The sequence below is a fragment of the Streptomyces sp. NPDC046909 genome, from assembly GCF_040644695.1.
In the GTDB taxonomy this organism is placed as follows: Bacteria; Actinomycetota; Actinomycetes; order Streptomycetales; family Streptomycetaceae; genus Streptomyces.
The window spans coordinates 1-113,689 of the sequence record NZ_JBEYXC010000004.1; the positions used below are offsets into that span (position 1 = coordinate 1).

At 71.1% G+C, this 113,689-nt stretch carries 102 protein-coding genes and 1 tRNA gene (1 of these 103 cut by a window edge); 47 read left to right on the forward strand and 56 right to left on the reverse strand.

Annotated features, from left to right (window positions below):
- Nucleotides 1–365: 365 nt before the first annotated feature.
- Complete coding sequence (locus tag ABZ928_RS13095; protein WP_361517673.1) at nt 366–1,373, reverse strand: stage II sporulation protein M; 1,008 nt, start codon at nt 1,371–1,373, stop codon at nt 366–368.
- A gap of 130 nt (nt 1,374–1,503) precedes the next feature.
- On the opposite strand from ABZ928_RS13095, the gene ABZ928_RS13100 reads away from it, so the two are divergent.
- Nucleotides 1,504–2,529 (forward strand): RDD family protein, encoded by a 1,026-nt coding sequence (locus ABZ928_RS13100; protein ID WP_361517675.1) that lies wholly within the window; start codon nt 1,504–1,506, stop codon nt 2,527–2,529.
- 28 nt (nt 2,530–2,557) lie between these two features.
- Here ABZ928_RS13100 and ABZ928_RS13105 read toward each other — a convergent pair whose 3' ends face one another.
- A complete protein-coding gene (locus tag ABZ928_RS13105) occupies nt 2,558–3,172 on the reverse strand; it encodes a hypothetical protein (protein WP_361517676.1) in 615 nt (204 codons plus the stop codon).
- Nucleotides 3,173–3,309: 137 nt separating this feature from the next.
- Nucleotides 3,310–4,767, reverse strand: a complete 1,458-nt coding sequence (gene ahcY, locus ABZ928_RS13110; protein WP_361517678.1) for an adenosylhomocysteinase — start codon at nt 4,765–4,767, stop codon at nt 3,310–3,312.
- Between the two features lie 471 nt (nt 4,768–5,238).
- Here ahcY and ABZ928_RS13115 point away from each other — a divergent pair, with 471 nt between their 5' ends.
- A complete protein-coding gene (locus tag ABZ928_RS13115) occupies nt 5,239–7,353 on the forward strand; it encodes a fructose-specific PTS transporter subunit EIIC (RefSeq protein ID WP_361517679.1) in 2,115 nt (704 codons plus the stop codon).
- Between the two features lie 822 nt (nt 7,354–8,175).
- Here ABZ928_RS13115 and ABZ928_RS13120 read toward each other — a convergent pair.
- The 7 genes from ABZ928_RS13120 to ABZ928_RS13150 form a co-directional block, all read right to left on the reverse strand.
- Entirely contained in the window at nt 8,176–9,156 is a 981-nt protein-coding gene (locus tag ABZ928_RS13120; protein WP_361517681.1) for a cation diffusion facilitator family transporter, read from the reverse strand.
- 116 nt (nt 9,157–9,272) lie between these two features.
- Entirely contained in the window at nt 9,273–10,424 is a 1,152-nt protein-coding gene (gene manA / locus ABZ928_RS13125) for a mannose-6-phosphate isomerase, class I (RefSeq protein WP_361517683.1), read from the reverse strand.
- Nucleotides 10,425–10,518: 94 nt separating this feature from the next.
- Nucleotides 10,519–11,646, reverse strand: a complete 1,128-nt coding sequence (locus ABZ928_RS13130; protein WP_361517684.1) for an SIS domain-containing protein — start codon at nt 11,644–11,646, stop codon at nt 10,519–10,521.
- Between the two features lie 117 nt (nt 11,647–11,763).
- Nucleotides 11,764–11,934: a Trm112 family protein gene (locus tag ABZ928_RS13135; RefSeq protein ID WP_361517686.1), complete on the reverse strand. Its 171-nt coding sequence runs from the start codon at nt 11,932–11,934 to the stop codon at nt 11,764–11,766.
- A 250-nt stretch (nt 11,935–12,184) separates the two neighbouring features.
- Nucleotides 12,185–13,549 carry a phosphomannomutase/phosphoglucomutase gene (locus tag ABZ928_RS13140; RefSeq protein ID WP_361517687.1) on the reverse strand — a complete coding sequence of 455 codons (1,365 nt, stop codon included), beginning with the start codon at nt 13,547–13,549 and terminating at the stop codon, nt 12,185–12,187.
- Between the two features lie 102 nt (nt 13,550–13,651).
- Complete coding sequence (locus ABZ928_RS13145; protein ID WP_361517688.1) at nt 13,652–15,268, reverse strand: L-lactate permease; 1,617 nt, start codon at nt 15,266–15,268, stop codon at nt 13,652–13,654.
- Between the two features lie 181 nt (nt 15,269–15,449).
- Nucleotides 15,450–15,872, reverse strand: a complete 423-nt coding sequence (locus tag ABZ928_RS13150) for a DUF3499 domain-containing protein (RefSeq protein WP_361518898.1) — start codon at nt 15,870–15,872, stop codon at nt 15,450–15,452.
- A gap of 292 nt (nt 15,873–16,164) precedes the next feature.
- Between ABZ928_RS13150 and ABZ928_RS13155 the strand changes: the two genes are divergently transcribed.
- Entirely contained in the window at nt 16,165–16,608 is a 444-nt protein-coding gene (locus ABZ928_RS13155; RefSeq protein WP_361517690.1) for a metallopeptidase family protein, read from the forward strand.
- 4 nt (nt 16,609–16,612) lie between these two features.
- On the opposite strand, the gene ABZ928_RS13160 is transcribed toward ABZ928_RS13155, so the two are convergent.
- The 3 genes from ABZ928_RS13160 to ABZ928_RS13170 form a co-directional block, all read right to left on the reverse strand.
- Nucleotides 16,613–18,103 (reverse strand): DUF5719 family protein, encoded by a 1,491-nt coding sequence (locus tag ABZ928_RS13160; RefSeq protein ID WP_361517692.1) that lies wholly within the window; start codon nt 18,101–18,103, stop codon nt 16,613–16,615.
- Entirely contained in the window at nt 18,100–21,741 is a 3,642-nt protein-coding gene (locus tag ABZ928_RS13165) for a glycosyltransferase (protein ID WP_361517693.1), read from the reverse strand. The genes ABZ928_RS13160 and ABZ928_RS13165 overlap by 4 nt, the downstream gene beginning before the upstream one ends.
- 195 nt (nt 21,742–21,936) lie before the next feature.
- Entirely contained in the window at nt 21,937–22,200 is a 264-nt protein-coding gene (locus ABZ928_RS13170) for a WhiB family transcriptional regulator (RefSeq protein WP_003975777.1), read from the reverse strand.
- 595 nt (nt 22,201–22,795) lie between these two features.
- Between ABZ928_RS13170 and ABZ928_RS13175 the strand changes: the two genes are divergently transcribed.
- The 4 genes from ABZ928_RS13175 (at nt 22,796) to ABZ928_RS13190 (ending at nt 26,740) form a co-directional block, all read left to right on the forward strand.
- A complete protein-coding gene (locus tag ABZ928_RS13175) occupies nt 22,796–23,308 on the forward strand; it encodes a cysteine dioxygenase family protein (protein WP_361517695.1) in 513 nt (170 codons plus the stop codon).
- Between the two features lie 34 nt (nt 23,309–23,342).
- Complete coding sequence (gene cofD / locus ABZ928_RS13180) at nt 23,343–24,302, forward strand: 2-phospho-L-lactate transferase (RefSeq protein ID WP_361517697.1); 960 nt, start codon at nt 23,343–23,345, stop codon at nt 24,300–24,302.
- Nucleotides 24,299–25,600: a coenzyme F420-0:L-glutamate ligase gene (locus ABZ928_RS13185; protein ID WP_361517699.1), complete on the forward strand. Its 1,302-nt coding sequence runs from the start codon at nt 24,299–24,301 to the stop codon at nt 25,598–25,600. The genes cofD and ABZ928_RS13185 overlap by 4 nt, the downstream gene beginning before the upstream one ends.
- A gap of 120 nt (nt 25,601–25,720) precedes the next feature.
- Entirely contained in the window at nt 25,721–26,740 is a 1,020-nt protein-coding gene (locus tag ABZ928_RS13190) for a DNA-3-methyladenine glycosylase 2 family protein (RefSeq protein ID WP_361517700.1), read from the forward strand.
- A gap of 329 nt (nt 26,741–27,069) precedes the next feature.
- On the opposite strand, the gene ABZ928_RS13195 is transcribed toward ABZ928_RS13190, so the two are convergent.
- Together ABZ928_RS13195 and ABZ928_RS13200 are read right to left on the reverse strand one after the other, a co-directional pair.
- On the reverse strand, nt 27,070–28,152 hold the full coding sequence (locus ABZ928_RS13195; RefSeq protein ID WP_361517702.1) for an NDP-sugar synthase: 1,083 nt from the start codon (nt 28,150–28,152) through the stop codon (nt 27,070–27,072).
- Nucleotides 28,153–28,356: 204 nt separating this feature from the next.
- The gene (locus ABZ928_RS13200) at nt 28,357–29,781 is read right to left on the reverse strand and encodes a peptidoglycan recognition protein (RefSeq protein WP_361517703.1); all 1,425 of its coding nucleotides are present in this window, start codon (nt 29,779–29,781) and stop codon (nt 28,357–28,359) included.
- A gap of 111 nt (nt 29,782–29,892) precedes the next feature.
- On the opposite strand from ABZ928_RS13200, the gene ABZ928_RS13205 reads away from it, so the two are divergent.
- The 5 genes from ABZ928_RS13205 (at nt 29,893) to ABZ928_RS13225 (ending at nt 37,659) form a co-directional block, all read left to right on the forward strand.
- Nucleotides 29,893–30,648, forward strand: a complete 756-nt coding sequence (locus ABZ928_RS13205; RefSeq protein ID WP_361517705.1) for a TIGR03089 family protein — start codon at nt 29,893–29,895, stop codon at nt 30,646–30,648.
- A gap of 195 nt (nt 30,649–30,843) precedes the next feature.
- Entirely contained in the window at nt 30,844–32,082 is a 1,239-nt protein-coding gene (locus ABZ928_RS13210) for an LCP family protein (RefSeq protein WP_361518899.1), read from the forward strand.
- A 230-nt stretch (nt 32,083–32,312) separates the two neighbouring features.
- Nucleotides 32,313–34,070, forward strand: a complete 1,758-nt coding sequence (locus tag ABZ928_RS13215; RefSeq protein WP_361517707.1) for an LCP family protein — start codon at nt 32,313–32,315, stop codon at nt 34,068–34,070.
- A 95-nt stretch (nt 34,071–34,165) separates the two neighbouring features.
- Nucleotides 34,166–35,812 carry an LCP family protein gene (locus ABZ928_RS13220; RefSeq protein WP_361517709.1) on the forward strand — a complete coding sequence of 549 codons (1,647 nt, stop codon included), beginning with the start codon at nt 34,166–34,168 and terminating at the stop codon, nt 35,810–35,812.
- A gap of 293 nt (nt 35,813–36,105) precedes the next feature.
- Nucleotides 36,106–37,659: an LCP family protein gene (locus ABZ928_RS13225; protein ID WP_361518901.1), complete on the forward strand. Its 1,554-nt coding sequence runs from the start codon at nt 36,106–36,108 to the stop codon at nt 37,657–37,659.
- A 28-nt stretch (nt 37,660–37,687) separates the two neighbouring features.
- Here ABZ928_RS13225 and ABZ928_RS13230 read toward each other — a convergent pair whose 3' ends face one another.
- On the reverse strand, nt 37,688–38,716 hold the full coding sequence (locus tag ABZ928_RS13230) for a glycosyltransferase family 2 protein (protein WP_361517711.1): 1,029 nt from the start codon (nt 38,714–38,716) through the stop codon (nt 37,688–37,690).
- Between the two features lie 126 nt (nt 38,717–38,842).
- On the opposite strand from ABZ928_RS13230, the gene ABZ928_RS13235 reads away from it, so the two are divergent.
- On the forward strand, nt 38,843–40,285 hold the full coding sequence (locus tag ABZ928_RS13235; RefSeq protein WP_361517713.1) for an LCP family protein: 1,443 nt from the start codon (nt 38,843–38,845) through the stop codon (nt 40,283–40,285).
- Nucleotides 40,286–40,305: 20 nt separating this feature from the next.
- Here ABZ928_RS13235 and ABZ928_RS13240 read toward each other — a convergent pair whose 3' ends face one another.
- Entirely contained in the window at nt 40,306–40,854 is a 549-nt protein-coding gene (locus ABZ928_RS13240) for an acyl-CoA thioesterase (RefSeq protein WP_361517714.1), read from the reverse strand.
- 119 nt (nt 40,855–40,973) lie between these two features.
- Here ABZ928_RS13240 and ABZ928_RS13245 point away from each other — a divergent pair, with 119 nt between their 5' ends.
- Nucleotides 40,974–42,293: an LCP family protein gene (locus ABZ928_RS13245; RefSeq protein ID WP_361517715.1), complete on the forward strand. Its 1,320-nt coding sequence runs from the start codon at nt 40,974–40,976 to the stop codon at nt 42,291–42,293.
- A complete protein-coding gene (locus ABZ928_RS13250) occupies nt 42,286–42,918 on the forward strand; it encodes an HAD-IA family hydrolase (protein WP_361517717.1) in 633 nt (210 codons plus the stop codon). Before ABZ928_RS13245 ends, ABZ928_RS13250 begins: the two co-directional genes overlap by 8 nt.
- Here ABZ928_RS13250 and ABZ928_RS13255 read toward each other — a convergent pair.
- The 7 genes from ABZ928_RS13255 to ABZ928_RS13285 all read right to left on the reverse strand — a co-directional run bounded on the left by ABZ928_RS13255 (nt 42,915) and on the right by ABZ928_RS13285 (nt 49,022).
- A complete protein-coding gene (locus tag ABZ928_RS13255; protein WP_361517719.1) occupies nt 42,915–43,742 on the reverse strand; it encodes a class I SAM-dependent methyltransferase in 828 nt (275 codons plus the stop codon). The two genes, ABZ928_RS13250 and ABZ928_RS13255, sit on opposite strands and share 4 nt — an antisense overlap.
- 181 nt (nt 43,743–43,923) lie before the next feature.
- Nucleotides 43,924–44,283, reverse strand: coding sequence for a four-helix bundle copper-binding protein (locus ABZ928_RS13260; RefSeq protein ID WP_361517721.1), 360 nt, complete (start codon nt 44,281–44,283; stop codon nt 43,924–43,926).
- A gap of 146 nt (nt 44,284–44,429) precedes the next feature.
- On the reverse strand, nt 44,430–45,377 hold the full coding sequence (locus tag ABZ928_RS13265) for a hypothetical protein (RefSeq protein WP_361517722.1): 948 nt from the start codon (nt 45,375–45,377) through the stop codon (nt 44,430–44,432).
- A complete protein-coding gene (locus ABZ928_RS13270; RefSeq protein WP_361517724.1) occupies nt 45,374–46,510 on the reverse strand; it encodes a protein phosphatase 2C domain-containing protein in 1,137 nt (378 codons plus the stop codon). The genes ABZ928_RS13265 and ABZ928_RS13270 overlap by 4 nt, the downstream gene beginning before the upstream one ends.
- 10 nt (nt 46,511–46,520) lie before the next feature.
- Nucleotides 46,521–47,189: a VWA domain-containing protein gene (locus ABZ928_RS13275; RefSeq protein ID WP_361517725.1), complete on the reverse strand. Its 669-nt coding sequence runs from the start codon at nt 47,187–47,189 to the stop codon at nt 46,521–46,523.
- A gap of 46 nt (nt 47,190–47,235) precedes the next feature.
- Nucleotides 47,236–47,721, reverse strand: coding sequence for a hypothetical protein (locus ABZ928_RS13280; RefSeq protein WP_361517727.1), 486 nt, complete (start codon nt 47,719–47,721; stop codon nt 47,236–47,238).
- Nucleotides 47,718–49,022: a methyl-accepting chemotaxis protein gene (locus ABZ928_RS13285; protein WP_361517729.1), complete on the reverse strand. Its 1,305-nt coding sequence runs from the start codon at nt 49,020–49,022 to the stop codon at nt 47,718–47,720. Before ABZ928_RS13285 ends, ABZ928_RS13280 begins: the two co-directional genes overlap by 4 nt.
- Before the next feature lie 203 nt (nt 49,023–49,225).
- Here ABZ928_RS13285 and ABZ928_RS13290 point away from each other — a divergent pair, with 203 nt between their 5' ends.
- Nucleotides 49,226–49,846, forward strand: a complete 621-nt coding sequence (locus tag ABZ928_RS13290; RefSeq protein ID WP_361517730.1) for a tellurium resistance protein — start codon at nt 49,226–49,228, stop codon at nt 49,844–49,846.
- 63 nt (nt 49,847–49,909) lie between these two features.
- On the opposite strand, the gene ABZ928_RS13295 is transcribed toward ABZ928_RS13290, so the two are convergent.
- The gene (locus tag ABZ928_RS13295; RefSeq protein ID WP_361517732.1) at nt 49,910–51,067 is read right to left on the reverse strand and encodes an acyl-CoA dehydrogenase; all 1,158 of its coding nucleotides are present in this window, start codon (nt 51,065–51,067) and stop codon (nt 49,910–49,912) included.
- A 190-nt stretch (nt 51,068–51,257) separates the two neighbouring features.
- Here ABZ928_RS13295 and ABZ928_RS13300 point away from each other — a divergent pair, with 190 nt between their 5' ends.
- Nucleotides 51,258–52,601: a UDP-glucose/GDP-mannose dehydrogenase family protein gene (locus ABZ928_RS13300; RefSeq protein WP_361517734.1), complete on the forward strand. Its 1,344-nt coding sequence runs from the start codon at nt 51,258–51,260 to the stop codon at nt 52,599–52,601.
- 140 nt (nt 52,602–52,741) lie between these two features.
- On the opposite strand, the gene ABZ928_RS13305 is transcribed toward ABZ928_RS13300, so the two are convergent.
- Nucleotides 52,742–53,248, reverse strand: coding sequence for a CGNR zinc finger domain-containing protein (locus tag ABZ928_RS13305; RefSeq protein WP_361517736.1), 507 nt, complete (start codon nt 53,246–53,248; stop codon nt 52,742–52,744).
- Between the two features lie 82 nt (nt 53,249–53,330).
- Here ABZ928_RS13305 and ABZ928_RS13310 point away from each other — a divergent pair, with 82 nt between their 5' ends.
- Nucleotides 53,331–53,690 carry a VOC family protein gene (locus ABZ928_RS13310; protein ID WP_361517738.1) on the forward strand — a complete coding sequence of 120 codons (360 nt, stop codon included), beginning with the start codon at nt 53,331–53,333 and terminating at the stop codon, nt 53,688–53,690.
- Nucleotides 53,691–53,706: 16 nt separating this feature from the next.
- Nucleotides 53,707–54,090, forward strand: a complete 384-nt coding sequence (locus ABZ928_RS13315) for a VOC family protein (RefSeq protein ID WP_361517740.1) — start codon at nt 53,707–53,709, stop codon at nt 54,088–54,090.
- Between the two features lie 25 nt (nt 54,091–54,115).
- Here the strand turns inward: ABZ928_RS13315 and ABZ928_RS13320 are convergent, their stop codons facing one another.
- From ABZ928_RS13320 to ABZ928_RS13335, 4 genes are all read right to left on the reverse strand, one after another.
- Nucleotides 54,116–55,234 carry a dipeptidase gene (locus tag ABZ928_RS13320; protein ID WP_361517742.1) on the reverse strand — a complete coding sequence of 373 codons (1,119 nt, stop codon included), beginning with the start codon at nt 55,232–55,234 and terminating at the stop codon, nt 54,116–54,118.
- A 151-nt stretch (nt 55,235–55,385) separates the two neighbouring features.
- On the reverse strand, nt 55,386–56,564 hold the full coding sequence (locus tag ABZ928_RS13325; protein ID WP_361517744.1) for a dipeptidase: 1,179 nt from the start codon (nt 56,562–56,564) through the stop codon (nt 55,386–55,388).
- Nucleotides 56,565–56,569: 5 nt separating this feature from the next.
- Entirely contained in the window at nt 56,570–57,094 is a 525-nt protein-coding gene (gene purE, locus ABZ928_RS13330; protein WP_361517746.1) for a 5-(carboxyamino)imidazole ribonucleotide mutase, read from the reverse strand.
- Nucleotides 57,091–58,230, reverse strand: coding sequence for a 5-(carboxyamino)imidazole ribonucleotide synthase (locus ABZ928_RS13335; protein ID WP_361517748.1), 1,140 nt, complete (start codon nt 58,228–58,230; stop codon nt 57,091–57,093). Before ABZ928_RS13335 ends, purE begins: the two co-directional genes overlap by 4 nt.
- A gap of 186 nt (nt 58,231–58,416) precedes the next feature.
- Between ABZ928_RS13335 and ABZ928_RS13340 the strand changes: the two genes are divergently transcribed.
- Entirely contained in the window at nt 58,417–58,932 is a 516-nt protein-coding gene (locus ABZ928_RS13340) for a GtrA family protein (RefSeq protein WP_361517749.1), read from the forward strand.
- Nucleotides 58,933–58,945: 13 nt separating this feature from the next.
- On the opposite strand, the gene ABZ928_RS13345 is transcribed toward ABZ928_RS13340, so the two are convergent.
- Together ABZ928_RS13345 and ABZ928_RS13350 are read right to left on the reverse strand one after the other, a co-directional pair.
- A complete protein-coding gene (locus ABZ928_RS13345) occupies nt 58,946–60,220 on the reverse strand; it encodes an ATP-binding protein (RefSeq protein WP_361517751.1) in 1,275 nt (424 codons plus the stop codon).
- A 9-nt stretch (nt 60,221–60,229) separates the two neighbouring features.
- Nucleotides 60,230–60,907: a response regulator transcription factor gene (locus ABZ928_RS13350; protein WP_171140613.1), complete on the reverse strand. Its 678-nt coding sequence runs from the start codon at nt 60,905–60,907 to the stop codon at nt 60,230–60,232.
- 326 nt (nt 60,908–61,233) lie between these two features.
- Here ABZ928_RS13350 and ABZ928_RS13355 point away from each other — a divergent pair, with 326 nt between their 5' ends.
- Nucleotides 61,234–62,730, forward strand: a complete 1,497-nt coding sequence (locus tag ABZ928_RS13355) for an oligopeptide:H+ symporter (protein WP_361517754.1) — start codon at nt 61,234–61,236, stop codon at nt 62,728–62,730.
- A 78-nt stretch (nt 62,731–62,808) separates the two neighbouring features.
- Here the strand turns inward: ABZ928_RS13355 and ABZ928_RS13360 are convergent, their stop codons facing one another.
- Both ABZ928_RS13360 and ABZ928_RS13365 read right to left on the reverse strand, forming a co-directional pair.
- Entirely contained in the window at nt 62,809–63,075 is a 267-nt protein-coding gene (locus ABZ928_RS13360; RefSeq protein ID WP_361517756.1) for a DUF397 domain-containing protein, read from the reverse strand.
- On the reverse strand, nt 63,057–63,899 hold the full coding sequence (locus tag ABZ928_RS13365; RefSeq protein WP_361517758.1) for a helix-turn-helix transcriptional regulator: 843 nt from the start codon (nt 63,897–63,899) through the stop codon (nt 63,057–63,059). The genes ABZ928_RS13360 and ABZ928_RS13365 overlap by 19 nt, the downstream gene beginning before the upstream one ends.
- A 193-nt stretch (nt 63,900–64,092) precedes the next feature.
- Between ABZ928_RS13365 and ABZ928_RS13370 the strand changes: the two genes are divergently transcribed.
- The 4 genes from ABZ928_RS13370 to ABZ928_RS13385 all read left to right on the forward strand — a co-directional run bounded on the left by ABZ928_RS13370 (nt 64,093) and on the right by ABZ928_RS13385 (nt 65,797).
- A complete protein-coding gene (locus tag ABZ928_RS13370; protein ID WP_361517760.1) occupies nt 64,093–64,230 on the forward strand; it encodes a hypothetical protein in 138 nt (45 codons plus the stop codon).
- Nucleotides 64,227–64,433, forward strand: a complete 207-nt coding sequence (locus ABZ928_RS13375; protein WP_361518944.1) for a hypothetical protein — start codon at nt 64,227–64,229, stop codon at nt 64,431–64,433. Before ABZ928_RS13370 ends, ABZ928_RS13375 begins: the two co-directional genes overlap by 4 nt.
- 85 nt (nt 64,434–64,518) lie before the next feature.
- The gene (locus ABZ928_RS13380) at nt 64,519–64,719 is read left to right on the forward strand and encodes a hypothetical protein (RefSeq protein WP_361517761.1); all 201 of its coding nucleotides are present in this window, start codon (nt 64,519–64,521) and stop codon (nt 64,717–64,719) included.
- 256 nt (nt 64,720–64,975) lie between these two features.
- Nucleotides 64,976–65,797, forward strand: coding sequence for an alpha/beta hydrolase (locus ABZ928_RS13385; RefSeq protein WP_361517763.1), 822 nt, complete (start codon nt 64,976–64,978; stop codon nt 65,795–65,797).
- A 110-nt stretch (nt 65,798–65,907) separates the two neighbouring features.
- Here ABZ928_RS13385 and ABZ928_RS13390 read toward each other — a convergent pair whose 3' ends face one another.
- The 7 genes from ABZ928_RS13390 to ABZ928_RS13420 all read right to left on the reverse strand — a co-directional run bounded on the left by ABZ928_RS13390 (nt 65,908) and on the right by ABZ928_RS13420 (nt 72,888).
- Nucleotides 65,908–67,131 (reverse strand): hypothetical protein, encoded by a 1,224-nt coding sequence (locus tag ABZ928_RS13390; protein ID WP_361518902.1) that lies wholly within the window; start codon nt 67,129–67,131, stop codon nt 65,908–65,910.
- A 65-nt stretch (nt 67,132–67,196) separates the two neighbouring features.
- Nucleotides 67,197–68,264: a hypothetical protein gene (locus ABZ928_RS13395; protein WP_361518904.1), complete on the reverse strand. Its 1,068-nt coding sequence runs from the start codon at nt 68,262–68,264 to the stop codon at nt 67,197–67,199.
- Between the two features lie 23 nt (nt 68,265–68,287).
- On the reverse strand, nt 68,288–69,121 hold the full coding sequence (locus ABZ928_RS13400) for a hypothetical protein (protein WP_361517765.1): 834 nt from the start codon (nt 69,119–69,121) through the stop codon (nt 68,288–68,290).
- A 123-nt stretch (nt 69,122–69,244) separates the two neighbouring features.
- Nucleotides 69,245–69,925, reverse strand: coding sequence for an LPXTG cell wall anchor domain-containing protein (locus ABZ928_RS13405; RefSeq protein WP_361517767.1), 681 nt, complete (start codon nt 69,923–69,925; stop codon nt 69,245–69,247).
- Nucleotides 69,926–70,129: 204 nt separating this feature from the next.
- Nucleotides 70,130–71,407 (reverse strand): serine--tRNA ligase, encoded by a 1,278-nt coding sequence (serS, locus tag ABZ928_RS13410; protein WP_361517769.1) that lies wholly within the window; start codon nt 71,405–71,407, stop codon nt 70,130–70,132.
- Nucleotides 71,408–71,704: 297 nt separating this feature from the next.
- On the reverse strand, nt 71,705–72,220 hold the full coding sequence (locus ABZ928_RS13415) for an ATP-binding protein (protein ID WP_361517771.1): 516 nt from the start codon (nt 72,218–72,220) through the stop codon (nt 71,705–71,707).
- Between the two features lie 290 nt (nt 72,221–72,510).
- Nucleotides 72,511–72,888 carry an STAS domain-containing protein gene (locus tag ABZ928_RS13420; RefSeq protein WP_361517772.1) on the reverse strand — a complete coding sequence of 126 codons (378 nt, stop codon included), beginning with the start codon at nt 72,886–72,888 and terminating at the stop codon, nt 72,511–72,513.
- A gap of 251 nt (nt 72,889–73,139) precedes the next feature.
- Between ABZ928_RS13420 and ABZ928_RS13425 the strand changes: the two genes are divergently transcribed.
- Nucleotides 73,140–74,051 (forward strand): RNA polymerase sigma factor SigF, encoded by a 912-nt coding sequence (locus ABZ928_RS13425; RefSeq protein ID WP_361517774.1) that lies wholly within the window; start codon nt 73,140–73,142, stop codon nt 74,049–74,051.
- A gap of 56 nt (nt 74,052–74,107) precedes the next feature.
- Here the strand turns inward: ABZ928_RS13425 and hutI are convergent, their stop codons facing one another.
- The 4 genes from hutI to hutU all read right to left on the reverse strand — a co-directional run bounded on the left by hutI (nt 74,108) and on the right by hutU (nt 79,720).
- Nucleotides 74,108–75,283: an imidazolonepropionase gene (hutI, locus tag ABZ928_RS13430; protein WP_361517776.1), complete on the reverse strand. Its 1,176-nt coding sequence runs from the start codon at nt 75,281–75,283 to the stop codon at nt 74,108–74,110.
- Between the two features lie 44 nt (nt 75,284–75,327).
- Entirely contained in the window at nt 75,328–76,665 is a 1,338-nt protein-coding gene (locus ABZ928_RS13435) for a formimidoylglutamate deiminase (protein WP_361517778.1), read from the reverse strand.
- Complete coding sequence (locus ABZ928_RS13440) at nt 76,662–77,864, reverse strand: allantoate amidohydrolase (RefSeq protein ID WP_361517780.1); 1,203 nt, start codon at nt 77,862–77,864, stop codon at nt 76,662–76,664. The genes ABZ928_RS13435 and ABZ928_RS13440 overlap by 4 nt, the downstream gene beginning before the upstream one ends.
- A 191-nt stretch (nt 77,865–78,055) precedes the next feature.
- Nucleotides 78,056–79,720 (reverse strand): urocanate hydratase, encoded by a 1,665-nt coding sequence (hutU, locus tag ABZ928_RS13445; protein ID WP_361517782.1) that lies wholly within the window; start codon nt 79,718–79,720, stop codon nt 78,056–78,058.
- 161 nt (nt 79,721–79,881) lie between these two features.
- Here hutU and ABZ928_RS13450 point away from each other — a divergent pair, with 161 nt between their 5' ends.
- From ABZ928_RS13450 to ABZ928_RS13470, 5 genes are all read left to right on the forward strand, one after another.
- Nucleotides 79,882–81,255, forward strand: a complete 1,374-nt coding sequence (locus ABZ928_RS13450) for a diaminopimelate decarboxylase (RefSeq protein ID WP_361517784.1) — start codon at nt 79,882–79,884, stop codon at nt 81,253–81,255.
- A gap of 187 nt (nt 81,256–81,442) precedes the next feature.
- Nucleotides 81,443–81,838, forward strand: a complete 396-nt coding sequence (locus ABZ928_RS13455; RefSeq protein WP_361517786.1) for a hypothetical protein — start codon at nt 81,443–81,445, stop codon at nt 81,836–81,838.
- On the forward strand, nt 81,835–82,728 hold the full coding sequence (locus ABZ928_RS13460; RefSeq protein WP_361517788.1) for a transcriptional regulator: 894 nt from the start codon (nt 81,835–81,837) through the stop codon (nt 82,726–82,728). Before ABZ928_RS13455 ends, ABZ928_RS13460 begins: the two co-directional genes overlap by 4 nt.
- 34 nt (nt 82,729–82,762) lie before the next feature.
- On the forward strand, nt 82,763–83,236 hold the full coding sequence (locus ABZ928_RS13465; RefSeq protein ID WP_361517789.1) for a roadblock/LC7 domain-containing protein: 474 nt from the start codon (nt 82,763–82,765) through the stop codon (nt 83,234–83,236).
- A 23-nt stretch (nt 83,237–83,259) separates the two neighbouring features.
- Nucleotides 83,260–83,634 (forward strand): hypothetical protein, encoded by a 375-nt coding sequence (locus ABZ928_RS13470; RefSeq protein WP_361517791.1) that lies wholly within the window; start codon nt 83,260–83,262, stop codon nt 83,632–83,634.
- Between the two features lie 37 nt (nt 83,635–83,671).
- On the opposite strand, the gene ABZ928_RS13475 is transcribed toward ABZ928_RS13470, so the two are convergent.
- From ABZ928_RS13475 to ABZ928_RS13485, 3 genes are all read right to left on the reverse strand, one after another.
- Complete coding sequence (locus ABZ928_RS13475; protein WP_361517793.1) at nt 83,672–84,256, reverse strand: hypothetical protein; 585 nt, start codon at nt 84,254–84,256, stop codon at nt 83,672–83,674.
- 82 nt (nt 84,257–84,338) lie between these two features.
- Complete coding sequence (locus tag ABZ928_RS13480) at nt 84,339–85,262, reverse strand: MurR/RpiR family transcriptional regulator (protein ID WP_361517795.1); 924 nt, start codon at nt 85,260–85,262, stop codon at nt 84,339–84,341.
- Nucleotides 85,262–86,773 (reverse strand): aromatic amino acid ammonia-lyase, encoded by a 1,512-nt coding sequence (locus tag ABZ928_RS13485; RefSeq protein WP_361517797.1) that lies wholly within the window; start codon nt 86,771–86,773, stop codon nt 85,262–85,264. The genes ABZ928_RS13480 and ABZ928_RS13485 overlap by 1 nt, the downstream gene beginning before the upstream one ends.
- 141 nt (nt 86,774–86,914) lie before the next feature.
- Between ABZ928_RS13485 and ABZ928_RS13490 the strand changes: the two genes are divergently transcribed.
- The 7 genes from ABZ928_RS13490 (at nt 86,915) to ABZ928_RS13520 (ending at nt 93,164) form a co-directional block, all read left to right on the forward strand.
- Nucleotides 86,915–87,967, forward strand: coding sequence for an ATP-binding cassette domain-containing protein (locus ABZ928_RS13490; RefSeq protein WP_361517799.1), 1,053 nt, complete (start codon nt 86,915–86,917; stop codon nt 87,965–87,967).
- On the forward strand, nt 87,964–88,605 hold the full coding sequence (locus ABZ928_RS13495; protein WP_361517801.1) for an ABC transporter permease: 642 nt from the start codon (nt 87,964–87,966) through the stop codon (nt 88,603–88,605). The genes ABZ928_RS13490 and ABZ928_RS13495 overlap by 4 nt, the downstream gene beginning before the upstream one ends.
- Nucleotides 88,606–88,607: 2 nt before the next feature.
- Entirely contained in the window at nt 88,608–89,270 is a 663-nt protein-coding gene (locus tag ABZ928_RS13500) for an ABC transporter permease (protein ID WP_361517803.1), read from the forward strand.
- A gap of 29 nt (nt 89,271–89,299) precedes the next feature.
- Nucleotides 89,300–90,232 carry an ABC transporter substrate-binding protein gene (locus ABZ928_RS13505; protein ID WP_361517805.1) on the forward strand — a complete coding sequence of 311 codons (933 nt, stop codon included), beginning with the start codon at nt 89,300–89,302 and terminating at the stop codon, nt 90,230–90,232.
- A 113-nt stretch (nt 90,233–90,345) separates the two neighbouring features.
- Entirely contained in the window at nt 90,346–91,008 is a 663-nt protein-coding gene (locus ABZ928_RS13510; RefSeq protein WP_361517807.1) for a carbonic anhydrase, read from the forward strand.
- Between the two features lie 109 nt (nt 91,009–91,117).
- Nucleotides 91,118–92,713, forward strand: a complete 1,596-nt coding sequence (locus ABZ928_RS13515; protein WP_361517809.1) for a SulP family inorganic anion transporter — start codon at nt 91,118–91,120, stop codon at nt 92,711–92,713.
- Nucleotides 92,714–92,732: 19 nt separating this feature from the next.
- The gene (locus ABZ928_RS13520; RefSeq protein ID WP_361518906.1) at nt 92,733–93,164 is read left to right on the forward strand and encodes a hypothetical protein; all 432 of its coding nucleotides are present in this window, start codon (nt 92,733–92,735) and stop codon (nt 93,162–93,164) included.
- 19 nt (nt 93,165–93,183) lie between these two features.
- On the opposite strand, the gene ABZ928_RS13525 is transcribed toward ABZ928_RS13520, so the two are convergent.
- Entirely contained in the window at nt 93,184–93,945 is a 762-nt protein-coding gene (locus ABZ928_RS13525) for an SDR family oxidoreductase (protein ID WP_361517811.1), read from the reverse strand.
- Nucleotides 93,946–94,097: 152 nt separating this feature from the next.
- Between ABZ928_RS13525 and ABZ928_RS13530 the strand changes: the two genes are divergently transcribed.
- The gene (locus ABZ928_RS13530; RefSeq protein ID WP_361517813.1) at nt 94,098–94,928 is read left to right on the forward strand and encodes a helix-turn-helix transcriptional regulator; all 831 of its coding nucleotides are present in this window, start codon (nt 94,098–94,100) and stop codon (nt 94,926–94,928) included.
- A 473-nt stretch (nt 94,929–95,401) separates the two neighbouring features.
- Entirely contained in the window at nt 95,402–96,940 is a 1,539-nt protein-coding gene (locus tag ABZ928_RS13535) for a recombinase family protein (RefSeq protein WP_361517815.1), read from the forward strand.
- Between the two features lie 51 nt (nt 96,941–96,991).
- Here ABZ928_RS13535 and ABZ928_RS13540 read toward each other — a convergent pair whose 3' ends face one another.
- Nucleotides 96,992–98,377, reverse strand: coding sequence for a cystathionine beta-synthase (locus tag ABZ928_RS13540; RefSeq protein ID WP_361517817.1), 1,386 nt, complete (start codon nt 98,375–98,377; stop codon nt 96,992–96,994).
- 149 nt (nt 98,378–98,526) lie between these two features.
- On the opposite strand from ABZ928_RS13540, the gene ABZ928_RS13545 reads away from it, so the two are divergent.
- The 3 genes from ABZ928_RS13545 to ABZ928_RS13555 all read left to right on the forward strand — a co-directional run bounded on the left by ABZ928_RS13545 (nt 98,527) and on the right by ABZ928_RS13555 (nt 102,008).
- Nucleotides 98,527–99,558 carry an SGNH/GDSL hydrolase family protein gene (locus tag ABZ928_RS13545; protein ID WP_361517819.1) on the forward strand — a complete coding sequence of 344 codons (1,032 nt, stop codon included), beginning with the start codon at nt 98,527–98,529 and terminating at the stop codon, nt 99,556–99,558.
- A gap of 160 nt (nt 99,559–99,718) precedes the next feature.
- On the forward strand, nt 99,719–100,939 hold the full coding sequence (locus tag ABZ928_RS13550) for an acetyl-CoA C-acetyltransferase (RefSeq protein WP_361517820.1): 1,221 nt from the start codon (nt 99,719–99,721) through the stop codon (nt 100,937–100,939).
- A 274-nt stretch (nt 100,940–101,213) separates the two neighbouring features.
- Nucleotides 101,214–102,008, forward strand: a complete 795-nt coding sequence (locus ABZ928_RS13555; protein WP_361517821.1) for a hypothetical protein — start codon at nt 101,214–101,216, stop codon at nt 102,006–102,008.
- Between the two features lie 43 nt (nt 102,009–102,051).
- Here ABZ928_RS13555 and ABZ928_RS13560 read toward each other — a convergent pair whose 3' ends face one another.
- Nucleotides 102,052–102,363, reverse strand: coding sequence for a hypothetical protein (locus tag ABZ928_RS13560; RefSeq protein ID WP_361517822.1), 312 nt, complete (start codon nt 102,361–102,363; stop codon nt 102,052–102,054).
- A gap of 102 nt (nt 102,364–102,465) precedes the next feature.
- Here ABZ928_RS13560 and ABZ928_RS13565 point away from each other — a divergent pair, with 102 nt between their 5' ends.
- A complete protein-coding gene (locus ABZ928_RS13565; protein ID WP_289920328.1) occupies nt 102,466–102,696 on the forward strand; it encodes a DUF4287 domain-containing protein in 231 nt (76 codons plus the stop codon).
- A gap of 89 nt (nt 102,697–102,785) precedes the next feature.
- Here the strand turns inward: ABZ928_RS13565 and ABZ928_RS13570 are convergent, their stop codons facing one another.
- Both ABZ928_RS13570 and ABZ928_RS13575 read right to left on the reverse strand, forming a co-directional pair.
- Nucleotides 102,786–103,679 carry a Bax inhibitor-1/YccA family protein gene (locus tag ABZ928_RS13570; protein WP_361517824.1) on the reverse strand — a complete coding sequence of 298 codons (894 nt, stop codon included), beginning with the start codon at nt 103,677–103,679 and terminating at the stop codon, nt 102,786–102,788.
- Nucleotides 103,680–103,868: 189 nt separating this feature from the next.
- Entirely contained in the window at nt 103,869–105,041 is a 1,173-nt protein-coding gene (locus ABZ928_RS13575; protein ID WP_361517825.1) for a 4-hydroxybenzoate 3-monooxygenase, read from the reverse strand.
- A 207-nt stretch (nt 105,042–105,248) separates the two neighbouring features.
- On the opposite strand from ABZ928_RS13575, the gene ABZ928_RS13580 reads away from it, so the two are divergent.
- The gene (locus ABZ928_RS13580; protein WP_361517827.1) at nt 105,249–107,891 is read left to right on the forward strand and encodes a tetratricopeptide repeat protein; all 2,643 of its coding nucleotides are present in this window, start codon (nt 105,249–105,251) and stop codon (nt 107,889–107,891) included.
- A gap of 70 nt (nt 107,892–107,961) precedes the next feature.
- Here the strand turns inward: ABZ928_RS13580 and ABZ928_RS13585 are convergent.
- Nucleotides 107,962–108,044: transfer RNA gene (locus tag ABZ928_RS13585), tRNA-Leu, on the reverse strand.
- A 429-nt stretch (nt 108,045–108,473) separates the two neighbouring features.
- Between ABZ928_RS13585 and ABZ928_RS13590 the strand changes: the two genes are divergently transcribed.
- A complete protein-coding gene (locus ABZ928_RS13590) occupies nt 108,474–109,244 on the forward strand; it encodes an ABC transporter ATP-binding protein (RefSeq protein ID WP_361517829.1) in 771 nt (256 codons plus the stop codon).
- Entirely contained in the window at nt 109,244–111,772 is a 2,529-nt protein-coding gene (locus ABZ928_RS13595; RefSeq protein WP_361517831.1) for an FtsX-like permease family protein, read from the forward strand. The genes ABZ928_RS13590 and ABZ928_RS13595 overlap by 1 nt, the downstream gene beginning before the upstream one ends.
- A gap of 71 nt (nt 111,773–111,843) precedes the next feature.
- On the opposite strand, the gene ABZ928_RS13600 is transcribed toward ABZ928_RS13595, so the two are convergent.
- On the reverse strand, nt 111,844–113,136 hold the full coding sequence (locus ABZ928_RS13600; protein WP_361517832.1) for a class I SAM-dependent methyltransferase: 1,293 nt from the start codon (nt 113,134–113,136) through the stop codon (nt 111,844–111,846).
- A 150-nt stretch (nt 113,137–113,286) separates the two neighbouring features.
- Nucleotides 113,287–113,689, reverse strand: the final stretch of a protein-coding gene (locus ABZ928_RS13605) for an NAD(P)/FAD-dependent oxidoreductase (RefSeq protein ID WP_361517834.1). Its footprint extends 983 nt past the window's final position; the window shows 403 of its 1,386 coding nt (coding positions 984–1,386); the start codon falls outside the window, past its right edge; its stop codon occupies nt 113,287–113,289.

A 113,689-nucleotide genomic window follows, 5' to 3' on the forward strand; every position in this document is an offset into this window, starting at 1 on the left:
TCTCGGGCTTTCCTCCGGGCTTTTCCCTTCGGTCTTGCGTTTCCGACTCTATCAGACCGTTTCCGGTTCCGATTTCCTCGGTGCTTTCCAGGTTCCCGCTTTCGCGTTTCCCTTTCCGGCGGCTCCGACTTTATCAGAAGTTTCGGGCCGGACTGACCGGCCGTTCATTTCCGAATAATCGGGAGGGGCTTCTTCGGAATCGACGTTTCCATCGAGGCTTCAAGAAGCAGACAGACACTCACCGTTGCCGACCGGATTGAACCCAGTTCCAGGCAACTGTTCGAATCTACCTCCCCGCTCACTCCGTGTCAACGGTTTTTGCGGGGCGAAGAGGACAGTAGCAGCTCAGCAGCCCACTCCGCACATCAGGCAGCCATGGGGACGGTGGCGCTGCGCTCGGCGGCCTCGACGTCGCCGGTCTCTCCGGCGCGGGCCGCACGACCGCCCAGGACATAGACGTACGCGAGGAATGTCAGCTCGGCGACGACCCCGATGCTGATGCGCGCCCAGGTGGGGAGGCCGGACGGGGTGACGAAGCCTTCGATGGCGCCGGAGACGAAGAGGACTAGGGCGAGGCCGATGGCCATGCCGATCGCTGCTCGGCCCTCTTCCGCGAGGGCCGCTCGTCGCGTGCGTGGGCCGGGGTCGATGACGGTCCAGCCGAGGCGTAGTCCGGTGCCTGCGGCGACGAAGACCGCGGTGAGTTCGAGCAGACCGTGCGGGAGGACGAGGCCGAGGAAGGTGTCGAGGCGGCCGGCCGAGGACATCAGGCCGAAGCCGACGCCGAGGTTGAGCATGTTCTGGAAGAGGATCCAGAGGACGGGGAGGCCCAGGAAGACGCCCAGGATCAGGCACTGGGCGGCGGCCCAGGCGTTGTTCGTCCAGACCTGGGCGGCGAACGATGCCGCGGGATGGCTGGAGTAGTACGTCTCGTACTGGCCGCCTGGGCGGGTGAGCTCGCGTAGTTCGCTCGGGGCGGCGATGGTGGCCTGTACGTCCGGGTGGGTGCCGATCCACCAGCCCAGGATCGCCCCCACGGCGGTCGAGATGAGCGCTGTGGGGACCCACCAGTGGCGCGCTCGGTAGACCGCTGCGGGGAAACCGTGGGCGAGGAAGCGGGTGACGTCTCGCCAGGAGGCGCGGCGGGTGCCTGTCACCGCACTACGCGCGCGTGCCACGAGTTGGCTGAGCCGGCCCGTCAGCTGAGGGTCGGGGGCGCTGGACTGGATCAGCGAGAGATGGGTGGCCGTGCGTTGATAGAGCACGACGAGTTCGTCGGCCTCGGCGCCGGTGAGCCTTCGCTGGCGTCGGAGAAGGGCGTCGAGTCGATCCCACTCCGCGCGGTGGGCGGAGACGAAGACGTCGAGGTCCATCGGTTCGGCTGCTCCTCGGCTGTTCGTCGGCGGCTCGTCGCTGGTGTCAGCTTGTCGTACTGGGGCGCGATGCGCCCTCAGCTTGGCAGACTGGCCGTTCTCGGAGCGGGTCAGGGGAAGGGCGGCGGACGTGAGTGAGCTGGTGACGGGCGAGGCGGTGGCGCTGGAACTGCGCCCGGCGCGGCTGCCGAGCAGGGCGTTGGCCGTGCTGCTCGATCTGCTGGTGGGCGTGATCGTCTACGTGCTCGTGACCATCGGTCTGGTGGCTTCCACGTCCTCACTGGACGATGCCGCGCTGTTCGCGGTGTCGCTCGCGGCGTTCGTGCTGGTCATGGTGGGTGGGCCGATCGCGGTCGAGACGCTCAGCCATGGCCGCTCGCTGGGGAAGATGGCGTGCGGGCTGCGTGTGGTGCGGGACGACGGCGGGCCGATCCGGTTCCGGCACGCACTCGTGCGGGGTGCGATCGGGGTGATCGAGATTCTGCTGACGTTCGGGGTCGTCGCCTGTATCGCGTCTCTTGTCTCGGCGCGGGGGCGGCGGCTCGGGGACGTGTTCGCGGGGACGCTGGTCGTACGGGAGCGGGTGCCGGGCTCGCACCCGGGATTCCTGCCTCCGCCTCCGCCCTGGCTGGCCGGGCGGTTCACCGGGCTGGATCTGTCGACGGTGCCGGACGGGCTGTGGCTCGCCATCCGTCAGTACCTGGCGCGGATGCAGCAGTTGGACCCGCAGGTCGGCTCGGCGATGGCCGAGCGGCTCGCCGCCGAACTCGCGGCGCGTACGGGTGCTCCGGCGCCGCACGGTGTTCCCGCGGCGGCGTTCCTGGCGGCCGTGGTGCAGGAGCGGCAGGCCCGGGAGGTCCGGCGCGCCTTCGGGAACGGAACGGCGGGTGGGGGCGGGGCGCCTGCCGCGGCCGGGCCCGCGGCAGGGGCCTACACGCCGTCGGCCCCCTCTCCCGCGATGGGGGCGTACGCGCCCCCGGTCCCAGTCCCGTCGCCCTGGCCGACTGCGGCAACCACCGCCCAGCCTTCGGACCCCGGCCCGACTCCGTCTCCGGCTCCCCCGCCTCAGCCTTCTGCCGCCGACGCCGCGTCCTCGGAGTCTCGGGAGGCGCCGTCGTCCGAGCGGCCGGGTACCGGGTTCGCGCCGCCCGCGTAGCTGTCCGGGCCGGCTCGTTCCGGCTCGCTCATGTGAAGGCGGACGGCGGTGACTCGAGGTCCTCCAACTCGATGCCGGGTGCCGAGAGGACCACGTCCCCGGCGATGTGCACGGTGTGCTGTTCTCCGGTGTCCAGGGCTGTGACCTGGTATTCGTCCACGGTCAGGGGGCCGTTGTCAGTGGCGTGTGCTTCGCTTCTCATCAGCGCCCAGGACTGGTCCACGGTGCGCGGGGCGAGGACCGGATCCGTTAAGGCGACGAGTCGTACGCGGGTGGCGGACGAGGAAGGGGTGAGGCGAAGGAGACGGGTGGTGGCGATGAGGAATGCGGGGGATGTGCCGGTGAAGGCGTGGGCGGGGACATTGCCTTCGGTGGCCTGAGCCCCGGTGGGGTCCGTGCGGACCCAGGTGACGCCGTCGAGGGCGGCGCCGCGGACCTGCCAGCCGCCGGCGTGGAGTTCGAGGCGGATGGGACGGCCGAGTTCGTCGAGGACGAGGTCGACGGAGCCGGAGTGGTCGCCCGCGGGGGTGGTCAGCTGGGAGACATAGCGCCAGCCGGAGGGGCCGGGGGCGCAGTGGAAGTGCTCTTCTGCGAGGGGGGTGTGATCGTGCGGATCGTGGAGCGAATAACGGCCGCGGGGCATGAGGGTCCTGGGTTCTGACGGGCTGGTCCGGGCGTGGCGGCGCGGGCTGGTCCGGCCCCACTGCGACCAAAGGGGCAGGCCCCCGGCACGGGGGTGCGGGGGCCTGCCTCGGAGGTCGTGCTGCTGAGGAGAGGTGCTCAGTAGCGGTAGTGGTCGGGCTTGTACGGGCCGTCGACCTCGACACCGATGTACGAGGCCTGCTCGGGACGCAGCGTCGTCAGCTTCACACCGAGCGAGTCCAGGTGGAGACGGGCGACCTTCTCGTCCAGGTGCTTGGGCAGCGTGTACACGCCGATCGGGTACTCCGACTGCTTGGTGAACAGCTCGATCTGGGCCAGGGTCTGGTCCGCGAACGAGTTGGACATCACGAACGACGGGTGGCCGGTCGCGTTGCCCAGGTTCAGCAGGCGGCCCTCGGAGAGGACGATCAGCACCTTGCCGTCCGGGAACTTCCAGGTGTGGACCTGGGGCTTGACCTCGTCCTTGACGATGCCGGGGATCTTCGCCAGGCCGGCCATGTCGATCTCGTTGTCGAAGTGGCCGATGTTGCCCACGATGGCCTGGTGCTTCATCTTGGCCATGTCGCTGGCCATGATGATGTCCTTGTTGCCGGTCGTGGTGATGAAGATGTCGGCCTTGTCGATGACCTCGTCGAGGGTCGTGACCTGGTAGCCGTCCATCGCCGCCTGGAGCGCGCAGATCGGGTCGATCTCGGTGACGATCACACGGGCGCCCTGGCCGCGCAGGGACTCCGCGCAGCCCTTGCCGACGTCGCCGTAGCCGCAGACGACCGCGGTCTTTCCGCCGATGAGGACGTCGGTGGCGCGGTTGATGCCGTCGATCAGGGAGTGGCGGCAGCCGTACTTGTTGTCGAACTTCGACTTGGTGACAGCGTCGTTCACGTTGATCGCCGGGAAGAGCAGCTGGCCGTCACGCTGCATCTCGTACAGGCGGTGGACACCGGTCGTGGTCTCCTCGGTCACGCCGCGGATCTCCGAGGCGATCTGGGTCCACTTCTGGGAGCCGTCGGTGATGGTGCGGTTGAGGAGTTCGAGGATGACGCGGTGCTCGTCGTTCTCGGCGGTGTCGACCGAGGGGACCTTGCCGGCCTTCTCGTACTCGACGCCCTTGTGGACGAGGAGGGTGGCGTCACCACCGTCGTCGAGGATCATGTTCGGGCCGCCGGTGGGGGTGTTCGGCCAGGTCAGCGCCTGCTCCGTGCACCACCAGTACTCCTCCAGGGTCTCGCCCTTCCAGGCGAAGACCGGGACGCCCTGCGGGTTGTCGGGCGTGCCGTTCGGGCCGACGGCGATGGCGGCGGCCGCGTGGTCCTGGGTGGAGAAGATGTTGCAGGAGACCCAACGAACCTGGGCGCCCAGGGCGACCAGGGTCTCGATCAGGACGGCGGTCTGCACGGTCATGTGCAGCGAGCCCATGATGCGGGCGCCGGCCAGCGGCTGGGTGGCGGCGAACTCCTTGCGGATCGCCATCAGGCCGGGCATCTCGTGCTCGGCGAGAGTGATCTCCTTGCGGCCGAACTCGGCCAGGGAGAGGTCGGCGACCTTGAAGTCCTGTCGGTTGTCGACAGTCGTCATTGCGAGCTGCTCCTCGGGGTTGGGGCGAGGTGGGTACGGCTGGTCTGCGCGGCGGCGGACACAGGGGTGCCCGAGAAGAGGACACAGGCATGCCCGCGTACGCGCAGCGCAGTCCGTCGGAGGCCCTCTCTCCCTCGGTCGGTCCGCACGGGGACCGCCCGACCGCCATCAGCAGCGACGTCTGGCTCCGTCCCAAGCTACACCGGTACGCCGGGCCGTCCCCAGTCCGCCTCCGAACACATCGAGCCGATCGCGAGGTGGGTGCGGGCTTGGGAAAGGGTGTCCCGGGCAGCGATAACAGGACACCCACGATCGCCGGATCAGGAGCCAACAGACCATGACATCCAGGGACTTTTGAACCTACAGGCGGGTCAGCGGGTGGTGCAGGATGCAGGGGATCGGGAACCTCTGATCGATCTCGCGGGGCGTCCGGGACGGCGTCGCGCGTGACAAAGGCGTTAGGAGATCGACGTGACCAGTCCGGCCGGCCCTCCCCCCACGGGCGGCGGCAGTGGCGAGCAGCAGCGGTTGCGGCTGCTCGCGGTGACCGCGTGCCCGACCGGCATCGCGCACACCTACATGGCGGCGGAGAAGCTCGCGCAGGCCGCCGAGAGCCGCGGCATCGACATGAAGGTGGAGACGCAAGGGTCCATCGGGGCCGAAAACGTACTCGATGACAACGATGTCAGCACCGCGGACGGCATCATCATCGCCGCGGACAAGGACGTGGACCTGAGCCGTTTCGTGGGCAAGCGGGTCCTGACCGTCGGGGTGGCGGAGGGTATTCACCATCCCGAGCAGTTGATCGAGCGGGTGCGTTCGGCGCCCGTGCACCAGCCGGGCGGCACGGCCGCATCGGCGGCGGGTTCGGGCTCAGGCTCGGGCTCGGGCGGCGGTGGCAAGGAGCGGAGCGTCGCGTACAAGGCCCTGATGAACGGGGTCAGTTACATGATTCCGTTCGTGGTGGTCGGCGGGTTGCTGATCGCGATCTCGCTGTCGCTCGGCGGGCACACGGACCCGTCGGGCGGTCTGGTCATCCCGGAGGACTCCTTCTGGATGGACGTGAACAACATCGGTGTCATCGGCTTCACGCTGATGGTGCCGATCCTGTCCGGATACATCGCGTACGCCATCGGCGACCGCCCCGCCCTCGTGCCCGGCATGATCGGCGGCTGGATCGCCAACACCGGTTCGCTGTACGACTCCAAGGCGGGCGCCGGGTTCATCGGGGCGATCGTGACCGGGTTCCTCGCCGGGTATCTGGTGCTGTGGATCAAGAAGGTCAAGGTCCCGAAGTTCGTGCAGCCGATCATGCCGATCATCGTGATCCCGATCGTGGCGACGACGGCGTTGGGGCTGTTCTTCATCTACGTCATCGGGAAGCCGATCTCCTGGGTGTTCGAGCATCTGACCGACTGGCTGAGCGGCATGACGGGCACCAGCGCGATCCTGCTCGGCGCGATACTCGGGCTGATGATCGCGTTCGACATGGGCGGGCCGGTGAACAAGACGGCGTTCCTGTTCGGCGCGGGGCTCATCGCGACCGGCAACCAGACGGTCATGGGCATGTGCGCCGCCGCGATCCCGGTCATGCCGCTGGGGCAGGGCCTGGCCACGCTGATACGCAGCGGGCTCTACACCGAGCAGGAGCGGGAGACCGGGCTGGCCTCCCTCTTCATGGGCTGCTTCGGGATCTCCGAGGGCGCGATCCCGTTCGCGGCGGCGCGGCCCGCGCAGGTCATTCCGGCCAACATGCTCGGTGGCGCGGTCGCCGGTGCGATCGCCGGGGTCGCCGGGGTCGAGGACGCGGTGCCGCACGGCGGGCCGATCGTGGCGGTGCTGGGTGCGGTGAGCGGCGTGCCGATGTTCTTCGTGGCGGTGGCCATAGGTACGGCCGTCACGGCGCTGACGACGGTGGCCCTCGTCGACTTCAGCGAGCGGAAGCGGCGCGGCAGCGAGCCGGCCGCCGGAGTACCGGCGGTCGGGCCCGAGCCGGCGCTGGTCGGGGCGGGAGTCGGTGTGGTGCCGGGGGCCGGTGCGGTGCCGGGGGCCGGTGCGGTGCCGGGGGCCGGTGGTGTCGTGGCGCAGAGGGTCGTACGTGAGTCCGTGGCGGCGCCCGTCGCGGACGCCGAGGTCCTGTCCGGGTATCTCACCGAGCGGACCGTGAAGGTCGAGCTCGACGCGGGTGACAAGGAGGCCGCCATCCGGGAGATGGCCGGGCTGCTGGCCCGTACCGGCAAGGTCGCGGACGCGGACGAGCTGGTGGCGACCGCGTTGCGGCGTGAGGAGCAGGGCACGACCGGGCTCGGTGAGGAGATCGCGATCCCGCACGCCAAGACGGACGCGGTGACCGCGCCGGTCGTCGGGTTCGCGCGGTCCGCCGAGGGCATCGAGTGGGGCTCGCTGGACGGTACGCGGGCCAAGCTGGTGTTCATGATCGCCGTACCGGAGGCGGCCGCGGGCGACGAGCATCTGCGGATCCTCGCGCTGCTGTCGCGGAAGTTGATGGACGCGGGGTTCCGGGAGCGGCTGGCGGCGGCGCCGGACGAGCGGGCGGTGCTCGCGGTGCTGGGCGAGATCCAGTAGGCGAGCTCCGCTGAGGCTTCGCGCGGGCCGCGTCCAGCTGGGCGCGGCCCGCGCGGGGTTTCGGGGCCGGTTCGGCCACGCGCGGCCCGCGCGGGGTTTCGGGGCCGGTTCGGCCACGCGCGGCTCGCGCAGGGTTCGGGCCGGGCCCGGCCGCACGGCCCGCGTCCGGCGGCGCGGCCGGGACGCCGATCGGATGTGCCGCTCGACCAACGGCACCGGCTGGGCGGCCGGCCTTGGAGAGCAGCCTCTGGATGGCCGCTCCGGCCTTGGAGTGGCCGCCCCTGGATGCCGGCCCGCCTTGGAGACGCAGTCCCTGGACGACCGCTCCGGCCTCGAAGTACCGCCCACGAATGCCGACCCGCCTTGGGGATGCAGCCCCTGGACAGCCGCTCCGGCCTTGGAGTGCCGCCCACGGATGTCGGCCCCGCCTTGGACCGGCACGTTCTGGACGCTGGCCCCGCCCTCGAAACGGCAAACCCTGGCGATCGGCCCCGCCCTCGAAACGGCAAACCCTGGCGATCGGCTCCGCCCTCCGAACGGCAGCCTGTGAAGGGCGGCAGCTTCAGAGCAGCTGCCCCTGATCGGCCCCAGCCCTAAACCCGCCCCCAGCCCCGCCCCCAGCCCCAGACCGCGTCGTACCCTGGATTCCACGCGCGAAGGGACCCGCCCCGAACCACCCTTGCCCGAGACCGCCTCGCACTCCCCCAGATCCCACGCGCAAAGGCACCGCCCCGAACCGCCCCTGCCCGGGTCAGCGCGCCCCGCCCGGCATGCCGAGGGGCCCACCAGGACTCGGCATCCCGGTGGGCCCCTCGGGAGGTGTCAGTGGCCGGTGCTGTGTTGGGCCGGGCCGCCCGGGGTGGCCTCGCGGTCGGGGCCCTTGGCGGCTTCGGACTCGCTGAAGATGTCCGGTTCAAGGTAGATGACGCGGGCGATCGGGACGGCCTCGCGGATGCGGGCCTCGGCGGCGTTGATGGCGTTCGCGACCTCGGTGGCCGTGTCGTCGTGCTGGACGGCGACCTTGGCGGCGACGAGGAGTTCCTCGGGGCCGAGGTGGAGCGTGCGCATGTGGATGATGCCGGTGACGGTGTCGCCGTCGACGATCGCGGCCTCGATCCTCTTGACCTCCTCGGTGCCCGCGGCCTCGCCGAGCAGCAGCGACTTGGTCTCGGCGGCCAGGACGAGGGCGATGAGGATGAGCAGGATGCCGATGAAGAGGGTGCCGATGCCGTCCCAGACGCCGTCGCCGGTGAGCAGGGCCAGGCCGACGCCGCCGAGGGCGAGGATGAGGCCGATCAGCGCGCCGAAGTCCTCCAGGAGGACGACGGGCAGTTCGGGCGCCTTGGCGCGGCGGACGAACTGCGACCAGGTCTGGGAGCCCCGCAGTTCGTTCGACTCCTTGATGGCGGTGCGGAAGGAGAAGCCCTCGGCGACGATCGCGAAGACGAGGACGCCGACCGGCCAGTACCAGTGCTCGACCTCGTGCGGGTGCTTGATCTTCTCGTAGCCCTCGTAGATGGCGAACATGCCGCCGACCGAGAACAGGACGATCGAGACGAGGAAGGCGTAGATGTAGCGCTCGCGGCCGTACCCGAAGGGGTGCTGCGGGGTGGCCTCGCGCTGGGCCTTCTTGCCGCCGAGGAGGAGCAGGAACTGGTTGCCGGAGTCGGCGAGCGAGTGGACGCCCTCGGCGAGCATCGAGGACGAACCGCTGAACGCGAACGCCACGAACTTCGACACCGCGATCGCGAGGTTGGCGCCCAGTGCCGCCACGATCGCCTTGGTTCCGCCTGACGCGCTCATCTGTTGGCGTTGTCCCTTCGTACGTCCGCCGGGTCCAGGCCTTTGCCCGTCCTTTGCCGGTGGGCCATTGTTGCAGCACCGCCCGGCGACGGCGCGTCAGGTGTCCACAGGTCCGGTCATACGATCACAGTGGCACGGAAGACGGTGCCCGTCCCGGTCACCTCGGCCTTCTCGCCCGCGGGGACGAAGACCGACTGACCGGGGGTCAACTCGTGCTCCCCCGCGCGGACCGTGCCCGCCGTGCACAGCAGGATCTGCGGGGTGGCGCGGGTGAGGTCGTGGGCGGCACCGCCCTCGGGCAGGACGTACCGCGAGAGCCGGAACTCGTCGATCGGCGTCTCGTAGACCTCTTCGCCGTCCGGGGAGGCCTCGGGGCGCAGCACGCCCGGGTCGGCGGCCTCGAAACGGACGATGCGCAGGAGTTCGGGGACGTCGACGTGCTTGGGGGTCAGTCCGCAGCGCAGGACGTTGTCGGAGTTGGCCATGATCTCGACGCCGAGGCCGCTGAGGTAGGCGTGCGGGATGCCGGCGCCGAGGAACAGGGCCTCGCCGGGCTGGAGTCGGACGTGGTTCAGCAGCATCGCGGCGATGACGCCGGGGTCGCCCGGGTAGTGGTGGGCGATGTCCGCGTAGGGGGCGTACGCGCCGCCGAGGCGGGCGCAGGCGGCCGCGGCCTCTCCGACCGTACGGGCCGTCTCCGCGCGGTCCGCGCCGAGTACGGCCGTCAGGACCTCGCGCAGCGCCGCGTCCTCGGGGTGGGCGCGCAGCAGATCGACGTACGGCTTGAGGGAGTCGACGCCGAGGCCCGCGAGCAGTTCGGCGGCCTCGTTCGGGTCGCGGAAGCCGCACAGGCCGTCGAACTCGGTGAGCGCGCAGATGAGTTCGGGCTTGTGGTTGGCGTCCTTGTAGTTGCGGTGACCGGCGTCGACCGGGATCCCGCGGCGCTCCTCGTCCTCGTACCCCTCCTTCGCCTGCGCCAGGTCGGGGTGCACCTGGAGGGAGAGGGGGGCGCCGGCGGCGAGGATCTTGAGGAGGAAGGGCAGGCGGGGGCCGAACTTGGTGACGGCCGCCTCTCCGAGTTCCTTGTGCGGGTCGGCGTCGATGACCTCGACGAGCGTGCCGCGGCCGGTGCGCGAGGGTGCGCCCGGGTGGGCGCCCATCCACATCTCCGCCTGCGGTTCGCCGCTCGGGGCGACGCCGAGCAGCGCGGGGATGGCGGTGGTGGAACCCCAGGCGTAGGGGCGGATGGTGTTGTCGAGGCGGTCCATCGGGTTCTTTCTGTACGACGGTCGAGGCGTCCTGTGGTCCACGACGGTCAGGGCGTCCTGGGCTGTACGACGGTCAGGGTCGGCCTGAGCATGATCAGGCGCCGGAAGCGAGCGCCAGGTAAACCGCGGCGAAATCCGTGATGGCGATCAGTTCCGCGAGGGTCTCCAGTTCGGCGCCCTCCTCGGGTTCCAGCTCGCTGATGGGGGTGTCGTGGCTCAGGGCCAGGTCACGGGCGGCGGGGGCGGCGGTGAGGCCGCCGAGGGGGCGGTCGCGCAGCAGCACCACGCGTGCGTGCAGCGCGGGGGCCTCCTCCACGCGGTCGCGGAAGAAGTCGTCGGGGTCGGCGCTGGCGGCGAGCGGCCCGGCGAGCAGGGCGCTGTGCTGGGCGAGCGCCTCGGGCAGTTCGGCGACGACGGCGGGGCGGCCGGAGAGCTCCGCGAGGGCGGCGGCGAAGCGGCGGCCCGCGGGGCCGGCCGAGACGCCCTCCGTCCAGATCACCGGGAGCGCGTCGGCGAGCTCGGCGGCGAGGGTCTTCGCCGGGTTGCTGTACGTCGCGATGGCCGGGCCGCAGCGTTCGGCGATGTGGTCGAGGCGGTCGGCGACCTTCTCCAGGGCGTCCGGCGGGGCGGTGAGCAGGCCGGTGCGGTCGAGGATCGCGAGCAGCGGGGTGAGCAGGGCCCACAGGACGCCGGGGGCGGACGCGGCGAGGGCCTCGTCCTGTTCGTACGGGGCGGTCGCGAGGGGGACGAAGAGGCCGTGGGCGCCCTGGACCGCCTCGACGAGGGGGGTGCCGGCGGGGGCCACGGCGACGACCGTGCAGCCGCGGCGGTAGGCCTGGTCGGCGAGGAGCGACAGGCCGGGTTCGGTGCCGTCCGGGGTGGCGATGAGGAGCAGGTCGACCGAGCCGGTCCAGCCCGGGAGTTCCCAGCGGAGGGCGCCTGCCGCGGGGGCGACGCCGGTGGGGGCCAGGCGGGTGACGGGGCTGCCGGCGCCGGCGAGGGTGCCGAGGAGGTCGGCGACGCAGATGGCGGCGGCGCCGGGGCCCGCGATGAGGACCGCGCGGGGGCGGCCGTCGGGTTTGAGGTCGCCGACGCCCGCCTCGGTGGCGTGCCGTGCCGCGGTGCGGACTCGGGCGCCTGCCTCGGCGGCGCCGCGGAGCAGGCCTCGGCGGTCGGCCTCCGAGAGCGCCTCGGGGGTGTCGAGCAGCGATTCGTCGAGCATGGCGGCAGCCTCCTGCGATCGCCGGGGTCGTCGGTGTACACGGGTCGCGGTGTCGGCCGTCGACTGTCGTCGGGCTGATGCGTATCCGGTTGACGCGTACCAGGTCGCCTGGGTCGCTTACGCGGGGCGGCGGGCCTCGTCGACGAGGAGGACGGGGATGCCGTCGCGGACGGGATAGGCCAGGCCGCAGTCCGCGCTGGTACAGATCAGCTCGGTGTCCTGCTCCTTGAGGGGGGCGTGACAGGCCGGGCAGGCGAGGATCTCCAGGAGGCCGGCTTCGAGCGGCATGGGGTGTCCCTTCGGGGGCGGTGCGGATGCCTGTGCGTGCGTGTGCGGATGTGCCTGGTCAGGGTACCGCCGGTGGGGGCGGGGTGTGGGGGCTGGGGAGCGGGTGGGTGGGGGGTGGCCGCCGGAGGGTTTCGCCCCCGCCGCCCTTACCCGTCCCATCCCCAGGGGCTGCCGCCCCTTCGACCCCGCTGCCAGGGGGCGCTGCCCCCTGGACCCCCGCTCCTCAAACGCCGGAGGGGCTGAGTTGCTGTCAGCCTCTGATGATCGCCAGGACCTCGTCCCGGACCTTCGCCATCGTCTCCGCGTCCCGGGCCTCGGCGTTGAGGCGCAGCAGCGGTTCCGTGTTGGAGGGGCGGACGTTGAACCACCAGTCGGTGGAGCTGACCGTGAGGCCGTCGAGTTCGTCCAGGGTGATGCCGTCCTGGGGCTCGTAGGCGGCGCGGATGGCCTTGAGGCGGTCCGTCTGGTCGGCGACGGTGGAGTTGATCTCGCCGGAGCCGACGTAGCGGTCGTACTCGGCGACGAGGGCGGAGAGGGTGCCCTCCTGGCCGCCGAGGGCGGCGAGGACGTGGAGGGCGGCGAGCATGCCGGTGTCGGCGTTCCAGAAGTCCTTGAAGTAGTAGTGGGCGGAGTGCTCACCGCCGAAGATCGCGCCGGACTCGGCCATCTCGGCCTTGATGAAGGAGTGGCCCACGCGCGTGCGTACCGGCGTGCCGCCCTTCTCCTGGACGACCTCGGGGACGGACCAGGAGGTGATCAGGTTGTGGATGATCACGCCCTTGCCGCCGTTCTTGGCGAGCTCGCGCGCGGCGACCAGGGCGGTGATCGCGGACGGGGAGACCGGGTCGCCGTTCTCGTCGACGACGAAGCAGCGGTCGGCGTCGCCGTCGAAGGCGATGCCCAGGTCGGCGGACTCCTCGCGGACGCGCTTCTGGAGGTCCACGATGTTCGCCGGGTCGAGGGGGTTGGCCTCGTGGTTAGGGAAGGTGCCGTCCAGCTCGAAGTACATCGGGACGACGTCCAGCGGGAGGCCCGCGAAGACCGTCGGGACGGTGTGGCCGCCCATGCCGTTGCCCGCGTCGACGACGACCTTCAGGGGGCGGATCGAGGTCAGGTCGACCAAGCCGCGCAGGTGCGCCGCGTAGTCGTCCAGGGTCTCGCGCCGGGTGATGGTGCCCTGCGTCGCCGCCGGGGCCGGGGCGCCGCTGTCGGTCCAGCCCTCGGCCAGTTCGCGGATCTGGGAGAGACCGGTGTCCTGGCCGACCGGGGCGGCGCCCGCGCGGCACAGCTTGATGCCGTTGTACTGCGCCGGGTTGTGCGAGGCCGTGAACATCGCGCCCGGCAGGTTCAGCGCGCCCGAGGCGTAGTACAGCTGGTCGGTGGAGCACAGGCCGATCTCGGTCACGTCGACGCCCTGGGCGGCGGCGCCGCGCGCGAAGGCCCGCGACAGGCCCGGCGAGGAGGGCCGCATGTCGTGGCCGATCACGATCGCGCTCGCGCCGACCACCTGGACGAAGGCGGCCCCGAAGAGCTCCGCCAGCGTCTCGTCCCACTGGTCGGGAACCACACCGCGTACGTCGTACGCCTTCACGAGCTGTGACAGATCAGCAGCCACTGCCTAACCCTTCTAAAAGTCCTGTCGGTCGCCCCAAACTACCCGGAGCCACTGACAGCCCGCTGTGGGTCCCCTGAGTGGACCCAAGAACGTAACCTCAGGTCAGGGCAGCATCCAGTCCAGGACGGGCGAACTCTGCCCGACCACGATGAGGCACATGATCAGCAGCAGCCCGAGGCTCCAGGGCAGCACCTTGCGCAGCAGGTCGCCCTCCCGGCCGGCGAGCCCGACGGCCGCGCACGCGATGGTGAGGTTCTGCGGGGAGATCATCTTGCCGAGGACACCGCCCGAGCTGTTGGCGGCGGCGAGCAGCTCCGGTGACAGACCGGATTCCCGGGCGGCCGTCACCTGGAGCGCGCCGAAGAGCGCGTTGGCCGAGGTGTCGGAGCCGGAGACGGCCACGCCGAACCAGCCCAGCACCGGGGAGAGGAAGGCGAGTCCGGCGCCCGCCGCCGCGACGAAGTGGCCGATGGTGGCCGCCTGTCCGGAGAGGTTCATGACGTACGCGAGGGCGAGCACCGAGGTCACGGTGAGGATCGCGAACCTCAACTCGTGGACGGTGGCGAGCCATTCCTTCACGGCCACGCGCGCGTGCACGCCGAGGACGGCCGCCGTGCACAGTCCGGCGAGGAGCACGAGCGTGCCGCCGGTGGACACGACCGGCCAGGTGAAGACGTTACCGCCGACCCGGTCGCCGTCGGGGTTCACGACGTCCAGGAAGGGCCAGTCGTAGGTCTGGGTCGCGTTCGCCAGCCAGTCCTTGACGGCGGGGATCTGCGCGACCGAGAAGATCACGACGATCAGGGCGTACGGCGCGTAGGCGCGCACGACCTCGCCGCGCGGGTCGGCCTCGTCCAACTCCTCGCTGCGGGTGCCGGTGAGCACGGACGCGCGTACGGACTCGGTGGCGGGTACGCGCGCGTGGGGTACGGCGACCAGGGCGGCGGCGCCCAGCAACGCGGCGCCGATGTCGGCGAGTTGCGCGGAGACGTAGTTGGAGGCGACGAACTGGCCGACGGCGAAGGCGACTCCGCACACCAGGGCGGGCACCCAGGTCTCGCGCAGCCCGCGGCGTCCGTCCACCAGGAAGACCAGCAGGAGCGGCACCACGAGGGCCAGCAGCGGGGTCTGACGGCCCACCACGGACGCGACGGTGTCCAGCGGGAGTTCCGTCACCTGGGCGAGCGTGACGACCGGTGTGCCCATGGCGCCGAAGGCGACGGGCGCGGTGTTGGCGACCAGCGCGACGACGGCCGCGCGCACCGGGTCGAAGCCGAGCGCGACGAGCATGACGGAGCAGATCGCGACGGGCGCCCCGAAGCCGGCGAGGGCCTCCAGGAGGGCACCGAAGCAGAAGGCGACGACGAGGGCCTGGATGCGGGGGTCGTCGGAGAGCCGCCCGAAGGAGCGGCGGAGGATGTCGAAGTGCCGGGTGCGGACGGTCATCCGGTACACCCACAGGGCGTTGACGACGATCCACAGGATGGGGAAGAGGCCGAAGACGGCCCCCTGGGCGCCGCTGGAGAGCGTCTGGCCCAGGGGCATGCCGTAGGCGAGCCAGGCGACCAGTACGGCCGCCACGAGGCCCGTGAGGCCCGCGAGATGGGCTTTGAGGCGGACGCCGCCGAGCAGGACCAGGACGATCACCAGGGGCAGGGTGGCGACGAGGGCGGACAGGCCCAGTGAGTCGGCGACGGGTTCCAGTTGCTGGACGTACACGGGCGCCTCCCGGATCCGGTTCCGCGTCCGGGCGCGCTCGGTTCCGGCATGCGGAAAGCGATTTCTCGTTTTGGCTTCCGGAATGGTCGTGTCCGCGCCAAGCCGCCGTCAATGGGCGTGCGTCACTGAGCGGAACATGCACCAAATGCACACGGGAAAGGGGTGGTTGCCGACCGGGAGGTCAGTTGTCGGGCGAGCGCAGCACCCGCAGATGCCCGCGCCGCGCGACCTCCATCGGGTCCGCCGCGCGCCCTCCGCCGGCCTGGGCGGCACGCTCCTGGGGACGGGCCGCCTCGCGGACCGCGTTGGCGAGCGCCTCCAGGTCGTCGCCGCTGGGGCGGGCCGGGGCCGAACCGTCGAGGAGCCGGACGACCTCCCACCCGCGCGGGGCGGTGAGGCGCTCGGAGTGCTCGGCGCACAGGTCGTAGCAGTGGGGTTCGGCGTAGGTGGCGAGCGGGCCGAGGACCGCGGTCGAGTCGGCGTAGACGTACGTCAGCGTCGCGACGGCGGGACGGCCGCAAGCGGTGCGCGAACAGCGACGTACAGGGCTCACGACGTTGGACGGTACCGCACTCTTGAGCGGGCCGCGACGACTCTCCCCCAGGTCACTCCACCGTGTCGTGTTGTGAAGCGCCTCACAGACCTCTCCGAACACACCGCCCTGACCTGCGTAGACACCGCTTTCCGAGATCTCGGACGGTCCTGAACCCGGTCACCACTCGGTACAAACAAGGTCAATTGCCTTGAGTTCGCCGGTCTCGGAGAGATACGGAATCGAGCCCAACCTTGGCTGGAATGGTCATCCGGCGACATGCCGTACGAGGCGGCCGAAGACCGCCCGGACACCGCGTGGGCCCCGGGCACCCGGTCCCGCCGGGGACTACGCTTCACCAGTGATGGACAACCCCGTACCGCCCCGTGCCGCCGGCCCCGGGCCCCGCCGACGTGATCGCCACGGCCGGGGCATGCGCGGCCCGATCGCGCCGCCCCAGGTGCCGCTCGCGGCCAGCCGCGCCGAGGCGTTCGCGGACCTGGTGCAGGACTCCGTGGAGCGCCTGGAACGCCGGTGGCCGCAGCTCGCCGACATCGATTTCCTCGTGCTGGAGGTGCCCCGCCTCGACGGCCGCGACTGGAACGAGGAGTCGGTGCCCCTGGGCGGCACGATTCCCGCGCGCGAGGGACGCCCCGCGCGCGTGGTGGTCTACCGCCGTCCCGTGGAGATCCGCACCAAGGGCCGCGACGAACGCGCGGCCCTGGTGCACGAGGTCGTCGTCGAGCAGGTCGCCGAGCTGCTGGGGCTCACACCCGAGACCGTCGACCCGCGCTACGGCGAGGACTGACCGGCTACTTCTGGAGCACCGACAGGTCCTGGTCCGCCTCCGGCACCGCGACCATGCCCCGGTCGTCCGGCAGCGTCTGCACCGTGAAGCCGGGAACGCCGTCCTCGGTGGCCTTCAGGGTCCGGGCCGCGTAGACCGGCCCGCCCGACACCGGCTCCACCGTCAGCGCGTACGTGCCCTTCAGACCGCTCGGGACCGGAAGTTCGACGTCCTGGGTGGTGCCGCCCTTGATCGTGTACGTCTTCGAGGCCGCCGTACCGCCGCCGCTGCCCGCCGACGCGGTCACCTTGACCACGGCGGAGCCGCTGGGAGCCACCAGGGACAGCGTGGCGCCCTTGGCGGTGTTGTCGGCGACCGTCGCGCGCGTGCCCACCGCGCGCGTGGCGGGGATGAACGCGGTCTCCTTCTTGGCGCCCTTGCCGCGGGTGACCCGGACCGCGGCGACGACCGGCACGGACTGGTCCGTGGGCGTCAGGACCAGCGAACCGGCCTCCCCGCGCGTGACGTCGCCCAGGTCGACGCCGGTCGTCATACCTGCCTTGACGTGCAGCGTCTCGTTCCCCGCCGGGGTGATCAGCCCGGACGGCGAGGCGAGCCTCACCTTGAGGTCGGCGTCGGCGTCACCGGGCGTGAAGGCGACCAGGCGCACCTCGGTGGCGTCCTTGGGGATGCCCGGCAGGACGAGGCTGCCCGCCGGGTCCGTGGAGGCGGCCAGCCAGTCGCCGCCGATCTTGTCGTCCAGGGCCTGTACGGCGGCCCCGACCCGTCCGCTGCGGACGTTGACGTGCACGGTCACGTCGGTCTGCTCGGCGCTGACCAGCGTGGACAGCAGGATCGGCTCGCTGGAGTGCGGCGGGACGGTGATGTCCTCGCCGGTCGGGGCCTCCAGGAAGCCGTCCTTGCCGTAGAGCTCGATGTCGACGACGGCCGCCGAGTCGTCCGGGTTGGTCAGGTGCACGTAGTCGGTGCGGTCGGCGGCGGTGCTCGCGCCGGGGAACCAGAACTCCGTGTCGGCCGGGGTGCAGTTGACGCCCTGGAGACCGCGTCCGGTGCCCGCGGCGACCTCGGTGGTCTCCTGCACGGTCCAGCCGGGCGCGAACTTCCCCTCGGCGGTGCCGATGAGCGCGGGCGAGTCCCCGCCGGAGGTGTCCCCGGTGACCGGCGCGCCGGGCTCCTTGGGGGTGAGGACCGGCTTCTCGGCCTTCTTCTTGCCGGACTTCTCCCCGCCTTCGGACTCCTGTGCCGCGGCGACGAGTTCGGCCTCGCCGTCGCTCGCCGCGCCCTTCGTGACGGGCGTGAAGGACGTGTACGACGTCTCGGCGAGGTCGGAGGTGCTCGGACTCGGGCAGAGCAGGCTCGTGCGCTCCACGGGCAGCTCGGCGGCCGCCTTGGCGGTGTCCGGGCCGGAAGCGTCGGGCGTGGTGAGCGTGGCGAACCCGGTGACGGCGGCGAGGGCGGCCGCGCAGGCGATCAGGGACACGGTGGTGCGGTTCACTGCTGGCTCCCGTCGGGACGCTCGCCGCCGTGCTGCTGCGGCTGCGCCGGGTCGTACGTCGCGTCGTAACCCTGGTCGTACGGCTGTCCGTACTGGTCGTACGACGACTGCTGCCCGCCCTGTCCGCCGTACGCGTACGGGTCGTACTGGCCGCCCTGGTAGGGGTCCGCGTAGCCCTGCTGGTCGTAGCCGCCCGCCGGGTACTGCTGGGCGGCCTGGTACTGGTCGCCGGCGTAGCCGTTGTAGTCGTTGGCACCCGCGTAACTCGCCTGGTCCCACTCTCCGTAGGCCTGCTGCTGCGGAACGGCGACCGGGGTCTCCTCCGGAGGAGGAGACGTGGACTCGTCGCCCTGGGCGGCCTCTTCGGCCTCGGCCTGGGCGCGCAGACGGCGGGCGCGGCGGCCCTCGCCCTCCATCGCCTGGGCGGGGATGGCCCGCTCCTCCTCGGGGAGGTCGTCGTCGATGTCGCGGCGGCGGCCCGGCAGGGCGAGCACCACGAGGACGACGGAGAGCGAGCCCTGCGCCCACAGCCAGGCGGTGTGGGTGATCGGGTCGTCGTAGACGACGTCCAGCCTGCCGCCGGAGGCCGGGAGTTCGAAGCCCTGGGCCCAGCCGTCGACCGTCTTGGCGGCGAGCGGCTTGCCGTCCAGGGTGGCCGTCCAGCCCTCGGCGGCGGTGTCGGCGAGGCGCAGGACGCGGCCGTCGGCGCCGGCCGGGATCGTGGTGTGGATCTCGACGGGCCCCGCGGCGACGAGCGTCGGGGTGCCGGAGCCGCTGACGATGGTGGCGCGGGCGACGTCCTGGTCGACCCGCCACAGCGCGCTGCCGTTCTGCTGGCTGAGCCTGGTCAGGCCCGGGGTGGCGTCCAGGACGCGGGTCACCTCGCGCGGGGCGCCCTTGTGGACGAGGACGTAGCGCACCGCGAACTTGCCGAGCTGGTCGGACTGGTCGGCGCCGGAGCCGGCGACGAGGTTGGCGACGACCTTGTCGAGGCGGCTGTTCTCGCCGTCGGAGGCGGAGAGTTCGGCGTCGCCGAGGCGGGCGCCGGAGCCGCGGACCAGGGTGTAGCCGACGTGGGCGGTGGAGTCGCTGTCGAGGACGAGGGTGCGGGGCCGGTCGCGGTTGTTGCTGTCCTCGGCGACGAACGCGGGCACCTGGACCGGGTCGCGCCGCTCCAGGGGGCCGTCGGCGCCGCGCAGCATCCATCCTGCGGCGACGAGCAGCGGGCCCGCGGCGGCGGCGAAGGCGATCAGCGCGGCGACCGGCTGGCGCCAGCCGAAGCTCTGCTCGGCCACACGCGCGCGTGCCCCGTCGGCACCGAGCACGGCGGCCGCCAGGAGGGCGATGCCGTAGACGAGGGTGGCCGGGCCCGCCCAGGTCGAGCCGTTGGACAGGACCGCGAGGACGAGGCCCACCAGGGCGACCGCCCAGGCCGCCCAGATGCCGAACTGGCGCTCCGAGCGCAGCAGGGCGGCCAGCGCGGCCAGGACGACGCCGATGAGCATCAGCCCGCTGACCGTGCCGGGGCCGCCGGGGCTGGCGCCGAGCAGGTCGGTGGCGGAGGCGGCCGAGGAGCCGTACTCCAGCCCCGCCTCGTCGAAGAAGCCGAACGGGAGGAGCGTCAGCGACCAGGGCGCGAGGATCAGCAGGGGTGTGCCGAGCTGGGCCAGGAAGCGCAGGCCGTAGGCGGTGATGTCGGCGCGGCGCACGGCCAGGACGCCGAGGCCGAGGATCAGCGCGATCGGCCAGATGATCGGCGTGAACGCGGTGGTGATCGTCAGCAGCAGGGCGTACGCCCAGGTGGCGCGCCAACTGCCGCGCGCGTCCGAGGTGTTCGCGAGACCGCTGGCCGCGACGCCCGCGCGGGCGATGAGCGGCAGCAGGATCGCGAGGACGGCGGTGCCGAGGCGGCCGCCGGCCAGCGCGCCGGTGGCGGCGGGCAGGAAGGCGTAGACGACGGCCGCCCACGCGCGCAGGAGCCGCGACTCGACGAGCGGGCGGGAGGCGAAGTAGGCGGTGAGGCCGGCCAGGGGCACCGAGCAGACCAGCAGGACCGTGATCGCGAGGCCCGTCGACCCGAACAGCAGGGAGGCGAACATCGCGACGATCGCCAGGTAGGGGGGCGCCGAGGTGGTGCCTCCGGCGCCGACCGCGTGCCAGGAGTCCAGGTAGCGCGACCACAGCTCGCTCGAGTCGGCCGGGGCGGGCAGCAGGGCGCCGCCCGCGAGCGCGCCGCCGCCGAGGAGTTCACGGCAGGCGGCCAGGGAGACGAGCAGCAGCACCAGGAAGAGCACCGGGCCCGGCTTGCGGGCGATGCGCTTCACGCGCGCGAACTGCTCGATCTCCAGGAAGTCGGCGTCGTCGCCGCCGGGCCCGGACTCGACCGCGCCGCCGTGCCGTCCCGCGCCCGAGGTCGCCTCGGGGTCGGAGCTGCCGACGAGGCTGCCGGCGGCCTGTTCGACGGTGGCCCGCACGGTCGCGCCGGGCGGCGGGAACAGCGCCCGCAGCTCGCCCTTGTCGACCACCGGGGCACCGCGCCTGCGGCGCCCGGCGATGATCCGCTCGGGCCGCAGCACGGTGCCCAGCAGACCGCGGATCTCGTCGAGGGCCTGTCCGGGGACCTTGCCGACGAGATAGGCGACCGTGCGCAGGACGGTGCCGACGACGAGCCGGAACAGGACCCAGGGCAGCAGGGCCGTACGGCTGTTGACGAGCAGGGTGTAGGCGGCGCCGGCCTTGTCGACCTTGTGCGGGGAGGCCGCGGTGCGGCCCACGCAGTCGACGGCGCGGCGCTCGCGGGAGGCCGCCTCGGCGTGGCGTACGACCGCCTCGGGGGCGATGAGGACGCGGTGCCCTGCGGCCGTGGCGCGCCAGCACAGGTCGACGTCGTCGCGCATCAGGGGCAGCCGTCGGTCGAAGCCGCCGAGCTGCTCGAAGACGTCGCGGCGCACCAGCATGCCCGCGGTGGAGACGGACAGCACGGACCGGACGTGGTCGTGCTGGCCCTGGTCCTGCTCGCGGCGGTCCAGGCCGGTCCAGCGGCGGCCGGAGTGGGCGATGGTGACGCCGACCTCCAGCAGCTGCCGCTTGTCGTACCAGCCGCGGAGCTTGGGGCCGACGACGGCCACGTCGTCCCGGCCGAGCTCCAGCTCGTTCTCCACGACCCTCAGCAGCTCGGCGAGGGCGTCGGGCTCGGGGGCGCAGTCGTCGTGCAGCAGCCACAGCCACTGGACCGGCTCGCCGTACGGGAGCTCCGGCATGTCGTAGGCGTCGTCGCGCCACGTGCGCGTGACGGGGTCCCAGCCGCTGGGCCGCTTCAGGTACGGCAGCTCCTCGGGGGTGAGGAGGGGCGCGCTGCGGTTGGCCTCCTCGACGGCCTGGCCGAAGCCGGTGCGGCGGGCGAGGTGCAGCACCCGGTCGGGGCCGAGGGACTCGGTGACCAGCTGCGCGGAGTCGTCGGCGCTGCCGGTGTCGGCGGCCACGGCGAACTGGACGGGGCGCTCCTGGCCGAGCAGCCCGGCGAGCGCGTCCGGGAGCCAGCGGGCGCCGTCGTGGGAGACGAGGACCGCGGTCACCACATGACGCGGGAACTCAGGAGTGGCAGCGTCGTGAGCTGCCGTGTGGCTGTGCACGGACATCGAGGTACGGGCCCCGGTTCGGTGGACTGCGGTGGACGCCTGTGCCCCGAGGGGGCAGCGGGGCGTCTCGGACGAGCGACCACACTATCGGCTGGGCATGTCGACGGCCCGCCGCCTGTGGACAAGCCACCTGCGACGGGCCGTAAGTCCCGTATGTACGTGCGTGCGTCTACGTACGCACGCGTGCCGCTCGTCTCAGACGGCGGCCTTCTTCAGGCGGCGCCGCTCGCGCTCGGACAGGCCGCCCCAGATGCCGAACCGCTCGTCGTTGGCGAGGGCGTACTCCAGGCACTCGGAGCGGACTTCACAAGCCAGGCAGACCTTCTTGGCCTCGCGGGTGGAGCCACCCTTCTCGGGGAAGAAGGACTCGGGGTCGGTCTGGGCGCACAGCGCGCGCTCCTGCCAGCCGAGTTCCTCGTCCGCGTCGTCGACCAGCAGTTGCTGCACCAGCTCGGTCATGTGCGCCCCTCGTCTGTCTTTCGCGTCCCCGTGATCTAGCCGTTACCGATGTCGGCTGAACGACACGAGTGAAATTACAAGTGTGCTGCTCCGGGCGAGTCAAGCCGAGATCTGCTATTGGGCCCCTTATTCACTCTGCGGAACCAAGGCCTAGCGGAAAGTGTTCAAATCGCCATAAACCTTGACAAGCAGATGGGGCCTGCGGGGTTTCCGACCCGTGCAGGACCTGTACGGAGGAGGACGCCCAGGAGTGCGTTCCCGTTCCGTGCGCGCCCGGTTGTGCGCCATGTGTCCCGGTAGACACCTGAACAAACCTTTCACCTCAGAGATGAACCGGATGAGGTGAAACATGTCCCACATGCCGGTGTCGAGTTGACAGTGCGGGTGTGAACCGCTGTCCTTGTGGGCATGCTCGCGAACTTGGCACTCACCTCGACCCGCACCGCCGGGTCCCACGGTGCTGCCCGCGCGCGCTGTAGCTGTTGCTGTCCCAGCTGTTGAGCGTCACCCGCTCCGGCTGAAGGCCGAGTCGCCCCGCGACTCGGCTCTTCTGTTCCCCTCTGACCTTTCTTTCACTGAGGAACCAGCACACCCCATGAACAGCGACAACGACCTCCAGATCGCCGGCGACATCCTTGAGGTCCCGCACCTGCTCCAGGCTCCGCGCGAGCACCCGGCCACCGTCGCCGAGTTCGTCGGCCTGGCCCGCTCCATCGCGGCCGACCGCGCGCAGTGGGAGCACCTGGTGGAGTACGACGCGACCTCGCGCTGGTACCACCGGCTGCGCACCGGCCCGGGCTACGAGGTGTGGCTGCTGTCCTGGGTGCCCGGTCAGGGCAGCGGACTGCACGACCACGGGCAGTCCTCCGGCGTGCTGACCGTCCTGGACGGCGAGCTGACCGAGCGGACCGAGCGCGGCACGCGCGCGTTGAGCGCCGGTTCGCAGCGGGTGTTCGCGCCGGGCTATGTGCACGAGGTCGTCAACGACGCGCTGGAGCCGGCGGTCAGCCTGCACGTCTACTACCCCGGCCTGACCGAGATGCCGATGCACACGGCGTGCACCGCCGCGCCCGCGACGTACGACGAGGTCGACGTCGTGACCGCCTGACGCGTTGTCGTACCCGCCTGCGAGACTTGCTTCCATGCGAATCGTGGTTCTGGCAGGCGGCATCGGCGGTGCCCGTTTCCTGCGCGGTCTGAAGCAGGCCGTGCCGGACGCGGACATCACGGTCATCGGCAACACCGGGGACGACATCCACCTCTTCGGGCTGAAGGTCTGCCCGGACCTCGACACGGTGATGTACACGCTCGGCGGCGGCATCAACGAGGAGCAGGGCTGGGGCCGGGCCGACGAGACCTTCCATCTCAAGGAGGAACTCGCGGCGTACGGCGTGGGCCCGGAGTGGTTCGGGCTCGGCGACCGGGACTTCGCCACACACATCGTGCGGACGCAGATGATCGGCGCCGGATACCCGCTCAGCGCGGTCACCGAGGCGCTCTGCGACCGCTGGAAGCCGGGCGTGCGGCTGATCCCGATGTCCGACGACCGCGTGGAGACCCATGTGGCGGTCGAGGTCGACGGCGAGCGCAAGGCCGTCCACTTCCAGGAGTACTGGGTACGGCTGCGGGCCTCGGTCCCGGCGGAGGCGATCGTGCCGGTCGGCGCCGAGCAGGCGAAGCCCGCGCCGGGCGTCCTGGAGGCCATCGCCGAGGCGGACGTCATCCTCTTCCCGCCGTCCAACCCGGTCGTCTCGGTCGGCACGATCCTCGCCGTGCCCGGCATCCGCGAGGCCATCGCCGAGGCCGGGGTGCCGGTGGTGGGCCTGTCCCCCATCGTCGGGGACGCGCCCGTGCGCGGCATGGCCGACAAGGTGCTCGCCGCGGTGGGCGTGGAGTCGACGGCCGCGGCGGTGGCCGAGCACTACGGCTCGGGGCTGCTGGACGGCTGGCTCGTCGACACCGTCGACGCGGGCACCGTCGAGCGGGTCGAGTCGGCGGGGATCCGCTGCAAGGCCGTACCGCTGATGATGACGGATCTCGACGCGACCGCCGCGATGGCCCGGGAGGCGCTGGCGCTGGCGGAGGAGGTGCGGGGGGCGTGAGCGCGGAGGGGTTCCGTGTGTGGGCCGTGCCGGGTCTTCCCGAGATCTCGGCCGGTGACGATCTCGCCAAGCTGATCGCCGCGGCCGAGCCCTCGCTCGCCGACGGGGACGTGCTGCTCGTCACCTCGAAGATCGTCTCCAAAGCGGAGGGACGGGTCGTCGAGGCGGCGGACCGGGAGGCGGCGATCGACGCCGAGACGGTGCGGGTGGTGGCGAGACGTGGTGCGCTGCGGATCGTCGAGAACCGGCAGGGGCTGATCATGGCGGCGGCCGGGGTCGACGCCTCCAACACCCCCGCCGGGACGATCCTGTTGCTGCCCGAGGATCCTGACGCGTCCGCGCGCGCGATCCGTGACGGGCTGCGGGATCTGCTCGGCGTCAACGTCGGGGTCGTCGTCACCGACACCTTCGGGCGACCGTGGCGTGCGGGGCTCACGGATGTGGCGATCGGCGCCGCCGGGGTGCACGTACTCGACGATCTGCGCGGGGGCACGGACGCGTACGGCAATCCGCTGAGCGCGACCGTCGTCGCGACGGCCGACGAGCTGGCCGCCGCCGGGGATCTGGTGAAGGGCAAGGCCGCCGGGCTGCCTGTCGCCGTGGTGCGCGGGCTGACGCATGTGGTGGGCGACGAGCACGGGGAGGGGGCGGGGGCCATGGTGCGCGGGGCGCGTGACGACATGTTCCGGCTGGGGACCTCCGAGGCGGTACGGCAGGCGGTGACCCAGCGGCGTACGGTGCGGGCCTTCACGGACGAGCCGGTCGACGCGGGGGCCGTGCGGCGGGCGGTCGCCGCCGCCGTGACCGCGCCGGCGCCGCATCACACGACGCCGTGGCGGTTCGTGCTGCTGGAGTCCGCGGAGTCGCGGACGCGGCTGCTGGACGCCATGCGGGACGCGTGGGTCGCGGATCTGCGGCGGGACGGGAAGACCGAGGAGTCGATCGCGAAGCGGGTGCGGCGCGGGGACGTGCTGCGGAACGCGCCGTATCTCGTGGTGCCGTGTCTCGTCATGGACGGGTCGCACGAGTACGGCGATCCGCGGCGGGACGGGGCCGAGCGGGAGATGTTCGTCGTCGCGACCGGGGCGGGCGTGCAGAACTTCCTCGTCGCGCTGGCCGGGGAGCGGCTGGGGTCGGCGTGGGTGTCCTCGACGATGTTCTGCCGGGATGTCGTGCGTGAGGTGCTGGGGCTGCCGGAGGAGTGGGATCCGATGGGGGCGGTGGCGGTCGGGCATCCGGCGGAGGAGCCTCGGCCGCGGGGCGAGCGGGATGCGGGGATGTTCATCGAGGTGCGGTGAGGAGGAGGGGCGGGGCTCTAGTCTCTTAGGGGCCTCTCCTCTCTACTCTCCTGGGACCCTCGAACCTCTTTCTCCTGGGGCCCGCTCAGGACCCTCTTCCATCTCTTCGGGACTTCAATCGTGGCTGGACGGTTCGCTCCTCGGCCCACGCGTACGACGGTGCGTGGAGGGCATGTCGCGGTGCCCGGGGGTGTGCCTCGGCCGGTGGCCGCGCCTGGGCGGACGCGTACGTATGTGCCTGAGGGGCCGCTGGATCTCGGGCTGGTGCTCGGGCCGTTGCGGCGGGGGCCTGCCGATCCCACGTTTCGGACGATGCCGGACGGGTCTGTGTGGCGGGCCAGTCTGACGCCTGTCGGGCCGGGGACGCTTCGGGTCGGTGTGCGCGGTGGGGAGGTGCTCGGGGAGGCGTGGGGGCCGGGGGCGGAGTGGCTGCTCGACGGGTTGCCCGAGCTGCTCGGTGCGGCTGACGATCCGTCGTTGTTCGTGCCTCGGCATCGGCTCGTGGCCGCTTCTCGGCATCGGCGGCCGGGGTTGCGGTTGGGGCGGACCGGGCTGGTGATGGAGTCGTTGATTCCGTCTGTGCTTGAGCAGAAGGTCACCACCGATGAGGCCTATCGGGCTTGGCGGTTGCTCGTGCGGAAGTTCGGGGAGCCGGCGCCGGGGCCCGCGGGTGTGGTCGGGGGGCGGATGTGGGTGATGCCTTCGCCTCGGACGTGGGCGTTGATTCCGTCCTGGGAGTGGCATCGGGCCGGGGTCGACAACAAGCGGGCGTCGACGATTCTGCGGGCCGTGCGGGTTGCTGCGCGGCTGGAGCAGGCTGTGGCCATGTCTGTGGGGGAGGCTCAGGCTCGGTTGGAGGTGGTGCCGGGGGTGGGGCCGTGGACGTCTGCGGAGGTTGTGCAGCGGAGTCATGGGGCGGCGGATGCGGTGACGGTGGGGGATCTGCATCTGCCGGGGATCGTGGGGTGGGCGCTTGCCGGGGATCGGGATGCGGATGACTCCGTGATGCTGTCGTTGCTGGAGCCGTATGCGGGGCAGCGGCATCGGGCGGCTCGGTTGATCTTGTTGAGCGGGCGTACGCCGGGGCGGCGGGCGCCTCGGATGCCTCGGATGCCTCGGGGGGATATCGGGCGGTTGTGATGTGGGTGGGGGTGCGCGTGGGGCTTTTCTCGCCCCCGCCGCCCCTACCCGTCCCTCCCCCAGAGGGGGGACCCCCACCAGGGGCTGCCGCCCCTTCGACCCCGCCCTTCCTGGGGGCTGCGCCCCCAGACCCCGCCTTTTCGGCCCTTAAGGGGCCTCGTCCTCAAACGCCGGACGGGCTGGAATTACCTGGGCCGGCAGCGAGAGGCTCAGCCGTCAGCGGGTGGGTGGGGGATTGCCTGGACCGGCGGTGAGAAGGGAAGCCACCAGTCGGTGGGTGCGGGGGTCGGGGCGGTCTTCCCTCGCCCCACACACCCGCACCGTCCCTCTCACTGGTCCGACGAGAAGCGCACTGCCCCCGGCGGGATCATCGCGTCGCACCACACCCTCGCGCCGTCTCGGAGTTCGTTGTCGGCGCCTACTACCGCGCCGTCTCCGATGACCGTGTCGGTGAGGACCGAGCGTTCGCCTACGCGGGCGGCTGTGCCGATCAGGGAGTCTGTGATCACCGCGCCTGGTTCGATGACCGCGTTGGGGAGGATGACGCTGCCGGAGATTCTTGTGCCCTCGGCGATGAAGGCGCCCTCGCCGACCACCGTGCCGGCGGTCAGTTTGGCGTCGGGGGCGACGGTGGCCGTCGGGAGGATGAGGCGGTCGCCGCAGCGGCCGGGGACGGCGGGAGAGGGGGCGCGGCCCAGGACCAGGTCGGCTGAGCCTCGTACGAAGGCTGCCGGGGTGCCCAGGTCCAGCCAGTAGGTGGAGTCGACCATGCCCTGGAGGTGGGCTCCGGTCGCCAGCAGGTCCGGGAACGTCTCGCGTTCCACCGAGACCGGGCGGCCGGCCGGGATCGTGTCGATCAGGGAGCGGCGGAAGACGTAGGCGCCCGCGTTGATCTGGTCGGTGACGATCTCTTCCGGGGTTTGGGGCTTTTCCAGGAAGGCCTGGACTCGGCCTGTTTCGTCCGTCGGGACCAGGCCGTACGCCCTTGGGTCCGGGACCTTCGTGAGGTGGAGGGAGACGTCTGCGTTCGTCTGCTGGTGGGTGGCTACCAGTGCCGCGATGTCCAGGCCCGTCAGGATGTCGCCGTTGAAGACCAGGATCGGGTCGTCCGGGGCGGAGTGGAGGCGGGAGGACACGTTGCGGATCGCGCCGCCCGTTCCCAGGGGCTCCTTCTCCGTCACGTATTCGATGTGCAGGCCCAGTGCCGAGCCGTCGCCGAAGTGGGGTTCGAAGACCTCCGCCAGATACGACGTGGCCAGGACGATGTGGTCGACGCCCGCCGCTCTCGCTCTCGCCAGCTGGTGGGTGAGGAAGGGGACGCCGGCCGCGCGGACCATCGGTTTGGGGGTGTTCACCGTGAGCGGGCGCAGCCTCGTGCCCTTGCCGCCGACCAGGAGGATCGCTTCTGTCACCTGTCGTCTCCGCTTCCTGCCGGTGACCGGCCGAACCGTCTTTCGGCCGGTCAGTGTATGCAGACCGTTGTGCGGCGCTTTCGGCGGCAGTGCGGTGATGATGCTCCGCCTCTTGCCCCCGTCGGCGGTGGAGATGCCCGAATGCGATCCCCCGGTTCCCCCGGTTCCCCCGGTCCCCTCGGTTCGCCCGGTTCGCCCGGTTCCTCAACGTCCCTGGTACTGGGCCGCGGTCGCGCGGGCCGAGCCGAGCTTGCGGTAGAGCTGCCAGCCGGGGCAGGCCGTGGAGAAGCCGTCGCGGTGGCCGGAGATCACGTTCAGTCGTACGTTCCTGCCTTTGCGGTAGAGGTTGCCACCTCCCGACTTCAGGTATGTCTTGCCGCGTGGATTCGCGCCGTACAGTCCGAGCTTCCAGGCCGTGATCCGCGCGACGGCCTTCACCGCCGCGGCGGACGGGCGGCTGTAGCCGAAGGTGCCGAGGACGGCGATCCCCATGCTGTTGGTGTTGAAACCGAGAGTGTGGGCGCCCAGGACCGGCTTGGCCACACCCCCGGCGCGGCCCTCGTAGATGCGGCCGCACTTGTCGACGAGGAAGTTGTAGCCGATGTCTCGCCAGCCCATGCTCTTGACGTGGTAGCGGTAGATACCGCGAATGACGGAGGCGGACTGCGAGCAGCGGTAGCCGTTCCCGGTGGCCGTGTGGTGCACGAAGGCCGCCTTCACCTTCTTCGTGTAGACGAACTTCTTCTCGCGCAGCTTCTCGTTCGCGCCCCAGCCGCGCCGGGTGACGATGCGGGGCCGCGGGCCGATCTTCGGCCTCACCCGCTGGCTCTCCGTCAGTTCACCGGCCCGCAGGGAGAACAGTTCGTGCTCGGTCTGCGTGCGGTCGAGCGCGGGGATCTCGGTGGCGCCCAGGGGGGCCAGGTCGGCGTTGGCCGCCGAAGCCGCGGAGGCGGCCGAAGCGGCCGAGGCGGCGCCGAACTCGGTGCCGAGGGAGCCGGCTCGTGGGTCGCCCACGGGGGCGCCCTGCGGGACCGCCGCCTCCCCGGGGTCCACCAGTTCCAGACGCAGGCCCGAGGGCAGAGCCCCGGTTCCCGCCCCTACGGCTCCCTCCCCTACCGCCCGCTCCCCCGAGCCCCCCAGTACCCGCTCCCCCACACGCTCCTCCGCCCCCGCACGCACGCGTACCTCCACGCCGTCCGAGTCCCCCACCCACAGCGGCGCCGTCGCCCCCCGCACCCGGCCCGAGGCGCGCTCGGCCGTGTCGGGGTCGGCGCCGTCGTCGCCATAATGCGTCTCGACGTCCTGCCAGCCGGACCACGCGCCCGAGACGGCGGCACGCGTGCGTACCTGGACGCGGCCGTGCAGCTCGGTGTCCGGGTTGTCCCAGACGACACCGACGAGGGAGAAACGGTGCACGTCGCTCCGGGACAGGCTCGCCGAGCCGAGGGCTCTGCTGGTGCCGAGGAGCGGCAGTGACTGGGTGCTGCCGGGGACGGACACTTCCGCGCTCGGCACCGGGCGCGCGACGGTCGCGGCGGCGGGCGGGGTCAGCGGAAGGGCCAGTGCGGCCGCGCAGGTGACACCGATCGAGGAAGCAAGAAATCCATGCATGTCATCGATAGTGGACATATTCAGATGTATCCGGCCATCCGGGAACTGACGGTCCGTCGGCCGAACCGGTGACCCGGCGCAGCCCGAGCACCTCGTCGCGCTCCGCCCCGTCCGCGTACGCTTGCGCGGGTGAACTCCACCGACCGCACCCCCGCCGACCTGCTGCGTTCCGCGCTCGCCGCGGACGCCGGACGCCCCCTGGTGACCTTCTACGACGACGCCACGGGCGAGCGTGTCGAACTGTCTGTCGCCACCTTCGCCAATTGGGTGGCCAAGACCGCCAATCTGCTCCAGGGCGAGCTCTCCGTGGAACCCGGTGACCGGGTCGCGCTGCTGCTGCCCGCGCACTGGCAGACGGCGGTGTGGCTGCTCGCCTGTTCCTCGGTGGGCGTGGTCGCGGACGTCGGCGGTGACCCCAAGGCGGCCGACGTCGTGGTGAGCGGGCCCGACACGCTGGACGCGGCGCGGGCGTGCTCCGGCTCGCGTATCGCGCTCGCGCTGCGGCCGTTGGGCGGGCGGTTTCCGCAGACCCCCGACGGGTTCGCCGACTACGCCGTCGAGGTGCCGGGGCAGGGGGATCGCTTCGCTCCCTTCGCGCCGGTCGATCCTGACGAGCCCGCGCTCATCGTGGCCGGGCGGGAGTTCAGCGGGGCGGAGGTTGTGGAGCGGGCGGTCGCGGAGGCGGCGGCGCTTGGGCTGACGGGGCCTGGGTCTCGGTTGCTGTCGGGGCTGTCGTACGACACCTGGGAGGGGTTGTCAGCGGGGCTGTACTCCGCGCTCGCCACCGGGGGGTCCGTGGTGCTGTGCCGGAATCTGGAGCAGCTGGGTGAGGAGTCGCTGGCCAAGCGGATCGAGAGTGAGCGGGTCACGGCCACGCATCGCTGAGAGGTAGGCCTCCCTCCCCCATCCGGCCCACCACCACCCGCCCCACCCCTCCCATCCACGCCATGGTCGTAAGAGCAGCCCGCACTACACGCTCGTACGTCATGAGGGGTGGATTTCGTCGTGGCCGACACCGTAGGTACGCCCTCCACAGGCACCCTCGGTCCGGGAGCGGGGGCGTCCGCCACGGGGCGGGGGCTGATACGGCGGCGGCGTCGGCGGTGGCTGGGGTACGGGGCGGTCGGGGTGGCCGTCAGCGTCCTCGCGGCTGTCGGGGCCGGGTGGGCCGTGTACGCGAAGCTCGACGGGAACATCACGCCGGACAACGCCGCCGCCGCGGAGCTCGCGCGGTACGAGAAGGAGCGGCCGACCGCGCTCGTCAAGGACGCGCAGAACATCCTGCTGATCGGGTCCGACTCGCGGTCCGGGGACGGGAACGGGCGGTACGGGCGGGACTCCGGGACCGAGCGGTCCGACACCACGATCCTGTTGCATCTCGCCGCCGGGCGGCGCAGCGCCACCGCCGTCTCGCTGCCCCGGGATCTGATGGTGGACGTGCCCGCGTGTCTGCGTCCGGACGGCACCCGTACCGAGCCGATGTTCGCGATGTTCAACTACGCCTTCCAGAAGGGCGGTTCGGCGTGCACCATCCGAACCGTCGAGAAACTCACGGGAGTTCGAATCGACCATCATGTGGTCGTCGACTTCCACGGGTTCAAGGACATGGTGGACGCGGTCGACGGCGTACGGATCTGTCTGGACGAGCCCATCCACGACAAGGCGGCCAAGCTGGAGCTGCCGGCGGGGCGGGTGACGCTCGACGGCGAGCAGGCGCTCGGGTATGTGCGGGCCCGCAAGTCGCTCGGGAACGGCAGCGACACCGACCGGATGGACCGGCAGCAGCGGTTCCTGGCGGCGCTCGTCAACAAGGTGCAGAGCAATGACGTCCTGCTGAATCCGGTGAAGCTCTATCCCGTGCTGGACGCGGCCACTTCGTCACTCACCACGGACCCCGATCTGGCGAACTTGCGCGGTTTGTACGAACTCGTACGCGGACTGCGTCACATCCCCACCGAACGTGTGCAATTCCTGACCGTGCCCCGGGAGTCGTACACCTACGACACCAATCGCGACCAGCTCGTACAGGCCGAGGCCGAGAAGTTGTTCGAACGGCTGCGTACGGATGCGCCAGTGGCGGTCGCCGAGGAAGTTCCCGAGGATTCCGCTACAAAAAGCCCCAATTCGAGCGACGGTTCGCAAGAAGAAGCGGATGTCTACGAGGAGTCGTACGACTACGACGAGTACGGGGACTACGAGGACTACGGGGACTACTACGACGGGAAGTCCGGTGCCAAGCGGCCCGATGAGCCCGCCGCCGCCGTTTCGCCCGCGCCGACGTTCCGCGGGAACACCGCCGCCGAGGACACCTGTAAGTAAAGCGATTGCCAAGGGCGCGCACAGTTGTCCTGGGAAATAGGGCGGATTGACCGGTTGTAGGGACGTGGAATTTGTCACCGTCGTCGCCTGGCAATGAACTGGGCGGATAGTGTGAGCGCTCCTGTGCATCCGGCCCGCGAGTTCTTCCTCGGGTCGGGCACTGTGACCGAGACCCGAGCGCCTTTGAGGGGGAAGGCGCCGCGTGGCCCCGACGGAGGATTCAGACAACCGTGGACGCGCAAGGCCGTGGGCGGGCGGACGACATCGACCCCGCAGACCAGTGGGTACTCAATCCGAGCACTGGCGAATACGAACTGCGACTGACTCCTTCCGCACCGCAATCAGCGGTGCCGGGACCCCGCAGATCCACCCCCCGTCCCAGCGACCTGGGAGGGGCGGGGCGCAGCCGTACGGCGGCCCCCGGACGCGGCCGTACGGCGCCCGCCGAGGCGCCCGGCCGTGATGTGCCGCCGCCGCGCAGACGGCGGGGCGCGCCCGAGGAGCCGCTGCCGGGGCGGCGCAACCGGCGGCCGGTCAAGAAGAAGGCCAGGGGCAAGAAAATACTGCTGTGGACCGGCGGCGTCATGGCGTTCGTCCTCGTCGGCACGGCCGGGTCCGCCTATCTGTACCTCAAGCACCTTGAGGGCAACGTCACGACCGAGGACGTCGGCTCGGTGGCCGACGACGGGTTCAGCAAGGACGAGGCCTTCAACATCCTGATCATCGGCACCGACAAGCGGACCGGGTCGGGCAACGAGGGCTACGGCGACAAGGGCAGCGTCGGTCACGCCGACACCAACATCCTGCTGCACGTCTCCAAGGACCGTACGAACGCGACCGCGATGAGCATTCCGCGCGACCTGATCGTCGACGTCCCCGACTGCGAGGTCGAGGGGGAGAACGGCACCAAGGAAGTCATCGCCGGGACTCAGAACGTCCGCTTCAACACCAGCCTCGGGCAGAGCGGCCGCAACCCCGGCTGCACCATGAAGACCGTCGAGGAGCTCACGGGCATCGACGTGAACCACTTCGCGATGGCCGACTTCAACGCCGTGAAGACGCTGACGACCGCCGTGGGCGGCGTCGAGGTCTGTCTCGCCAAGGACGTCGACGACCCCGACTCGCATCTGAAGCTGTCGGCCGGCAAGCACACCATCGAGGGCGAGACGGCCCTCGCCTTCGTCCGTACCCGGCACAGCTTCGGCAACCAGGGCGACCTGGACCGGATCAAGGTGCAGCAGCAGTTCATGAGTTCGCTGATGCGCAAGATGACCTCCGGCGACACCCTCACCAGCCCGACGAAGCTGATCAAGCTGGCGAACGCCGCCACCAAGGCGCTCACCGTGGACACCGGCATCGGCAAGGCCAGCACGCTCAAGGACGTGGCCCTGGAGCTGAAGAAGGTGCCGATGAAGAACATCACCTTCACCACGGTCCCGGTCACGGACAACCCCGCCGAGGTGGTCAAGGCGACCGTCGTGCCCGATGAGTCGAGGGCCCCGCAGGTCTTCAACATGATCAAGAACGATGTCTCCTTCACCGAGGTCAAGGCCAAGGAGAAGAAGGAGAAGGCGGCCGTCGCCGCCCGGCTGAAGGGCACCAAGTCCGCGGCCTCCGAGGTGCGGGTGCAGATCCTCAACGGCGGTGCCCCGGGCGGCAGCGCGCAGGAGGAGCTCACCTACCTCCAGACCGAGGCGGGCGTCACCAAGTCCGAGAACGCGGGGAACGCCGAGAAGACGCAGAAGACGACGACGCTCGAGTACGACCCCGACCAGGCGGACCAGGCGCGTCGGCTGGCCTCGATCCTGGGGCTGTCGGGATCGATGATGAAGCCGGGCGAGAGCGTCACCAACTCCCAGGGTCTGCCGACCATGACGCTCACTCTGGGAGAGGACTTCAAGGGGGCCGGAGTGAAGATGAACTCCACCTCGGCGACCGTCGCGAACGTCGACAAGACCACGGCGAACGAGGTCAAGTGCGCCAGTTGAGCATGTGAAGTGTGACCTGACAGGCCTGTCGTACGTCTAACAGGACGTGACGGCAGGCCTGTTCAGTGCTGCAAGGGTGGGGAGGGGACGGGGAGATGACCCAGAACAGTGTGCAGGGGGAAGGGACGCGAGGGGGCGTCCAGCGGGGGCGGGAGGGGGCCGCGGAAGGACTCTCGGAAGGGACGGTGCAAGGCCTCTCGGAGGGGAGCGGGGGCAGACACGGCAGACGCCGGGCGGCGGCGCCGCGGCGGGGGCGCCGGGTGCTGCGATGGTCCGCGACCACGCTGTCGGTGCTGATACTCGGCACGGCCGGCGCCGGGTATCTGTACTACGAGCACCTCAACGGCAACATCGGCAAGGGCGAGCGCAGCAGCGGTGACTCCAAGGCGAAGAAGGCCGCGCCGAACGCGGCCGGGCAGACCCCGCTGAACATCCTGCTGATCGGCTCCGACAGCCGCGACTCCGACGAGAACGTGAAGCTGGGCGGCAGCAAGGACAACCGGGGCAATCCGCCGCTGGGCGATGTGCAGATGCTGATCCACCTGTCCGCGGACCGCAAGAGCGCCGCCATGGTGAGCATCCCGCGCGACACCCGGGTCGACATCCCCGAGTGCACCGACCCGAAGACGGAGAAGGTCTTCCCGGCGACCAACGACCTCATCAACACGACGCTGGGCCGTGGCGGGGCCGGCTGCACGCTGGCCACCTGGGAGAACCTCACCGGGGTCTACATCGACCACTGGATGACGATCGACTTCGCGGGCGTGGTGCGGATGGCGGACGCGGTCGGCGGGGTCGAGGTCTGTGTGAACCAGAACGTGTGGGACCACCCGACGGCCAAGGTGCCCGGCGGCTCCGGGCTGAAGATGAGAGCCGGCCGCCACGACGTCAAGGGCAAGGAGGCCCTCCAGTGGCTGCGCACCCGGCACGCGTGGGGCAGTGACCCGCTGCGGGCGCGCGCCCAGCACATGTATCTGAACTCGATGATCCGCACACTGAAGAGCCAGAACGTCTTCACCGACGGCGGGCGCCTGATGGACCTGGCCGAGGCGGCCACGAACTCCCTGACGGTCTCCGAGGAGATCGGCTCCGTGAAGAAGCTGTACGGCCTGAGCAAGCAGCTCAAGTCGGTGCCGACGGACCGGATCACCATGGCGACGATGCCGAACATCCAGGACACGGAGAACAAGGAGCACCTGCTCCCGGAGCCCGCGGGCGCCGCGAAGATGTGGCAGATGCTCCGCGACGACGTGCCCTTCGACGACAAGGGCACGGACGCGAAGAAGAAGACCTCGACCGAGAAGGTCTCCAAGGACCCGGCGGCCGCCGACGGCCAGATCGGTGTCCTGGTGCAGAACGCCACGCGCTCCAGCAGCCTCGGCCCGGTCGGCGGCCGGGCGCGGGCCGTCAGCGACCTGCTCGTGCAGAAGGGCTTCGCCCGGGCGGCGGCGGACACCTCGGGGTCGTTCGCCGAGGAGAAGACCGTGGTGCGCTATCCGAGCGCGGACCTGGAGGGTGACGCCCAGCGGATCGCCAAGTCGCTGGGGATCCCGCTGAGTTCGGTGAAGAAGTCGAGCGAGGTCTCGGGGGTCACGCTCGTCGTGGGAGCCGACTGGCGGGAGGGGACGACGTACCCGAAGCAGTCCGATCCGAAGGCCGGGGACCTGCCGTCGAACTCCGACGAGATCAACGGGGCGGACAGCAGCCCATGCATGGACGTGTACGGGCCGTACCAGTGGTAGAGGGACGGTTGCCGTAGCGAACCGAGGGGGGTCTGTGGGGGTTCACAGGCCCCCACAGCAAACTCCTAAACACCTGCCTGATGATGAGCCGTGCTCACGTCCCCCGGGCCACGGATGTGCTTCGACACCCCGTTCGACAAGGGTTCTCGCGTACGCTTCCGACCAGGCGGACCAGGCACACAGCCGACCGCCGGGCTTGGGGAGGCTCGGTGGTCCGTCAGGTGGCGCAGGGTGGGGAGGGCAGGGAGTTGGCGCAGAGCGTGCATGGAGAGGTGCCCGCGGTCGAGGACACGATGTCCCTCACACCGCAGGCCCCGGCTCCGCCGGCCGAGCACGGCAGGGGGCGGCGCAGAAAGGACGGCCGGAAGCGTACGCGGCGTGTGCTGCGCTGGACCGCGATCACCGTGGCCGTGGTGATCCTCGGTGCCTCCGGCGCCGGTTACCTCTACTACCGGCACCTCAACAGCAACATCAAGAACGACGCCCTGAACATCGGCGACGAGAAGGACCGCGCCGCCGAGTCCAAGGCGAACGCGGCCGGCCAGAAGCCCCTGAACATCCTGCTCATCGGGTCGGACGCGCGGGACACCGCGGAGAACCAGAAGCTCGGCGGCGCCAAGTCCACCTTCGGCAGCGCCCCGCTGGCGGATGTCCAGATGCTGGTGCACGTCTCGGCGGACCGCTCCAACATGTCGGTGGTGAGCATGCCGCGCGACACACTGCTCCAGATACCGAAGTGCACCGACCCCGACACCGGCGAGGTGTACGCGGCGACCACCACCCGCACCATGACCAACCAGTCGCTCGGCCGCGGCGGCCCCGGCTGCACGGTGGCGACCTGGGAGAAGCTCACCGACATCCACATCGACCACTTCATGATGATCGACTTCTCGGGTGTGGTCTCGATGGCGGACGCGGTCGGCGGTGTCCCGGTCTGTGTGGACGCCAACATCTACTCCCACACCTCCACCGGCAGCGGCTCCGGCCTGAAGCTGGAGAAGGGCACCACGTCGATCAAGGGCAAGCAGGCCCTTCAGTGGCTGCGCACGCGCTACGGCTTCGAGGACGGCAGCGACCTCGCCCGCGCCCGCGCCCAGCACATGTACATGAACTCGATGGTCCGCCAGCTGCGCGAGAACGCCACGCTGACCAACCCGGGCAAGCTCCAGAACCTCGCCGAGGCCGCCACGAAGGCGCTGACCGTGGACGACGGCCTGGACACCGTGAAGAAGCTGTACGACCTCGCCGACCAGCTGCGCCAGGTGCCCACCAAGCGGATCACCATGACGACGATGCCGAACCGGTACGTCGGCGCGCGCGTCGAGCCCACCGAGGACGCCGACACGCTGTTCCGGCTGGTCCGCGAGGACATCGCGCTCGACGGCAAGGACAAGAAGAAGACCACGACGGAGACCACGACCTCCGACAAGGCCGCGGCGGACGACAAGATCGGTATCCAGGTGCAGAACGGCACCCGCACCGACACCCTCGCGCCGGTCAGCGGCCGTGCGACCGCGGTGACCGAGCTGCTGGTCTCCAAGGGCTTCACGCAGTCCGCGGCGGACACCTCGACGGCGACCGCCGCGGAGAAGACGCTGGTGCGCTATCCGAGCGTCGACCTCAAGGGCGACGCCCTGCGGGTGGCCAAGGTCCTCGGCATCCCGACCAGCTCCGTGAAGAAGTCCACGGACGTCTCCGGCGTCACCCTGGTCGTCGGCGCGGACTGGCGGTCCGGGACGACGTACGAGGCCCCGGAGGAGTCGGACACCACGCCGGACACGGCGGACGCGATCAACGGCGCCGACACCAGCAAGTGCATGCACGTGAACTCCGACTACACCTGGTAGCCGGTGGCCCGGCGGGCATGACGAGGGCCTACGCCTCCGTCAGCACCGCCGGGCGGCGGGACGCGATGACCTTCCTCGCCAGTGACTTCGGGCTGGTCAGAAAGCCGAAGCCCCACGACATGTGCATGGTGGCCAGCGCGACGGGGATCTGGAGCCGCGCCTTCAGCGGCAGCCCCTTGCCCGCCGGGAACGAGCCGAGAAGGATCGCCGCGAGATAGCCGCCCGGGATCACGAACCCGAGCGGGGTCACCGCCGCGCCCACCACCAGGCCCGCCGCGATCGCGACGACCGCCGTCGGCGGGGCGAGGTAGCGCAGGTTGATGGAGCCGGAGTGGTAGCGGGCCACGACATGGCGCCAGCGGCCGTAGTCCTTGTACTGCTTGGCCAGCGCCTTCACGCTCGGCCGCGGACGGTACGACACCTTCAGCTCGGGCGAGAACCAGATCAGCCCGCCGGCCTCCCTGATCCGGAAGTTCAGCTCCCAGTCCTGGGCGCGGATGAACTCCTCGTTGTAGCCGCCCTGCCGCTCCAGCGCCTCGCGCCGGAACACCCCGAGGTAGACGGTCTCGGCGGCCTGGGCCTCGCCGCCGGTGTGGAAGGCGGCGTTGCCGACCCCGATCTTCGAGGTCATCGCGGCGGCCACCGCGTGCTCCCAGTCGTTCTCGCCCTCGGCGTGCATGATGCCGCCGACGTTCTGCGCGCCGGTCTCCTCCAGGAGCCGTACGGCGGTCGCGATGTAGTTGGGCGAGAGCATGCCGTGGCCGTCGACGCGGACCACGATCGGGTGGCGGGAGGCCTTGATCGCGGCGTTCAGCGCGGCGGGCGTGCGGCCGGTGGGGTTCGGGACGGTGTGGACGCGGGGGTCTTCGCGTACGAGCTCGGCGGCGATCTCGTCCGTACGGTCCGTGGACGGACCGATGGCGATCACGACCTCCATCTCGCCGGCGTACTCCTGCGCGAGGATCGCTTGGACGGCTCCGCGCAGATGCCGTTCCTCGTTGAGGACGGGCATGATCACAGACACGGCGGGGAGCTGCACGTCGGGCTTGGCGTTCATAGGGGGCTCACGTTACCGCGAACGGGGGACACCGGTGCGCCCGCCCGGGGCGGCGGCGACGGCCGCAGATCGTATCGGCCTACGGTGCTGATGATCCCATGTACGGCCCTCGCGGAGGTGTCCCCCATGCCCACGCCGCCCCGCCGCTCCCCCGCCGCCCGGCCCCGACAGCGGCCGCCCGTACGGCGGAGGAAACCGCGTTGGGCCGCACGGGCGGTGACGACGCTCTCGGTGATGGTCCTCGCCTCGGCCGGGATCGGGCACGGGGTGATCAGCAGCCTCGACGCGGACATCGCGCGCGTGGACCCCTTCAAGGACATGAAGAACCGCCCGAGAGCCGGTCACGGCATGAACGTCCTGCTCGTCGGCACCGACGGCCGGGACAAGATCACCGAGGCCGAGCGGCAGAAGTACCGGCTGGGCGGCGCCCCCTGCCACTGCACCGACACGATCATGATCGTGCACATCTCGGAGGACCGGGAGCGCGCCAGCGTCGTCAGCCTGCCGCGCGACTCGTACGCCATGACGCCCCCGCACACCGACCAGACCACCGGCGAGAAGCACCACGGCCACCCCATCAAGATCAACGCGGCGTACGCGGAGGGCGGCCCGAACCTCACGGTCCGCACGGTCGAGAACATGACCCACGTCAAGATCGACCACTACCTCGAAGTCGACTTCACCAGCTTCATGAAGACGGTCGACGTGCTCGGCGGCGTGAAGATCTGCACCGCGGACCCCCTCAAGGACTCCTACACGGGCCTGGACCTCTCCCCCGGCACCCACACCCTCATGGGCGGCGAGGCCCTCCAGTACGTCCGCTCCCGGCACATCGACGGCGCCGCCGACCTCGGCCGGATGAAGCGCCAGCAGCGGTTCATGGCGGCGCTCATCGACCGGGCCACGTCCTCCGGGATCCTGCTCAACCCGATGAAGTTCCGGGACATCACGAGGGCCGTGCTCGGCTCGGTCCGCGCCGACAAGGGCTTCGGCACGGACGAGCTGCTGGACCTGGGACGGGCGATGCGCAACTTCTCGCCCTCGTCGTCGGAGTTCACGACGGTCCCGATCGGGCAGATGGGATTCGCCGTGAAGGGCGTCGGCTCCACCCTGAAATGGGACCCGAAGAAGGCCGGCCGCCTCTTCCAGGCTCTCCGCGACGACAAGCCGCTCGCCGCGCACAAGCCGAGGAGCAGGGCCGTACGCGTCGCCGTCGCCCCGCAGCAGATCCGCGTCCAGGTCGAGAACGGCACCGCCGTCTCCGGCCTCGGCAAGCGTGTGGACGCGGGGTTGGCCGCGACCGGCTTCCGCACCACCCACCAGCCGGTGACCTCCGCGAACCGCACCGTGAAGCGCACGATCGTCGCCTACGACCCCCGCTGGGACCGCTCCGCGAAGTCCCTCGCCGCCGCTCTGCCCGGCAGCGAGCTGCGGGCCGTGAAGGGGCAGGGGGCGGTGCTGAAGGTGATCGCCGGGGCGGACTTCCGGCGGGTGCGGGAGGTGCGGGCGGAGGATCCGTATCAGGGGGAGTTCGGGGTGGTGACGGGGGACGAGGTGGGGTGCACGTGACCCGCGCCTCGTGACAGGGCTCAGTCCTCGAACCCCTCCGCCGCCCGCTTCTCCCGCAGCTCCATGATCGCGCGGCGCCGGGCCAGCCGGTGGGTGCGGCGGATCTGGGCCTCCTGGTAGCGGCGCTCGTCGCGCTCGGTCTCCGGGAGGACGGGCGGGACCCGGCGGGGCTTGCCGTCGGCGTCGACCGCGGCGAAGACGAGGTAGGCGGAGCCGACCTGGGTGGCGGGGTCGGACTCGTTCCAGCGCTCGGCGAGGACCCGTACGCCGACCTCCATCGAGGTCCGGCCGGTCCAGTTGACCTGGGCCTTCACATGGACGAGGTCGCCGACGCGGACCGGCTCGAGGAAGGCCATCTCGTCCATGGAGGCGGTGACGGCGGGCCCGCCGGAGTGCCGTCCGGCCACCGCGCCCGCCGCGTCGTCGACCAGCTTCATGATGACGCCGCCGTGCACCGTCCCCAGAAGGTTGGTGTCGTTGTGGGTCATGATGTGGCTGAGGGTGGTACGGGACGCCGAGGTGGGCTTGCCCGGAATGTCGGACTCCGCTGGAGGGGCCTGCTCTGTCATGGCCTCCACCTTATGCCGACGCCTCGTCTGCGGACTTTGTGTTGGGTTCGCAACAGCAGTGCCCTGATTTTCCTACGACCCTTGTAAAGGACACAGTCGATCCCTGCACACTTGGGCCCATGAACGATTGGCCCGACGCTTGGTCCGACGAGAACCGCGGCAACCGCTACGGACGCGGCAGCGCGAGCGCACAGCCCGAGGGCGCGCGCTCCATGCGGCAGGTCCGCCGGCCCGCCTCGGGCGCGTACGGGGGCGGCCCCGGCCAGTCCGCGCCGCCCTACGGCGGCGGAGTCCCGCAGCAGCCCGCGTACGGCAACGGCGGGGGCTACGGCGACGACACCTCCGTCGACGGTTACGACAGCGGCTACAACACCGGCCAGGTGTACGGCACCCCCGGCGGCGGTGGCCCCGGCGGCGGACCGGGCGGTCCCGGCCGTACGCGCGAACCGCGGCCCGCGCCGAACTGGCGCCGCCGGATCAAGTGGACGGCGATCACCGTCGTGACCGTCCTGGTCGTGACGACGATCGGCACGTACTTCTGGGCCGACTCCAAGCTCAACCGCGAGGTCGACCTCTCCAAGGTCATCGACCGGCCGGACGCGGGCGAGGGCACGAACTACCTGATCGTCGGTTCCGACAGCCGGGCCGGGATGTCCGCCGAGGAGAAGAAGAAGCTCCACACCGGCTCCGCCGAGGGCAAGCGCACGGACTCGATGATGATCCTGCACACCGGCTCCAACGGCGACACGCTGGTCTCCCTGCCGCGTGACTCGGACGTGGAGATCCCGACGTTCGTCGGCTCCGAGTCCGGCAAGACGTACAAGGGCACCGGCCGGCACACGAAGCTCAACGCCGCGTACGCCGAGGACGGGCCCGAGCTGCTGGTCCGGACGGTCGAGTACAACACCGGGCTGCACATCGACCACTACGTCGAGATCGGCTTCGCGGGCTTCGCGAACATCGTGGACGCGGTCGGCGGCGTCGAGATCACCATCCCCAAGGGCGGCATGAAGGACACCAAGTCCGGCGCCGACTTCGAGGCGGGCAAGCAGACCCTGAACGGCGAGCAGGCCCTCGCCTTCGTCCGCACCCGGTACGCCCTCGCGGGCTCCGACCTGGACCGCACGAAGAACCAGCAGAAGTTCCTGGCCGCCCTCGCCAACCAGGTGGCCACCCCGAGCACGGTCCTCAACCCCTTCAAGCTCTACCCGACCATGGGCGCCGGCCTCGACTCCCTCATCGTCGACAAGGACATGGGGCTGTTCGACCTCGCCGACATGTTCTGGGCCATGAAGAGCGTCAACAGCGGCGACGGCAAGTCCATGAACATGCCGATCTCCGGCTCCACGGGCGGCAACCTCGTCTGGGACAAGGCGAAGGTGAAGACGCTGGTGGAGGAGCTGAAGAACGACGAGAAGGTGACCGTCTCGGGTGGCTGACAGAGCGGGCGGGGCCCCCTTCGACGCGGTGCTCTGCGACGTCGACAACGTTCTGCGGTCCTACGATCCCTCCGGGCTGCACGCCCTGGAGCGCGCCGCGGGCCTCACCGAGGGCACCACCATGAAGGTCGCCTTCGCGCCGGACGTCATCGAGCCGGTGCTGCTGGGCCGCGTCGACCAGCAGGAGTGGGTGCGCGCGATCGCGGAGGGACTGACCGGGCCGGTGCCCGAGGCGACCGCTTGGGAGCTGGGCACGGCCCTGCTGGAGTCGCCGTTCGCCGCCGACCGGACGGTGGTGTCGCTGCTGCGGCGGGCCCGGACGCGGGTGCCACTGGCCCTCGTGAGCAACGCGAACCTGCGCCTGGAGGACGACCTCGACGTCATGGGCCTGTCCGACCTCGCGGACCACGTCGTCAACAGCGCCCGGGTCGGCCTCGCCAAGCCGGACCCCCGCATCTACCGGCTGGCGGCCTCCCTGGTGGGCGTCCGCCCCGAGCGGTGCCTCTTCGTCGACGACAGCGAGGAGAACGTGACGGCCGCCGCCGCGCTGGGCATGCGCGCCCTCCACTTCCGTGAAGCGGCCGATCTGGAGCGGGCGTTGGAGCCGCTGTTCCGGTCGGCCTAGACCGTCCCGTGCGCGAGCAGCGCGAAGTGCGGCAGGGCCAACTCCCCGCCTCCCACGTCGAATCGGGCGCTCAGCCGCTCGTACTCCCGCCGGATCCGTACGACCGTCCCCGCGTCCTGCGCGGCCAGCATCAGCCCCACCGTCGTCAGGCCCGCCGCCACGCCGCCCCACCATTCCTCGACCGTGGTCCGGTGCTCCCAGGCGAGTTCGGTGCAGTGCGCGGCGGTGAAGCCGGTCTCGTGGAGGAGGCTCGTGGCGCCCTCCGGGGTGCGGGCGAAGTCCTCGGCGGGGGCCAGGTGGGGGAGGTAGGGCGGGCGTACCGCGCCACCCGCGCCGCAGGCCCGGCCGAGCAGGCCCTGTCCGGTGCCGCGCCGGGTGCCCCAGAAGGTCAGGGCGACCCGGCCGCCGGGGCGCAGGACGCGCCGGAGTTCCGCGAGGACGGCGCGGGGACGGCCCATGTGGTTGAGGGAGAAGTTGCCGACGGCCACGTCGAACTCGCCGTCAGGGAAAGGCAGTTCAGGCAGTACGGCGACCTCCGCCGCGACGCCCTTCGCACGCGCCGCCGCGACCATCCCGGCATCCGCGTCCACCGCACGCACCCGGGCCCCACGCCCCAGCGCCGCCACGGCCGCCGTACCGGTCCCGGTGCCGACGTCGAGGACATACGCGCCCTCCGCCACCCCGGCCGCGTCCAGCAGCGCCTCCACCGGCCCCGCGCACAGCCGGGCGAAACTCCCCGCGTACGCCTCCGCGCGCCCCGCCCACATGGCCCGCTCGGCGGCGTCGAAGGCCTCGGTCTCGCCGTTCGCCGCGCCCCCGGTCACGCGAAGTCCCCGTAGGCCAGGTGCCGTTCGGGGTGGTGGCGGAAGGCCGGTAACGGTGAGGAAATCGAAGGGGGCATGGCGGAAGCCTGCCGTACCCCGGTCGAGGCTCACCTCGCGGGGTGGCCGCAGCGCGGTCGAGGGGCGTCCCTCGGGGCGCCCCTCGAACGGCTTCAAGCCGGTGTCACATCGTGGCGCCCGCCATCGAGCGGCACATGTCCGCGCAGCGGCGACACGCCTCCGCGCAGCGCATCATCTGTTCGTCGTCCGGCATGGCCATACACGCCTCGGCGCACATCTCGCACGCCTTGGCGCACATCGCGCACATCTCGGCCGACATGGGCGAGCGGCGCATCATCATGTCCGCGCACATGCGGGTCATCTCGGAGCAGTCCATGAGCGCGCGCATGATCTGCATCTGCGCCTGGCCGCCCATCTGCATGCAGGAGCTCATGGTCTCCTCGCACATGCTGTGGCACGACATGCACGCCTCGACGCAGTCCTGCATCGCCTTGCTCATCGCGGTCATTCCGGGCTGGGTCATGGCTCCTCCTGAGGGGGGTGCGGGAGCCCGGGGCGGGCCCCGTCGCCTTCCGTCCTACGCCCGCCGGGCGCGGGGCGCCATCGGGCGGACGCGGACAATCCGCTCCGGAGCCGAAGACTGTAGGACCGTACGGGTGACGGTACGGGTCAGTCGCGCAGGCTGATCCGGCCCCGCTGGCGCGGGCCGTCGAACTTCGACCGGTCCACCGCGGGTCTCGGGGCCGGGGCGGCGGCGATGAGTTTGATCGTCTCCCGGCCGGCCAGCGCGGTGCGCCACTGGGCGAGGTGCGGTCTGCTGCCCGTCGGCCCGGCCGCCTGTCCCCACAGGGCCCTGACCGCGTTCTCGCGCCGGTCGTCCAGGACCCCGGGCAGCAGGGTCAGCGGCTTGCCGGGGGCCGTGTAGGCGTCCTGGCTCAGCACCCGCCCCACCACCAGGGCCACCTTGTAGCGGTCGCTGTCCACGGTGACCGTCCCGGGCGGGGCCAGCGGATCGTGCCAGTCCGGGGTGTCCGCCTGCTGGAGGACCGGCGGCCGCCCCACCAGACGTACGCCGTCGCAGTCCAGGAGATACGGGGCCGGCCCGGGCCGTACGGTCCACAGCACGTTCGCCTGCGAGACGTCCCCGACGACCAGGCCCAGCTCGTGCAGCCACCGGAAGAGCTCGACGACCGCCACGACGAGGGCGTAGCGCTCGGCCGGGGACGGCTGCGCCACCTCCTGCCAGGCCGCCTTCGGGGCCCGCAGGAGATACGACAGCTCGGTCAGCCGGGTGTCGCCGCGCGAGGTCCGCCAGGTCATGGCGTCGGGGGCGCGGTGCATGAGGAAGCCGGTCACCCGGCCGGCGTCCACGACCCGGCACAGCGGCCAGGCCGTCTCCCGGTCGAGGCGGGCCCGGTCGGACGCGGCCAGCCCCTGGCGCAGGGCCACGAGGGCCGCCAGCTCGTTGCCGTCGGCCTTGTGCGGCTCGCGGTAGCTCTTGTACAGCAGCCGGCCCGGACCGCCGACGTCGTACACCTCGCCCTGGCCGCCGTCGCCGACGCGCTCGCCCAGCGTGAGTCCGCCGAGCGGCACATCGGCTCCGTCGTCGGCGCTCACGGGGTGCCCTCCCACAGGACGACGGCGGTGCGGTCGTCGTCGTACGACTTGACCCGGTACTGGAGCTGCCACAGGAAGTCGGCCGGGCCGGGGACGCTTCCGGTGCCCCACGCGGTGCGCAGGAAGTCCCGCATCCCGGCGTCGCCGGTGAGCGGGGTGGACAGGCCGTCCGTGCACAGGACCAGTACGTCCCCGGGGAGCACCGGGGCCAGGAGCCGGGCGTGGGCGGTCTGGCTGTGCGGGAGGGCCGCGGTGCGGGTGTCGATCATGCCGTCGCCGCTCTGGTCGGCGTCCGTGAGGGAGAGATGCCACTCGTCGGCGCGCAGCAGGGCGGTGCCGCCGTCGCCGATGGCCAGGAAGCCGCGGGTGCGGACCGTGCCGTCCAGCGGGGCGAGCAGGGCCCGCAGGGTGGTGGCGTACGCGGCGGGGTCGTCGCCCCGCTCGTGCGCGTGGTGGGCCAGGAGGGTGCCGACGCGCCGCACCGCCTCGTTCACCACGGCGCCGAACGCCTCCTGGTCGCCCGTGCGCAACGCCGTGGCGAGTTCCGTGGCGGCGGCGTCGAGATGGATCGCGATGAGCCGGCAGGCCTCCTGCGAGCCGACGTGCGAACGCGCGGCCGACCCGACGCCGTCCGCCACGACGAGCAGCAGCAGCTCGTCGGCGCCGGGCTCACCGATGCGGGTCACGGCCAGGGAGTCCTGGCGGGGCTCGTTCTGGTAGCGGTGCGAGTCGCCGCGTACGGAGGCCGCCCGCACGGTCAGCGCGCCGTAGGCGGCGCCGTCCACCACCATGTCCGGGATCAGTGCCGCCGTGGGGTCCTGCCGGACGGCCGGCACGCCGCCGGGCACGGCCGGGTAGAGGGGCGGCTTGCGGCCGGAGTGGGGTGGGATTCCCAGGGTGGGGACGGGCGTGGGGACGGGGGTGGGGGTGGGGGGTTCTTGGGGTGCCGGGTCCGGAACCGGGGCGTCCGTACTCGCCGGAGTGTCCGGTTCGGCCTGGGGAGCGAAGACCTGGTCGACCGTGCGCCAGGTTTCGTCCAGGGAGTCCGCAGAGTCCGCGGACTCTGTCGCCGGTGCCTGGTCGGCGTACGACGGCTCGGCGTTGTCGTAGAGCGCGTTCGTGTCCTGGCCCATCAGTGCCGCCTCACAGCTTGTCGAGGGAGACGGTGGAGAAGCCGGGCACCGTGTCGTCCACGGCCAGGGTGAAGCCGTCGCCGCCGTCCGCCGCGATGCTCCCGGCGGAGCGGACGATCGAGCGGGTCAGGCTGGAGGCGAACTCGCGCAGGGCCTGGGCCGCCGACACGGTGGTGTCCTTCTGGATGAACGCCCGGAAGTTCGCGACCTGCGCGATCGTGGCCTCCTCCGCGTCCCCGATGCCGAACGCGATGATCTTCGGGCAGAACCGGGACTGGGTGAGCTCCTTGTACGCCTGCTCCCACTCGCCCGGGTCGGTGGGGATCCCGTCGGACATGAAGAAGGTCACCGGGCGGTACACCTCGTGACCCTCGGCCTTGAGCGCGGCCACATCGGCCTCGATGCAGCGCAGCAGCGTACGGAACGCCTCCCCGTACGAGGTGAGCCCGCCGGCGCTCAGCGCGGGTACGTCGTCGATGTCGCTGAGGTCGACCAGCGGTTGCAGCACGGTGGCGCTGTCGGAGAAGCCGATGAGGCTGAAGCGCGTCTTGTCGGCGACGGTCGGGTTGGTGCTGATCTCGTGGTGCAGCTCCGGGAGCGCGCGGTTGATGGAGTCGACCGACTCACCGATCATCGACCCCGACTCGTCACAGAGCAGGTAGAAGGGCAGAATCTGCAAGGTTTCGTACCTCCGTGCGAAGCGGACGAGGCGCAGTGGGTGCGGCTCAGTAGGTGTAGAAGTAGATCTCGATGTCGGCGTGGCCCGAGGAGGCCCCGCCCTTCCAGAAGTCGCGGGTGGTGGCTCCCCGGAACATGTCCGGACGGGCCTTCGCCAGCAGCGAGTTGACCTCGTGCGCGTAGGCGCCGCCGGCCCCCGGGTCGCTGTGCCGGCCGAAGGTCAGTACGAAGGCGGCCTGCCGGCCCTTGTAGCGCGCCGTCGCCTCGCGCAGCCCGCTCACGATGGCGTCCTTGTCGCCGCTCCGGGCGTCGAGCGCCACCTTGACCGGCTTGCGGACGACGGCCCGCGGCCCCTTGTTCTCCGGCTTCTTGGGCTGCGCGGAGGCCGAGGCGGACGCGGACGACGAGGGCCTGGCGGCCTCTGCCGCGAGCGGGTCGCCCTGGTCGCCCATCGCCACCAGCGCGAGGACGAGCAGCATGTCCGCGAACAGCCATCCGGCCAGGTGCAGCGGCTGGAACCTGCGGCCCTTCACCGCGGCCGGACCTCGACGGCGTGACCGGCGGACTCCACGGCGACGGCCGGGACCGGGGTATCGCCGTCATGAGGGTTCTCGGGGTCGCCGCCGTTGGCTGTACGCGCCGACCGGTCCGCGTGGTCCGACCGGTTCGACCAGTCCGCCCGGTCCGCCCGGTCCGCCCGCAACTCGTTGGCCAGCTCGGCGAACCTCTCGGCCGCCGTGCGCAACGCGGCTGTCTGGGAGCCCAGTTCGTCCACCGTGCGCCGGGACTCCTCGACCGCGTGGGCCGTGCCCTCGGCGATGTCGCCGAGCCGGTCGAGCAGTTGCCCGGACACGTCCGAGGTGACCTCGATACCGGTGGTGTAGGCGCGCTGGGACGCCGCGAGCACGGTGACCGACTCCTCGACCCGCTCCCCGGCGTCCGCCACGGCCGCGCGCACCTCCCCGCTGGCGTCGCGGACGTCGTCGAGCGCCTTGCGGACCTGCACCGCGCCGTCGCCGACGGCGGCCTCGATCCGGCCCGCCGCGGTCTCCAGGGGACGGACGGAGGCGTCCACACCGGCCAGCCGGCGCTCGGCGGACTCCACCGCGTCGCCCACGACCGTGGCCGCCGTGGACAGGTCCTTCTGGACGCGCAGGGCCTTGTTGCCCAGCTTGTTGAGGGTCGTGGCGGCCGCGGTCAGCTCGGCGGCGAAGCGCTGCGGAGAGGCGAGCCGTTGCTGGTGCAGCAGCAGCTGGGCGCGGGTGAGCGCCGGGACGAGGAGCGCCATCAGCTCCTGGGCGCCCTGCTCGGCGGCCTCCTCCCGGCGGGCCACGGCGGACCGGCGCAGACCGTGCACGAGGACCAGCGTCAGCAGGACGAGGATGGCGACCGTGGCGCTCATCGCCACATGGCCGAAGGTGAACAGACCGGTGAGATGCCCCTCGAAGCCGGACTGCCACAGCTGGAGGAACGGCCGGGAGGCGGCCTTCGGGTCCGCCCCGGTCAGGGCGCCGTACGCGCTGGACGCCCGGGTCAGCCCGTACCAGGTGATGGTCAGCGGCACGAAGACCAGCGCGCCCAGCACCGCCTCGGCGTAGGACCAGACCCTGGGTTCCGCCGGCCGGCCGGTGGCCGCGTGGACGCTCTCCGGCCGGGCGTAGGCGGCGAGCAGGTCGAGTTCGGTCCACGGTTCGAGCGCGCCGGTGTCCTGGGAGCCCAACGCGTCCGCGAGCGCGGTCAGTTCTTGTCTCCGGGTCTCCAGCGCGGGCCGTTCGGCCAGATCCTTGATGCTCTGCGCGACCACATGACGGTCCATCAGGCTGCCTGCCGGCATGCCCACCCCCACAACACGACGGACGAGAGGGCGAGTTGACGACACCGGTGGATCCCCACCCGTACCAAGTGCCCCCGTGCCCCCGCCGGTTCACACGCACCCGACGTGCGACCGAAGGATCAGAGAGTACTACCCGACGCACGCGCCCCGCATAAACTCCCGGCACACGCCCGACTACCGAGCGGCGTGACAAGGGGGCGAAGTTGAGCGACGACGGCCGCCCGCGCGGCACCATCCGCCTGAGGCCCGCCGCGCGCACCGACCTGGTGCTGACGAAGGCGGCGCCACGGGCCCGGGTCGCCGGGCGCGGCGTACTCCAGGTGAACCTCAACTGGTCGGCGGCGACGGAGGCGGACCTCGACCTCGGCTGCCTGGTCGCCTGCGCCGACGGCTCCGGCCTCGCGGTGCAGCCGCTCGGCAACGCGTTCGGCTCGCTCACGCAGTGGCCGTACGTGGCACTCGACCAGGACGACCGCACCGGCGCCTCCGCCGACGGGGAGACGGTCCGGGTCGACCTCGCACGGCGCGAGCACTTCCGGCAACTGCTGTTCTACGTCTACGTGTACGAGGGCGCGGTGGACTTCCGGCGCCTGGGCGCCGTCGCCACCGTCACCGCGCCCTCCGGCGGCTTCCGCATCGCCCTCGACGACTCCCCCGACGGCGCCACGGGCTGCGCCATCGCGCTGGCCACGCCGGAACCGGACGGGCTGGCGGTGCGCCGGGAGGTCCGCTGGTTCACCGGGACCCGGCGGCAGTCCGTCCAGGAGCGGATGGACCGGGCGTACGGGTTCGGGTTCGACTGGGTGTGGATGACGAAGGACTGAACCGCTCTCGAAACGGTGAGGGGCGCCCGGACATATATCCGGGCGCCCCTCACCGTTCGGCCGTTACGGCAGGTTGCGGGCCATCACGATCCGCTGGACCTGGTTCGTACCCTCGTAAATTTGTGTGATTTTCGCATCGCGCATCATGCGCTCGACCGGGTAGTCACGGGTGTACCCGTACCCGCCCAGCAGCTGGACCGCGTCCGTGGTGACCTCCATCGCCACGTCCGAGGCGAAGCACTTGGCCGCCGCGCCCTGGAAGGTGAGGTCCTTGTCGCCGCGCTCGGAGGCGGCCGCGGCCTGGTAGGTCAGGGCGCGGGCGGCGGCGATCTTCATGGCCATGTCGGCGAGCATGAACTGGATGCCCTGGAAGTCGGCGATGGCCTTGCCGAACTGCTTGCGCTCCTGGACGTAGCCCTTGGCGTAGTCGAGGGCGCCCTGGGCGACACCGAGGGCCTGCGCCGCGATCGTGATCCGCGTGTGGTCCAGCGTCTTCATCGCCGTGGCGAAGCCCGTGCCCTCCTCGCCGATCATGCGGTCGGCGGGGATGCGGACGTTGTCGAGGTAGACCTCGCGGGTCGGGGAGCCCTTGATGCCGAGCTTCTTCTCGGGGGCGCCGAAGGAGACGCCCTCGTCGGACTTCTCCACCACGAACGCCGAGATGCCCTTCGAGCGCTTCGTCGGGTCCGTCACGGCCATCACCGTGTAGTACTCGGACTCGCCCGCGTTGGTGATCCAGCGCTTCACGCCGTTGAGGATCCAGTGGTCGCCGTCGCGGACCGCCTTGGTCTTCATGCCGGCCGCGTCGGAGCCCGCGTCGGGCTCGGAGAGGCAGTAGGAGAACATGCCGTCGCCCTTGGCGAGCGGGGTCATGTACTTCTTCTTCAGCTCCTCGGAGCCGGAGAGGATCACCGGGAGCGAGCCCAGCTTGTTCACCGCGGGGATGAGGGAGGAGCTCACGCAGACGCGCGCGACCTCCTCGATCACGATCACCGTGGCCAGCGCGTCCGCGCCCGCGCCGCCGTACTCCTCGGGTACGTGCACGGCGTGCAGGTCGTTCGCGACCAGAGCGTCGAGGGCCTCGCGCGGGAAGCGCGCCTCCTCGTCCACCGCGGCGGCGTACGGCGCGATCTTCGCCTCGGCCAGCGAGCGGATGGCGTCTCGGAGCATGTCGTGCTCCTCGGACGGGCGGTACAGGTCGAAGTCAGCCGATCCGGCCAAGGTGTCTCACGCTCCAAATGCGCTGCGTTGCCGACGCTAATTACCGTTAAGTAACTCAAATTTTAGGGGCCCGCCCACGGGAGTGATACGTGAGCTTGGCGACAGAGGGAAAAGTGCCCGCGGAAGGGCTCCGCCACGCCCCGACTAGGATCGGTCAGCGCACCGAACGACGTCCCTCTCTGGAGCACCCATGAGCCTCAAGATCACCGTGGTCGGCACCGGCTACCTCGGCGCCACCCACGCCGCGGCCATGGCCGAACTCGGTTTCGAGGTGCTCGGTCTTGACGTCGTACCCGAGAAGATCGCCATGCTCCAGCGCGGCGAGGTCCCCATGTACGAGCCCGGCCTGGAGGACCTGCTGCGCAAGCATGTCGCCGGGATCGAGGGCTCCACCGGGCGGCTGCGCTTCACCATGGACTTCGCCGAGGTCGGTGCGTTCGGTGACGTCCACTTCGTCTGTGTGAACACTCCGCAGCGGCACGGCGAGTTCGCCGCCGACATGTCCTACGTCGACTCCGCGATCGCCTCCCTCGCCCCGCACCTCACCGGCCCCGCCCTCGTCGTCGGCAAGTCCACCGTCCCGGTCGGTTCCGCCGACCGTCTCGCGACCTACCTCGCCGAGCACGCGCCCGCCGGCGCGGACGCCGAGCTGGCCTGGAACCCGGAGTTCCTGCGGGAGGGCTTCGCCGTGGACGACACGCTGCACCCCGACCGGATCGTGGTCGGGGTGCGCAGCGAGCGGGCGGAGAAACTGCTGCGCGAGGTGTACGCGACGCCGGTCGGCGAGGGGACGCCGTTCGTGGTCACGGACTTCCCGACCGCCGAGCTGGTGAAGACCTCCGCGAACTCCTTCCTCGCCACCAAGATCTCCTTCATCAACGCGATGGCGGAGGTGTGCGAGGCCGCGGGCGGCGATGTCGCCAAGCTGGCCGAGGCGATCGGGTACGACGACCGGATCGGGAAGAAGTTCCTGCGGGCCGGTATCGGCTTCGGCGGCGGCTGTCTGCCCAAGGACATCCGGGCGTTCCTGGCGCGCGCCGGTGAGCTGGGCGCCGACCAGGCGCTGTCCTTCCTCCGCGAGATCGACTCGATCAACATGCGCCAGCGCGGGCAGATGGTGGAGCTGGCGCGGCAGGCGCTGGGCGGCGGTTCATTCCTCGGCAAGCGGGTCGCGGTGCTCGGCGCCACCTTCAAGCCCGACTCGGACGACGTACGGGACTCCCCCGCGCTGAACGTCGCCGGGCAGATCCACCTCCAGGGCGGCCAGGTGACGGTGTACGACCCCAAGGGCATGGCCAACGCCCGCCAGGTCTTCCCGACCCTCGGCTACGCCGACTCCGCCGTGGCGGCGGTCCGGGGCGCCGACGTCGTACTGCATCTCACGGAGTGGCGGGAGTTCCGCGAGCTGGACCCGGCGGCCCTGGGCGAGGTGGCGGCGACGCGGCTGATCCTCGACGGACGCAACGCGCTGGACCCGGAGGTGTGGCGCAAGGCGGGGTGGCAGTTCCGGGCGATGGGCCGCCCGACGGCCTAGTCCCTGGTTGTTTCAGTCCCCGGTCGTACAGGCGGCGCCGGTTCGGCCGAGGCTCAGTCGGCCGAACCGGCGCCTTCCCGCATTCTGCACCACTTCCCCACACGGGGAGCGGGGACCCGGCAACGTCCGCTCCAGCAGGCCTACTTGGCCCGGTAGCGGCGCATCTTCGCGCGGGCTCCGCAGACCTGCATCGAGCACCAGCGGCCGCGTCCGGCGGGGCTGCGGTCGTAGTACGCCCAGTGGCAGGTGGCGGCCTCGCAGGCCTTCAGCCGCTGCCAGGTCCCCTCGACCAGGGCTTCCGCGACGGCCGCGGCGACGCGAGAGAGCAGGGGGCGCCCGTCGGCCGCGGTGAGCGCGGCGGACCCGTCCTCCTCGTCGACTTTCAGGACCAGCGGCGCCGCCGCCAGCAGCTCGCCCAGCGGGGTCACCTCGCGGTGCGGCGGGTGCCCGGCATGCGCGAGCAGGGCCGCACGCAGCGATTCGCGCAGTTCACGAGCTCGTACGACGTCGTCGGCGCCGTCCGCCAGACCGAACCGCGCGCGGCCGTCCGCCGTGTCGAGGGCGTCCGCGCCCGACTCGATGTCCAGCGTGTTCACCAGGGCCTCGACCAGAGCCAGGCCTCCCGGTGCGGCCGATCTCTCACTCATGCTTGCGACGTTACCGCTTCTACGGCAGCATGCAGTAACAGTTACTGCTTGACCGCTTCTAGAGGTAACACTGGAGGAAGTCATGGCTCTCGCCAAGCTGGGCGTCGTCGTCCTGGACTGTCCTGACCCCCGTGCACTGGCCGAGTTCTACGCCGGGGTCCTGGGAGGCACCGTGGAGGGTGACGGAGACTGGGTGGATCTGAAGGTGCCCGGCGGACAGGCGCTGGCCTTCCAGGCGGCATCCGGGTTCGTGGCGCCGCGGTGGCCGTCGCCGGAGCACTCGCAGCAGTTCCACCTGGACCTGACGGTCGAGGACATGGACGCGGCCGAGAAGGAGGTGCTGGCGCTCGGCGCGAAGACCCTGGACGCCGACGACCGCGCCCGCACCTGGCGTGTGTACGCGGACCCGGCGGGGCACCCGTTCTGTCTCTGCGCCTGCTGAATCAGGAGGGTCCGCCGTGACTGTGGCACGTTTCCGCTCCGTCGTGATCGACTGCCCCGACCCGCTCGCGCTCGCCCAGTTCTACGCGGCGATCGTCGGCGGCACGCCCCGCGTCGAGGATGCCGACTGGGTGGTCCTGGAGGCACCCGGCGTGCCGCGGCTCGCCTTCAATCTCGAACCGGGGTTCCAGCCCCCGTCCTGGCCGCGCGAGGGCGGCAACGCCCAGCAGTTCCACCTCGACCTCGACGCCGGGTCCACCTGGGAGGAGGTGGACGCGGCGGAGAAGACGGTGCTGGGGCTCGGGGCGCGGCCGCTGCTCGTGGCGGACGTGGAGGACTTCCGGGTGTACGCCGATCCGGCGGGGCATCCGTTCTGCCTCTGCCGGATCGAGCACCCGTAGCGGGCGGGTCCACCCGTCCTCGGACCTACCCGTCCAGGTCCGAGATCTTCGCCGTCGACGGCTCCCGCCGCTCCCGCGCCGCGCGTGCCGTGAAGTCGGAGCCCCGTAGCACTCGCTGGACGTTGCCCCAGGTCAGCAGGGCGATGTCGGCCTCCGACCAGCCGCGTCGCAGCAGCTCGGCGATGAGGTGCGGGTAGCAGGAGGCGTCGGCGAGGTCCTGGGGGTGGGCGGTGCCGGCGTCGTAGGTGCCGGAGAGGCCTACGCACTCGGCGCCCGCGAGGGTGCGGACGTGGTCGAGGTGGTCGGCGACGTCGCGGACGGACGGGCCGGTCTGCTCGGCGGTGAGCGGCACCATGCACAGGCCCTTGGCGGCGCCCAGCTCGACGAGCAGTTCGTCGGGGAGGTTGGCGGGGTGGGGGCGCAGGGCGCGGGCGGCGGAGCGGGTGCACACGACGGGCGCCTTGGAGACGGCGATCGCGCGGCGGACGGTGTCGGCGGAGGCGCCGGAGAGGTCGGCGAGGACGCCGAGCCGGTTCATCTCGCGCAGCACCTCCTCGCCGAACCGGGTCAGCCCCGCCTCGCTCGCCCAGCTCACCCCGGTGAGGGTGAGGACGCGCAGCCCGAGGGCGTGCAGTGAGCGCAGGATGCCGAGCGAGTCGCCGAGGGCGGCGGCTCCGGCGGGCCCGAGCAGGACGGCGATCCGGCCGCAGTGCCGTACGTCGGCGGTCTCCCCGGAGGTCCGGGCGAGCCGCAGCCCCTCCGGATGCGCCCCGACGACGGTCTTCACGAGGTCCAGCTGCTCCAGCGTGGCGCCGACGGCCCGGTCGCCGCCGATGCTCTCGGGCAGGTGCAGCGACCAGAACAGCGCGCCGACGTGCCCTTCGCGCAGCCGCGGCACATCGGTGTCCACGGAGCTCTCGCCGAGTTCCAGGTCGAACCACGGCAGGTGCCGCAGGGCCCACGGCAGGCCGCTGTACCCGTCGGCGACGGGATGCGCGGCGAGGATCGCGTGCGCCCGCTCCAGGGGCTCGGTATCCGGGTCGGAGACCGGCGTGTAGGGCTCCGGGGCCGCGAAGGGGTCGGGCAGGTCGTCGAGCTCGCCGACCTCGGTGGTGGTGTGCAGTTCGTCCTGGAGGTCTGCCATGGCGGGCTCCGTACGTCGTGATCGGCGACATGATCAGCAGTACGGTCACCGTCGCACGGAGCGCGGAGGGCTTCCTGGTGGGTGGGGCGTTCGGGGGTACGGGGGCCGGGCCGCCCGTACCCCCGGGGTCCTCCCGTACCCCCGGGAGGGCTCAGCCGTCGAGCGACTCGATCGTCGCGTTGGACGGCGAGCGTGTCGCCCGGAGCTCCCGGGCCACGTCCTCCGCGGCGCCCAGGACCCGTACCGCGTTCCGCCAAGTGAGCTTGGCCAGGTCGGACTTGGACCAGCCGCGGTCGAGGAGTTCGGCGATCAGGTTGGGGTAGCCGGATACGTCGTCCAGGCCGTCCGGGGTGAAGGCGGTGCCGTCGTAGTCGCCGCCGATGCCGAGGTGGTCGATGCCCGCGACCTCGCGCATGTGGTCGAGGTGGTCGGCGACGGTGGCGGCCGTGGCGATGGGGCGCGGGGTGCGCTCCTCGAAGGCGCGGTGGACCTTCATCGCGTCGGGGGTCGTGGCGAGGTGGTGGAAGCCGTGGGCGCGCATGTTCTCGTCCGCCGCGGCCGTCCAGTCGACCGCCGCCTGGAGCACGAACTTCGGCACGAACGTCACCATCGCCATGCCGCCGTTGACCGGCAGGCGCTCCAGGACGTCGTCCGGGATGTTGCGCGGATGGTCGCAGACCGCCCGGGACGAGGAGTGGGAGAAGATCACCGGCGCCACGGACGTGTCCAGCGCGGCCCGCATCGTCGTGGCCGCCACGTGCGACAGGTCGACGAGCATGCCCTCGCGGTTCATCTCCCGCACGACCTCACGGCCGAAGGCCGACAGACCGCCGACGTTCGGCGCGTCCGTCGCCGAGTCCGCCCAGTCGTTGTTGTCGTTGTGGGTGAGGGTCATGTAGCGGACGCCGAGCGCGTACAACGCGCGGAGCGTGGCGAGGGAGTTGGCGATGGAGTGACCGCCCTCGGCCCCCATGAGGGAGGCGATACGGCCCTCCGCGCGCGCCGCCTCCATGTCCGCCGCCGTCAGCGCGGCCCGCAGGTCGGCCGGGTGACGGTCGATCAACTGCCGTACGCAGTCGATCTGTTCGAGCGTCGAGGGCACCGCGTCGGGCAGGTCCGAGCGGACGTACACCGACCAGTACTGCGCGCCCACGCCACCGGCCCGCAGGCGGGCGAGGTCGGTGTGGAGGTGGGCGCTCTGGTCGGTGGCGATGTCCCGGGCGTCGAGGTCGTAGCGGACCTGCTCGCGCAGCGCCCAGGGCAGGTCGTTGTGGCCGTCGACGACCGGGAACTCGGCGAGGAGTTCCCGGGCGGTCTCCAGTGCGCTCACGGCCGTCACTTCCCGAAACCGAAGCCGTTGCCCGGCCCCTCGACCTTGGCGCGCAGCCGCTTGCCCTTCTCGGTGGCCTGGTCGTTGAGTTCCTGCTGGAACTCCCGCATCCGGCCGAGGAGTTCCTCGTCGTGGGCGGCGAGGATCCGGGCCGCGAGGAGGCCCGCGTTACGGGCACCGGCGACCGAGACGGTGGCCACCGGGACACCCGCCGGCATCTGCACGATCGACAGCAGCGAGTCCATGCCGTCGAGGTACTTCAGCGGCACCGGGACGCCGATGACCGGCAGCGGGGTCACGGAGGCGAGCATGCCGGGAAGGTGGGCGGCGCCACCGGCACCGGCGATGATCACCTTGATGCCGCGTCCGGCCGCCTCCTCGCCGTACGCGATCATCTCGCGCGGCATGCGGTGCGCGGAGACGACGTCGACCTCGTACGCGATCTCGAACTCGTCGAGGGCCTGGGCGGCGGCCTCCATGACGGGCCAGTCGGAGTCCGACCCCATGACGATGCCTACGACTGGGCTCATTCTGTGATCGTGCCTCTCAGGTATCCGGCTGCGTGACGTGCGCGCTCCAGGACGTCGTCCAGGTCGTCGCCGTAGGTGTTGACGTGGCCGACCTTACGGCCCGGCTTCACGTCCTTGCCGTACATGTGGATCTTCAGCTGGGGGTCGCGGGCCATGCAGTGCAGATACGCGGAGTACATGTCCGGGTAGTCGCCGCCGAGGACGTTCGCCATGACGGTCCACTTGGCACGGGGCCGCGGGTCGCCGAGGGGCAGGTCCAGGACGGCCCGGACGTGGTTGGCGAACTGGCTGGTGATCGCGCCGTCCTGCGTCCAGTGGCCGCTGTTGTGCGGGCGCATCGCGAGCTCGTTGACGAGGATGCGCCCGTCGCGGGTCTGGAACAGCTCGACGGCGAGGTGGCCGACGACGTCCAGTTCCTTGGCGATGCGCAGGGCCATCTCCTCGGCCCGCAGGGCGAGGGTCTCGTCGAGGTCGGGCGCGGGCGCGATGACCGTGTCGCACACGCCGTTGACCTGCTGCGACTCGACGACCGGGTAGGCGACGGCCTGGCCGTGCGGCGACCGTACGACGTTGGCGGCGAGCTCGCGGAGGAAGTCGACCTTCTCCTCGGCGAGGACGGGGACACCGGCCCGGAAGGGGTCGGCGGCCTCCTCCACCGAGTCCACGACCCACACGCCCTTGCCGTCGTAGCCACCGCGGACGGTCTTCAGGACGACCGGGAAGCCGTCCCCCTCCGCGGCGAAGGCGGCGACATCCGCCGGGTCGCTCACGATCCGGTGCCGTGGGCACGGCACCCCGATCGCGTCGAGCTTGGCCCGCATCACGCCCTTGTCCTGGGCGTGCACGAGCGCGTCGGGCCCGGGGCGGACGGGGATGCCGTCGGCCTCCAGGGCACGCAGATGCTCGGTGGGTACGTGTTCGTGATCGAAAGTGATCACATCGCAGCCCCTCGCGAAGTCACGCAGCGTGTCGAGATCGCGATAGTCGCCGATGACGACTTCGCCTACGACCTGCGCCGCGGAATCCTGAGGGGTGTCACTGAGGAGCTTGAATTTGATGCCGAGCGGGATGCCCGCCTCGTGTGTCATACGAGCGAGCTGGCCCCCGCCGACCATGCCGACTACCGGGAACGTCACGCCCCCAGGGTATCCGCCGCGCCACGGCGGCTGATTTCCGCTCCCCTTCGCACTTCTCTTACCAGCTGCTTTACAGCTATGTGAAGTCGTCCACAGGCAACCGACAAGGGGGATGGTTAGCATGGCTGGGTTGACGAAGACGACTCGTACCGTCTGACTGCCGACCGACTGGGGGCCTGTACGACCATGGGACGTGGTTCCTCAGGGCTGCGCAGGCTCTTCCGCGAAGTCGCCAAGTTCGGCGCCGTGGGTGGCGCGGGGCTCCTTGTCAATCTCGCCGTCTTCAACCTCGTACGGCATCTCACCGAGCTTCCGGTGGTCCGCGCCAGCGTGATCGCCACGGTCGTCGCGATCGTCTTCAACTACATCGGCTTCCGCTACTTCACGTACCGGGACCGCGACAAGAGCGGCCGTACCAAGGAACTGACCCTGTTCCTGCTGTTCAGCGCGGTCGGCCTGGTCATCGAGAACGGCGTGCTCTACGCGGCGACGTACGGATTCGGCTGGGACAGCCCGCTCCAGAGCAATGTCTTCAAGTTCCTCGGCATCGGCATCGCGACGGCGTTCCGCTTCTGGTCCTACCGCAGCTGGGTCTTCAAGGCCCTGCCGGCACCGGAGCTGGTGGCGAGCGCGGAGTCGCTGCTGGAGGAGGCGGACCGGAAGCGGGTGGCGAGGCCGCGGTCCGGTCAGAGGGTCCCTTAGGCGCCCCGAAGCCTCAGCGGACCGTGGGCTCCGGCTCCTCCACCGTCGGCTTCTTCAGAGGCGTCCGCGACAGGAACAGGCCGAACACGGCCGGCTGAGCCTGAAGCATCTCCAGCCGCCCCCCGTCCGCCTCGGCCAGATCCCGGGCCACGGCCAGCCCGATGCCGGTCGAGTTCCGCCCGCTGATCGCCCGCTCGAAGATCCGCGCACCGAGGTCCGCGGGCACCCCGGGCCCTTCGTCGGTGACCTCGATGACGGCCTGGTTCCCGGTCACGCGGGTGCGCAGCGCGACCGTGCCCCCGCCGTGCATGAGCGAGTTCTCGATCAGCGCCGCCAGCACCTGGGCTACCGCCCCCGGCGTACCGACCGCCCGCAGATGCCGCTTGCCGGAGCTGACGATGGCCCGCCCGGCGCTGCGGTACGCGGGCCGCCACTCGGCGAGCTGCTGCTGGATGACCTCGTCGAGGTCGAAGGAGACGGCGGAGCCGGTGCGCGGGTCGCGGGCGTTCGTCAGCAGCCGCTCGACGACGTCCGTCAGGCGTTCCACCTGTGTCAGGGCGATCGTCGCCTCTTCCTTCACCGTGTCCGGGTCGTCGGTGAGGGTGATCTCCTCAAGCCGCATGGAGAGGGCCGTCAGGGGCGTACGCAGCTGGTGGGAGGCGTCCGCGGCGAGGCGGCGTTCCGCGGTGAGCATGCGGGCGATGCGTTCGGCGGAGGAGTCGAGGACGTCGGCGACCCGGTCGAGCTCGTGGACGCCGTACCGCTTGTGCCGGGGCCGCGGGTCGCCGGAGCCGAGGCGTTCGGCGGTCTCGGCGAGGTCGGTGAGGGGCGAGGCCAGTTTGTTGGCCTGGCGTACGGCGAGCAGGACGGCGGCGATGACGGCGAGGAGCGCGACGGCGCCGATGATCAGGAGGGTCCGGCCGACTTCCCGGGTGACGGACGAGCGGGGCTCCTGGACGGTGACCGTCTCGCCCTCCTCGCCCTTCTCGGTGGCGCTGATGACGTCGCCGGCCGGTTTGGCGCCGACCTCGATGACGGGTTCGCCGGGGATGCGGATGACGGCGTACCGCTCCCCGGCGACCTGTTCCTTCAGCACCTCCGCGTCGACGGTCTGCGCGCCGAGCAGCCGGCTGTCCACGATGCTGGCCAGCCGTACGGCCTCGGAGTCGACCCGTTCCTGCGCGCTGTTGCTGATGGTGCGCGTCTCGACGATGACGAGCGAGACACCGAAGACGGCGATGACGACCAGGACCACGGCGAGCGTGGACTGGATGAGACGACGACGCACGGAGGCCGACTAACTCTTCTCGAACCGGAAGCCGACGCCTCGCACGGTGGCGATGTACCGCGGGTTCGCGGCGTCGTCACCGAGCTTCTTGCGCAGCCAGGAGATGTGCATGTCGAGGGTCTTGGTCGACGACCACCAGGTGGTGTCCCAGACCTCCCGCATCAGCTGGTCCCGGGTGACGACCCGCCCGGCGTCGCGCACGAGCACCCGCAGCAGGTCGAACTCCTTGGCGGTGAGCTGGAGTTCCTCGTCGCCCATCCAGGCGCGGTGCGACTCGACGTCGATGCGCACGCCGTGCGTGGCGGGCGGCTGGGCCGGCTCGGCGGCGCCGCGCCGCAGCAGGGCCCGGACGCGGGCGAGCAGTTCGGCGAGGCGGAACGGCTTGGTGACGTAGTCGTCGGCGCCGGCGTCGAGGCCCACGACGGTGTCCACCTCGTCCGCGCGCGCGGTCAGGATGAGGATCGGGACGGTGAGGCCTTCGGCGCGCAGTCGGCGGGCCACTTCGAGGCCGTCCATACCGGGGAGTCCGAGGTCCAGCACGACCAGATCGATGCCGCCCTGGATGCCGGCGTCGAGCGCGGTGGGGCCGTCCTCGCGCACCTCGACCTCGTACCCTTCCCGGCGCAGTGCGCGGGCCAGCGGCTCCGAGATGGACGCGTCGTCCTCGGCGAGCAGTACACGGGTCATGAGCTGATGGTAGACCGCGCCTGCCAGAAGCTGGGGTGTGATCGCAAGCCCGTGATTCTTACCTTGGGGCGATTTGGTGCGAACCTATGTCTCGATGGTGAGAGGGCCGTAAGAACCTTAGAAAAGTGTGTACGGTTCCACGGGAGCCTGTGATCCATGTCTCAAGTCCTTCCATTTCCGGCACTGTCCTGCCGTATGGTGAAAGACGCCTTTTGCAGCACGGGGACCTTTGGCAAAGCAGTTCACGCTGAAGGTCTCTTTTGTGTGCGGGCCGGCCACCGCCAGCCTTGAACACGTTGCGCGTCCCCACCAGCAAGGAACGACCAATGGCGTCCAGCCTGACGAAGGACTCGGCCCGCCCGGGCACCCCCGGCACCGAGCAGACCTTCTTCGGCCACCCCCGCGGACTGGCCACTCTCTTCATGACCGAGATGTGGGAGCGTTTCTCCTACTACGGCATGAGGGCTCTCCTCCCGCTGTACCTCGTCGCCCCGGGCGGCCTCCACCTGAGCGCCGCGACCGCGACCGCGATCTACTCCGTGTACGTGTCGCTCGTGTACCTGCTCGCCCTCCCGGGCGGCTGGTTCGGCGACCGCGTCTGGGGCCCCCGCAAGACCGTCGCCGTCGCCGGTGGCGTGATCATGCTCGGCCACCTGACGCTGGCCCTGCCGTCCTCCGGCACGTTCTACGCGGGCCTAGGCCTGGTGGCGATCGGCTCCGGCCTCCTGAAGGCCAACATCTCCACGATGGTCGGCCACCTCTACGACGGCCCGGACGACCCGCGCCGCGACGGCGGCTTCACCGTCTTCTACATGGGCATCAACCTCGGCGCGTTCGCCGCGCCGCTGGTCATCGGCACCATCGGTGAGAACGTCAACTGGCACCTGGGCTTCGCCCTCGCCGCGCTCGGCATGGCCCTGGGCCTCGCCCAGTTCCTGATCGGCTCCCGCCACCTCGCGGACCGCTCCAGCGTCGTCCCGACCCCGCTGTCGGAGACGGAGAAGGCGTCCACGCTCCGCAAGGCGGCGATCTGGGCGGGCATCGCCGTCGTCTTCTACGCGATCGTCGGCTTCTCCGGCCACTACACCCTGAACTGGATCCTGGTCCCGCTGACCCTGCTCGGCCTGATCATCCCGGTGATGGTGCTGGCCCGCATCAAGCGTGACAAGGACCTCGACCGCACCGAGCAGAAGTCGATGTCGGCGTACATCTGGTTCTTCGTCGCCGCGGCCGTCTTCTGGATGATCTACGACCAGGGCGGCTCGACCCTGTCGATCTTCGCGGACTCCTCCGCCGACAACACCATCTTCGGCTGGGAGTTCCCGGTCTCCTGGTACCAGTCGGTCAACCCGGTCCTCATCATGGCCCTGGCCCCGGTCTTCGCCTGGTTCTGGCTCGCCCTGAACCGCCGCGGCAAGGAGCCCAGCACGATCGTGAAGTTCGCGTCCGGCCTGGTCCTCGTGGGCGCGTCCTTCTTCCTCTTCCTCGCCCCGCTCTCGATCGCCGAGGGCGGTCACAAGGCCGCGGCGATGTGGCTGGTGGCGATCTACTTCGTCCAGACCGTGGGCGAGCTGCTGCTGTCCCCGGTGGGTCTTTCCGTGACGACGAAGATGGCTCCCGCGAAGTACGCCTCGCAGATGATGGGCGTGTGGTTCCTGGCCGTGACGGCGGGCGACGCGACGACGGGGCTTCTGTCCATCGCCGGGGTCGACCTCAACAAGACGGGGATCGTCGCCCTGGAGGCCACGCTCGCCGTGATCGCCGGTGTCGCCGTGTGGATGTACCGGAACCGGGTCAAGGAGCTCATGGGCAGCGTCCACTGACGACGCCCTGCTTGACTCGCTTTGCTTGAGGCGGCCCCCGTGCACTGTGGTGTGCGGGGGCCGTTTCGCGTTATCGCGCTACAGGGAGGCGATGAAGGCGGCCCAGGCGGAGGGGGGGAAGAGGAGGGCGGGGCCGTGGGGGTTCTTGGAGTCTCGGACGGGGATGAGGGCGGGTAGATGGTCGGCGACTTCGAGACACTCGCCGCCGTCGGGGTTGCTGTAGCTGCTCTTGCGCCACGAGGCCCCGGCCAAGAGGTCGTCAGAGACCTCGACGCACTGGCCACCGTCCGGATTGCTGTAGCTGCTCTTGCGCCACGTGACGCCGGTCAGGTCGATGGGTCGCACGGTGCTTCCTCCAGCATTCGCCCGATGAACTTCAGCGACTCGGCCGGTGACAGGGCCAGGTCGCGCATCGAATCGTACGCACGTTGGAGGCGCTCAACCTCCCCGTATTCCTGGACGAGTTCACCGTGGTACGCCGTCTCCGTGTAGGCCGTCGTGCGCCCGCTGAACTCCTTGAGGAACATCACGTCGGTGCTCACCAGGGCATGCAGCCCGGCTTCCAGCGGCAGTACCTGGAGCGTGATGTTCGGGCGCTCCGCCATCGCCACCAGATGGGCGACCTGCTCCCGCCAGGCCCCGGCATTCCGCAGAGGGGTCCGTAGGACGGCCTCGGAGAGGATGCAGCGGAAGGCGGGGGCCTCCTTGCCCACGAGCCAGGCACGGCGGCCGACGCGGGCCTCCACCTGCCGATCCAGCTCCTGACCACCGATGCCTCCCGCCGCGAGCACTTCCCGCGCGTATGCATCGGTCTGAAGCATGCCCGGCAGGACGCTCACGGCGAAGTGCCACAGGCTCATCGCCTCCGCCTCCAACGCCATGTATCTGCGGTACTGCTCCTTGAACTGAGCCGGGTCGGCCAACGCCAGCTCCCACAACGTCACCAAGAACCCCGGCGTCCCGTAATGCTGGTCCAGCGCACCGACCACCTCGGGCCCACCCAACGTCTGCCCGTTCTCCATCTTCCCCAGCAGTGAGTGGTCCCAGCCCAGCCGTTCCCCCAGCTCACGCAACGTCAGTCCGCTCCCCTCCCGCAGTGCCTTCAGCTCCTCCGCGAACCGTTGGCGTGGCTCCTGGCTGCGGCTGGTGACCGTCCGCCTTTGCGGCATCTCGCGCTCCCCCTGCTTCCGGCGGCTTGTGGAATTTGTGGAATTTGGAGTGCCGCGTGTGGAATTTGCGCACGTCAGCGGCGTTTTCGGACTCCGGGCACGGCATGCTCGTACTGCCCGACCACGCAACGTAATCCAACGAACGCGTGCGGTACGGGCGTTCCCTCGACACTGCCCTCACAAGGAGTGACCCATGCCCCGCACACGCACCGCACCCCTCCCCCGCCGCACCCGCCGCCGTACTCCCCGGACCTGGGCAGCCGCGCCGACACCCACCACGCTGCGCGCGATCGAGGCGGCGCTCGTGAAGCTGCTGGACGGCACCCCATGACCCCCGACCCGAAGCCCGGCACGCCGTACGCCATGACGGACCCGCTCTTCCCGGTGCACCCGCCGGTCCCCGTCGCCGGCTGCGTGTCCTGCGAGAGCCTCGCCGCACGGAGAGAGGCCGCGCGAACCGCCCTGGACCACAGCGCCCGCACCGACGCGAACGTCCTGCTCCGCCTCCACCTGCGCCAGGAGCACCGCACGTGACCCGCCGGACCCCGCTCGACGACGCGTTCTGGAGCGGGGTCCTGACGGTGTGCAGTGTCGCGGGGCTGGTGGTCGTGGTGTTCTGGTGGGTGTGGTGACGTGGGGGTGCCTCTTCGGGCGCGTGATCGCCACGACGCCTACGGAGGCCGAGCGCGCGGAGCGTACTGAGCGGGCGGTCGCGTACGTCCGGGCCGACCTGTGTCCGGACCTCACCGAGGACGACGTACGCGCCGCACAGGAGTGGCGCGCCGCGATCGCCGCTCGGCGAGTGGGGGAACACCGGTGAAGGTCCAAGCTCCAAGGTCCTGGACCGTACGGCGGTACTCGCCCCGTGCCGTGGGCATCGGCTGCTGTCGGGGCCGGCCGCAGATCCTGACCGCTGCACCGGAGGCATGGGACAGGAGCGGCGTCTGGGCCGTCGACATCGGCAAGCCCTAGCCGCCGGGTCGTTTCTTCGAACGGAGGGCCGTCGTACCACCCGGTGCGGTGGCCCTGCGGGGTTTTCCGGCCGCACTCCAGCGCCTCGCCGCACCATCAGGACTATGCGCCGCACCTTCCTCTCGCTGGCCGCCGCCCTCGGCTTCCTGCTGACCTCGTCCGGCACCGTCGTGGAGGCGGCACCCGGGACGTTCCGGTACGGCGACCACGAGCGGCAGACCATCACCGTGTACGGCGACCCGGGCGCCCCGCCGCTGCTGATCCTGCACGGCGGCTACTGGGCGCAGGACGCCGACTGGAGCCGTACCGCACGGTGGCTCGCGCGCGAGGGATTCCGCGTCTACGAGACCGACTACCGCCTCAACACCGACGCCCACTGGCCGGCCCAACGCGACGATGTGCGGGCGGCGTTGAGGTGGGTCGCCACCGACTCCCCGGGTCGGCGGCCGCTGGTGCTGGGCTCTTCGGCGGGCGGTCAGCTGGCGTTGGACGCGGGGACGTACGGTGCGGGGCGTGATCTGGTTCGGGGTGTGGTGGCCCTGTCGCCGGTCGCCTCGCCGTACCGGGCGTGGGTGGACGGCGGGCGCCCCGGTGCCGCACCCCAACAGCGCCGCCTACGCCGCGAGGCGCAACGCCTGGTCGGCTGCGCCCCCGACCACACCGGCCCCCGCTGCTGGGCCCGCTGGACCGACCTCACCGCACGCACCCACGCCTCGGGCACGGATGACGCCCCGATGCTCCTCATCCACTCCCAGCGGGACTTCGTACCTGTGGCGCACTCGACGGAACTGGCGGACGCGGAGCGGGGTTTGGGGCAGCGGGATGTGACGGTGCGGGTGGTGGCGGGGGCGGGGCACGGGGGTGGCCTTGTGGGGGAGGCCGAGGTGAAGGGGGCTGTGGTGGGGTGGTTGCGGGAGCACCGGTGAAGGGTGGCGGGGAAGCGGGGCGGGCGTGCTGGACGAGAAGCGGGCGGCCCCGCGGCAACGCATCCGACACGCGCCCGGTGCGCCCCGCCCACCCCAACCTCTCGCCGCCCCTACCTCGTCCGCCTTCCCGGCATGAACGTGAACACCGCCGCGCCCAGCAGCACAGCCGTACCGGCGACAAGCCCCAGCGCCTTCAGCGCGCCGTCGTCCTCGGCGCCCGTTGCCGCGAGGCCGCCGGAGGTGGAGTCGCTGCCGGAGGTGCCGGACGTTCCGCCCGATGCCCCGCCTTCCTGCTCCGTCGTGTCCAGAGTCAGCGACACCGCCGTCTTGTCCGGCTTGCAGGTCGTGGTGGTTCCCAGGGCGTCGATGGTCAGGACGCCCGGCGAGAGGGTGGACTCGCCTGTCGCGCCCGGCTTGTACGTGCCCGTCATGTCCGGGATCTCGATCGGGTCGCCCGATTTGATGTCCTCGGCGTTGGTCGGGCCCTCGACGTGTACGGAGCCCTTGTCGTCGCCGCCCAGGACGACGTCCATCGAGGGCTTGATGGAGTCCTTGGGGATGTTGGCCGGGCTGTTCATCGGGGACTTCTTGAACTGGACGGTGAGGTCGAAGTTGCCGCCGTCCTTCTTGGCGTTGATCTGGATGGTGGAGGTCGCCTTCTGTTCGCCGAGGGGCGACTGGCAGGTGTAGGGGATGTCGACGACCTTGCCGGTGAAGTCGGTCTGGCCGCCGTCGGTCTCGGACGCGCTCGCGGAGGGGCTGCCGCTGGGGCTCTCCGTGGCGCTGTCGGTCGGTGACGGGGACGTGCTGTCCGTCGCCGTCACCGTCGGGCTCGCGCTCGGGTCCGGTGTCGAACTCCCGTCCCCCTCCTCGACCTTGATGGTCGCGGCCGTCGGTACCGACTCCGACGGGGCGCACTCCGTCTTCGTGCCGTAGGCGTTGACCGTGAACGCGTCCGGCGTCAGTGTCACGTCGCCGGCCGTCGTCAGCTTCAGCGTGCCCTTCATGTCGGAGAGGACCATGTCACTGCCGATGGGGATCTCCGGGTTCTCCTGCGGGCCCTCCATCGCGATGTCGGCGGTCTGCGCGCCGGCCGCCTTGAGGGTGCCGGTCGGCTTGACCTTGTCCTTCTCGATGACGATGGGGCCGGGGTTCTTGGAGGCGGCCTGGACGAACTTCCACACCACCTGGACCTCGTCGCCGACCTTCGCGGTCTCGGGGGCGGTGATCTCGACCTTGGTGGTGCCGTCCACGGGGTCGCCCACGGGCGGTATGCAGTGCGTCGCGAACGCCACCTCCGCCGCCTGTGCGGGCGCCACGGCCACGCCGATCATCGCGCCCGCGCAGCCGAGTGCGAACGCCACTCTCACACCGCCCGGCAGGACTCTCCTTCGCTGTCTCACGTCGTTCCCTTTCTGGTGGGGGTCGTCGAGTTGTCGTCGTGCGGTGCGGAGAGCCGACCGGCCGCGCCCGGATCGGAGTCCGGGGTGAACCACGGCAGGGTCGAGGATGCGGGCGGCTCGGGGGGCGCGGTGCGCAACCCCGGTAGCCGCAGGGTGACTTCAGGCAATCGGAGGCGGAGGCGGGACGAGGCCGCCCGTACGCTGCGGCCTGCGGCGCGGTGCGGGCGTACCCGGTCGATCAGCGCCATTCCGATACGGAACACTGCCGCGGGCACTACCAGGCAGACCAGGATCCAGAACAGCGTCACGCCCCACGGGCGGCCCACGCCCCAGGGCTGTTCGGCGAGGACCTTGCCGCCGTACTTGAGGGACACCGAGTAGTCGCCGTGCGCGCCGCCTGTCAGCTCGACGGGCAGTTCGATGCGCGCCTTCTTGCCGGGCGCGATCGTGCCGCGCCACTGCTGCTCCTCCCACTGCGGGGCGAACACCCCGTGGGAGGTGCCGACTTGGAAGACCGGGTTCTTGATGTCGGAGGTGCCGACGTTGCCGACGGTGAAGACAAGGGTGCGGGCGGGCGGTGCCCCGAACCAGGTCAGCAGCCCGCTGGAGCCCTCCAGCCGGGTGTCGGTGAGGACGGACAGGCGTCCGCCGGACTCCTCCGCCGGTAGCGGCTCCACGGCATGCCCGGCGACCTGGAAGATCGCGTCCGCCTCGGCCTTCGCCCCGGTCACCGTCGCCACATGCACCACGCACGGGCACGGCACGGGCGGCTCGGCGACCGGCAGCTTCTTGCTGAACCGTCCCTTGGTGTCGGTCGTGACGGCCCGACCGTCCGCGTTCGCACAGGAGTTGGTCCCGCCCGGCACTCCTCGCGACGGCACCGCCTGCCCGCAGATCAGAATCATCAGCAGCGCCTTCGACCGCCAGCCATCGCCACTGACGGTGATCGAACCGCCCGTCCCCGCCTGCGATTTGGAGAGCTTCACGGTCGGCTGCTCGGCGGCCTGCGCGGCTCCGGGCAACACCGCTGCCGACGCCACTACCGACACCAGCGCCAGGAGCACCGTCGCCACAAGAATCCGCACCTTCACGACACCGCTCCCGTCAACTCGACCTCCGGGCAGGTGGATTCGGGTGCGGCTTCCGTCCTACGGCGCCTCCGACGTCGTACGACCAACAGCGCACCGCCCGCCGCCGCCACCCCCACCGCCCCGGCAACCCCCACACCCCACGGCCCGCCCCACGTCGTCCTCGACGCGCTCGCCGTGTCCCGCACCCCACCCGCCGCCGTCACCGTCAGCCGCACCTCGACCGAGTCCAGCGCGGGCCCGCTCCACGGCTCACCGAGCTTCAGCCGCTGCCCGGGCGCCAGTTCCGTCGGCAGAGTGCGCGCGGGCCGGTCGAGGACCCGCCCGAAGAGACCGTCGGCGCGGACGGCGAGCCGGGGTGCGAGGGGGGTCGTACCCCGGTTGACCAGCTCGTACGTGATCCGGTCGCCGGACACGGCCACGTGCTCGACGGTCAGCGCGGACACGGTGGGGACCGTGGCCCGCAGATGCAGAGCCACCCGCCGGGTCCGTCCGTCGGAGTCCCGGGCCACGATCTCGGCCGTACCGTCCGCTTCCGGCACGGTCACCGTGAACGGCACCTCGGTACGGGTGCGCGGGGGCAGCGCGAGTCGCGTATCGGCGAAGGTGATGCGCCCACCATCGGCCCGGAGTGAGACGTCGACCGAGCGCTCACCCGGGTTCAGCAGCGCCACCGTGTCCTCCAGAACCGCCCCCGGCTCCCCCTCGGCATAGAAAGCAGGCCGCCCGCCCCCCGACGGCACAACAGACCACCCGTCGGCAGCGGTTGCCACCGGAACGGCCGCGAGCAGAGCGAGAAGACCCAGCCCCAGCACACGGAGGGCGAACGACATCGGCGGCTCCAGAAAATCGGACCGAGTACCCGCGCCCCTCCAGGGGCGCGGGGAACTGCGCGACAAGCCACGACGAGCCCGCACCCGCCAACAGACCTGACGCGGCAGCTCCGTTGGCGCACCTCACCCAGCAGAACGCCGTCGCCGACGCGTCAGCCACAACGACCCCGCCGCCCCCGCCAGCAGCACCGTCCCCCCGAGCGTCCCGAGCGCGATCGCCGAATCCTCAGGCCCGGTCTGCGGCAACGACGCCCCGTCGTCCGACCCGCTCTGCGTACCGCTCCCCGTCCCCCCGGAAGCCGTCACATCAAGGCTGAGCGACGGCCCAGGACTGTTCGTCGGCGTGCACGTCGTCGTCGTACCGAGCGCGAGGATGGTGAGCACACCCGCGGTGAACGTGACCTTGCCGGACTTCGACGGGGTGTACGTACCGCTCAAGTCATTGATCTTGATGGGGGTGTTGGCGGGGACCACGGCCTGGTTCGCCGACCCCGTGACCTTCAGCGTCCCCTTGTCCGCGCCGCCCAGCTGGATGACCGCGCTCGGCTTCATCGACCCCTTGCCGAGATCGACCGGGCTGGAGGAGACCCCCTTCTGCCAGGACATGGTGATCTTGTAGCCGCTGCCGCTCTTGACGCCCTTGATGTCGATGGGCGAGACGGCGCTCTTGTCACCGATCGGCGTCTTGCACTGGTACTTGACGTCCACGACCTCGGCATGGGCTCCGGGGGCGGCCATCAGCACCACCGAGCCGGCCAGGGCCGCGGCGGACGCGAGCGCGGCGGTTCGTTTCGGGTACGACACGGTTCCGCTCCCTCTTACTCGTTACTCGGTCTCTTGCTCGTGACTCGGTTGCCGTGACTGGTTCCTGACGGCACATCAGATCGGCCGTCAAGGTACGCCCGGGGTCGCGAGGAGGGAAGACAAGGTGCGCGCCGGAGTTGTGACGATCCGGCGCGCACGAAAGGGGGTTCGAGTGGAGGCGGGGGATAAGGCGGGGAGGGCGGCCTAACCCCGGGTAACCCGAGGACGGAGTACTTCCGGGGCTCCCCAGCGCCACAGCGCCTCCGGCACCTCCACCGTCCCGTCGGCCCGCTGGTGCTGCTCCAGGATCGCGGGGAGCAGCCGGCTGGTGGCGAGGCCCGAGGCGTTGAGGGTGTGGACGTACGCCGGCCTGCCGCCACCCGCCGGGCGGTACCGGATGCCGCCGCGCCGGGCCTGGTACTCACGGGCGTTCGACACCGAGCTGACCTCGGCGTAGGCGCCGAGGCTGGGCAGCCAGACCTCGACATCGTAGGTCTTGGCCTGGGCGGGGCTGGTGTCCTCGGCGGCGAGCTTGGTGACCCGGTGGTGCAGGCCGAGCCCGGTCACCAACTCCTCGGCGGCGGCGAGGAGTTCGAGCTGGGCCGCGTCCGAGTCCTCGGGGCGCGCGAACTGGAACAGCTCGACCTTGTTGAACTGGTGCCCGCGCAGCGTCCCGCGCTCCGCCGCCCGGTAGCCGCCCGCCTCCTTGCGGTAACAGGGCGTGTACGACACGTACTTGAGCGGCAGCTCCGCCTCGTCGAGGGTCTCGCCGCGGTGCAGGTTCACCAGGGCCGTCTCGGCGGTGGGCAGCAGGAAGTGGTCGTCGTCCGTGCGGTAGACCTCGTCGGCGAACTTCGGGAACTGTCCCGCCGTATAGCCGGCTTCGTGTGTGAGCAGGTGCGGCGGCAGGACGAATTCGTAGCCCGCGCGGCGGTGGGTGTCGAGGAAGTGGTTGAGCAGCGCCCATTCCAGGGCGGCGCCGTCGCCGCGGTAGATCCAGTGGCCGCTGCCGGCGAGGCGGGTGCCGCGCCGGTAGTCGACGAGGCCCAGGTTCTCGGCGAGTTGGACGTGGTCCTTCGCGGTCACGTCGAAGACCGGCGGGGTGCCCGTGACCCGTACGACCTCGTTGTTCTCCTTGCCACCCGCGACCACGTCGTCGTCCGGGAGGTTGGGAAGGGCGTCGAGGAAGTCCTGGTGTTCCCGGGCGAGTCGGGTCAGTTCGGTCTCGGTGTCCGTGAGCCGGTCGGTCAACTCCTTGGCCCGGGCCTGGAGTTCCTCGGCCGGTTCGCCCGCCCGGCGGCGTACGGCGATGTCGGCCGAGATGCGGCGCCGCTCGCCGCGCAGCCGCTCCACGGCGGTACGGGCCTCGCGGAACGCGGTGTCCAGGGCGAGGAAGGCGGGGAGGTCGGCGTCGACGGCGCGTTTGCGCAGGGCGGCGCGGACGCGGTCGGGGTGCTGTCGGATGAGGGTGACGTCGAGCATGGTGCGCGCTCCGTCCGGTTCTGCCGGAACGGCAGGGGCCGCCCCGGGGTTGGGTCCCTCGGGGCGTGGGCGAGAGGGTGCTCGCGGTGCCACCACGCCTTCACCGCCGTACGGCCGTGGTCTTTTCCGGCGGGTACGACGGTCTCGTCGTGGCCCGATGACGGGGGCCGGCCGGCGGGGCATTTCCTCCCCGCACTCGGGAGTGGATTCGCACCGGGCCTGGCGGGCCCGGGCTACTTGTCTCCGTCAGCGCGTTGCGGTCGAGGGTAGGGAGCGACGGGCGGCCGGGCAAACGGATTAGGCCGGTGCGCCCAGCTCCGCCCACACCGTCTTGCCGGAGACGCCGGGGTTGCGCAGGACCCCCCAGTCCAGGCAGAGGCGCTGCACGATGAACATGCCGTGGCCGCCGGGGCGGCCCGCGCGGTGCGGGGTGCGGGGGGCCGGCTGGCCGGTGCCCTTGTCGGAGACCTCGATGCGGATCACCTTCTTGTCGCAGGCGATCCACAGCTCGTCCGGGCCCTCGGCGTGCAGACAGGCGTTGGTGACCAGCTCGGAGACCACGAGCAGGACGTCCTCGGCGGCGGCCCGCTGGTCGGCGGTGGCGGCGGGCAGCCAGCCCCAGGCGTACAGCGCCTGGCGGGCGAAGTCCCGGGCCAGGGGTACGACGCCGCTCTCGCCGTCGAAGCTCAGTCTGCGGGCCTGCCGGCCCGCGGAGGACTCGGGCGGCACGGCCGCACCCCCTTCGGACGCCCCGGAAGCGCCGTCGGCCTCCGGGCCGCGGTCGCCCGGCGAGAAAGGCCGGGTGCTGCTCATCAGCGCTTCACCTCACCGATTCACCAGTTCACGATTCAATAGTCAGGCTTCAGTAGCCAGGATTCAGTAGTCAGGGTTCCGTACGTGGCTCGACGGTGGATCCGTCGCCGCGTCCGCCGCCTGTCTGTCTGCCGCCTGTTTCTCCGCCGCCTGTTTCAGGATGTCTCCTGCCCGACCGAACCGGCAGAACACCCCCTGTTTCGGCACGTGTCTTCCGACACAGGGGCGAGACGGGTGGCGCGTCCCGGTCGCACTGGGGCGTCCGGGGCGTCGCGGCCCGGCGGACCGGCTCAGCCGGTCTCGTCGGCCAGGGCCGCTTCGAGGGTGTCATGGACGGTGAAGACCGCGTCGGCACCGGTGATCTCGAAGACGCGCGCCACAACGGGCAGCATCGCCGCGAGATGGACCCCGCCCCCGGCGGCCTCGGCCTTCAGGCGTGCGCCGAGCAGTACGTTCAACCCGGTGGAGTCGCAGAACTCGAGCCGCGAACAGTCCACCACCAGCCTGCTGAAGCCGTCGGTGAGGCAGGCTTCCAGTGGCTCGCGCAACAGATCGGCGGTGTGGTGATCCAACTCACCCGCCGGAGTCACGACGGCGCTGGCGCCCTCTTTCCGCACCTCGACCAGAAGCCGGCCAGACTGTGCGCTGCCGACCGTCCCGCGGTCCATGCCGTCTCTCTCTCCCGACGTCGTGACTGCTGCTGACGTCCTCGAACACTACGCCTTCCCTTCACCCTCCGGCACCCGAACATCTGCACACAAACGGACATTTACGCATAGAACGCACTTGCGGCCGGGTGAGGAAAGCGGGTAGGGCTAGTAGGGACACGTACTCGACACGGCCGGCTTTGGAGGCGCCGCACACCGCAGTGCACGCAAACGGCTTCGGCAGCCCAATGCCGAGAACGATGGAGGACATCATGTCACCCCGGCTCGACGCATCGCATACCCAAGAAGCGACGTCGACATCCCCCCCGGAACATCTGGATCCCATCGAGCAGATCGACCAGACCGATCAGGACGACCTACTTGCCGGGCTTCCGGAGATCCCCCCGTACGACGAGGTGGGGCCGGTGGACGCGCGGGCCCTGTCCAAGACCCTCTTCGCGCGGCTGGAGTCGCTGGAGGAGGGCACCCACGAATACTCGTACGTCCGCAACACGCTCGTCGAGCTCAACCTCGCCCTGGTCAAGTTCGCCGCCTCCCGCTTCCGCTCCCGCAGCGAGCCGATGGAGGACATCATCCAGGTCGGCACGATCGGCCTGATCAAGGCGATCGACCGCTTCGAGCTGAGTCGCGGCGTCGAGTTCCCCACCTTCGCGATGCCGACCATCGTCGGCGAGATCAAGCGCTTCTTCCGCGACACGTCGTGGTCGGTACGGGTACCCCGGCGCCTCCAGGAACTCCGCCTCGACCTCGCCAAGGCGGGCGACGAACTCGCCCAGCAGCTGGACCGCGCCCCGACGGTCGGCGAACTCGCCGAGCGCCTGGGCCTGACCAAGGACGAGGTCGTCGAGGGCATGGCGGCGTCGAACGCCTACACCGCCTCCTCCCTGGACGCCCAGCCCGAGGAGGACGACGCCGAGGGCGCCCTCGCCGACCGCATCGGCTACGAGGACCACGGCATCGAGGGCATCGAGTACGTCGAGTCCCTGAAGCCCCTCATCGCCGAACTCCCCTCCCGCGACCGCAAGATCCTCTCCCTGCGCTTCGTGGCGGGGCTGACCCAGTCGGAGATCGGGGACGAGCTCGGGATCTCGCAGATGCATGTGTCCCGGCTGCTGTCACGGACGCTGGTGCGGCTGCGAAAAGGGCTGACCGTCGAGGAGTGACCCTGTTCTTCTGAGCTCTTCTGAGCTCTTCGTTCTTCTGGGCGCGGGGCGTGCGATCAGACTTCGCGCACGCCCCGTCGCCATACCCCGGCGACCAGGGGCACGCCCGGCCGGTAGGCCAGGTGCACATGGCTCGGGGCGTCGAGGAGGGTGAGGTCCGCGCGGGCGCCCGGTGCGAGGCGGCCGATGTCGTCTCGGCGCAGGGCCGCCGCGCCGCCCGCCGTGGCGGACCAGACCGCCTCGTCCGGGGTCATGCCCATGTCCCGTACGGCCAGGGCGATGCAGAACGGCACCGAGGACGTGAAGGACGAGCCCGGGTTGCAGTCGGTGGAGAGGGCGACCGTGACCCCTGCGTCCAGGAGGCGGCGGGCGTTCGGCCACTCCGCGCGCGTGGAGAACTCGGCGCCCGGGAGGAGGGTGGCGACGGTGTCGCCGTTCGCCAGGGCGTCCACGTCGGCGTCCGTGAGGTGGGTGCAGTGGTCGGCGCTGGCGGCGTCGAGTTCGACGGCCAGCTGGACGCCGGGGCCGTAGGAGAGCTGGTTGGCGTGGATACGGGGGTGCAGGCCCCTGGCCTTGCCCGCCGTGAGGATCGCGCGGGCCTGGTCGCCGTCGAAGGCGCCCTTCTCGCAGAAGACGTCGATCCAACGGGCGTACGGGGCGCAGGCGTCGAGCATCTCGCCGGTGACGAGGTCGACGTAGGCGGCCGGGTCCTCGGCGTAGTCGGGCGAGACGATGTGGGCGCCGAGGTAGGTGACCTCGTCGGTGTGGGCGGCGGCGATGCGCAGGGCCCGGGACTCGTCCTCGACCGTCAGGCCGTAGCCGGACTTCGTCTCGAACGTGGTCGTGCCCTGGCGGAGGGCCTCGGCGAGGTAGCGGGTGAGGTTCGCCTCCAGCTCGGCATCCGTCGCGGCCCGCGTCGCCGCGACCGTCGTACGGATGCCGCCCGCGCTGTACGCCCGCCCCGACATCCGGGCGTTGAACTCCTGCGTCCGGTCGCCCGCGAAGACGAGGTGGGAGTGGGAGTCCACGAAGCCCGGCAGGACCGCCCGGCCGGCGGCGTCGACCCGGTTGTCAGTGGCGGGTGCTTTGCTTGATTCACCGGTCCACACGACCCGGTCGCCGTCGATGACGAGCGCCGCGTCCTGGATCAGGCCGAGGGGGGAGCCGTCACCTAGGGAGGGGTCGTTGGTGACCAGCGTGGCGATGTTGGTGATGACGGTGGTGCTGCTCATGGCGTCCTCGTGGGTGGCGTGGGTGGCCGGTGCGGGTGTGGTCGTCAGGCGCGAAGGGCTTCGACGGCCCGCGCGAGGGCCCCGGGCACATCGGGTACGAGGGTGTGGGCGCCGTCGCGTACGACGTGCCGTCCGCCCACGATCGTGTGCCGTACGTCCGCTGCCGTCGCCGCGAATACGGCCGTCTCGGCGCCCAGCCTGGGCAGCGGGCCCGCTGTCCTGACCGAGTCGAGGGCGACCGTCGTGAGGTCGGCGAGCGCGCCGGGCTCGATGGTGCCCGCCTCGTCCCAGCCGAGGGCCGCGTGGCCGTCGGCGGAGGCGGCGCGCAGGAGGGCCGCCGCTGTCCAGTGACCCCGGGTGCGGGTGCGCAGGCGCTCGTTGAGCTCCATCGCCCGTGCCTCTTCGAGCAGGTCGATGACGGCGTGGCTGTCGGAGCCGAGGGAGAGCGGGGAGCCCTCGTTCTGCAGGGCCACGGCGGGTCCGATGCCGTCCGCGAGGTCCCGTTCGGTCGTGGGGCACATGCAGGTGCCGGTGCCGCTGCCGCCGAGGAGGGAGATGTCCTCGGCGGTGAGGTGGGTGTTGTGGACGCCGGTGGTGCGCGGCCCGAGCACCCCGTGCAGGGCGAGGAGCTGGGTCGGGGTGCAGCCGTGGGCCTCCTGGCAGGCGTCGTTCTCCGCCGTCTGCTCGGACAGGTGGACGTGGAGGGGGGCGCGGCGTTCCTCGGCCCATCGCGCCACGGTCGCCAACTGGGCGGCGGGCACGGCCCGTACGGAGTGGATGGCCGCCCCGATCCGCGCGTGATCCCGTTCCTTGAGAACTGAACAGCGTTCCGCCCAGGCGTCCGCGCTGCCGTCGGAGAAGCGGAGCTGGTGGGTGTTGGGGGCCTGTCCGAAGCCGGAGGAGAGATAGGCGGTGTCGAGGAGGGTGATGCGGATCCCGGCGTCGGCGGCGGCCGCGATGAGGGCCTCGCCCATGGCGTTGGGGTCGGCGTAGGGGGTGCCGCCGGGGGCGTGGTGGAGGTAGTGGAACTCGCCCACGGCGGTGATGCCGGCCAGCGCCATCTCGGCGTACACGGCCCGCGCGAGGGCGTGGTACGTCTCCGGGGTCAGCCGGTCGGCGAAGGAGTACATGACCTCGCGCCAGGTCCAGAAGGTGCCGGAGCCGACCTGGACGGTGCCGCGCAGGGCGCGGTGGAAGGCGTGCGAGTGGGCGTTGGCGAGGCCGGGGAGGGTGAGACCGCGGAGGGGCTCGGCGCCGGAGGGCGGGGTCTCCACGTCCAGGCGGACGGCGGTGATGCGGCCGTCCGCGACCTCTACGGCGACGCCCGGCTCGACGTGGGTGTCGAGCCAGGCGTGCTCCAGCCAGTAGGTCTTGGCAGTCACCTGCAGGCCAGTCCTTCCAGTACGTCGGCGAGGGCGAGCACCCCGGCCACGCAGTCGTCCTCGGCGGCGAACTCGGCCGGGGAGTGCGAGACACCCGTGGGGTTGCGTACGAACAGCATGGCGGTCGGGATGTGCCCGGAGAGGATCCCGGCGTCGTGTCCGGCGCCCGTTCCCAGGACGGGGACGGTGATGTCGGTGTCCTTGCCGAGGATCCGGCCCAGTTCGTCGCGCAGGGCGTGGTCGAACTCGACGACGGGGGTGAAGGACTCCCGGACGACGTCGAGGTCGATGCCGTGGGCGTCGGCGTACGCGCGGGCGGCCTTCTCGATGCCGCCGACGACGGTGTCGAGGGTGGCCTGGTCCTCGGCGCGGGAGTCGAGCCAGCCGCGGACGAGGGACGGGATGGCGTTGACGCCGTTCGGCTCGACGGAGATCTTGCCGAACGTGGCGACGGCGCCGGCGAGTTCGGCCTCGCGGCGGGCGGCGAGCACTGTTTCGGCGTACGACAGCATCGGGTCGCGGCGGTCGACGAGCCGGGTGGTGCCGGCGTGGTTGGCCTCGCCGCGGAAGTCGAACCGCCACCGTCCGTGCGGCCAGATGGCGCTGGCGAGCCCGACCCGGTCGCCGGACAGGTCCAGTGCCCGTCCCTGCTCGACGTGCAGTTCGACGAAGGCGCCGATGCGGGCCAGCCGTTCGGGGTCGGCGCCGATGGCGTCGGGGTCGTATCCGGCGGCCTCCATGGCCCGCGGGAGGGTGACCCCGTCGCCGTCGGTCAGCCGGTGCGCCTGCTCGACGGTGAGCTGCCCCGAGGTGAGCCGGGAGCCGACGCAGGCGAGCCCGAAGCGGGCGCCCTCCTCGTCGCCGAAGTTGACGATGGCGAGGGGCTTGCTGAACACGGCCTCGCGGGCGCGCAGTTCATCGAGCGCGGCGAAGGAGGACACGACCCCGAGGGGCCCGTCGAAGGCGCCGCCGTCCGGCACGGAGTCGAGATGCGACCCGGTGACGACGGCGTCCCCGGCGGAGGGGTCCCCGAGCCAGGCCCACTGGTTCCCGTTCCGGTCCACCTCGTAGACCAGCCCCCGAGCCTCGGCCTGCTCCTTGAACCAGGCCCGGCACTCGGCATCGGCACCGGTCCAGGCGTAGCGACGGTAGCCGTGGGAGTCGGAGTGGCGGCCGATGGGGCGGAGGTCGGCCCACATGGTGTGGAAGGAGGCTCCGCCTTCCCGGCCGGCTCCAGGCTGCCGGCCGGGACCAGTCAACGCAGGCTGGCCGCCGCCGTCAGTCGGTACAGGCTGTGGGCAGTCGTTCCGCAGGGCGGAACGGGTGGGCACAGCCGGAGCCGCGCCCGGCGACGAGGCCTCCGCCCCCACCGGAGAGTTGCCGCCGTCCGTCACGCCGACTCACCTTCGCGCATAGGAATCCGCACGCCCCGCTCGTCCGCCACCGACTCCGCGATGTCGTACCCGGCGTCCACGTGCCGGATGACGCCCATGCCGGGGTCGTTGGTGAGGACGCGGCGGACCTTCTCGCCGCCGAGCTTGGTGCCGTCGGCGACCGTGACCTGGCCCGCGTGGAGGGAGCGGCCCATGCCGACGCCGCCGCCGTGGTGGATGGAGACCCAGGACGCCCCGGACGCCACGTTCACCATGGCGTTGAGCAGCGGCCAGTCGGCGATCGCGTCGGAGCCGTCGAGCATGGCCTCGGTCTCGCGGTACGGCGAGGCCACCGATCCGGCGTCCAGGTGGTCGCGGCCGATCGCCAGCGGCGCCGCCAGCTCGCCGCTGGCCACCATGTCGTTGAACCGCTCGCCGGCCTTGTCGCGCTCGCCGTAGCCGAGCCAGCAGATGCGGGCGGGGAGGCCCTGGAAGTGGACGCGCTCACCGGCCATCTTGATCCAGCGGGCGAGGGACTCGTTCTCGGGGAAGAGCTCCAGGATCGCCTTGTCGGTCTTGGCGATGTCGGAGGCCTCGCCCGAGAGGGCCGCCCAGCGGAAGGGGCCCTTGCCCTCGCAGAACAGGGGGCGGATGTAGGCGGGGACGAAGCCGGGGAAGGCGAAGGCGCGGTCGTAGCCGGCGAGCTGGGCCTCGCCGCGGATCGAGTTGCCGTAGTCGAAGACCTCGGCGCCGGCGTCCATGAAGCCGACCATGGCCTCGACGTGCTTCGCCATGGACTCGCGGGCCCGGGTCGTGAAGCCCGCCGGGTCCTTGGCCGCCGCGTCCGCCATGTCGTCGAAGTCGACGCCCACGGGGAGGTACGCCAGCGGGTCGTGCGCCGAGGTCTGGTCGGTGACGATGTCGATGGGGGCGCCCTCGGCGAGCATGCGGGGCAGCAGCTCGGCCGCGTTGCCCAGCAGGCCGATGGAGAGCGGGCGGCGGGCGTCACGGGCCTCGACGGCGAGCTGGAGGGCGTGCTCCAGGCTGTCGGCCTTCACGTCGAGGTACCGGTGCTCGATGCGGCGCTCGATGGCGCGCGGGTCGACGTCGATACAGATCGCGACACCGTCGTTCATGGTGACGGCGAGGGGCTGGGCGCCGCCCATGCCGCCGAGTCCTGCGGTGAGGGTGATGGTCCCAGCGAGGGTGCCGTTGAACTTCTTCGCGGCGACCGCGGAGAACGTCTCGTAGGTGCCCTGGAGGATGCCCTGGGTGCCGATGTAGATCCAGGAGCCGGCGGTCATCTGGCCGTACATGGTGAGGCCGAGGGCCTCCAGGCGGCGGAACTCCTCCCAGTTCGCCCAGTCGCCGACGAGGTTGGAGTTGGCGATGAGGACGCGCGGGGCCCACTCGTGGGTCTGCATGACGCCGACGGGGCGGCCGGACTGGACCAGCATGGTCTCGTCCTGCTTCAGGGTGCGCAGGGTGCGGACCATCGCGTCGAAGGAGCGCCAGTCGCGGGCGGCCTTGCCGGTGCCGCCGTAGACGACGAGCTTGTCGGGGTGCTCGGCGACCTCGGGGTCGAGGTTGTTCTGCAGCATCCGCAGGGCGGCTTCCTGCTGCCATCCCAGGGCGCTCAGTTCCGTACCGCGCGCTGCTCGGACGGGGCGGGGTCCTGACATGGTCTGCCTCCTAGCGGAATGTTGCTGCTGTTATTCACATCCTGACCGCCTGAATAGACCTAGTCAATAGGGCCGTCCCGCAGCATGGGACAGGAACCGGTGTTTGGCTGGATGTATGGCGCGGACAACGATCCGCGGACAACGACCTCACGGGGGACGGCGTGGACAACGGCAACGAGATCACCGAGGAGCACACGGCGCGCGCGGTGCGGCGGGACGAGGCCGTGCGGGCCGCGGTGGAGCAGGGGCTGCTGGGGCCGGACTCCCCCATCGTCGGCCTTCTGGACGTGACGGGCATCCGGGAGTCGGCCGCCGAACTGCGGGCGGCGTTCGACGCGGTCACGGCGCCCGGCACCCCGGTGCTGCACGCCTTCGCGGTGAAGGCGACCCCTCTGGTGCCGGTGCTGCGGCTGCTGCGGGAGGCCGGGATCGGCGCGGAGGTGGCGAGCCCCGGCGAGCTGGCGCTGGCGCGGGCGGCGGGGCTCGGTCCGGAGCGGACCGTGCTGGACTCGCCCGCGAAGACGCCCGCCGAGCTGCGGGAGGCGCTGGCGCTGGGGATCGCCGTCAACGCCGACAACCCGCAGGAGCTGGCGCGGATCGACCAGCTCATGCGGTCCGCCACGAGCCGTTCCCCGCTCGGGATCCGGGTCAATCCGCAGGTCGGCGGCGGTTCCATCGGGGCGACCTCCACGGCCACGGAGACCTCGAAGTTCGGGGTGGCGCTGCGGGATCCCGGCGCCCGGGAGTGGATCGTGCGCGCCTACGCCGACCGCCCCTGGCTCACCCGGCTGCACACCCACACCGGCTCCCAGGGCGTGCCGCTGTCGCTGATGGCACAGGGCGTCGCCGAGGCGTACGCGCTCGCCGAGGAGATCAACCGGAGCATCGGGCGGCAGCAGATCGACACGCTCGACCTCGGCGGCGGGCTGCCGGTGAACTTCGGCTCGGACGCGACGACGCCGACGTACGCGCAGTACGCGCGGCTGCTGAGCGAGGCGGTGCCGGGGCTGTTCGACGGGCGGTACGGGCTGGTGACCGAGTTCGGGCGGTCGCTGCTGGCCAAGCACGGGACGGTCGTGGCGCGGGTGGAGTACGCGAAGAGCGCGGGCGGGCGGGCGGTGGCGGTGACGCACGCGGGCGTGCAGGTGGCGACGCGGACGGTGTACGTGCCGGGGTCGTGGCCGCTGCGGATCGCCGCGTACGACGCGAAGGGGCGGGTCAAGGAGGGGCCCGAGGTGGTGCAGGACATCGCAGGGCCGGCCTGCTTCTCGGGGGACCTGCTCGCCGAGGGGCGGGCGCTGCCGCTGCTGGAGCAGGGGGACTACGCGGCGGCGCTGGACACGGGGGCGTACTACTTCGCGCACCACTACGCGTACAACTCCCTCGCCCGGCCCGGCATCTACGGCTTCGCGCCGGGTGAGGGCACCGACGGCGGCGGCGGTGTCGTGTTCGCCACCGTCCGCACCCCGCAGACGCTGGACGAGATCGTGGCCGAGTCCGGAGGGGCGCACGCCTCGGCGCTCACCACCCTCTGAGCAACGGCGCGCCGTTGACGCACGCCGGTGGACATGTGGGTCAACTGTTCGGAAAACGAGCTCAGTTGACCCACCTTAGTCATCCGCCGCATGTTCCACCGGAAAATGCCATAACCCTCACCCCTCACGCACACCGTGCGTAGTTTCGGCGTCACTCAGCCGAATCCCAGGCGGGAGGGGAACCGCGGTGCCCGGAATCGACGAGTGTCTGCTCGAAGCCATGCAACTGCCCGGTGCCCGGGGCGCCGCGCTCGTCGACTGGACGAGCGGACTGGCCCTGGGCACCGCGGGCGAGTCGCCGGGCGGCGACCATGAGACGGCCGCGGCGGAGGCGGCCGAACTGGCCCGGCTGGCCGCCGAACACCGGGCGTTCGCACCGGACGACCCGGAGGACAGCGCCGCCGACCCGCCCGTCGAGGACGTGATCATCAGCAACCGGGACAGCTACCACGTCCTGTGCTTCGTACGGACCTCCTTCGACAGCAGCGTGTTCCTGCATCTGTGGCTGACCCGCGTGGAGGGGAACCTCGCACTCGCGCGGATCCGGCTCGGCGAGATGACCGGACGGCTGGTACTGGGATGACCGCGGTCAGGACCCCACCGCCGCCCCGGCTGCCGACCCGCGACAAGGCGGAGGCCCGCGCGCGGGCCTGGGGCGGTGTCTCCCCGATGCTGACCCGGCTCGCCGCCGAGCGCGCCACCGGCGTCCTCGTCCGCGAGCGCGGCTCCCTGCACCTCGCCGAGGGCCGCGTGGTGCACGCCGAGAGCCCCCTGGCGCCGGGCCTCGGCGTGCTCCTCACGGCCCACGGCACGCTGGAGCCGGACGCCTGGCGGGAGGCGGCCGACCAGACCGAGGGCGCCCCCGGCGCCGCCCTCCTGCTGGCAGGCCGCGGCCGCCTCACCCGGGGCGCGCTGGAACTCGCGCACCTCGAAGCGCTGTACGACGCCGCCTACTTCGCGCTGGCACCCAGCAGCAGCCCGGGCCGCTTCCGGTACGCCGCCCCCGGCCGGCTCGGCGCCGTGCGGCCGGTCACGGTGGCCGCCCTGGAGCACGAGACACTGCGCCGCCGCGACCTGCTGCACCGCATCTGGCCCGACCCGGCGACCGACGAGGCCCGGCTGCTGCGCGCCGACACCGTCGCCTCCCCCGGCCTCACCGCCCGCCAGCGCGCGGTCCTGCACCTGGTGGACGGCGTGCGCGCGGCCGCGGACATCGCCCATGAGCTGGGCCGCCCGGCCTTCCACACGCTGGTGGACGTACGGCGGCTGGCGGCGGCCGGAGTGCTGCTGCGCGGCGCACCGGCGGCCCGGCCACCGGCCGAGGGCGCCACCCGCGCCCCCGGGCCCCCCATATCCCACGCACCCCACACACCCCACGCACCCCATGTACCCCCCACAGCGGCCCTGCCCGAGGTCGCCGATCCCGACATCACGTTGTTGAAGAGGCTCAGAGATGCGCTGGAGTCCCTTTGAGCGGCAGCGGGCACGCGCCGAGAGGAGAGACCAGATGGCGGCCGAACCCGAAATCCTGGACGAACTGCGCCGGTTGCGGAGCCGGGTACCGCACCTCACCGGCGCCCTGGCGGCGAGCGTGGACGGACTCGTCATCGCCCAGGACACCCCCGGCGTCGAGCCCGAGGGCATGGCCGCGCTGACCGCGGCCGCGCTCGGCGTCGCCGTACGGCTGGCGGACGCCACCGGCCAGGGCGAGTTCCGCGAACTGCTGGTGCGCGGGGCGTACGGCTATGTGTCGACGTACGCGGCGGGCCGTACCGCCGTCCTCACCCTGCTCGCCCAGGACGGGGTGAGCGTCGGACGCCTGCACCTGGAGGGGCGGCGCTCCGGCGCCCGGATCGGGGAGGTCGTCGACTCCCGGCCGCCCGCCGAGACCCCCGCGAAGCCCGCGAGAACCCCCACGGCACGGACCAGAACGGCGCGCACCCCACGCACGACCAACGCGCGCACCACCACGGAAAGTTGAACCGAGAAAAGGGGCATCACCTCATGGCCAACACGGATACCTGCCTGAAGGAAGCACTCGCCTCCATCGAGGGCGCGACCGGAGTCGCCCTCGTCGACTACACCAGCGGTATGGCGCTCGGCACGATGGGCGGCAGCAAGGGCTTCGACCTGAACGTCGCGGCCGCCGGGAACACCGACGTCGTGCGCGCCAAGATGCGCACCATGGAGCACCTGGGGCTCAAGGGCCAGATCGAGGACATCCTGATCTCGCTGTCCGACCAGTACCACCTGATCCGGCTGATCAGCGGTCGCGGCGGCAACGGACTCTTCCTCTACCTGGTCCTCGACGCCAAGCGGTCCAACCTGGCGATGGCCCGCCATCAGCTGAAGAAGATCGAGGAGGACCTGGAGGTCTGACGCTCAGCGAAGTCTGACGCGCGACGACGTCCGACGCTCAGACCAGCGCCGCGGTGCGGCGGCGCGCCCCGCCCGGGGCCGCGTCGCCCGCCGCGACACCCGTGCCGCGGTACGCCTTGACCGCCTTGCCGGCCGGGCGTCCGCCGCGCGCGTCGAGCCAGTCGACCCGCACCCACAGCAACGCGTCCTCCGCGCGCTCGCGCCGCCCCAGCCACGCCGCCTTCAGCCGCAGTCCGACCCCGGTCCCGGCGAGCAGCAGACCGCCCGCCACGGGCACGGCGAAGTTGGCGCCGAGCGCCACCAGCCAGGCGAGCAGCAGCCACCAGCGATGTCCGCGCCGCCAGTGCCGTACGGTCACCGCGCGGTCCTGGAGCACATCGTGCTTGCCGGCCCGGGCGGCACCGCGCGAGAGGGCGGTGTAGCGCCTGCGGCGGCGGTACGACACCACCGCGGCGGCGACGATGAACAGCGCCGCTCCCGCCATCACCCCGATCCGGCGCCCGGTCAGCCCCGGGATCAGCAGCCCGACACCGGCCGCGAACACCCCGGCCCACCACAAGGGTGCGGCTCCCGCGCGTACGACCACGGCAACCCGAGCCAGTCCCTGCCCTCCGCGTGCCACGTCCGCCTCCTCGTCGTCCCGGCACAGTCCTGTTGGCCGGGCAGGTTAACGAGCGAACGTGAGACGAGGCTGAGAAACCGCCCTACTCGACGAAAAGACCCCGCGCCGCCGCCCGCGTGTCGAACTCCTCAAGGCGCACCTGCGCGTCCGGCAGGTCGTCGCACATGGCCTCCAGGAGCACCCGTCCGAGCAGCATCGGCGCGCACGCCGTGTCGAAGGCGAGCCCGGTGCCGACGGCGGCCGGCAGCAGCAGGTCGGACACCTTGGCGACCGGCGCGAACGCGGAGTCGGCGACGGTGACGACGGTCAGCCCGGCCTCCTTGGCGTACCCGAGGGTGTCGACGACCTCGCGGGGATGCCGGGGCAGCGCGAAGGCCAGCAGCGTCGAGGCGCCGGCCCGTACGGCGGCGTCGATCCGGTCGTGGATCATCGTGCCGCCCTCGTTGAGCAGCCGTACGTCCGGATGGACCTTGGCGGCGAAGTACGCGAAGCCGTACGCCTGGGAGGCCGCCGCCCGCAGCCCCAGCACCGGCAGCGGACGCGAGGCCGCGAGCAGCCGCCCGGCCTTCTGCACGGGCCGGGGGTCGGCGAGCAGCTCGGCCAGGTGCCTGAGATTCTCGATCTCGGCCTCCACGGCCTGCTGGTACTCGTTGTACGACGCCGAGGCCGCCGTCTGCTCGGCGGGCGCGACCTCGCGCAGGTGCCTGCGCAGGGCGGGGTAGCCGTCGAAGCCGAGGGCGACCGCGAACCGGGTCACGGAGGGCTGGCTGACGCCGGCGAGCTCGGCCAGCTCGACGCTGGACAGGAACGGCACGTCGGCGGCGCGCCGCACCATGCTGTGCGCGATGCGCCGCTGAGTGGGCGTGAGCCGGTGCCCCTCGAAGAGCGCCTGAAGCCGGGCGGCCGGACTGTCGGCCGAGGCCGCGGCCGAGCCCGCGGCCGCGGCCGCGCCCTGCTCCCCCGTCTCCACCGTGTCCACCGTCTCTTCCGTCCCCTCCGCGCTCATCACTCGCTCCCCCTCCAGATGTCCGTGAACCGATCGAGCAGTGCGACCGCCGCCGTCACGTCGTCCGTGAGCGGGCGGTCGGCCTGGTCCTCGTCGAGCACCGCCATGGCGAGCTCCAGCGCGCGGCCCACCGGGAGGTCCGGGTCGGGGGCGTGGTCGCGCTGGCGCAGTGCCCGTACGGCGGCGACGAGTTCGCAGCCCACCACCAGACGGTACGCACCGCACGCGCGCAGCGTCTGACGTGCGGCGAGGGAGGCGAAGCTGGCCTGTTCCTCGACGCCTCGGGAGAGTACAGCGTGCCCGAGCGACGCGGGCGCCGAGAAGGCGCGCAGATCACCGAGGGCGGCGCCGGCGGCGTACTCCAGGATCATCACGCCGGAGGAGGCCGGTTCGTGGTCGGCGAGGAAGGGGCGCAGGCGGGTGTAGGCGGGCTCGTTGAGGGTGGAGAGCCGGGAGGTCGAGAGCCGGGCGACCTGGGTGAGGGCCAGCCTGAAGTGGTCGAGGGCCAGGGCGAGTTGGGCCTGGTAGAAGCCGCCGTGGTGGTAGGCGGCCATGTCCTCGGGGGTGATGAGGGGGTTCTCGGCGGCCGCGTTGATCTCGATCGCGATGACCTCCTCCAGGGCGTCGGCCGCGTCATGGGCCGGGCCATGGATCTGGGGCAGGCAACGGAAGCCGTACGGGTCCTGGATCCGCCCGAGCGGTGGCGTGGGCCGCTCCTCGGCACCGATCAACTCCCGCATCCGCCGGGCGACTTCGGCCGAACCCCGGTGCGGCCGGGCGGCGTGCACGGGAGCGGCGTACGCCTCGTGCGACCCGTCCACGGCGAGGAGCGACAGCGCCCCGACGACCTGGGTGGCCTCCAGCAGCCCGCGCAGCTCGTGGAGGGCGAGGGCGGACTGGCCGAGGGTGAGGGCGTTGCTGCTGATGAAGGCGAGGGCGTCGTTGTTGTCGAGCGGCTGGGGCTCGGGAGGGGATCCCTTCCAGGCGTGCTCCCCCGCCAGCGCCAGCCCCGCCTGCGCCAGCGCCGCGATGTCCCCCGTCCCCACCGAGCCGAACTCGTTGACGACCGGATACGCCCCGCTCTCCAGCGCCTCGCACAGCGCGGTGACGACGGTCGGCCGGAGTCCCGCGCCGCCCGCCAGCAACTGGTTGGCCCGTACGGCGAGCATCGCGCGGACCTGGCGGGCGGGGAGCTCCGCGCCGATCGCCCCCGCGTGGCTGCGCAGCAGCCGCAGCCCATGCTCGGCGGCCGCCTCGGTCGGTACGGGCTCGTTCCGGTTCGCGCCGACGCCGGTCGAGCGGCCGTAGACGCGCCCGGTCGCGGCGATCTGCCGGGCGGCGTCCCAGGACTCGGTCACCCGCTTCATCGCGTCGGTCCCGGGCACCGGCCGGGCGGTCCCGTCGGCGAGCCGGACGACGTCCGCGACGCCGAGACCGATCCCGTCGAGGACGACCAGACCGGCGAACCCGGAAGGCACAGAACTCGACGTGTCCACGATCCGAGACGACATAAAGTGCAAACTCCCCTCAATCCGGACACTCGATCTTGTCTGACGGTCATCCGTTACTTCGGATTTACACCAACCCGTTGACAAGTTATTCAGCTACAGAGAACTCTGCATGACGTTATACAGCCGGGCAAGGGACAACTCATGATCCAGTTCGACGCGGTGCACAAGCGCTTCCCCAACGGCACGACAGCAGTCCACGACCTCACCCTCGACATGCCGGAAGGCGGCGTGACCGTCCTCGTCGGATCCTCCGGTTGCGGCAAGACGACCACCCTCAGGATGATCAACCGGATGGTCGACCCGACCTCCGGCACCATCAAGGTCGGCGGCAAGGACATCACCCGGCAGGACGCGGCCGAACTGCGCCGCTCCATCGGGTACGTCATCCAGCAGGCCGGCCTGTTCCCGCACCGCACGGTGCTCGACAACATAGCCACCGTGCCGCTGCTCCTGGGCCACGGCCGCAAGAAGGCCCGCGCCCGCGCCGCCGAGCTCCTGGAGACCGTGGGTCTCGCCCCGGACGCCGGCAAGCGCTACCCCCACCAGCTCTCCGGCGGCCAGCAGCAGCGCGTCGGGGTCGCCCGCGCGCTCGCCGCCGACCCGCCGGTGCTCCTCATGGACGAGCCCTTCGGCGCGGTCGACCCGGTCGTGCGCACCCAGCTCCAGGACGAACTCCTGCGCCTCCAGAAGGAGTTGGGCAAGACGATCGTCTTCGTCACCCACGACATCGACGAAGCCGTCCGCCTCGGCGACCGCATCGCCGTCTTCCGCACCGGCGGCCACCTCGTCCAGTGCGCCGGCCCCGCCGAGCTCCTCGCCCGCCCCGCCGACGACTTCGTGGCCGACTTCCTCGGCGCCGAGCGCGGTCTGAAGCTGCTCTCGCTGAAGACCCTGGCCGGGGTCCCGCAGGGCCCGGCACCCGAGGGCGGCACCTGGACCCTCGTCCTCGACGCCGCGCGCAAGCCCCTGCACTGGGCCTCGGAGGGCGCCGAGATCCCCGTACGGCCGCTGACCGACAACGATTCCCTGCTGTCGGCGCTCAACGAGTCCGTCGCCTCCCCGACCGGTCTGACAGCCCGCGTCGACGCCGACGGCGTACTCACCGGCGTCACCTCCCGCGACGAGATCCACGCGCACGCGGGCCAGGCGCACAGCGAGGCCCGCACGCAGACGGAGTCCGGGGTGGCCGCATGACCATCGACTGGTCGTGGATCGGCGACCACACCGACGAGCTCACCACGCTCACCGTCTCCCACCTCCAAGCGGCCCTCTCCGCCGTCTTCTTCGGCGTACTGATCTCGCTGCCGCTCGCGGTGATCGCGCACCGGATCCGCCCCCTGCGCGGCTTCCTCCTCGGCGTCTCGAACGTCCTGTTCACGATCCCGTCGATCGCGATCTTCGTGCTCCTGCTGCCGGTCAGCGGTCTGACCCGCACCACGACCGTGATCGGCCTGACCGTCTACACGCTGGTCGTGCTGCTGCGGAACACCGTCGAGGGCCTCGACTCGGTCCCCGCGAAGACGAAGGAGGCGGCGAAGGCGATGGGCACGCGCCCGCTGCGCACGCTCCTCACCGTCGAGTTCCCGCTCGCGCTCCCCGTGATCATGGCGGGCGTCCGGATCGCGACGGTCATGTCCATCTCCCTCGTCTCGGTGGCCACTTACATCGGCGACGGCGGCCTCGGCCAGCTCTTCACCGACGGCTTCCAGCGCAACTTCCCGACCCCGGTGATCGCGGGCGTGGTCCTCACGATCCTCCTCGCGGTGGTCGCGGACGCGGCCCTGGTCGCCCTCCAGTACGTCCTCACCCCGTGGAAGAGGAGGCGGGCCTAGACATGTACGAGCTCATCAAGAACCTCGGCACCTGGCTGACCAGCGGCTCCAGTTGGTCCGGCTCCGACGGCATCGCCCACCGCCTCGCCGAGCACCTCCAGTACTCGCTCCTCGCGACCCTCATCGCGGCCGCGATCGGCCTCCCGCTCGGCCTGCTCATCGGCCACACCGGCAAGGGCGCGTTCGTCGCGATCAACCTCGCGTCCTTCGGGCGCGCGCTGCCGACCGTCGGCCTGGTCGTCCTCGTCTTCCTGGCCGGCGGACTGTCGATGCTGCCGGTGTACGTCGCCCTGGTCGCCCTCGCGGTCCCGGCGATCGTCACCAACACGTACGCCGGCATGACGGCGGTCGACCCCGATGTGAAGGACGCCGCCCGCGGCCAGGGCATGCGCGGCCACCAGGTCCTGTTCCAGGTCGAGTTGCCCCTCGCACTCCCCCTGATCATGACCGGCCTGCGGCTCGCGCTCATCCAGGTCGTCGCCACCGCGACCATCGCCGCGTACGTCTCCTTCGGCGGCCTCGGCCGCTACGTCTTCGACGGTCTGGCCCAGCGCGACCTCGTCCAGGTGCTCGGCGGCGCGGTGCTGGTCGCCGTGATCGCCGTAGCCCTCGATCTCCTGCTGTCCGGCCTCCAGCGCTTCCTCTTCCGCCACCGCACCGCCTGAGCCACCGACACCTGCTAGGGACCCTTTCGATGAACCGACGCACTCTCCTCGGCGGCCTCTTCGCAGCGGCCTCCGTCCCCGCCCTCTCCGCCTGCGCGAGCGGCATCACCTCCCTCGACAACGAGGGCACGACCAGCGGCGGTGGCGGCTCCAGCAAGGGCGGAGTCACCATCGGCACCGCCAACTTCACCGAGAACCAGGTGCTCGGGTACCTGTACGCGGCCGTCCTGGAGCAGGCCGGCGTGAAGGTGAAGGTCCGCCCCAACCTCGGCACCCGCGAGATCGTCATCCCCGCGCTCAAGGCGGGCGACATCGACCTCCTGCCCGAGTACCAGGGCGCCCTCCTCAACTACCTGGCCCCCAAGGACGCCTCCGCCGAGCCCGGCACCATGCAGAACGCCCTCACCCTGGCCATGCCCAGCGGCCTCCAGGTGCTGCCGTACGGCCAGGCCGCCGACTCCGACTGCTTCGCCGTCACCCGCGAGACCGCCGAGAAGTACGGCCTCACCACCCTCGCCGACCTCGCCAAGCAGAACGGCAAGCTGGTCATCGGCGCCGCGCCCGAGGTCAAGAAGCGCAAGGTCGGCGCGGTCGGCCTGAAGGAGGTGTACGGCGTCGAGTTCAAGGAGTTCAAGTCGCTCGACTCCGACGGCCCCCTGGTCAAGGGCGCCCTGAAGAAGGGCGACGTGGACGTGGCGAACCTCTTCACCACCGACACCGACATCGAGGCCAACGACTGGGTCGTCCTGAGCGACCCGAAGAACCTGATCCCCAGCCAGCACATCGTCCCCCTCATCGCGGACCGCAAGGCCGACGACAAGGTCCGCAAGGCCCTCGCCCGCCTCGGCAACGTCCTGACCACCGAGCAGCTCACCGAGCTCAACCGCCAGGTCGACAAGGACAAGAAGGACCCGGAGGACGTGGCGAACGCGTATGCGAAGCAGCACGGGCTGACGAAGTGAGCCGTCGATGATCTGACGATGAATCAGCCAAGAGTCGTTAAACGGGTACATACGGTGACCATGTGCATGCGTACGGTGATCGAGCGCTACCCGTACGACTCTGAGGACACGTCATGGCCTCCAACCGCCGGGCCTTTCTGACGGTCACCGCCGTCGGCGCACTGGCCGCCGCCCCCGCAGCGGCGGCCCCCGCCACGACCGACCACCCGCACGGCCCCCGCACGGCGCTCGCCGAACTCCTCGCCGGAAACCGGCGGTACGCCACCGGCCGCCCCCGCCACCCCCACGACACCGTGCGCCGCCGCCACCTCCTGGCGGCCGCACAGCACCCCTTCGCGGTGATCGTCGGCTGCATCGACTCCCGGGTCCCGCCCGAGCTGGTCTTCGACCAGGGGCTCGGGGACCTGCTCTGCATAAGGACGGCGGGCCAGGTCCTGGACGAGGCGGTGCTCGCGTCCGTCCAGTACGGCGTCGAGGAACTGCACATCCCGCTGGTGCTGGTGCTCGGCCACGAGCGCTGCGGAGCCGTCGCGGCGACCCTGGAGCATCTGCGCACCGGCGCGCCCGTCCCCGGCCATCTGAGCCTGCTGGTCGACGAGATCACGCCGTCCGCCCGCCGCACCCGCGCCCTGCCCGGCGACTGGGCCGAGCACACGATGACCGCCCACACGACCTGGGTACGCAACGCGATCCGCTCGGACCCGGCGTTCCGCAAGGCCCATGTGGCGGCCGCCCGCTTCGACCTCGACACGGGGCTCGTCTCCCTCCTGCCCTGAGCCCCGCCCTGCCGCAAGCCCTTCACCGAGGCCCGCAAGAGAGCCACGAGCCGCTCCCGCCTGCCCGGAGACCCTCTCCAAGCCCCCCACCGAGCTCACGAAGAGAGCCATGAACCGCTCCGTCCCCTCTGTTCTCCCTTCCCTCACCGACCTCCGTTCCATGACCCGCGCCCCGCGCCGCGACCTCCTGTGCGGCCTGACCGTCGCCGTCGTCGCCCTCCCCCTCGCCCTCGGTTTCGGGGTGACGTCCGGACTCGGCGCCGCCGCGGGTCTGGCCACCGCGGTGGTCGCCGGGGCGCTCGCCGCGCTGTTCGGCGGCAGCGCCCGCCAGGTCAGCGGCCCCACCGGCGCCATGACGGTCGTCCTCGTGCCGATCGTCCACCGCTACGGCACCGACGGCGTCCTCACCGTCGGCCTGCTCGCCGGGCTGATGCTCATCGGCCTCGCCCTCGCCCGCGCCGGGGCGGCGATGGCGTACGTCCCCGCGCCCGTGATCGCCGGTTTCACCATCGGCATCGCCTGTGTGATCGCCCTCCAGCAGGTGCCGAACGCCCTCGGCGTCCCCTTGCCGCACGGCGAGCAGGTGGCGGTCGTGGCGGCGCGGGCGGCGGAGGAGTTCGAGCGGACCCCGCACTGGCCCGCCCTGCTCCTCGCCCTCGCCTCCGCCGCGCTCGTCCTCGCGGGCGCCCGCTGGAAGCCGGCCGTGCCCTTCTCGCTGGCCGCGGTCGCGGTGACGACGGCGGCCGCCGAGGCGCTGCACCTCCAGGTGACCCGTATCGGCGCCCTCCCGGCCGCCCTCCCGGCCCCCTCCCTCGGCTTCCTGGACATCGGCCGCGTCCCGGCCCTCCTCGCCCCGGCCGCCGCGGTCGCCGCGCTGGCCGCCCTGGAGTCCCTCCTCTCCGCCTCCGTCGCCGACGGCATGCGCCCCGGTGAGCGCCACGACCCCGGCAAGGAACTGTTCGGCCAGGGCATCGCCAACCTCGCGGCCCCGCTCTTCGGCGGCGTACCCGCGACCGGCGCGATCGCCCGCACCGCCGTCAACGTCCGCACCGGCGCCGCCTCCCGCCTCGCCGCCCTCGCGCACGCGGTGATCCTCGCCGGGATCGTCGCGGTCGCGGCCCCGCTGGTGGGCCGTGTCCCGCTGGCGGCCCTGGCCGGCGTCCTGCTCGCGACGGCCGTGCGGATGGTGGAGACGGACGCGGTACGGGCCATGGCCCGGGCGACCCGCGGGGACGCCCTGGTCCTGGCCCTCACCGCGGCCGCCACCCTCGCCCTCGACCTGGTCCGGGCGGTCCTGATCGGCCTCGCCGTCTCGGTCCTGCTCGCCCTCCGCTCCGCGGTGCGCGGCACCCGCCTCACCCCCGCCGCGGCCGACGAACTCCCCGGCGCCGCCGGCACGGTGACCTACCGCTTCGACGGCCCCCTCCTCTTCGCCGCCGCCCACCGCTTCCGCCGCACCCTCGCCGACGTCCAGGGCGCGGGCGCGGTCGACCTGCGCCTCTCGGGCCTGACGGCGGTCGACGCGACCGGCGCGCTCGCCCTCAAGGACGCCATCGGCGACCTGCGGCGACGCGGCATCGAGGTCCGCGTCACCGGCGTGGGGCACGACCATCGCAGGGTCCTGGAATCCCTAGGGGTGCTCCCGGAGATCCCGACCTCGAACACGGGGGCTATCCCCAGTGCGGCGGGCGCCGCCGCTCCCTAACTTGGAGTACATGACCGGAATGGAAGCGCGGGACGCCGACCTCAAGAAGGAACTCAACGCCACCCTGCAGGCCCGCAGGGAACTGGGCGAGGAGTACGAGTCCGCGCTGGTCGACTCCTTCCTGGAGAAGGTCGACCAGCGCATCGACGGCGCGGTGGAGCGCCGGGTGCGCCGGCAGCTCGCCGAGCAGCAGATGGTGGTGGCCCGGGGCTCGCGCTCACCGCGCCCCACGGACTCCTGGGGCGAGCGGTTCGGCTTCGGCATCGTCTCGCTGGTCCTGGCGATCCCGCTCTCCGCGATCGGCGGCGGCGTGGCCCACCTCCCGGGCCTGCTGGTCGCCTGGGCGGGGATCGTGGGCGTGAACGCCTTCCAGGCGGTGCGCACCAACCCGGAACTGTTCCGGGGCAGGCGCCACCGGCACGGCAAGGACGAGGACCGCTGGGAGGACTGACCTCACACCGGCCGGGACCTCACGCCTGCCGGGTCGGCAGCACCACGATCTGCCGCAGGTTGACGTGCCGGGGACGGCTGGTGACGTAGGCGACGACATCGGCGAGCTCCGCGGCGGCCAGCCACCCCAGCGACTCGACCATCCCACCGACCTGGTCCCGCAGACCGTCGTTGTCGATGTGATCGGCCAGCTCGGTCTCCGTCAGCCCCGGCTCGATGTTGGTGACCCGCACGTCCCGCGGCCCGAACTCGGTGCGCAGCGACTGGGAGAGATAGGTGAGCGCCGCCTTGGTCGCCCCGTACACGGCGTAGGTCGGGAACGGGATGTGCGCGCCGACGGACGAGATGTTCACCAGGTCCGCGGTACGCCCCTCCCGAGCCGCCCCCACCAGATCGCCGGTGAACGCGCGGATCACCCGCAGCGCGCCGGTGAGATTGGTGTCGATCATGCGCTGCCACTCGTCGATACGGCCGTCGTCGACGGGGTTGGGCAGCATGACACCGGCGTTGTTGACGACCAGGTCGACCGCCCCGAAGACGTCATGAACGCGCGCGACGGCCGCGTCCACGGACGCGTCGTCGGTGATGTCCGCGACGACGGCCAGCGCCTGCCCGCCGTCCGCCCGGATCTTCCCGGCGAGCGCCTCCAGCCGCTCCCCGCGCCGGGCGAGCAGAGCCACCTTCGCCCCCTGCGCGGCCAGCAGTACGGCGACGGCCTCGCCGATCCCACTGGCGGCACCGGTGACGACAGCGGTACGGCCGGCCAGATTCTCGTACGACATTGCGGTGCTCCCAGGTGTAGGAAGTCCACCGGACGGGATGCCCGGCGACACCGACAACCCTGCGCCGCGGCTCCGCCCGTACCCAGGGATGCGCTTTTCCTGGGTCTGCCAGTACCAGGTTGGAAAACCGGCCCTCCCCTACGATCGAACCCATGGACGGGGATCTCGGAGACTTTCTGCGCTCACGCCGCGCCCGCATCCAGCCGGACGAGGTGGGACTGGCCTCGCACGGCCGGCGCCGCGTACCGGGTCTGCGCCGGGAAGAGGTGGCGCAGCTGGCGGGCGTGAGCGTCGACTACTACATCCGCCTGGAACAGGGCAGAGGCCCGAGCGTGTCGGACGCGGTCCTGGACGCGATAGCCCGCGTACTGCGCCTGGACGAGACGGAACACGCCTACCTCCGCACGGTGGCCAGACCCCGCAAACACAAGGAGCCCCGCCGCAGGACCCCCCGGGTCCGCCCCGGCGTCCAGCTCCTCCTCGACAGCATGGAGCGCACCCCGGCCTTCGTCCTCGGCCCCGGCATGGAGGTCCTGGCCTGGAACGCCCTGGGCGACGCCCTTCTCGGCTTCACCCGGCTGCCTCCCGCCCGCCGCAACATCGTCCGCCAGCTCTTCCTGGAGCCCGGCGCCCGCGACCTCTACCCCGACTTCGCCGCCGTCGCCGCCCAGACCGTCGCCCACCTCCGCCTCAGCGCCGGCGCCCGCCCCGACGACCCCGTCCTGCGCGACCTCGTCGGCGAACTCTCCCTCAAGAGCGAGGACTTCCGCCGCCTGTGGGCCGACCACCAGGTCAGGGCCTGCATGTACGGCGTGAAACGCGTCCGGCACCCCGTAGCGGGCCTGCTCACCCTCCCGTACGAGTCCCTGACCCTCCCGGAGACCCCGGACCAGACCCTCGTCGTCTACACCCCGGAACCGGGCTCGGAGACGGCGGAGAGGCTGGCGCTGCTGGGAAGCTGGGCTTCCAGTCACGTGGGCTGAGCAGCCCTGAAAAGAATATGCGCGGGGACCGCCGCACCCCCGTTGCCGGGGGGCGGGACGACGGCGGTCCCCGCGAGGGACGTTGACCGGGTCAGGGCCGGGTCTCACGTCCAGCGTCCATGGAGGTCCGGGAGCCGCTCCGGAGGTCCTTGGACGTTCGGCGCCGGCTGGGGCGGGGAGCCGCTCCCGCCCTGCCGACACCCACTAATGTGCCGGACCCGTGTTAAGCGTGTGCTGCGTGGACGTGACACGCTCGTACCACTTCCGCGAAGTCCACCACTTCGGTAGGCAAACGCAAGTCCGCCTGCCACACCCCGGATTCACCGGAGGTTCACCGTCACTTCCCGCCCTTGGCGAGGAAGGCCGACGGATCCGCGGGCCAGGACGTCAACCGACACCTCTCCCTTCACTCGATTCAGGGAACCTGTCGGACATCCACTCACGAAGCCCGTTGCCCGCCCGCATATTTCGAGATGACCGAACATGTCATCCACTCTCGAATAGGCGCATCCATGCCCGGCTGGTCCAGGAGCTTCGTCAACCCCTCGCTCGTCTTGGCGCTGGAAGCCGGGCGCACCTTCGAGGAGTGGCTCGGCGGGCGGACACCCGGAGTCGACTACGCCCGGATCAGTGCCGACCAGAGCACACGGTCCGCCGTTCTGGCCAAGGGCCGCGAGGCCGGGACAGGCGTTCGCCACCAGCACGAGGAGAACGTCGAGACGGCGGACGCGTTCGGCGTGGCCATCGTCAGGTTCTACGAGGACAACGGCCTGACCGCCATGGGGCCGAGCCTCGTACGGCCGGCGTTCACGGAGATGACCGAAGCGCTGCATTGCCGGAGGACGCCCGAGGGGTTTCCCGTCCAGGCACTCATCGCCACGGAACATGAACGCGTATGGCGGCTGGCCTCGGACTTCACCAGGGTCCATCAGGCCGTCACCGTCACCGACGAGGGCTGGTTCATCGAGCGGAGGACCTTTTTCGATCTCGGATCGAAGCACCACTCCGAGGCAGCCGTCACCAGCGACGGTGAAGTGTGGCGGACGAAGGAGCGCATCGAGCGCCATGTCCGGCGACGGGCCCTCGACGGCGGAACGCCGGGGGGACGCAGACGCTTCGGCTGGCTGCCGCCCGACCCCCGGTCGGGTCTGAGGATCAATATGCGCAGGGATCCCGAGGAATGGCCTGTGCTCCGAGAGATGATCGACTCCGCGCTGCGCGGCGCGAGTTGGAACGCCATCGCCCGGCAGCTCAACACCCGGGGCATCCCGACCGCATCGGGAAACCGGTGGAGCGGAACGACGGTACGCCAAGCCCTGGTCAACCCTGTGATGTGCGGTTACCGGGCCATCCACGGCCAACTCGTCCGGGACCCCGCCACCGGCGCCCCGGTCGTCGGCCGGTGGGACACCCCCGCCACCGTCGAGGAGTGGGAGGCGCTGGTGCGACTGTCCCGGCAGCGCGGTGCGAAGCGCGGCACCCGTCTGACGAACGGCAGTCCGCCTCCGGACGGCACACCGTGCGGCTCCAGGATGGGCGGCTGTGCCCGGCCGACCGCGAGCCATCCGGACAACGCCGTGTATGTGTGCACCGCCCTGGACTGCGAGGGCACGGCACGCAGTGTCCGTGACGTCGATCGTCACCTTCAGGAAGTCGTGCTCTCCCTGCTCGGAGAGCGCCGCGCCGCCACGGGCTCGGAGCAGCCGGAATGGGCCGGCGCTCCACTGCTGCGATCCCTGGTCAGCAGGCGTGACTCTCTCGATCCGGACCGGATGCCCCACCTGGAGGCCCGCATCTCAGGACTGGAAGCAGCCCGGGAGAAGCACCACCGCAGCCGACAGGAGGCTCTGACGCGCTGGGATCCGTCGAACTGGCCCACGATGAGCCTGGAACAGCGACGCGTGGCGATCAGCACCGTCCTGCGGTCCGTGACCGTCCTGCCGCTGCCGCCCGGCCGGTCGCGCCGGGCGCCGTTCGATCCCGCGCTCCTGCGGATCACTCCCCTGACCTGAACCACGGGACCGACAGGGGTGCCGTCCTCACGTACGGCACCCCTGTCCGGCTCACTGAGCCGCGCGCGCCATGTACGCCAGAAGGTCCTGGCGCGTCACCACTCCGGTCGGCTTGCCCTCGACCAGCACGATCGCGGCGTCCGCGCGGCCCAGGACCGCCATGAGGTCCTCGATCGGCTCACCGGAACCCACCTGCGGCAGCGGCGACGACATGTGCTTCTCCAGCGGGTCGGCGAGGGTGGCGCGCTGGGTGAACAGGGCGTCCAGGAGATCCCGTTCGACAATGGAGCCGATCACCTCCGCCGCCATGACGTCGGGGTGCCCGGCGCCGGGCTTCACCACTGGCATCTGGGAGACGCCGTACTCGTGCAGCACCTCGATGGCCTGGCCGACCGTCTCCTCCGGGTGCATGTGCACCAGGCTGGGGATGGCGCCCGCCTTGTACCGCAGGACGTCCGCGACGCTCGCGGTCGGCTCCGACTCCTCCAGGAAGCCGTAGGAAGCCAGCCACTCGTCGTTGAAGATCTTCGAAAGGTACCCGCGCCCGCTGTCCGGAAGCAGTACGACGACCACGTCATCCGGGCCGAGCCGCTCCGCCACCCGCAGCGCGGCCACCACGGCCATGCCGCACGAGCCGCCCACCAGGAGGCCCTCCTCCTTCGCCAGGCGGCGGGTCATCTGGAAGGAGTCCTTGTCGGAGACGGGGACGATCTCGTCGGCGACGGTGCGGTCGTAGGCGGTGGGCCAGAAGTCCTCGCCGACGCCCTCGACGAGGTAGGGGCGGCCGGAGCCGCCGGAGTACACGGAGCCCTCGGGGTCGGCGCCGATGACCTTGACCTTGCCGTCGCTGGCGTCCTTGAGGTAGCGGCCGGTGCCGGAGATGGTGCCGCCGGTGCCGACGCCCGCGACGAAGTGGGTGATCTTCCCCTCGGTCTGCTCCCACAGCTCGGGGCCGGTGGAGTGGTAGTGGGAGAGGGGGTTGTTGGGGTTGGAGTACTGGTCGGGCTTCCAGGCGCCCGGCGTCTCACGGACGAGGCGGTCGGAGACGTTGTAGTACGAGTCCGGGTGCTCCGGGTCCACGGCCGTCGGGCAGACGACGACCTCGGCGCCGTACGCCCGCAGGACGTTGATCTTGTCCGTGCTCACCTTGTCGGGGCACACGAAGATGCACTTGTACCCCTTCTGCTGAGCAACGATGGCCAGCCCGACGCCCGTGTTGCCGCTGGTCGGCTCGACGATCGTGCCCCCGGGCTTGAGCGCGCCGCTCTCCTCCGCCGCCTCGATCATGCGCAGGGCGATGCGGTCCTTCACGGAGCCGCCCGGGTTGAAGTACTCCACCTTGGCCAGGACGGTCGCCTGGATGCCCTTGGTGACGTTGTTGAGCCTCACCAGCGGGGTGTTGCCGACGAGACTGATCATCGAGTCGTGGAATTGCACCGTTGTCTCCGGATGCTGCAAAAGATGTGGTCGTAGTGGTTCAGCCAGCCTAAAGCCCGGAACGGCCGTTCACTCCCCGTTGGGATTGGACGACGGTCGCTACGGGGCAAGGAGTGGATGTACGGCTAGCACGGAGGTGGCGGCGGCGTATGACGAGCATGTCGAGGGCGAGGGTGGCCCGGCGGATCGCGGCCGGTGCCGCGTACGGGGGCGGCGGGATCGGGCTGGTCGGCGCGGCGGCCGTCGGGCTGCTGCTGGCGGAGGTGCGGCTGGCCAGGCGGCAGGTGGGCAACGGCAACGGTCATTCGCCGCGTGTGCCCAACGCGCAGGGCCTGTACGGCCTCTCCTACTCCACTCCCGGTGAGCCTCCGCTGCGGTTGACCATGCTGGGTGATTCCACGGCGGCGGGCCAGGGCGTGCGCCGCTCGGCGCAGACTCCGGGGGCGCTGCTGGCGTCGGGGCTCGCGGCGGTGGCGGAGCGCCCGGTGGATCTGCGCAATGTGGCGCAGCCGGGGGCGTGCTCCGACGATCTGGACCGTCAGGTGGCGCTGGTGCTGGCGGACCCCGGACGGCTGCCCGACGTCTGCGTGATCATGATCGGCGCGAACGACGTCACCCATCGGATGCCGGCGACCCGGTCGGTGCGTCATCTCGCGGCGGCGGTGCGGCGGCTGCGGACGGCGGGTGCGGAGGTGGTGGTCGGTACCTGTCCGGACCTCGGGACGGTCGAGCAGGTCCAGCAGCCGTTGCGGTGGCTGGCCCGGCGGGCCTCGCGGCAGCTGGCGGCCGCCCAGACCATCGGCACGGTGGAGCAGGGCGGCCGTACGGTGTCGCTGGGGGACCTGCTGGGTCCGGAGTTCGCGGCGAATCCGCGCGAGCTGTTCGGGCCGGACAACTACCACCCCTCGGCGGAGGGGTACGCGACCGCGGCGATGGCGGTCCTGCCGACGGTCTGCGCGGCCCTGGGCCTGTGGCCGGCGGAGGAGGAGCGTCCGGACGTCTCCCGCCGCGAGGGTTTCCTGCCGGTGGCGCGCGCGGCCGTGGAGGCGGTGGCGGAGCCGGGTACGGAGGTGACGGCGGCGATGCCGACCGGTCCGAAGGGGCCGTGGGCCCTCCTGAAGAGGCGGAAGCGCCGCCGTGTATCGGCGACGGAACCGGAGCGGGCCCCGGTGCAGCCGTGATCCACCCGAGGTAAGGAAAGCAAGCGCTTAGACAATTGCGGTCAGGGTCACACCCCCATACCCGTGACCTCGCCCATACGTACGGGTAACTTCCCAACCAGCCCTGCCTCGAAGAACCCAGCAAGACCCCGTAAGCACCCCGTACGCCAATGGAGCCGTCATGCCCGAAGCAGTGATCGTCTCGACCGCCCGCTCCCCCATCGGCCGCGCCTTCAAGGGCTCGCTCAAGGATCTGCGCCCGGACGACCTCACCGCCACGATCATCCAGGCGGCCCTGGCGAAGATCCCCGAGCTGGACCCGCGGGACATCGAGGACCTGCACCTCGGCTGCGGTCTGCCCGGCGGCGAGCAGGGCAACAACCTGGGCCGGATCGTCGCCGTGCAGATGGGGATGGACCACCTCCCCGGCTGCACCGTCACCCGTTACTGTTCCTCCTCGCTCCAGACCTCCCGCATGGCCCTGCACGCCATCAAGGCCGGCGAGGGCGACGTCTTCATCTCGGCCGGTGTCGAGATGGTCTCCCGCTTCACCAAGGGCAACTCCGACAGCCTGCCGGACACGCACAACCCGCTCTTCGCGGAGGCCGAGGCCCGTACCGCCGAGGTCGCCACGCAGGAGGGCACCACCTGGCACGACCCGCGCGAGGACGGCCTGGTGCCGGACGCCTACATCGCGATGGGCCAGACCGCGGAGAACCTGGCCCGCCTCAAGGGCGTCACCCGCCAGGACATGGACGAGTTCGGCGTCCGCTCGCAGAACCTCGCCGAGGAAGCCATCAAGAACGGGTTCTGGGAGCGCGAGATCACCCCGGTGACCCTCCCGGACGGAACGGTCGTCTCCAAGGACGACGGCCCGCGCGCCGGCGTCACCCTGGAGGCCGTCGGCGGTCTGAAGCCGGTCTTCCGCCCCGACGGACTCGTCACCGCCGGCAACTGCTGCCCGCTCAACGACGGCGCCGCCGCGGTCGTGATCATGTCCGACACCAAGGCCCGCGAGCTCGGCCTGACCCCGCTCGCCCGCATCGTGTCGACCGGCGTCTCGGGCCTGTCCCCCGAGATCATGGGCCTCGGCCCGGTGGAGGCCTCGCAGCAGGCGCTGCGCCGCGCCGGTCTGACCATCGACGACATCGACCTGGTCGAGATCAACGAGGCGTTCGCCGCGCAGGTGATCCCCTCCTACCGCGACCTGGGCATCGACATCGACAAGCTGAACGTCAACGGCGGCGCCATCGCCGTGGGCCACCCCTTCGGCATGACCGGCGCCCGTATCACCGGCACGCTCATCAACTCCCTCCAGTTCCACGACAAGCAGTTCGGTCTGGAGACGATGTGCGTCGGCGGCGGCCAGGGCATGGCGATGGTCATCGAGCGCCTCAGCTGACCAACTGCCCGTAGCGGTACGGGCACCCCGCGTGAGCCTCGGGCCCAGAACCCTTGAACCACCAGGGTTCTGGGCCGTTTTGTGATCCAATCTCCCCCAGGATGTGACCTATCTCCCTCCGCGAAGGGATTTACGCAGGTCAGCACCGTTCTCACACTAAACCTCGGGCCCAAAGTCCTGCCCGTTTCGTGACGTTACGCACTGACAGCGGGATAGTCCGCCCTTCAAGCTGATGTAGGAAGTCGGGGGTCGACTTTGAACCGGGAGTACGTCAGTGAGCGCCATGCCGATCGCCTTGCTGGTCACCACGGCCGCCACGGGCGCCGTGGGCGTCGCCGTCCTGCGCACCCTTTTGAAGCTGCGCCGGCAGGTGGCGGCCCTGCACACCCAGCTCGCCGAGAGCACCGCGGCAGCCGCCGCGCGGGGTCTCGTGCCGGCCGCCCGCCACTCCGCCGACGCCGCTGAGATACGCGCCGCCGTCGCCGAGGCGCTGGCCGAGGAGCGGGAGCGGGAGCTCGCCGAGGCGCGCGCGTTCTGGGCCGCCCAGGAGGCGCGTGACGCCTCCGACGTACCGACGCTGCTCGGCCTGCCCGACAGTGAGCTGTTCCTGCCCCGTCAGGCCGATTTCGTGGGCCTGGAGCCGCTGGAGCCGGTCACCGAGCCGCCGGTCGACGCCGACGAGTTCGCCGGGGACTCCCCCGAACTGGCCGCCGCCCGCCGCCGTCACCCCTCCCACCCGGACTTCGTGCCGGTCCAGTCGCCCGTGGTGAACGACCATGAGCGCACGGTGGCGACGCTGGAGGAACTGGCCGCGGAGCGCGTGGAGCTGTCCGACGTCCGTCCGGGCCCGCTGGGCACCCTCGACGTCTATGTCTTCGCCGACGGCACCACCCTGTGCATGACGCCGGGCCACAAGGAGACGGCGGAGCGCCTCGCGGCGGCCCTCACGGCCGGCGAGACGCCGATACTGCTCGGCGGTTCGGGAGTGTCGGGGGCGTACACCCTGACGTTCGCGTGCGGCGAGGAGAACGTCTACATCCTGGCGGACCGGGTCATAGCGTCCCTGTAGTCCAGACGCGCGAGCCTGTAGTTCGGACGTGCGTCCCCGTACGTCAGACGCCGGCCCTCTTCTGGGCCTCCTCGACCAACCGCACAGCTTCGTCCACCTGGCCCTCGTCCGTGAGTACGAGGGCCAAGTCGTGCACGGCCACGGTGATTTGGTCGGCGGCGGCGAACATCCCGGCGTCCGGCATCTCCCGAGCCTCGCTCAAGGGATCTTCGAGAATCTGCGCCCGCCGGGCCAACTCCCTGGCCAGGCCCAGTGCCTCGGTGGCGGCACCCCGTTGCAGGCGGCTCTGCGGCGCCGCACGGAGACGATCGGCAAAGTGATCCACGGCTTGGGTCAAACGCGCTGTATCGGCCACGCGGCAACCGTACGCGCCCCACCGGGACTGTTGCCAACACGCAAACGGTCAGGCACGGTGACCTGAAGGACCGGCTTACATCCCATGCGTCCGGAGGCGCCGATGTCCCAAGTCTTCTCCGAGGAGACCCACCGCAATCTGCTCGCCCGCATCCCCCACTGCACCGGTCGTGAAGTGTCCGACTGGCTCCGCACCGTCGAAGAAGGCCCGGCCCTCTTCCGCTTCGAGGAAAAGGTCAGCTGGCTCCGCCACGAACACAACCTCGCGTACGGCCACGCGAAAGCTCTCATCCACGAGTACGACCTGAGGAGGGCCGCGCGCAAATTCCTCTAGGCGCGCACAGGGAAGCACCCCGAGACGACGACAGGACGACGAAGGGCCCCGGGTCGGAACCCGGGGCCCTTTCACGCACGCTGGGCGCGCTAGTCGTTGTTGAGGATCGAGATGAGTCGCAGGAACTCCATGTAGATCCAGACCAGCGTCAGCGTCAGACCGAACGCCGCCAGCCAGGCCTCTTCCTTCGGGGCGCCGTAGGCGATGCCGTCCTCGACCTGCTTGAAGTCGAGAGCCAGGAAGCAGGCGCCGAGCAGGACGCCGACGATGCCGAACACGATGCCGAGGCCGCCGCTGCGGAAGCCGAGGCCGTCACCGCCGCCGAAGACGGCGAACAGCATGTTCACCATCATCAGCAGGACGAAGCCGAGCGCGGCCGCCATCACGAAGCCGTAGAAGCGGCGGTTGACGCGGATCCAGCCCGCCTTGTACGCCACGAGCACCGCGGCGAACACGGCGAGCGTGCCGATCACGGCCTGCATGGCCGCGCCGCTGGCGATGCGGTTGTCGACGATGTTGGACACGACGCCGAGGAAGACACCCTCGAACGCGGCGTACGTCACGATCAGCGCCGGCGAGGCCTTGCGCTTGAAGGACTGGACGAGCGCCAGGACCATGCCGATCAGGGCGGCGCCGATCCCGATGCCGTAGGACCGGTTGATGTTGGCGTCGTCGACCGGCAGGGCCGCCCAGGCGACCGCCGCGGTGACGATCAGGACGCCCAGGGTCGTGCCGGTGCGCAGGACGACGTCGTCGATCGTCATGCGGCCGGTGGTGACCGGGGCCTGCGGCGGCGCGCCGTGCTGAAGGTCCTGCTGCGCGTACGGGTTCTGCGCGTACGGGTTGCCGCCCTGCGGCTGGGCATACGGGTTGCCCTGCGTGCCCACGGCTGCGCCCCCGGCCTGCGGCTGGGCGTTGAAGCCCGCGTAGCCGTTGTCGCGGCTGAACCCCCGTCGCGAGAAGACCGGGTTGCTGCTCCTCATTTCACTCCTCCATGGCCACTGTGTGTGGGCCTTGGCTCAAGAGTAATAGGTAGGCAAAGGATTGACCCTAGTGCTTGGGGAGGATCTTTCCCTTGTCATGTTCGCCAACACGCTACGCGGCCGGCCGATTCCCCGGCCACGGAGGGCGGGGAATCATGACCAACCTGGTACATCGGCCGTGCCAGACCACTAAAACGCGAAGCCTGTGTAGCCCTCGGCAAGATCGGTCTCGGCGGCCGCGGAGGAGGCGATCCGCTCCAGTCGCGCCACCTGGAGCCGGTCCTCGAAGGGGGTGGCATCGGGGGCCCGGTGCAGCAGCGTCGTCATGTCGTACGAGAACCGCTCGGCCTGCCAGACGCGGCGCAGACAGGTCTCGGAGTAGGCGTCGAGGAGCTCGGCGGAGCCCGTCTCCTTCTGATGCGTCAGCGCCCTCGCGAAGGTCACGACGTCCCCGACGGCGAGGTTCAGCCCCTTCGCGCCGGTCGGCGGCACGATGTGGGCGGCGTCACCGGCGAGGAAGAGCCGTCCGTGCCGCATGGGCTCGTGGACGTACGACCGCATGGGCGTGACGGACTTCTGGGTGATCGGGCCCCTTTCGAGCCGCCAGTCGTCGTCGGTCTCGAAGCGCCGCTCCAGCTCGTCCCAGATCTCCTCGTCGCCCCAGCTCCCGGCGTCCGTGCCCTCGGGCACCTGGATATAGAGCCGGGAGACGGACGGCGACCGCATGGACAGCAGGGCGAAGCCGCGGTCGTGGCGGGCGTAGACGAGCTCGTCGTGGGAGGGCGGTACGTCGGCGAGGATGCCGAGCCAGCCGAAGGGGTACGTCCGCTCGAAGACGCGGGTGAGTTCCGCGGGGACGGCTTTGCGGGCGACGCCCCAGAACCCGTCGCACCCGACGACGTAATCGCACTCCAGGACGTCCTCACGCCCCTCGTGCCGGAACCGGACGCGCGGGCTGTCGCTGTCGGCGCCCTCGACCGCCAGTGCCTCCGCCTCGAAGAGCAGCGGCCCGCCCTCCTTGAGCTGGAGGGCGATGAGGTCCTTGCACACCTCGGTCTGCGCGTACACCATCACGGACCGGCCGCCGGTGAGGGCGGGGAAGTCGACGCGGTGGCGCCGCCGCTCGTAGCGCAGCTCGATCCCGTCGTGCGGCAGCCCCTCCCGGTCCATCCGCTCCCCGGCCCCGGCCGCCCGCAGCACGTCCACGGTCCCCTGCTCCAGGATCCCGGCCCGCTGCCGCTGCTCGACGTAGGCCCGGTCACGGCTTTCGAGGACGACCGAGTCGATGCCGGCGTTGTGGAGAAGCCGGGCGAGGAGGAGGCCGGCGGGGCCGGCTCCGATGATGCCGACGGTGGTGCGCATCGGTCGTTCCCTTCGGGTGGGCGTCATTGCCGTTGTTCGTTGCCGTTGCTCGTTGGCGTTGTTCGTTGCCATTGTTCGTATAGTGAAGTTTCTTTCACCAAAATCCCCCTCTGAGTTTCCGACCGCACCCCCTCGCTGTCAACGGTCGCGCGACGAAGGCCCTCACGACTCTGTCTCCGCGCGCACACCGCGTGCTGCAATCAACACATGGAGCGAGCGGAGGAGTTGCTGCGCTGCCACGACCCGTCGGGCGCGCTGGAGCGGTTCGACGCGCTGGTGGCCCAGGACCCGGACGACCCCACCGCCCACGGCGGCCGGATCCGCGCGCTGTGGGCACTGCGGCGTGCGGAGGAGGCCCGGGCCGCTCTCGCCGACGCCATCGCGACGCACACGCGCGTGCTGCCGGTCCTCCTCGCGGAGGGCACACTGGCGCTCGGCCGCTGGGAGACCCCGGTCTACGTCGGTGTCTACTCCCGCACGCAGGACTTCCAGGACGCCGCCGCGACCGCCGCCTTCACCGCGGCCCTCGACCTCGATCCCGCCCACCCGGTGGCCCTGCGCGGTCTGTGCACCGCCCACCGGTTGGCAGGCCGCCCGGCCGAGGCGCGGGCCGTCCTGGACACCGCGGTGTCCGACAGCTCGTCCAGCTCGTCCAGCTCGTCTTTGTACGACTCCAGCCCGGGTCTGCTGGTGGAGCGCGCCCTGCTGGCCTATGACGACTGGGATGTGGCGACCGCGCTGGACGTGCTGGACAGCGCTCTGCGCGCCTGGCCCGACGACCTGGAGGCCATGGTCCTCAAGGCGCATCTGCTGCGGCAGGCCGACCGGCGGGCAGAGGTCTGGGCACTGACCGACAGCCTGGATCGGCACGCGGGGGCGGTCTGTCCGGCACTGGAGATCGAGAAGGGCTGGCTGGCGTTCGACGAGTGGCGCGTCCTGGCTCTCGAACAGGTACCGGACCCCGACGACCACTCGGTGCCGGAACTTCTCGAAGCAGCCCGGAACTGCTTCCAGCAGGCACTGGAGGCACTGCCCGGTCTCCCGGTGGCTCTCGACGGGCTGCTCAGCCTCGCCGCCTACGGCGGTCTGCCGGATCCGGAGCTTCCGGACGACGCACTCACATCGCCGCGGGTGCTGGACTCACGGGGCGACACGCGACTTCATCGTGGCGAGCCGGCGGAGGCGCTGGCCGACTATCGCACGGCGCTCTCCCTTGCCCCCGGTCATCCGATGTACCTGGCCGACGAGGCAGGCTGTCTGCGGGTGCTGGGGCGACGGCGAGAGGCTCGCAGCGTGGCCACGGCAGGCCGCACGCGACATCCGAACTACCCCTGGTTGCGGCTCCATCTCGCCGCAATCGAGATGGACGAAGGCCACTACGAACTGGCGGCCCAGCTCTACGCCGAAGACGGTCCCTACGACACGTTCGGCCTGCCGACGGCACTGCGGCGGCTGGAGTGCGCGGACACGGCCGAGGAACTGGCGCGCGACCGGCTTCGGCTCCAGCCGCGCAACATCTATCTGCTCTCCGAGTACGCGGAGTGCGCCTACGACCAGGGCCACCTCGAAGAGGCACTCTCGCGCTACCGGGATCTGCTGGAGGTCGCCCCGGAGAACGCCGAGTTCGTCGCTCGCAAGAAGCAGCTGGAGCGCCTGGCCAAGCGACGCTTCGGATGGCTGCGGCCCCCGCTCCCCGGACAGCAGGAAGACGCCGAGGGGCATGCCGAGCGGGCGGCGCTGATCGCCGACCTCCTCCCCGCCGACACTCCGTTGATCCTCGCGGCCCGGCTGCGCGCCCTGGGCCGCCGCCAAGCTGCCATCACGAACTGGGAAGGGCGGTTCAGCGACGCGATCGCGTTGTCGGGTGTCGCCCTGCTCTTTCTGCTCCTCGCCATGTCGTGGATGCTGCTCGGCCCCCTGGGCAGCCCGCCCACCGTGCTGACGTCCTTGCTGCTCGTCGTCGCCGAGTGGGTGGTGCTCGTCGGCGGTGCGGTGCTCGTCGTGAGAGACAAAGGGGTCGAGCCCCAGCTGGTCCTGCTCTGGGTCGTGATCGGCGCAGGTGGTCTCGGCGCGGTGCTGTGGGACGGACACGGAAACCCTGCCGCCGCCGCACTGATCCCGGCGCTGGCCGTATGTTCCACGGCCGTGGCCTTCTGCCTGATGGTCGGGATCGAAACCCTCACTCACATACCCGCGAACATCGCCAGATCCCGACTCCGCTCCCGAGACCGCCACACCTACCTCGTCCACGACCTGATCGACCTGCTCGCGCTCCTGGAGTACGAGCCCTCCCTGCGCGAGGCGACCGTCCGGCGTCAGGCCCTCGACCTGCTGGAGCAGATCGCGCGCGGTCAGGAGCGGGTGCTCGTCGAGCCGCTGGGCCCGCAGGGCCGCCGGTCCACCATCGAGGAGTCCACCGGGCGGGCCTTCCGGCACCACGTCGCCGGGATCGCCGCGGCCACCCGGGACCTCAAGCGCTCGGTGCTCAGCCCCGGTCCCGAGACCTGGCGCGAACTGCGCGGCGTGGTGGCCGCGTTGCTCCAGGACACCGTGCACGCCCGCTGGGAGCAGCTCCCGCACCGTCGCCCCGACCCCGCGGGGCAGGTGCTGCGTCTGCGGATCCTCGGTGCGGTGCGCAACCTCCTCGTCCTGCTCATCCCGCCCACGCTGGTCCTCGTCCTTGAGCACACCGGTGTTCTGCCCGCCGGCATCCCCACCGGGTTCCAGATCGCCGCGTACATAGGGTGGCCGGTGATCGTCGTGCTGCTGTGGCTGGACCCGACCCTGGCGAAGAAGATCGAACTGCTCAAGGCGTCGACGGACACGCTGCGCAGCAGTTTCACGAAGTGAAGGAAATCCGGCGGGCCGCTTTCGAGAGATACCGACGGTGGCCCGCGCCCTGCGTCGCAGGGGCGGGAGGTGCCCGGAACCGGACTTGAACCGGTACGCCCGCGAGGGGCAGCGAGGTTTAAGCTCGCCGTGTCTGCATTCCACCATCCGGGCAGGCCATGGGCTCCGCGTCGAGGTTCCGAGCCTATCGGGAGGCATCCCCCGAACAGCGGACGGGCGGACCGATGTTGTCTTATTTTATTGACGTCTGAGGGTGCATCAGCCCGCGGTACGGGCCATCCGCACTTGCCAATAGCCTTACGCGCGACAGCCGCCCGCGCATGCGGAATGACGGAATTTCACCGCTTGAACGAGGGGGCTCCACCTGTTCTCGACGCGGCTTCGAGTCAGGGGCCGCCGTCATCCCCAGGTATGACACGACCGGGCGCGGTCAGACCGGAGTCGCCCCCCGGAACCGGAACAGCGGCTGACTACACGGCGGCGGACCGCCGGGACGATGGATTCACATCCCACGAACCATCCCGCAGACCTTCCCGCGGGCCCATCGTCGTCCCGTCGCCGTACCGTCAGGAGCGCCCACCCGTGACCACCACCCCCATCGCCGACCGGACCACCGCCGTGGCCGCTCGTGCCACGGATCTGTCGAAGATCTACGGACAGGGCGAGACCCAGGTGGTCGCCCTCGACCGGGTCTCCGTCGACTTCCGGCAGGCCGAGTTCACCGCGATCATGGGCCCGTCCGGCTCCGGAAAGTCCACGTTGATGCACTGTGTGGCCGGTCTGGACACGTTCTCGTCCGGGTCCGTGCGCATCGGGGACACCGAGCTGGGCGCCCTCAAGGACAAGCAGCTCACCAAGCTCCGCCGGGACAAGATCGGTTTCATCTTCCAGGCCTTCAACCTGCTGCCGACCCTGACGGCGATCGAGAACATCACGCTGCCCATGGACATCGCGGGCCGCAAGCCGGACAAGCAGTGGCTGGACGCCGTCATTCAGATGGTCGGCCTCAAGGACCGTCTCTCGCACCGGCCTTCGCAGCTCTCCGGCGGCCAGCAGCAGCGCGTCGCCGTCGCCCGGGCCCTAGCCTCCAAGCCCGACATCATCTTCGGCGACGAGCCCACCGGAAACCTCGACTCCCGCTCCGGCGCCGAGGTGCTGGGCTTTCTCCGCAACTCCGTAAGGGAGTTGGGGCAGACGGTCGTGATGGTGACCCATGACCCCGTGGCCGCCGCCTACGCCGACCGGGTCGTCTTCCTCGCGGACGGGCGGGTCGTGGACGAGATGTACCGGCCCACTGCGGAAACCGTCCTGGACTTCATGAAGCAGTTCGACGCGAAGGGCCGTACCTCCTGATGTTCCGCACCGCCCTGCGCAACGTCCTCGCGCACAAGGCCCGTCTCCTCATGACCGTGCTCGCCGTGATGCTCGGCGTGGCCTTCGTGTCGGGGACGCTGGTCTTCACCAACACCCTCTCCAACGCCCTCCAGAACAGCACCGCCAAGGGCTACGACCAGGTTGACGTGGCCGTGCGGCCCAACTACCAGGAGAGCAAGGGCGACAAGGTCGGCAAGAACCCCGAACTCACCCAGGCGCTCCTCGACCAGAGCGCGAAGGTGGACGGGGCCGCGTCGGCCGTCGGGGTCGTGGGCGGCTTCACCGCCCTCGCCGACAAGGACGGCAAGCTCATCGGCGGCGGCTTCCAGTCGCAGGGCGGGAACTACTGGGGTGACAAGGACCCCCGGTACCCGATCGAGGACGGTGTCGCGCCGCACGGCGAGAACCAGGTCGCCATCGACTCCGAGACCGCGAAGCGCGCCGGGTACAAGGTCGGCGACACCATCCGCATCTCCGTCGACGGGCCCGTCCTCACCCCCACCGTCACCGGCGTCTTCACCACCGACGACGGCAATGTCGCGGCCGGCGGCAGCCTCGCGCTGTTCGACACGGCCACCGCGCAGACGCTGTTCGGCAAGCCGGGCACGTACGACGAGATCGATGTGAAGGCCGCGGCCGGTACGTCGCAGACCGCGCTGAAGGCCGCCCTGGACAAGGCCCTCCCGATGAACCTCGTCGAGACGACCACGGGGCAGCGACTCGCCGACGATCAGGCCGAGGTCATCGCCTCGTCGATGTCCGGGCTGAAGCAGGGGCTGCTGGTCTTCGCGGGCATCGCGCTCTTCGTCGGTACGTTCATCATCGCCAACACCTTCACGATGCTGGTCGCCCAGCGCACCAAGGAACTCGCGCTGCTGCGGGCGGTCGGCGCCTCGCGGCGGCAGGTCACGCGGTCGGTGCTGGTCGAGGCGTTCGTGGTCGGTACGGTCGCCGGGGTGGCCGGTCTGGTCGCGGGCATCGGCATCGGTGCCGGGCTGCGCTCGCTGATGGGCGTCCTGGGGGCGACCGTCCCGGACGGGCCGCTGATCATCTCCGGTGGCACGGTCGCCACCGCCCTCGCGGTCGGCATCCTCATCACCATGCTGGCCGCCTGGCTGCCGGGCCGCCGGGCCGCGAAGATCCCGCCGGTCGCCGCGATGAGCAGCGTCCACGCGCAGGCGACGACCAAGTCGCTGGTGCTGCGCAACACGCTGGGCGCGCTGTTCGCCGGGGCGGGTGTCGCCGTGGTCCTCGCGGCCACCTCGATGGAGGGCTCCGACGGACAGGCCCCGATGGGCATCGGCGCGGTGCTGCTGATCATCGGCGTGTTCATCCTGACCCCGCTGCTGTCCCGCCCGCTGATCGCGGCCGCGGCGCCGGTCCTGCGCATCTTCGGTACGGCGGGCAAGCTGGCCCGTCAGAACTCGGTCCGCAATCCCCGTCGTACGGCCGCGACCGCCTCCGCGCTGATGATCGGCCTGACCCTCATCACCGGCATGACGGTGATGGCGGGCAGCCTCCAGAAGTCGATCGACAAGATGGCGTCCTCGTCGATCCGCGCCGACTACGTGGTGTCGATGGCGAACGGGAACGAGCTCTCGCCGGACGTGGCAAAGGAGTTGACCCGGGTCGACGACGTCACCGACGTCAGCCCGATGCGCAACTCCCCCTCCCGCGTCGACGGCACGACGGAGTACCTCACCGGCGTCAACGGAACCTCCTTCGGCAAGCTGACCGACCTCAAGGTCGACAGCGGCACGTTCGAGGTGGGCGGCACGCAGGTCGTCGTGGACTCCGACCGCGCCAAGGAGCAGGGCTGGAAGGCCGGTTCGCGCTTCACGGTCGCCTACGAGGACGGCAAGAAGCAGCGGTTGACGGTCGCCGGGATCTACGAAGGCAACGAGTTCTTCAGCGGCATCCTCCTCGACAACGCCACCCTCACCCCCCATCTGACGGACACCGCCGACATGATGGTCATGGTGAAGACGGCCGACGGGGCGTCGAGCGCGACCAAGGACAAGCTGGAGAAGGCCCTCGGCTCCAACCCGGCCATCCAGGTCCAGAGCAAGCAGGACCTCTCCGACGACATCGCCCAGATGTTCACGCTGATCCTCAACATGGTCTACGGGCTGCTCGCCATGGCGGTCATCGTCGCCGTCCTCGGTGTCATCAACACCCTGGCCATGTCGGTCTTCGAGCGCTCCCAGGAGATCGGCATGCTCCGCGCGATCGGCCTCGACCGCAAGGGCATCAAGCGCATGGTCCGACTGGAGTCCCTGGTGATCTCCCTGTTCGGCGGCGTCCTCGGCATCGGCCTCGGCGTCTTCTTCGGCTGGGCCGCCGGCGAACTGCTGGGCACCCGCATGGCGACGTACGAACTCGTCCTGCCCTGGGGCCGGATGGGCCTCTTCCTCCTCGGCGCGGCAGCGGTCGGCGTCCTCGCGGCCCTGTGGCCGGCACGGCGCGCGGCGAAGCTGAACATGCTGACGGCCATCAAGTCGGAATAGGCGTACGACGATCAGGGCCCGCCACGTTCAAGTGGCGGGCCCCTTCTGTCTGTTCACAGCAAAGGCGGCGGTCAGTTCCAGGTGCGGGCCCGCAGCGGCATTCCGGAGGCGCCCGACTCCGGCGTACGGACGGCGAGGACCTGGTTGACGCCGATGCGGTTGCGTTCGAAGGCTAGGGCGCACGCGGCCATGTAGAGGCGCCAGACGCGGGCGCGCCCGGGTCCCGCGAGCTTCATGGCGTGCGCCCAGTCGGCCTCCAGGCCCGCCACCCAGCGGCGCAGGGTGAGGGCGTAGTGCTCGCGGATCGACTCGACGTCGCGCACCTCGAACCCGGCGCGCTCCAGTTGGGTGACGGTGGTGCCGAGGGGGGCGAGTTCGCCGTCGGGGAAGACGTAGGCGTCGATGAACCCGTCGAGGCGGTAGGCGGATTCGTCGTGCTGGGGGCGGCGGGCGATCTGGTGGTTGAGGAGCCGTCCGCCGGGTGCGAGAAGGGCGTACAGGTCGCGGGTGTACTCCAAGTACCGTTCCGCGCCGACGTGTTCGGCCATGCCGATGGAGGAGATCGCGTCGAACGGACCGTCGGTGACGTCCCGGTAGTCCTGGACGCGGATCTCGATCCGGTCGGTGAGCCCCTCCTCGGCGACGCGCTTACGGGCGTACGCGGCCTGTTCCTGGGAGAGGGTGATGCCGACGACCTGCGCGCCGTGCTCGCGGGCGGCGTGGATCGCCAGCGAGCCCCAGCCGCAGCCGACGTCGAGGAGGCGCTGACCGGGGGTCAGGGCGAGCTTGCGGCAGACGAGGTCGAGCTTGTCGCGCTGGGCGTCCTCCAGGGTGGCGTCCGGGGACTCCCAGTAGGCGCACGAGTAGACCATCGACGGGCCGAGGACGATCTCGTAGAAGTCGTTGCCGACGTCGTAGTGGTGGCTGACGGCACGCTTGTCGCTGCGTCGGGTGTGGAGCCGGCCGCGGCGCCGGCGGACCTCCTCGGGGGGCGGGGCGGGCGGCAGCGGGAGCCTGCCCAGCTTCAGGAGACCGCGTACGGCGGCCCGTACGTCGGGGTCGCGCAGTGCCGCGACCGTACTCCTGGGGTCCTCGCCGCGCTCCCAGACGAGGCCGGAGATGAGGTCGAGGGCGGTGTAGAAGTCGCCGTCGATGTCGAGGTCGCCCGCGACCCACGCGCGGGCCAGGCCGAGCTCGCCGGGCTTGAACAGCAGCCGGCGGACGGCTCGGCGGTTGCGGACGACCAGCGCGGGCGCGTCCGGCGGGCCCGCCTGTGAGCCGTCCCAGGCACGGATCCGGACCGGGAGCGGGGCTCCCAGCAGTTGTTCCAAGAGGGTCTTCAGCCGCAGCGCGGCATCAGCCATGGCGCACACCTCCGTGACGAGGATCCCGGAATTGTCCACCTGCGTAAACAACGACGGGCCGGGACGCCATCCCCGGGAACGGAACGCCGAAGGGCCTCCCGCACCACGGATGGCGGGAGGCCCTTCGGTTCGTTCAGCGACCGGTACCGGTCAGGAGGCCTTGGCCTCGGTCTTCTCCGGCTTGGCGGCGACCGGCGCGGGCGCGGGCTTGGCGGCCTCGTAGAACTCCTCGCGGGGAGTCTCCAGGGCGCCGAGCGCGACGACCTCGCGCTTGAGGAACATGCCGAGGGTCCAGTCGGCGAAGACGCGGATCTTGCGGTTCCAGGTCGGCATGGCCAGACCGTGGTAGCCGCGGTGCATGTACCAGGCGAGACGGCCCTTGAGCTTGATCTTCATCTTGCCCATGACGATCATCGCGACGCCCTTGTGGAGGCCGAGGCCCGCCACCGCGCCCTTGTTGGAGTGCGCGTACTCCTTCTGCGGGAAGCCCCGCATGCCGGAGACCACGTTGTCGCCGAGGACCTTGGCCTGGCGCAGCGCGTGCTGGGCGTTC

What these genes read in the sequence shown, in the direction of transcription:
- ABZ928_RS13095 (WP_361517673.1), bottom strand. Translation starts at nt 1,373, where the DNA reads ATGGACCTCGACGTCTTCGTCTCCGCCCACCGCGCGGAGTGGGATCGA.
- ABZ928_RS13105 (WP_361517676.1), bottom strand. Translation starts at nt 3,172, where the DNA reads ATGCCCCGCGGCCGTTATTCGCTCCACGATCCGCACGATCACACCCCC.
- ahcY (WP_361517678.1), bottom strand. Translation starts at nt 4,767, where the DNA reads ATGACGACTGTCGACAACCGACAGGACTTCAAGGTCGCCGACCTCTCC.
- ABZ928_RS13120 (WP_361517681.1), bottom strand. Translation starts at nt 9,156, where the DNA reads ATGAGCGCGTCAGGCGGAACCAAGGCGATCGTGGCGGCACTGGGCGCC.
- manA (WP_361517683.1), bottom strand. Translation starts at nt 10,424, where the DNA reads ATGGACCGCCTCGACAACACCATCCGCCCCTACGCCTGGGGTTCCACC.
- ABZ928_RS13130 (WP_361517684.1), bottom strand. Translation starts at nt 11,646, where the DNA reads ATGCTCGACGAATCGCTGCTCGACACCCCCGAGGCGCTCTCGGAGGCC.
- ABZ928_RS13135 (WP_361517686.1), bottom strand. Translation starts at nt 11,934, where the DNA reads ATGCCGCTCGAAGCCGGCCTCCTGGAGATCCTCGCCTGCCCGGCCTGT.
- ABZ928_RS13155 (WP_361517690.1), top strand. Translation starts at nt 16,165, where the DNA reads ATGGACAACCCCGTACCGCCCCGTGCCGCCGGCCCCGGGCCCCGCCGA.
- ABZ928_RS13165 (WP_361517693.1), bottom strand. Translation starts at nt 21,741, where the DNA reads ATGTCCGTGCACAGCCACACGGCAGCTCACGACGCTGCCACTCCTGAG.
- ABZ928_RS13170 (WP_003975777.1), bottom strand. Translation starts at nt 22,200, where the DNA reads ATGACCGAGCTGGTGCAGCAACTGCTGGTCGACGACGCGGACGAGGAA.
- ABZ928_RS13175 (WP_361517695.1), top strand. Translation starts at nt 22,796, where the DNA reads ATGAACAGCGACAACGACCTCCAGATCGCCGGCGACATCCTTGAGGTC.
- cofD (WP_361517697.1), top strand. Translation starts at nt 23,343, where the DNA reads ATGCGAATCGTGGTTCTGGCAGGCGGCATCGGCGGTGCCCGTTTCCTG.
- ABZ928_RS13200 (WP_361517703.1), bottom strand. Translation starts at nt 29,781, where the DNA reads ATGTCCACTATCGATGACATGCATGGATTTCTTGCTTCCTCGATCGGT.
- ABZ928_RS13220 (WP_361517709.1), top strand. Translation starts at nt 34,166, where the DNA reads ATGACCCAGAACAGTGTGCAGGGGGAAGGGACGCGAGGGGGCGTCCAG.
- ABZ928_RS13225 (WP_361518901.1), top strand. Translation starts at nt 36,106, where the DNA reads ATGTCCCTCACACCGCAGGCCCCGGCTCCGCCGGCCGAGCACGGCAGG.
- ABZ928_RS13230 (WP_361517711.1), bottom strand. Translation starts at nt 38,716, where the DNA reads ATGAACGCCAAGCCCGACGTGCAGCTCCCCGCCGTGTCTGTGATCATG.
- ABZ928_RS13235 (WP_361517713.1), top strand. Translation starts at nt 38,843, where the DNA reads ATGCCCACGCCGCCCCGCCGCTCCCCCGCCGCCCGGCCCCGACAGCGG.
- ABZ928_RS13240 (WP_361517714.1), bottom strand. Translation starts at nt 40,854, where the DNA reads ATGACAGAGCAGGCCCCTCCAGCGGAGTCCGACATTCCGGGCAAGCCC.
- ABZ928_RS13245 (WP_361517715.1), top strand. Translation starts at nt 40,974, where the DNA reads ATGAACGATTGGCCCGACGCTTGGTCCGACGAGAACCGCGGCAACCGC.
- ABZ928_RS13260 (WP_361517721.1), bottom strand. Translation starts at nt 44,283, where the DNA reads ATGACCCAGCCCGGAATGACCGCGATGAGCAAGGCGATGCAGGACTGC.
- ABZ928_RS13270 (WP_361517724.1), bottom strand. Translation starts at nt 46,510, where the DNA reads ATGGGCCAGGACACGAACGCGCTCTACGACAACGCCGAGCCGTCGTAC.
- ABZ928_RS13285 (WP_361517729.1), bottom strand. Translation starts at nt 49,022, where the DNA reads ATGCCGGCAGGCAGCCTGATGGACCGTCATGTGGTCGCGCAGAGCATC.
- ABZ928_RS13300 (WP_361517734.1), top strand. Translation starts at nt 51,258, where the DNA reads ATGAGCCTCAAGATCACCGTGGTCGGCACCGGCTACCTCGGCGCCACC.
- ABZ928_RS13305 (WP_361517736.1), bottom strand. Translation starts at nt 53,248, where the DNA reads ATGAGTGAGAGATCGGCCGCACCGGGAGGCCTGGCTCTGGTCGAGGCC.
- ABZ928_RS13310 (WP_361517738.1), top strand. Translation starts at nt 53,331, where the DNA reads ATGGCTCTCGCCAAGCTGGGCGTCGTCGTCCTGGACTGTCCTGACCCC.
- ABZ928_RS13320 (WP_361517742.1), bottom strand. Translation starts at nt 55,234, where the DNA reads ATGGCAGACCTCCAGGACGAACTGCACACCACCACCGAGGTCGGCGAG.
- purE (WP_361517746.1), bottom strand. Translation starts at nt 57,094, where the DNA reads ATGAGCCCAGTCGTAGGCATCGTCATGGGGTCGGACTCCGACTGGCCC.
- ABZ928_RS13340 (WP_361517749.1), top strand. Translation starts at nt 58,417, where the DNA reads ATGGGACGTGGTTCCTCAGGGCTGCGCAGGCTCTTCCGCGAAGTCGCC.
- ABZ928_RS13350 (WP_171140613.1), bottom strand. Translation starts at nt 60,907, where the DNA reads ATGACCCGTGTACTGCTCGCCGAGGACGACGCGTCCATCTCGGAGCCG.
- ABZ928_RS13355 (WP_361517754.1), top strand. Translation starts at nt 61,234, where the DNA reads ATGGCGTCCAGCCTGACGAAGGACTCGGCCCGCCCGGGCACCCCCGGC.
- ABZ928_RS13365 (WP_361517758.1), bottom strand. Translation starts at nt 63,899, where the DNA reads ATGCCGCAAAGGCGGACGGTCACCAGCCGCAGCCAGGAGCCACGCCAA.
- ABZ928_RS13370 (WP_361517760.1), top strand. Translation starts at nt 64,093, where the DNA reads ATGCCCCGCACACGCACCGCACCCCTCCCCCGCCGCACCCGCCGCCGT.
- ABZ928_RS13375 (WP_361518944.1), top strand. Translation starts at nt 64,227, where the DNA reads ATGACCCCCGACCCGAAGCCCGGCACGCCGTACGCCATGACGGACCCG.
- ABZ928_RS13385 (WP_361517763.1), top strand. Translation starts at nt 64,976, where the DNA reads ATGCGCCGCACCTTCCTCTCGCTGGCCGCCGCCCTCGGCTTCCTGCTG.
- ABZ928_RS13390 (WP_361518902.1), bottom strand. Translation starts at nt 67,131, where the DNA reads ATGATCGGCGTGGCCGTGGCGCCCGCACAGGCGGCGGAGGTGGCGTTC.
- ABZ928_RS13400 (WP_361517765.1), bottom strand. Translation starts at nt 69,121, where the DNA reads ATGTCGTTCGCCCTCCGTGTGCTGGGGCTGGGTCTTCTCGCTCTGCTC.
- serS (WP_361517769.1), bottom strand. Translation starts at nt 71,407, where the DNA reads ATGCTCGACGTCACCCTCATCCGACAGCACCCCGACCGCGTCCGCGCC.
- ABZ928_RS13415 (WP_361517771.1), bottom strand. Translation starts at nt 72,220, where the DNA reads ATGAGCAGCACCCGGCCTTTCTCGCCGGGCGACCGCGGCCCGGAGGCC.
- ABZ928_RS13420 (WP_361517772.1), bottom strand. Translation starts at nt 72,888, where the DNA reads ATGGACCGCGGGACGGTCGGCAGCGCACAGTCTGGCCGGCTTCTGGTC.
- ABZ928_RS13425 (WP_361517774.1), top strand. Translation starts at nt 73,140, where the DNA reads ATGTCACCCCGGCTCGACGCATCGCATACCCAAGAAGCGACGTCGACA.
- hutI (WP_361517776.1), bottom strand. Translation starts at nt 75,283, where the DNA reads ATGAGCAGCACCACCGTCATCACCAACATCGCCACGCTGGTCACCAAC.
- ABZ928_RS13440 (WP_361517780.1), bottom strand. Translation starts at nt 77,864, where the DNA reads ATGTGGGCCGACCTCCGCCCCATCGGCCGCCACTCCGACTCCCACGGC.
- hutU (WP_361517782.1), bottom strand. Translation starts at nt 79,720, where the DNA reads ATGTCAGGACCCCGCCCCGTCCGAGCAGCGCGCGGTACGGAACTGAGC.
- ABZ928_RS13460 (WP_361517788.1), top strand. Translation starts at nt 81,835, where the DNA reads ATGACCGCGGTCAGGACCCCACCGCCGCCCCGGCTGCCGACCCGCGAC.
- ABZ928_RS13465 (WP_361517789.1), top strand. Translation starts at nt 82,763, where the DNA reads ATGGCGGCCGAACCCGAAATCCTGGACGAACTGCGCCGGTTGCGGAGC.
- ABZ928_RS13470 (WP_361517791.1), top strand. Translation starts at nt 83,260, where the DNA reads ATGGCCAACACGGATACCTGCCTGAAGGAAGCACTCGCCTCCATCGAG.
- ABZ928_RS13480 (WP_361517795.1), bottom strand. Translation starts at nt 85,262, where the DNA reads ATGAGCGCGGAGGGGACGGAAGAGACGGTGGACACGGTGGAGACGGGG.
- ABZ928_RS13485 (WP_361517797.1), bottom strand. Translation starts at nt 86,773, where the DNA reads ATGTCGTCTCGGATCGTGGACACGTCGAGTTCTGTGCCTTCCGGGTTC.
- ABZ928_RS13490 (WP_361517799.1), top strand. Translation starts at nt 86,915, where the DNA reads ATGATCCAGTTCGACGCGGTGCACAAGCGCTTCCCCAACGGCACGACA.
- ABZ928_RS13495 (WP_361517801.1), top strand. Translation starts at nt 87,964, where the DNA reads ATGACCATCGACTGGTCGTGGATCGGCGACCACACCGACGAGCTCACC.
- ABZ928_RS13500 (WP_361517803.1), top strand. Translation starts at nt 88,608, where the DNA reads ATGTACGAGCTCATCAAGAACCTCGGCACCTGGCTGACCAGCGGCTCC.
- ABZ928_RS13505 (WP_361517805.1), top strand. Translation starts at nt 89,300, where the DNA reads ATGAACCGACGCACTCTCCTCGGCGGCCTCTTCGCAGCGGCCTCCGTC.
- ABZ928_RS13510 (WP_361517807.1), top strand. Translation starts at nt 90,346, where the DNA reads ATGGCCTCCAACCGCCGGGCCTTTCTGACGGTCACCGCCGTCGGCGCA.
- ABZ928_RS13515 (WP_361517809.1), top strand. Translation starts at nt 91,118, where the DNA reads ATGAACCGCTCCGTCCCCTCTGTTCTCCCTTCCCTCACCGACCTCCGT.
- ABZ928_RS13520 (WP_361518906.1), top strand. Translation starts at nt 92,733, where the DNA reads ATGGAAGCGCGGGACGCCGACCTCAAGAAGGAACTCAACGCCACCCTG.
- ABZ928_RS13525 (WP_361517811.1), bottom strand. Translation starts at nt 93,945, where the DNA reads ATGTCGTACGAGAATCTGGCCGGCCGTACCGCTGTCGTCACCGGTGCC.
- ABZ928_RS13530 (WP_361517813.1), top strand. Translation starts at nt 94,098, where the DNA reads ATGGACGGGGATCTCGGAGACTTTCTGCGCTCACGCCGCGCCCGCATC.
- ABZ928_RS13535 (WP_361517815.1), top strand. Translation starts at nt 95,402, where the DNA reads ATGACCGAACATGTCATCCACTCTCGAATAGGCGCATCCATGCCCGGC.
- ABZ928_RS13545 (WP_361517819.1), top strand. Translation starts at nt 98,527, where the DNA reads ATGACGAGCATGTCGAGGGCGAGGGTGGCCCGGCGGATCGCGGCCGGT.
- ABZ928_RS13550 (WP_361517820.1), top strand. Translation starts at nt 99,719, where the DNA reads ATGCCCGAAGCAGTGATCGTCTCGACCGCCCGCTCCCCCATCGGCCGC.
- ABZ928_RS13565 (WP_289920328.1), top strand. Translation starts at nt 102,466, where the DNA reads ATGTCCCAAGTCTTCTCCGAGGAGACCCACCGCAATCTGCTCGCCCGC.
- ABZ928_RS13570 (WP_361517824.1), bottom strand. Translation starts at nt 103,679, where the DNA reads ATGAGGAGCAGCAACCCGGTCTTCTCGCGACGGGGGTTCAGCCGCGAC.
- ABZ928_RS13575 (WP_361517825.1), bottom strand. Translation starts at nt 105,041, where the DNA reads ATGCGCACCACCGTCGGCATCATCGGAGCCGGCCCCGCCGGCCTCCTC.
- ABZ928_RS13580 (WP_361517827.1), top strand. Translation starts at nt 105,249, where the DNA reads ATGGAGCGAGCGGAGGAGTTGCTGCGCTGCCACGACCCGTCGGGCGCG.
- ABZ928_RS13595 (WP_361517831.1), top strand. Translation starts at nt 109,244, where the DNA reads ATGTTCCGCACCGCCCTGCGCAACGTCCTCGCGCACAAGGCCCGTCTC.
- ABZ928_RS13600 (WP_361517832.1), bottom strand. Translation starts at nt 113,136, where the DNA reads ATGGCTGATGCCGCGCTGCGGCTGAAGACCCTCTTGGAACAACTGCTG.